At 62.2% G+C, this 115,343-nt stretch carries 94 protein-coding genes and 1 tRNA gene (2 of these 95 cut by a window edge); 60 read left to right on the top strand and 35 right to left on the bottom strand.

The window, feature by feature from the left end:
- Positions 1 to 581, bottom strand: partial view of an allantoate amidohydrolase gene (locus ACQ4WQ_RS16265; protein WP_436498407.1) — the start only. 1,207 nt of this gene lie to the left of the window's left edge; 581 of the gene's 1,788 nt are visible here — the first part of the coding sequence; the start codon lies at positions 579 to 581; its stop codon lies beyond the left edge, outside the window.
- Between the two features lie 73 nt (positions 582 to 654).
- Positions 655 to 1,593: a LysR family transcriptional regulator gene (locus ACQ4WQ_RS16270; protein WP_034754583.1), complete on the bottom strand. Its 939-nt coding sequence runs from the start codon at positions 1,591 to 1,593 to the stop codon at positions 655 to 657.
- 131 nt (positions 1,594 to 1,724) lie between these two features.
- Here ACQ4WQ_RS16270 and ACQ4WQ_RS16275 point away from each other — a divergent pair, with 131 nt between their 5' ends.
- The 13 genes from ACQ4WQ_RS16275 to ACQ4WQ_RS16335 all read left to right on the top strand — a co-directional run bounded on the left by ACQ4WQ_RS16275 (position 1,725) and on the right by ACQ4WQ_RS16335 (position 17,145).
- Positions 1,725 to 2,951 carry a urate hydroxylase PuuD gene (locus ACQ4WQ_RS16275; RefSeq protein ID WP_436498409.1) on the top strand — a complete coding sequence of 409 codons (1,227 nt, stop codon included), beginning with the start codon at positions 1,725 to 1,727 and terminating at the stop codon, positions 2,949 to 2,951.
- On the top strand, positions 2,948 to 4,183 hold the full coding sequence (locus tag ACQ4WQ_RS16280; RefSeq protein ID WP_436498411.1) for a M20/M25/M40 family metallo-hydrolase: 1,236 nt from the start codon (positions 2,948 to 2,950) through the stop codon (positions 4,181 to 4,183). Before ACQ4WQ_RS16275 ends, ACQ4WQ_RS16280 begins: the two co-directional genes overlap by 4 nt.
- Before the next feature lie 57 nt (positions 4,184 to 4,240).
- Positions 4,241 to 5,158, top strand: coding sequence for a LysR family transcriptional regulator (locus tag ACQ4WQ_RS16285; RefSeq protein ID WP_326456567.1), 918 nt, complete (start codon positions 4,241 to 4,243; stop codon positions 5,156 to 5,158).
- Positions 5,159 to 5,367: 209 nt separating this feature from the next.
- Complete coding sequence (locus ACQ4WQ_RS16290; RefSeq protein ID WP_436498413.1) at positions 5,368 to 6,042, top strand: hypothetical protein; 675 nt, start codon at positions 5,368 to 5,370, stop codon at positions 6,040 to 6,042.
- 109 nt (positions 6,043 to 6,151) lie between these two features.
- Complete coding sequence (locus ACQ4WQ_RS16295) at positions 6,152 to 7,477, top strand: MFS transporter (RefSeq protein ID WP_436498415.1); 1,326 nt, start codon at positions 6,152 to 6,154, stop codon at positions 7,475 to 7,477.
- 4 nt (positions 7,478 to 7,481) lie between these two features.
- Entirely contained in the window at positions 7,482 to 8,159 is a 678-nt protein-coding gene (locus ACQ4WQ_RS16300) for a DUF2848 domain-containing protein (RefSeq protein WP_436498417.1), read from the top strand.
- 4 nt (positions 8,160 to 8,163) lie between these two features.
- The gene (locus ACQ4WQ_RS16305) at positions 8,164 to 9,522 is read left to right on the top strand and encodes an amidase (protein ID WP_436498419.1); all 1,359 of its coding nucleotides are present in this window, start codon (positions 8,164 to 8,166) and stop codon (positions 9,520 to 9,522) included.
- A 128-nt stretch (positions 9,523 to 9,650) separates the two neighbouring features.
- Positions 9,651 to 10,943, top strand: a complete 1,293-nt coding sequence (locus ACQ4WQ_RS16310; RefSeq protein ID WP_436498421.1) for a paraquat-inducible protein A — start codon at positions 9,651 to 9,653, stop codon at positions 10,941 to 10,943.
- Positions 10,936 to 12,564, top strand: coding sequence for a PqiB family protein (locus ACQ4WQ_RS16315; RefSeq protein ID WP_436498423.1), 1,629 nt, complete (start codon positions 10,936 to 10,938; stop codon positions 12,562 to 12,564). The genes ACQ4WQ_RS16310 and ACQ4WQ_RS16315 overlap by 8 nt, the downstream gene beginning before the upstream one ends.
- Positions 12,561 to 13,157, top strand: a complete 597-nt coding sequence (locus ACQ4WQ_RS16320) for a PqiC family protein (protein WP_326456560.1) — start codon at positions 12,561 to 12,563, stop codon at positions 13,155 to 13,157. The genes ACQ4WQ_RS16315 and ACQ4WQ_RS16320 overlap by 4 nt, the downstream gene beginning before the upstream one ends.
- 53 nt (positions 13,158 to 13,210) lie before the next feature.
- Positions 13,211 to 13,612 (top strand): DUF2946 domain-containing protein, encoded by a 402-nt coding sequence (locus ACQ4WQ_RS16325; RefSeq protein ID WP_326456559.1) that lies wholly within the window; start codon positions 13,211 to 13,213, stop codon positions 13,610 to 13,612.
- A gap of 78 nt (positions 13,613 to 13,690) precedes the next feature.
- On the top strand, positions 13,691 to 15,802 hold the full coding sequence (locus tag ACQ4WQ_RS16330; protein WP_436498425.1) for a TonB-dependent receptor family protein: 2,112 nt from the start codon (positions 13,691 to 13,693) through the stop codon (positions 15,800 to 15,802).
- A gap of 8 nt (positions 15,803 to 15,810) precedes the next feature.
- The gene (locus ACQ4WQ_RS16335; RefSeq protein WP_436498427.1) at positions 15,811 to 17,145 is read left to right on the top strand and encodes a PepSY-associated TM helix domain-containing protein; all 1,335 of its coding nucleotides are present in this window, start codon (positions 15,811 to 15,813) and stop codon (positions 17,143 to 17,145) included.
- Here ACQ4WQ_RS16335 and ACQ4WQ_RS16340 read toward each other — a convergent pair.
- The 3 genes from ACQ4WQ_RS16340 to ACQ4WQ_RS16350 are packed head-to-tail and all read right to left on the bottom strand — an operon-like array spanning position 17,117 to position 19,113.
- Positions 17,117 to 18,517: a hypothetical protein gene (locus ACQ4WQ_RS16340; RefSeq protein WP_436498429.1), complete on the bottom strand. Its 1,401-nt coding sequence runs from the start codon at positions 18,515 to 18,517 to the stop codon at positions 17,117 to 17,119. The two genes, ACQ4WQ_RS16335 and ACQ4WQ_RS16340, sit on opposite strands and share 29 nt — an antisense overlap.
- The gene (locus tag ACQ4WQ_RS16345) at positions 18,514 to 18,936 is read right to left on the bottom strand and encodes a hypothetical protein (protein WP_436498431.1); all 423 of its coding nucleotides are present in this window, start codon (positions 18,934 to 18,936) and stop codon (positions 18,514 to 18,516) included. The genes ACQ4WQ_RS16340 and ACQ4WQ_RS16345 overlap by 4 nt, the downstream gene beginning before the upstream one ends.
- Positions 18,937 to 18,945: 9 nt before the next feature.
- Positions 18,946 to 19,113 carry a hypothetical protein gene (locus tag ACQ4WQ_RS16350; protein WP_436498433.1) on the bottom strand — a complete coding sequence of 56 codons (168 nt, stop codon included), beginning with the start codon at positions 19,111 to 19,113 and terminating at the stop codon, positions 18,946 to 18,948.
- On the opposite strand from ACQ4WQ_RS16350, the gene ACQ4WQ_RS16355 reads away from it, so the two are divergent.
- A complete protein-coding gene (locus tag ACQ4WQ_RS16355; protein ID WP_436498435.1) occupies positions 19,112 to 20,248 on the top strand; it encodes a YncE family protein in 1,137 nt (378 codons plus the stop codon). The genes ACQ4WQ_RS16350 and ACQ4WQ_RS16355 overlap by 2 nt on opposite strands.
- Before the next feature lie 75 nt (positions 20,249 to 20,323).
- Positions 20,324 to 20,710 (top strand): hypothetical protein, encoded by a 387-nt coding sequence (locus ACQ4WQ_RS16360; RefSeq protein WP_436498437.1) that lies wholly within the window; start codon positions 20,324 to 20,326, stop codon positions 20,708 to 20,710.
- A 3-nt stretch (positions 20,711 to 20,713) separates the two neighbouring features.
- On the opposite strand, the gene ACQ4WQ_RS16365 is transcribed toward ACQ4WQ_RS16360, so the two are convergent.
- Positions 20,714 to 21,628 carry a LysR family transcriptional regulator gene (locus ACQ4WQ_RS16365; protein WP_436498439.1) on the bottom strand — a complete coding sequence of 305 codons (915 nt, stop codon included), beginning with the start codon at positions 21,626 to 21,628 and terminating at the stop codon, positions 20,714 to 20,716.
- A gap of 102 nt (positions 21,629 to 21,730) precedes the next feature.
- Here ACQ4WQ_RS16365 and ACQ4WQ_RS16370 point away from each other — a divergent pair, with 102 nt between their 5' ends.
- From ACQ4WQ_RS16370 to ACQ4WQ_RS16385, 4 genes are all read left to right on the top strand, one after another.
- Positions 21,731 to 22,840 (top strand): muconate/chloromuconate family cycloisomerase, encoded by a 1,110-nt coding sequence (locus ACQ4WQ_RS16370; RefSeq protein ID WP_436498441.1) that lies wholly within the window; start codon positions 21,731 to 21,733, stop codon positions 22,838 to 22,840.
- A gap of 9 nt (positions 22,841 to 22,849) precedes the next feature.
- A complete protein-coding gene (catC, locus tag ACQ4WQ_RS16375) occupies positions 22,850 to 23,140 on the top strand; it encodes a muconolactone Delta-isomerase (RefSeq protein WP_353658726.1) in 291 nt (96 codons plus the stop codon).
- An 11-nt stretch (positions 23,141 to 23,151) separates the two neighbouring features.
- Complete coding sequence (gene pcaD, locus ACQ4WQ_RS16380) at positions 23,152 to 23,955, top strand: 3-oxoadipate enol-lactonase (RefSeq protein WP_436498443.1); 804 nt, start codon at positions 23,152 to 23,154, stop codon at positions 23,953 to 23,955.
- 131 nt (positions 23,956 to 24,086) lie between these two features.
- Entirely contained in the window at positions 24,087 to 25,490 is a 1,404-nt protein-coding gene (locus tag ACQ4WQ_RS16385; RefSeq protein ID WP_436498445.1) for a sodium:solute symporter family protein, read from the top strand.
- Position 25,491: 1 nt separating this feature from the next.
- Here ACQ4WQ_RS16385 and ACQ4WQ_RS16390 read toward each other — a convergent pair whose 3' ends face one another.
- The 3 genes from ACQ4WQ_RS16390 to ACQ4WQ_RS16400 all read right to left on the bottom strand — a co-directional run bounded on the left by ACQ4WQ_RS16390 (position 25,492) and on the right by ACQ4WQ_RS16400 (position 29,240).
- On the bottom strand, positions 25,492 to 26,886 hold the full coding sequence (locus tag ACQ4WQ_RS16390) for a GntP family permease (protein WP_436498447.1): 1,395 nt from the start codon (positions 26,884 to 26,886) through the stop codon (positions 25,492 to 25,494).
- Between the two features lie 129 nt (positions 26,887 to 27,015).
- Positions 27,016 to 27,092 (bottom strand) — tRNA-Pro (locus tag ACQ4WQ_RS16395).
- A gap of 54 nt (positions 27,093 to 27,146) precedes the next feature.
- The gene (locus ACQ4WQ_RS16400) at positions 27,147 to 29,240 is read right to left on the bottom strand and encodes an AsmA family protein (protein ID WP_436498449.1); all 2,094 of its coding nucleotides are present in this window, start codon (positions 29,238 to 29,240) and stop codon (positions 27,147 to 27,149) included.
- Between the two features lie 131 nt (positions 29,241 to 29,371).
- Between ACQ4WQ_RS16400 and ACQ4WQ_RS16405 the strand changes: the two genes are divergently transcribed.
- Together ACQ4WQ_RS16405 and arsC are read left to right on the top strand one after the other, a co-directional pair.
- Positions 29,372 to 29,740, top strand: a complete 369-nt coding sequence (locus tag ACQ4WQ_RS16405; protein ID WP_326456546.1) for an ArsR/SmtB family transcription factor — start codon at positions 29,372 to 29,374, stop codon at positions 29,738 to 29,740.
- Positions 29,737 to 30,159, top strand: a complete 423-nt coding sequence (arsC, locus tag ACQ4WQ_RS16410; protein ID WP_436498451.1) for an arsenate reductase (glutaredoxin) — start codon at positions 29,737 to 29,739, stop codon at positions 30,157 to 30,159. Before ACQ4WQ_RS16405 ends, arsC begins: the two co-directional genes overlap by 4 nt.
- 61 nt (positions 30,160 to 30,220) lie before the next feature.
- On the opposite strand, the gene ispB is transcribed toward arsC, so the two are convergent.
- Complete coding sequence (gene ispB / locus ACQ4WQ_RS16415) at positions 30,221 to 31,210, bottom strand: octaprenyl diphosphate synthase (protein WP_326456544.1); 990 nt, start codon at positions 31,208 to 31,210, stop codon at positions 30,221 to 30,223.
- 304 nt (positions 31,211 to 31,514) lie between these two features.
- On the opposite strand from ispB, the gene rplU reads away from it, so the two are divergent.
- The 5 genes from rplU to proB all read left to right on the top strand — a co-directional run bounded on the left by rplU (position 31,515) and on the right by proB (position 34,932).
- On the top strand, positions 31,515 to 31,826 hold the full coding sequence (rplU, locus tag ACQ4WQ_RS16420; RefSeq protein WP_034754730.1) for a 50S ribosomal protein L21: 312 nt from the start codon (positions 31,515 to 31,517) through the stop codon (positions 31,824 to 31,826).
- 40 nt (positions 31,827 to 31,866) lie between these two features.
- On the top strand, positions 31,867 to 32,139 hold the full coding sequence (rpmA, locus tag ACQ4WQ_RS16425) for a 50S ribosomal protein L27 (RefSeq protein ID WP_070219281.1): 273 nt from the start codon (positions 31,867 to 31,869) through the stop codon (positions 32,137 to 32,139).
- 113 nt (positions 32,140 to 32,252) lie between these two features.
- On the top strand, positions 32,253 to 33,362 hold the full coding sequence (gene obgE, locus ACQ4WQ_RS16430; RefSeq protein ID WP_436498453.1) for a GTPase ObgE: 1,110 nt from the start codon (positions 32,253 to 32,255) through the stop codon (positions 33,360 to 33,362).
- A gap of 13 nt (positions 33,363 to 33,375) precedes the next feature.
- Positions 33,376 to 33,786, top strand: a complete 411-nt coding sequence (locus tag ACQ4WQ_RS16435; protein WP_436498455.1) for a hypothetical protein — start codon at positions 33,376 to 33,378, stop codon at positions 33,784 to 33,786.
- 27 nt (positions 33,787 to 33,813) lie between these two features.
- Positions 33,814 to 34,932 carry a glutamate 5-kinase gene (gene proB, locus ACQ4WQ_RS16440; RefSeq protein WP_436498457.1) on the top strand — a complete coding sequence of 373 codons (1,119 nt, stop codon included), beginning with the start codon at positions 33,814 to 33,816 and terminating at the stop codon, positions 34,930 to 34,932.
- Between the two features lie 69 nt (positions 34,933 to 35,001).
- Here proB and nth read toward each other — a convergent pair whose 3' ends face one another.
- The 3 genes from nth to ACQ4WQ_RS16455 are packed head-to-tail and all read right to left on the bottom strand — an operon-like array spanning position 35,002 to position 36,681.
- Positions 35,002 to 35,649 (bottom strand): endonuclease III, encoded by a 648-nt coding sequence (nth, locus tag ACQ4WQ_RS16445; protein ID WP_326456541.1) that lies wholly within the window; start codon positions 35,647 to 35,649, stop codon positions 35,002 to 35,004.
- Positions 35,646 to 36,368, bottom strand: coding sequence for an electron transport complex subunit RsxB (gene rsxB, locus ACQ4WQ_RS16450; protein ID WP_326456540.1), 723 nt, complete (start codon positions 36,366 to 36,368; stop codon positions 35,646 to 35,648). The genes nth and rsxB overlap by 4 nt, the downstream gene beginning before the upstream one ends.
- A gap of 19 nt (positions 36,369 to 36,387) precedes the next feature.
- Positions 36,388 to 36,681: a hypothetical protein gene (locus tag ACQ4WQ_RS16455; protein WP_436498459.1), complete on the bottom strand. Its 294-nt coding sequence runs from the start codon at positions 36,679 to 36,681 to the stop codon at positions 36,388 to 36,390.
- A gap of 40 nt (positions 36,682 to 36,721) precedes the next feature.
- Here ACQ4WQ_RS16455 and ACQ4WQ_RS16460 point away from each other — a divergent pair, with 40 nt between their 5' ends.
- From ACQ4WQ_RS16460 to ACQ4WQ_RS16470, 3 genes are all read left to right on the top strand, one after another.
- Positions 36,722 to 37,462: a substrate-binding periplasmic protein gene (locus tag ACQ4WQ_RS16460; RefSeq protein WP_436498461.1), complete on the top strand. Its 741-nt coding sequence runs from the start codon at positions 36,722 to 36,724 to the stop codon at positions 37,460 to 37,462.
- Positions 37,463 to 37,588: 126 nt separating this feature from the next.
- Complete coding sequence (locus ACQ4WQ_RS16465; RefSeq protein WP_436498463.1) at positions 37,589 to 40,120, top strand: TonB-dependent receptor plug domain-containing protein; 2,532 nt, start codon at positions 37,589 to 37,591, stop codon at positions 40,118 to 40,120.
- A 42-nt stretch (positions 40,121 to 40,162) separates the two neighbouring features.
- A complete protein-coding gene (locus ACQ4WQ_RS16470) occupies positions 40,163 to 40,840 on the top strand; it encodes a DOPA 4,5-dioxygenase family protein (RefSeq protein WP_436498465.1) in 678 nt (225 codons plus the stop codon).
- A 67-nt stretch (positions 40,841 to 40,907) separates the two neighbouring features.
- Here ACQ4WQ_RS16470 and ACQ4WQ_RS16475 read toward each other — a convergent pair whose 3' ends face one another.
- The 4 genes from ACQ4WQ_RS16475 to ACQ4WQ_RS16490 form a co-directional block, all read right to left on the bottom strand.
- On the bottom strand, positions 40,908 to 42,128 hold the full coding sequence (locus tag ACQ4WQ_RS16475; protein WP_070219273.1) for a polyhydroxyalkanoate depolymerase: 1,221 nt from the start codon (positions 42,126 to 42,128) through the stop codon (positions 40,908 to 40,910).
- Positions 42,129 to 42,407: 279 nt separating this feature from the next.
- Positions 42,408 to 42,731 (bottom strand): ferredoxin FdxA, encoded by a 324-nt coding sequence (gene fdxA, locus ACQ4WQ_RS16480; protein WP_010395176.1) that lies wholly within the window; start codon positions 42,729 to 42,731, stop codon positions 42,408 to 42,410.
- A gap of 333 nt (positions 42,732 to 43,064) precedes the next feature.
- Positions 43,065 to 43,352, bottom strand: coding sequence for a protealysin inhibitor emfourin (locus ACQ4WQ_RS16485; protein WP_436498467.1), 288 nt, complete (start codon positions 43,350 to 43,352; stop codon positions 43,065 to 43,067).
- 103 nt (positions 43,353 to 43,455) lie between these two features.
- Complete coding sequence (locus tag ACQ4WQ_RS16490; protein WP_436498469.1) at positions 43,456 to 44,853, bottom strand: gluzincin family metallopeptidase; 1,398 nt, start codon at positions 44,851 to 44,853, stop codon at positions 43,456 to 43,458.
- A gap of 199 nt (positions 44,854 to 45,052) precedes the next feature.
- Here ACQ4WQ_RS16490 and ACQ4WQ_RS16495 point away from each other — a divergent pair, with 199 nt between their 5' ends.
- The 4 genes from ACQ4WQ_RS16495 (at position 45,053) to proX (ending at position 49,329) form a co-directional block, all read left to right on the top strand.
- Positions 45,053 to 45,337 (top strand): polyhydroxyalkanoic acid system family protein, encoded by a 285-nt coding sequence (locus ACQ4WQ_RS16495; protein WP_282405890.1) that lies wholly within the window; start codon positions 45,053 to 45,055, stop codon positions 45,335 to 45,337.
- Between the two features lie 585 nt (positions 45,338 to 45,922).
- The gene (proV, locus tag ACQ4WQ_RS16500; protein ID WP_076569217.1) at positions 45,923 to 47,155 is read left to right on the top strand and encodes a glycine betaine/L-proline ABC transporter ATP-binding protein ProV; all 1,233 of its coding nucleotides are present in this window, start codon (positions 45,923 to 45,925) and stop codon (positions 47,153 to 47,155) included.
- A complete protein-coding gene (proW, locus tag ACQ4WQ_RS16505) occupies positions 47,152 to 48,258 on the top strand; it encodes a glycine betaine/L-proline ABC transporter permease ProW (RefSeq protein WP_436498472.1) in 1,107 nt (368 codons plus the stop codon). Before proV ends, proW begins: the two co-directional genes overlap by 4 nt.
- 12 nt (positions 48,259 to 48,270) lie before the next feature.
- A complete protein-coding gene (gene proX, locus ACQ4WQ_RS16510) occupies positions 48,271 to 49,329 on the top strand; it encodes a glycine betaine/L-proline ABC transporter substrate-binding protein ProX (protein WP_436498474.1) in 1,059 nt (352 codons plus the stop codon).
- A gap of 91 nt (positions 49,330 to 49,420) precedes the next feature.
- On the opposite strand, the gene ACQ4WQ_RS16515 is transcribed toward proX, so the two are convergent.
- From ACQ4WQ_RS16515 to ACQ4WQ_RS16525, 3 genes are all read right to left on the bottom strand, one after another.
- Positions 49,421 to 49,882, bottom strand: a complete 462-nt coding sequence (locus ACQ4WQ_RS16515) for a GNAT family N-acetyltransferase (RefSeq protein ID WP_436498476.1) — start codon at positions 49,880 to 49,882, stop codon at positions 49,421 to 49,423.
- 47 nt (positions 49,883 to 49,929) lie between these two features.
- Positions 49,930 to 50,184, bottom strand: coding sequence for an acyl-CoA-binding protein (locus tag ACQ4WQ_RS16520; protein ID WP_071325159.1), 255 nt, complete (start codon positions 50,182 to 50,184; stop codon positions 49,930 to 49,932).
- 200 nt (positions 50,185 to 50,384) lie between these two features.
- Positions 50,385 to 50,741 carry an FKBP-type peptidyl-prolyl cis-trans isomerase gene (locus tag ACQ4WQ_RS16525; RefSeq protein ID WP_034760263.1) on the bottom strand — a complete coding sequence of 119 codons (357 nt, stop codon included), beginning with the start codon at positions 50,739 to 50,741 and terminating at the stop codon, positions 50,385 to 50,387.
- Between the two features lie 198 nt (positions 50,742 to 50,939).
- Between ACQ4WQ_RS16525 and ACQ4WQ_RS16530 the strand changes: the two genes are divergently transcribed.
- From ACQ4WQ_RS16530 to ACQ4WQ_RS16560, 7 genes are all read left to right on the top strand, one after another.
- On the top strand, positions 50,940 to 51,911 hold the full coding sequence (locus ACQ4WQ_RS16530) for a YVTN family beta-propeller repeat protein (RefSeq protein ID WP_495542709.1): 972 nt from the start codon (positions 50,940 to 50,942) through the stop codon (positions 51,909 to 51,911).
- 11 nt (positions 51,912 to 51,922) lie between these two features.
- Positions 51,923 to 52,759: a polysaccharide deacetylase family protein gene (locus tag ACQ4WQ_RS16535; RefSeq protein WP_436498480.1), complete on the top strand. Its 837-nt coding sequence runs from the start codon at positions 51,923 to 51,925 to the stop codon at positions 52,757 to 52,759.
- Positions 52,756 to 53,796 carry a sterol desaturase family protein gene (locus tag ACQ4WQ_RS16540; protein WP_436498482.1) on the top strand — a complete coding sequence of 347 codons (1,041 nt, stop codon included), beginning with the start codon at positions 52,756 to 52,758 and terminating at the stop codon, positions 53,794 to 53,796. Before ACQ4WQ_RS16535 ends, ACQ4WQ_RS16540 begins: the two co-directional genes overlap by 4 nt.
- The gene (locus ACQ4WQ_RS16545; protein WP_436498484.1) at positions 53,796 to 54,623 is read left to right on the top strand and encodes an EI24 domain-containing protein; all 828 of its coding nucleotides are present in this window, start codon (positions 53,796 to 53,798) and stop codon (positions 54,621 to 54,623) included. Before ACQ4WQ_RS16540 ends, ACQ4WQ_RS16545 begins: the two co-directional genes overlap by 1 nt.
- A gap of 31 nt (positions 54,624 to 54,654) precedes the next feature.
- Entirely contained in the window at positions 54,655 to 55,440 is a 786-nt protein-coding gene (locus tag ACQ4WQ_RS16550) for a competence/damage-inducible protein A (protein ID WP_436498486.1), read from the top strand.
- Positions 55,441 to 55,804: 364 nt separating this feature from the next.
- Positions 55,805 to 58,921, top strand: a complete 3,117-nt coding sequence (locus ACQ4WQ_RS16555) for a transglycosylase domain-containing protein (RefSeq protein WP_436498488.1) — start codon at positions 55,805 to 55,807, stop codon at positions 58,919 to 58,921.
- Between the two features lie 58 nt (positions 58,922 to 58,979).
- Complete coding sequence (locus ACQ4WQ_RS16560; protein ID WP_436498490.1) at positions 58,980 to 59,360, top strand: hypothetical protein; 381 nt, start codon at positions 58,980 to 58,982, stop codon at positions 59,358 to 59,360.
- Here the strand turns inward: ACQ4WQ_RS16560 and ACQ4WQ_RS16565 are convergent.
- The gene (locus ACQ4WQ_RS16565) at positions 59,357 to 59,962 is read right to left on the bottom strand and encodes a glutathione S-transferase family protein (protein ID WP_436498492.1); all 606 of its coding nucleotides are present in this window, start codon (positions 59,960 to 59,962) and stop codon (positions 59,357 to 59,359) included. The two genes, ACQ4WQ_RS16560 and ACQ4WQ_RS16565, sit on opposite strands and share 4 nt — an antisense overlap.
- 131 nt (positions 59,963 to 60,093) lie before the next feature.
- Between ACQ4WQ_RS16565 and ACQ4WQ_RS16570 the strand changes: the two genes are divergently transcribed.
- A complete protein-coding gene (locus ACQ4WQ_RS16570; protein WP_436498494.1) occupies positions 60,094 to 61,440 on the top strand; it encodes a TAXI family TRAP transporter solute-binding subunit in 1,347 nt (448 codons plus the stop codon).
- A 13-nt stretch (positions 61,441 to 61,453) separates the two neighbouring features.
- On the opposite strand, the gene ACQ4WQ_RS16575 is transcribed toward ACQ4WQ_RS16570, so the two are convergent.
- The 3 genes from ACQ4WQ_RS16575 to ACQ4WQ_RS16585 all read right to left on the bottom strand — a co-directional run bounded on the left by ACQ4WQ_RS16575 (position 61,454) and on the right by ACQ4WQ_RS16585 (position 62,704).
- Positions 61,454 to 61,738 carry a helix-turn-helix domain-containing protein gene (locus ACQ4WQ_RS16575; RefSeq protein ID WP_070219260.1) on the bottom strand — a complete coding sequence of 95 codons (285 nt, stop codon included), beginning with the start codon at positions 61,736 to 61,738 and terminating at the stop codon, positions 61,454 to 61,456.
- A complete protein-coding gene (locus tag ACQ4WQ_RS16580) occupies positions 61,735 to 62,085 on the bottom strand; it encodes a type II toxin-antitoxin system RelE/ParE family toxin (protein ID WP_436498497.1) in 351 nt (116 codons plus the stop codon). The genes ACQ4WQ_RS16575 and ACQ4WQ_RS16580 overlap by 4 nt, the downstream gene beginning before the upstream one ends.
- Positions 62,086 to 62,242: 157 nt before the next feature.
- Complete coding sequence (locus ACQ4WQ_RS16585) at positions 62,243 to 62,704, bottom strand: rhodanese-like domain-containing protein (RefSeq protein WP_099410353.1); 462 nt, start codon at positions 62,702 to 62,704, stop codon at positions 62,243 to 62,245.
- Between the two features lie 385 nt (positions 62,705 to 63,089).
- On the opposite strand from ACQ4WQ_RS16585, the gene glnA reads away from it, so the two are divergent.
- The 7 genes from glnA (at position 63,090) to ACQ4WQ_RS16620 (ending at position 73,533) form a co-directional block, all read left to right on the top strand.
- Positions 63,090 to 64,505: a type I glutamate--ammonia ligase gene (gene glnA / locus ACQ4WQ_RS16590; RefSeq protein ID WP_029496182.1), complete on the top strand. Its 1,416-nt coding sequence runs from the start codon at positions 63,090 to 63,092 to the stop codon at positions 64,503 to 64,505.
- A gap of 156 nt (positions 64,506 to 64,661) precedes the next feature.
- Complete coding sequence (locus ACQ4WQ_RS16595; protein ID WP_436498499.1) at positions 64,662 to 65,171, top strand: DUF4124 domain-containing protein; 510 nt, start codon at positions 64,662 to 64,664, stop codon at positions 65,169 to 65,171.
- Between the two features lie 5 nt (positions 65,172 to 65,176).
- Positions 65,177 to 66,265 carry a nitrogen regulation protein NR(II) gene (gene glnL / locus ACQ4WQ_RS16600; protein WP_099410287.1) on the top strand — a complete coding sequence of 363 codons (1,089 nt, stop codon included), beginning with the start codon at positions 65,177 to 65,179 and terminating at the stop codon, positions 66,263 to 66,265.
- A gap of 48 nt (positions 66,266 to 66,313) precedes the next feature.
- On the top strand, positions 66,314 to 67,804 hold the full coding sequence (gene ntrC, locus ACQ4WQ_RS16605) for a nitrogen regulation protein NR(I) (protein ID WP_436498501.1): 1,491 nt from the start codon (positions 66,314 to 66,316) through the stop codon (positions 67,802 to 67,804).
- 138 nt (positions 67,805 to 67,942) lie between these two features.
- Positions 67,943 to 68,908 carry a magnesium/cobalt transporter CorA gene (gene corA / locus ACQ4WQ_RS16610; RefSeq protein WP_436498503.1) on the top strand — a complete coding sequence of 322 codons (966 nt, stop codon included), beginning with the start codon at positions 67,943 to 67,945 and terminating at the stop codon, positions 68,906 to 68,908.
- Positions 68,909 to 69,042: 134 nt separating this feature from the next.
- Positions 69,043 to 70,425, top strand: coding sequence for an ATP-binding protein (locus ACQ4WQ_RS16615; RefSeq protein WP_436498505.1), 1,383 nt, complete (start codon positions 69,043 to 69,045; stop codon positions 70,423 to 70,425).
- Positions 70,426 to 70,839: 414 nt separating this feature from the next.
- The gene (locus tag ACQ4WQ_RS16620) at positions 70,840 to 73,533 is read left to right on the top strand and encodes a TonB-dependent receptor (RefSeq protein ID WP_436498507.1); all 2,694 of its coding nucleotides are present in this window, start codon (positions 70,840 to 70,842) and stop codon (positions 73,531 to 73,533) included.
- An 84-nt stretch (positions 73,534 to 73,617) separates the two neighbouring features.
- Here the strand turns inward: ACQ4WQ_RS16620 and ACQ4WQ_RS16625 are convergent, their stop codons facing one another.
- Positions 73,618 to 75,252: an NAD(P)/FAD-dependent oxidoreductase gene (locus ACQ4WQ_RS16625; RefSeq protein ID WP_436498509.1), complete on the bottom strand. Its 1,635-nt coding sequence runs from the start codon at positions 75,250 to 75,252 to the stop codon at positions 73,618 to 73,620.
- 698 nt (positions 75,253 to 75,950) lie between these two features.
- Here ACQ4WQ_RS16625 and ACQ4WQ_RS16630 point away from each other — a divergent pair.
- Together ACQ4WQ_RS16630 and ACQ4WQ_RS16635 are read left to right on the top strand one after the other, a co-directional pair.
- On the top strand, positions 75,951 to 78,821 hold the full coding sequence (locus ACQ4WQ_RS16630) for a TonB-dependent receptor (protein ID WP_436498511.1): 2,871 nt from the start codon (positions 75,951 to 75,953) through the stop codon (positions 78,819 to 78,821).
- Positions 78,822 to 79,553: 732 nt separating this feature from the next.
- The gene (locus ACQ4WQ_RS16635) at positions 79,554 to 82,355 is read left to right on the top strand and encodes a TonB-dependent receptor domain-containing protein (RefSeq protein WP_436498513.1); all 2,802 of its coding nucleotides are present in this window, start codon (positions 79,554 to 79,556) and stop codon (positions 82,353 to 82,355) included.
- A 109-nt stretch (positions 82,356 to 82,464) separates the two neighbouring features.
- Here ACQ4WQ_RS16635 and ACQ4WQ_RS16640 read toward each other — a convergent pair whose 3' ends face one another.
- A complete protein-coding gene (locus tag ACQ4WQ_RS16640) occupies positions 82,465 to 83,190 on the bottom strand; it encodes a 16S rRNA (uracil(1498)-N(3))-methyltransferase (RefSeq protein ID WP_436498515.1) in 726 nt (241 codons plus the stop codon).
- Between the two features lie 187 nt (positions 83,191 to 83,377).
- Between ACQ4WQ_RS16640 and tkt the strand changes: the two genes are divergently transcribed.
- Positions 83,378 to 85,375: a transketolase gene (gene tkt / locus ACQ4WQ_RS16645; RefSeq protein ID WP_436498517.1), complete on the top strand. Its 1,998-nt coding sequence runs from the start codon at positions 83,378 to 83,380 to the stop codon at positions 85,373 to 85,375.
- A 76-nt stretch (positions 85,376 to 85,451) separates the two neighbouring features.
- Positions 85,452 to 86,462, top strand: a complete 1,011-nt coding sequence (gene gap, locus ACQ4WQ_RS16650; protein ID WP_010395244.1) for a type I glyceraldehyde-3-phosphate dehydrogenase — start codon at positions 85,452 to 85,454, stop codon at positions 86,460 to 86,462.
- A 69-nt stretch (positions 86,463 to 86,531) separates the two neighbouring features.
- Here the strand turns inward: gap and ACQ4WQ_RS16655 are convergent, their stop codons facing one another.
- The 3 genes from ACQ4WQ_RS16655 to glnE form a co-directional block, all read right to left on the bottom strand.
- Complete coding sequence (locus ACQ4WQ_RS16655; RefSeq protein WP_436498519.1) at positions 86,532 to 86,720, bottom strand: hypothetical protein; 189 nt, start codon at positions 86,718 to 86,720, stop codon at positions 86,532 to 86,534.
- A 138-nt stretch (positions 86,721 to 86,858) separates the two neighbouring features.
- The gene (locus tag ACQ4WQ_RS16660) at positions 86,859 to 87,635 is read right to left on the bottom strand and encodes a YoaK family protein (protein WP_436498521.1); all 777 of its coding nucleotides are present in this window, start codon (positions 87,633 to 87,635) and stop codon (positions 86,859 to 86,861) included.
- Between the two features lie 13 nt (positions 87,636 to 87,648).
- On the bottom strand, positions 87,649 to 90,402 hold the full coding sequence (gene glnE / locus ACQ4WQ_RS16665) for a bifunctional [glutamate--ammonia ligase]-adenylyl-L-tyrosine phosphorylase/[glutamate--ammonia-ligase] adenylyltransferase (RefSeq protein ID WP_436498523.1): 2,754 nt from the start codon (positions 90,400 to 90,402) through the stop codon (positions 87,649 to 87,651).
- A gap of 259 nt (positions 90,403 to 90,661) precedes the next feature.
- Here glnE and ACQ4WQ_RS16670 point away from each other — a divergent pair, with 259 nt between their 5' ends.
- The 3 genes from ACQ4WQ_RS16670 to tldD are packed head-to-tail and all read left to right on the top strand — an operon-like array spanning position 90,662 to position 97,141.
- Positions 90,662 to 94,828, top strand: coding sequence for a YhdP family protein (locus ACQ4WQ_RS16670; RefSeq protein WP_436498525.1), 4,167 nt, complete (start codon positions 90,662 to 90,664; stop codon positions 94,826 to 94,828).
- 30 nt (positions 94,829 to 94,858) lie between these two features.
- Positions 94,859 to 95,659: a carbon-nitrogen hydrolase family protein gene (locus ACQ4WQ_RS16675; protein WP_436498527.1), complete on the top strand. Its 801-nt coding sequence runs from the start codon at positions 94,859 to 94,861 to the stop codon at positions 95,657 to 95,659.
- Between the two features lie 21 nt (positions 95,660 to 95,680).
- Positions 95,681 to 97,141 (top strand): metalloprotease TldD, encoded by a 1,461-nt coding sequence (tldD, locus tag ACQ4WQ_RS16680; RefSeq protein WP_436498528.1) that lies wholly within the window; start codon positions 95,681 to 95,683, stop codon positions 97,139 to 97,141.
- 198 nt (positions 97,142 to 97,339) lie between these two features.
- Here the strand turns inward: tldD and ACQ4WQ_RS16685 are convergent, their stop codons facing one another.
- Positions 97,340 to 100,186, bottom strand: coding sequence for a TonB-dependent receptor (locus tag ACQ4WQ_RS16685; protein WP_436498530.1), 2,847 nt, complete (start codon positions 100,184 to 100,186; stop codon positions 97,340 to 97,342).
- 106 nt (positions 100,187 to 100,292) lie between these two features.
- Positions 100,293 to 100,478, bottom strand: coding sequence for a hypothetical protein (locus ACQ4WQ_RS16690; RefSeq protein WP_436498532.1), 186 nt, complete (start codon positions 100,476 to 100,478; stop codon positions 100,293 to 100,295).
- Between the two features lie 204 nt (positions 100,479 to 100,682).
- On the opposite strand from ACQ4WQ_RS16690, the gene aroG reads away from it, so the two are divergent.
- A complete protein-coding gene (gene aroG, locus ACQ4WQ_RS16695; RefSeq protein ID WP_326457499.1) occupies positions 100,683 to 101,747 on the top strand; it encodes a 3-deoxy-7-phosphoheptulonate synthase AroG in 1,065 nt (354 codons plus the stop codon).
- Between the two features lie 84 nt (positions 101,748 to 101,831).
- Here the strand turns inward: aroG and ACQ4WQ_RS16700 are convergent, their stop codons facing one another.
- From ACQ4WQ_RS16700 to ACQ4WQ_RS16715, 4 genes are all read right to left on the bottom strand, one after another.
- The gene (locus ACQ4WQ_RS16700) at positions 101,832 to 104,378 is read right to left on the bottom strand and encodes a TonB-dependent receptor (RefSeq protein ID WP_326457494.1); all 2,547 of its coding nucleotides are present in this window, start codon (positions 104,376 to 104,378) and stop codon (positions 101,832 to 101,834) included.
- Between the two features lie 462 nt (positions 104,379 to 104,840).
- The gene (locus ACQ4WQ_RS16705; RefSeq protein WP_436498534.1) at positions 104,841 to 107,510 is read right to left on the bottom strand and encodes a TonB-dependent receptor; all 2,670 of its coding nucleotides are present in this window, start codon (positions 107,508 to 107,510) and stop codon (positions 104,841 to 104,843) included.
- A 340-nt stretch (positions 107,511 to 107,850) separates the two neighbouring features.
- Positions 107,851 to 110,631, bottom strand: coding sequence for a TonB-dependent receptor (locus tag ACQ4WQ_RS16710; RefSeq protein WP_326457496.1), 2,781 nt, complete (start codon positions 110,629 to 110,631; stop codon positions 107,851 to 107,853).
- 261 nt (positions 110,632 to 110,892) lie between these two features.
- Positions 110,893 to 111,135, bottom strand: a complete 243-nt coding sequence (locus ACQ4WQ_RS16715; protein WP_436498536.1) for a hypothetical protein — start codon at positions 111,133 to 111,135, stop codon at positions 110,893 to 110,895.
- A 115-nt stretch (positions 111,136 to 111,250) separates the two neighbouring features.
- Between ACQ4WQ_RS16715 and ACQ4WQ_RS16720 the strand changes: the two genes are divergently transcribed.
- The 4 genes in view from ACQ4WQ_RS16720 to ACQ4WQ_RS16735 are tightly spaced (at most 40 nt apart) and all read left to right on the top strand, a layout consistent with a single transcriptional unit that may run on beyond the window.
- Positions 111,251 to 113,086 (top strand): ABC transporter substrate-binding protein, encoded by a 1,836-nt coding sequence (locus ACQ4WQ_RS16720; protein WP_436498538.1) that lies wholly within the window; start codon positions 111,251 to 111,253, stop codon positions 113,084 to 113,086.
- A 40-nt stretch (positions 113,087 to 113,126) separates the two neighbouring features.
- Positions 113,127 to 114,065 (top strand): ABC transporter permease, encoded by a 939-nt coding sequence (locus ACQ4WQ_RS16725; protein ID WP_070219240.1) that lies wholly within the window; start codon positions 113,127 to 113,129, stop codon positions 114,063 to 114,065.
- Between the two features lie 9 nt (positions 114,066 to 114,074).
- Complete coding sequence (locus ACQ4WQ_RS16730; RefSeq protein ID WP_436498541.1) at positions 114,075 to 115,184, top strand: ABC transporter permease; 1,110 nt, start codon at positions 114,075 to 114,077, stop codon at positions 115,182 to 115,184.
- 9 nt (positions 115,185 to 115,193) lie between these two features.
- A protein-coding gene (locus ACQ4WQ_RS16735) for an ABC transporter ATP-binding protein (RefSeq protein WP_436498543.1) crosses the window boundary here: on the top strand, positions 115,194 to 115,343 show its 5' end (the start). The gene runs 1,542 nt beyond the window's last position; only the first 150 of its 1,692 coding nucleotides appear in the window; its start codon is at positions 115,194 to 115,196; its stop codon lies off the right edge, out of view.

Raw genomic sequence — 115,343 nt, forward strand, 5'->3', positions numbered from 1 at the left:
TCGCTCCAGCCGGCCAGGGTTTCCGCCTGCTGCATGATGGCGGGGCCGAAATCCAGGCGCACGTCGAACAGCTCGTTCAGGCGCAGTTCGGCGATGCGCTTGATCTGCCGCAGCGATTCGGCCAGCTCATCGGCATGGCGGTTTTTCAGGCGCCGCGCAAACGTGGCGATGATGTCCTGGCGCGTCAGGCCTTCGCCCGTCGGGCCCTTGACGGCCAGGATGAAGGGAAAGCCGAATTTGGCGTTGTAGTCGCTATTGAGGCGCTGCAGGGTGGCAAATTCCTCGGCGCTGCACAGGTTCAGGCCCGACTTGGCCTGTTCGCGCGTCGACTCCGCCGTCAGCTGCCCGGCGATGGCGGCCTTGCCGGCCAGTTCCGGGTGGGCGCGTATCAGTCCCAGCTGCTCTTCGGGCGAGGCTTGCGCCAGCACGCGCTGCAGCTCCGTCTTGAGCGCCGTCAGGCTGGCAAACGGCCGGGCGGCGGCCGCGCGCTGGGCGATCCAGGGCGAATGTTCGTAGATGCCATGCAGGTGCGCGATAAAATCGGCCTGGCTGCCGGCGTTCAGGTCTGAAAGGGTGGTCATGGTTTTCCGATCATGCAAGCCGTGATGATAGCGCCCCGTTCCTGCCTCCATTATATGCGCGTGCTGATAGCGGCTATCGCTGCACCAGCGCCTTGGCGGCTGCGCTGACCTGGTCGCGCAGCCATTTGTGTTCGGGCGCCTGGTGCACGCGCTGGTGCCACAGCTGGTAAAAACGCATGGGCGGGAATTTCAAGGGCACGGTATACGTTTTCAGCGGCAGGGTCTTTTCATAGAAGCGCATGAATTGCCTGCCCGTGGTGAGCACCAGGTCCGTCTGCGTCAGCATGTAGGGGATCAGGCCGAAATACGCCGACTCCACCACCACGTTGCGCTGCAGGTTTTGCCGTTCGAGGAAGGAATCGATCACGCCGTGGTAGCCGGGCATCATCTGCGACGGTGCCACGTGGGGCAGGCTCAGATAATCGTCGAGCGTCATGGCGTCGCTGGCGGTGCGGCGCGCATAGGCGTTTTCCGCATGCATGGCGCAGATGATGGGGTCTTCGAACAGCTTCGAGATATGCAGGTGGGCGGGCGGCTCGTCCCAGTTGGCGATCACCAGGTCCAGGCCGCCGTCGGAGAGCTGCCGGATATGATCGATGCCCGGCCCCAGGCTGTGCAGCACGACGCGGCTTTTCGGCGAACCGCGGCGCAGCAGGGCCACCACGTTGGGCAGGAACTGGCTGTCCAGGTAGTCGGGCGCGGCGATATGGAAGGTGCGCGCCTCTTCCTGCGCCACGAACGGCGTCTTCTTGACGAACAGGCTTTCCGTCTGGTCGAGGATGCGCTTGGCCGGATTGAGCAGGCTTTCGCCATGCTGGGTTGGCACCATGCCGCGTGCGCCGCGCACGAGCAGCGGGTCGCCCGTCAATTCGCGCAGCTTGCGCAGGGAGGCGGAAATCGAGGGCTGCGGCTGATTGAGCTTGAGTGCCACGCGCGAGACATTCTTTTCCACCAGCAGCAGGTAGAGGATGCGGATCAGGTGCAGGTCGAGGTGTTGCGGCAGGCTGGACATGTGGCGGCGGCTCTGTTGTATATCGATTTGAATATGTCAAATATACGATATTTTTCATGTGATGGGCGGTAAATCCGTTTATCTTGTGTAGATTGGCACGAATATGGGTTCGGTCTGACTAGAGGAAATTTATGGAAGTATTTGCCTACCTGATTCCGTACGGCCTTGAGTGGCTGAACCTGATCGTCCGCTGGCTGCACGTCATCACGGGCATCGCCTGGATCGGTGCTTCCTTTTATTTCGTCTGGCTCGACAATTCCATACGTCCGCCCGCGCCCGGCTCCGAGCTGGCGAAGAAGGGCGTGTCGGGGGAATTGTGGGCCGTGCATGGCGGCGGCTTCTATAACCCGCAAAAATACCTGGTGGCGCCCGCGGAACTGCCGAAGGAACTGCACTGGTTCAAGTGGGAAGCGTATTCCACCTGGCTGTCCGGCTTTGCACTGCTCACCATCGCGTATTACTTCAATGCGCAAGCCATGATGATCGACAAGGCCGTGGCCGATATCTCCAGCGGCCAGGCCATCGGCATCGGCATCGCCACCCTCGTCATCGGCTGGACCGTGTACGACCTGCTGTGCCGCTCGAAGCTGGCGCAATATGAACTGTGGTTCGGCGTGACGGTGTTCGCGCTGATCGTCGGCGCCGCGTACGTGCTCACGCATTTGCTCAGCGGGCGCGCCGCCTACATCCACGTGGGCGCCATGATCGGCACCATCATGGTGGCCAATGTGCTGATGCTGATCATTCCCGGCCAGCGCAAGATGGTCGAGGCCATGGCCGCCGGCAAGCTGCCCGATCCCAAACATGGCCTGAAAGCCAAGCAGCGCAGCGTGCATAACAATTATTTTACGTTACCGGTGCTGTTCATCATGATCAGCAACCACTACGCGATGACTTACCGTAACGACCACGCGTGGCTGGTGCTGGCGCTGATCATGGCGGCCGGCGTCTTCATCCGCCACTTCTTCAACCTGCGCCACAAGGGCCGTGTCGAGTGGCGCTACCCGGCCCTCGGCGTGGCCCTGCTGGTGGCCGTGGCCGTGGCCATCGCGCCGAAAGCGCCCGTGGCCGCCGCGCCGTCGGTGGACCCGGCCGCGCAGTTAAAGAGCGTGCATGCCATCATCGCCCAGCGCTGCGCCACCTGCCATTCGGCCCAACCCACGCAGCCGGGCTTCGCCACGGCGCCGGCCGGCATGATGCTGGATAATGAGACGCAAATCCGCCAGCACGCGGCGCAAATCTACAAGCAGGCCATCGAGCTGAAAGCCATGCCGATCGGGAACCTGACCAATATGACGGAGGCAGAGCGTAGCGAACTGGGCGCCTGGCTGCAACAGACCATGCAAGGAGAAAAATGACTACGCACGCAGAAAAAATCACGGCCTGGATCGACGAGCACTTCGACGAAGAAGTCGCCTTTTTACAGAAGGTGGTGCAGCAGCCGACGGATACGCCGCCCGGCAATAACGCGCCGCACGCGGAACTGGTGGCGCAGCTGCTGCAGGCGTATGGCTGGAACGCGGAAAAGCACGCCGTGCCTGCGGACCAGGTCGAGGCGTACGGCATGCAGAGCATCACCAACCTGATCGTGCGCCGGCCATATGCGGCAGGCGGGCCGACGGTGGCCCTGAATGCGCATGGCGACGTGGTGCCGCCCGGCGACAACTGGACGTATCCGCCATATGGCGGCCAGATCGACGGCGGCTATATCTACGGCCGCGCGACGGCCGTCTCGAAAGGCGATTTCGCCACCTATGTGTTTGCCGCGCGCGCACTCGAAGCGCTGGGCATTCCCCTGAAGGGGCAACTGGAACTGCACTTCACCTACGACGAGGAATTCGGCGGCTTGCTGGGGCCGGGCTGGCTGCTGGAACAGCAATTGACGAAGCCCGATTTCGTCATCGCCGCCGGTTTCAGCTACGGCATCGTCACGGCGCACAACGCCTGCCTGCAGCTGGAAATCACCGTGCACGGCAAGTCGGGCCACGGCTCCATGCCGGAAACGGGCCACGATGCGCTGCATGCGGCCAACAAGATCCTCAATGCCATCTATGGCCAGCTGCCGGAACTGAAGAAGATCAAATCGAACGTGGCCGGCATCGACTCGCCCACCATGCTGGTGGGACGCATCGACGGCGGCACGAACACGAATGTGGTGCCGGGCAAGGTCGTCATGAAGATGGACCGCCGCATGATTCCCGAAGAAGACCCGGTGGCCGTGGAAGCGCAGGTGCGCGCGCTGATCGAAGACGCGGTGCGCGGCGAGCCTGGCATCCGCATCGAGATCCGCCGCCTGCTGCTGTCGCATGCGCTTCGGCCCTTGCCGGGTTCCGAACAGCTGGTCGGCAGCCTGCAAAGGAATGCGCAAGCCATCCTCGGCGAGACAATACCCGCCGTCGGCACGCCCCTGTATGCGGATGCGCGCCTGTATGGCGAACGGGGCATCCCCGCCGTGCTGTATGGCGCCGGCCCGCGCACTGTGCCCGAATCGAATGCGAAGAAGGCCGACGAGCGCCTGGCGCTCGATGATTTGCGCAAGGCCAGCAAGATCGTCGCCCTGACCTTGCTGGACTTCCTGGGCGAGAAATAAGGCGGAGCGCTTTGGCTTACAATGGGGCGACCACACTTTAAGTGAAGAAGAGCTCCATTGAATACCCGTTTTCTCGAAGCGTTTGTCTGGGCCGCGCGGCTGGGCAGTTTCCGCACGGCGGCCGACAAGCTGCACATCACGCAGGCGGCCATTTCCAACCGCATCGCCTCGCTGGAGCAGGATTTCGGCACGCGCCTGTTCGACCGCGATGCGCGTGACATCCGCCTGACCTTCGCCGGGCGCAACCTGCTCGTGTACGCCGAGCGCATGCTGGAGCTGTGCCGCGACATGTATGCGGCCAATTCCTCGCCCGCGCAGATCACGGGCGAAGTGCGCATCGGCGTCATCGAAACCATCGTGCATACCTGGCTGATCCCGTTCCTGCAGCGCGTGCAGGAGCGCTATCCGGGCATCGAGATTCAATTGACGTCGGAATCGACGCGCCGCCTGCACGAACAGCTGCAGCAGGGCGAACTCGATATCGCGCTGCAGACGGACATGCTGACGGGCGACCATATCCGCAGCACTGGCAGCGGCGCCATCGCCATGGGCTGGGCCGGCAGGGCCGCCGACTGGCCCGACACGGGCGTGCCGTTCACGGTGGCGCAACTGGCGCAGCATCCAATCATCACCATGAACCGCGGTTCGCAGCCGCATTCCGCCTTGAAGGCGCTGTGCCAGGACGAGGGCGTGCAGCTGGGCCGTGTCCACTGCGTCAGCTCGATTTCCGCCATCGTGCGGCTGGTGAAGGCGGGCTTCGGCATCGCCGTGCTGCCGCTGGCGCCCCTGCGCGAGGAAATCGAGCAAGGCAATATCGCGCTGATTCCCTGCACCAGCACCTTGGCGCCGCAGCGCATCGTCATCAGCTACAGCGAAGACATCACCACGGAAGCGATTCAGCTGGTGGCCATGCTGGCATGCGAGGAGGCGGCCAGGTTCACGCTGGCGCTGGGCGAGGAATATGGCGCCGGGTGATGTCGGCTTACGCTGGCGCTAAGCCGACCTACGATGCATATTAGTCGGGTAGGTAGGATTAGCGGCGGGACGCCGCGTAATCCGACAACATTGTTGGCTCCACCCACAAGAAAAACTTATCAGTCGCGTTCAGAATAACCCGTTTGCCAAGTGATGGCGTGCCACCTATTCTGGGTTGGCACTCCACTTACAACGCAAACGGAACCTTCATGACGACGTCCACCACCACCTTGCCCGGCATCCTGTTCGTCTGGACCAGCGCCGATCCGGAACACGAACGCGATTTCAACCGCTGGTACGACCGCGAGCACGTGGAAGAGCGCGTGCGCATTCCCGGTTTCATCAGCGGCACGCGCTATCAGAGCGTGCGCGGTCCCCGCAAATACCTGGGCCTGTACCGCACCGTGTCGCTCGCCGCCTTCCAGACGCCCGACTACTTCAAGGCTTTCGGCCAGCAGACGCCATGGTCGCTGACGAATCTGCAGCGCATGGTCGATCCGATGCGCCGTGTCTGCGCCATCGAGGCGGAAACGGGCATGGGCACGGGCGCCTGGCTGGCCGTGCTGCGCCTGGGTGCATCAGCCATCGGCCAGGATGCGCAAGCGGTGGCCGGCATGGCCACGCTGGGAGCGACGCTGCTGCAGATCGACGGCGTCATTGCCACGCGCTTGCTCACGCCCGACGCCAATCTGTCCGGCCCCCTGCCGGCGGAAAGGAAGGAGGGCCGCGTGCTCGATCCGATCTTCCTGATCGACGCATCGTCCGAAAGTGCCGCCGTGGCGGCCGCGAATGCCGCCAGCGCGGCGCTGGGCCTGGACGCTGAACAGGCAGCCATTCTGCAACTGTCCTGGCAGCTGCGCGAGGCCGACCTGCACGCTGCCTGACGCGCCGCAAGCGCATCTTGCCGGCACTGATAACACGAGACACGGGCCACGGCGCAGGGCAAAGCATCCTGCGCCGGGCCTGCAATAAAACTGACGAGAGAGGTAGGCAATGACCACATATACAACGGCAGGCGCTGCGCATCCGGCGGCCCAGGCACCGGGCGACAAGCCAAAAACGGGCCGCCTGGCCACGGCCAGCATGGTCGGCACGACCCTGGAATGGTATGACTTCACCGTCTACAACACCATGGCCGCGCTGATCTTCAACCACCTGTTCTTCCCTTCCTTCGATCCGCTGACGGGCACCATCCTGGCCTTTTCCACGTATGCCGTCGGCTATATCTCGCGCCCCATCGGCGGCGTGATCTTCGGCCACCTGGGCGACAAGCTGGGACGCCGCTGGGTGCTCGTGGTGACCCTGATGCTGATGGGCGTGACGACGGGCCTGATGGGCCTCCTGCCTACGTACGCGACGGCCGGAATCTGGAGCCCCGTCCTGCTGGTGGCGCTGCGCTTCGTGCAGGGCATCGCTTTGGGCGGCGAATGGGCCGGTGCCGTGCTGATCTCCGTCGAACACGGGGCGCCGGACAAGCGTGGCCGCAACGCCTCGTGGACGCAGGTGGGGCCGTCGTTCGGCACCTTGCTGGCGACGGGCTGCATCGGCCTGATCACCTATCTGCTGCCGCATGAGGTGTTCATGGACTGGGGCTGGCGCATGCCGTTCATCGCCAGCCTGCTGCTGGTGGCGTTCGGCATGTGGATACGCAGCGGCATCGAGGAAACACCGCTGTTCAAGGAACTCGACCAGCAGGATGCCAAGGCGGAAGCGCCGATCGGCGACGTGCTGCGCCTCTACTGGCGCCGTCTGCTGATCGCCGGCGGCGTGCGCATCGGCTCGGACGTGCTGTATGCGCTGGTGGTGGTGTTCACCCTGACGTATGTGACGACGGTGCTGCATTTGTCGTCGACCCTGGCACTGACCGCCATCATGATCGGCACGGCCTGCAATGCGCTGTCGGTGCCGCTGTTTGGCGCCCTGTCGGACAAGATCGGCCGCCGCCCCGTGTATGCGCTGGGCGCCGTGCTGGGCCTCGTGTGGGCGTTTGCCTTCTTCACCTTGCTCGATACGGCCAGCCCGGCCGCCATCGTCACGGCCGTCGTCGTGGGCCTGGTCATCCACGCCATCATGTACGGCCCGCAAGCGGCCTTCGTCATCGAGCAATTCCCCACCAAGGTGCGCTATGCGGGTTCCTCGCTGGCCTATACCCTGGCCGGCGTCATCGGCGGCGGCTTTGCGCCGCTCGTCATCGCCAGCCTGTACCGCTCGTACCACAGCACCATGGCCGTCTCGCTGTACGTGGCGGCGGCCTTGCTGATCACCGGCGCGGCAGTGTTTGCCGCGCGCGAAACGGGCCGCGGCCCCCTGGAGGAATAAAATCATGACGACATTGCATTTTCAACTGGCCGGCCATGGCCCCGTCACCTTCGACATCGATAACTTGATCATCGCCGGCTGGACGGGCCGCGACATGGCGATGGTGGAACACCACATCGCCGAGCTGGAAGCGATCGGCGTGGCGCGTCCGAAAAGCGTGCCGACGTTTTACCGCGTGGCGGCATCGTTGCTGTCGAGCGATGCGGCCATCGAAGTGCCGGGCGGCGATTCGTCGGGCGAAGCGGAATTCGTGCTGTTTTCCACGGAATACGGCCTGCTGGTGGGCATCGGTTCCGACCACACGGACCGCAAGGTGGAAAGCTACGGCGTGACGGTATCGAAGCAGATGTGCGGCAAGCCCGTGGGCGACACCCTGTGGCGCTATGCCGACGTGGCCGGCCACTGGGATCAGCTGCAGATGCGCTCCTGGCGCGAACGCGCCGGCGTGCCGGCCCTGTACCAGGACGGCCCCGTGACGCGCATGCTGTCGCCGCAAGACCTGATTTTGCGCTACACGGGGCAAGCGACGCTGCCGGTGGGTAGTGCCATGTTCTGCGGCACGCAGCCTGTCATCGGCGAGATGGGCCACGGCGACGCCTTCGAGCTGGAGCTGTATGATCCAGCCTTGCAGCGCCGCCTGCAGCACCGCTATGCCGTGCAAACCCTGCCCGTGGAAGGATAAGAGAATGACCGAACTGACCAAGACCATCCGCGACCTGGCGGCCGACCTCGCCGCCGGCCGCATCACCAGCGTGGCACTGACGGAGCAGATGCTGGCGCGCGCCGAGGCGCACCGGGCGCAGGGCGGCCATGCCTATGTCAGCCTCGATGGCGAACAGGCCTTGGCCGAGGCCCGTGCCAGCGATGCGGCGCGCGCCGCCGGCATCATTGCCTCGCCGCTGGCCGGCATCCCCATTTCGATCAAGGACCTGTTCGACGTCAAGGGGCAAACCAGCAGCGCTGCCTCGCTGGCGCTGGCCGGCGCGCCGCCCGCCGTGGCCGATGCGGGCGCCGTGGCGCGCCTGCGCGCGGCCGGCGCCATCCTGCTGGGGCGCACCAACATGAGCGAATTCGCATTTTCCGGCCTGGGCTTGAATCCCCATTACGGCACGCCGCGCAATCCGCACGACGGCGCGCGCGTGGCGGGCGGCTCCACCTCGGGCGGCGCCGTCACCGTGGCCTTGGACATGGCGGCCGGCGCGCTGGGCACGGATACGGGCGGCTCGATCCGCATTCCATCGGCCTTTTGCGGCCTGACGGGCTTCAAGCCGACGGCGGCGACTGTGTCGCTGGCCGGCACGGTACCCCTGTCGCGCTCCCTCGACTCGGCCGGCCCCATCGCCCGCAGTGTCGATTGCTGCGCCATTTTGTATGCAGCGCTGTCGGGCCATGACATCGGCGCGCAGGCGCCGGCACTGAAAGGCTTGCGTTTCGGCTTTACCCTGGACTACGTCGGTACGCACGTGGAGCCGCAGGTGCAGCAGGCTTTCGACGCCGCGCTGGACAAGCTGCGGCAAGCCGGCGCCCTGGTGGAACAGTTCGATTTTCCCGAATTGCTGGAGCTGCCGGGTATCAATGGCGGCGGCGGCCTGGTGGCGGCGCAAGCGTGGCACTGGCACAGGGCGTTACTGGAAGAGAAGGGCGCGCAGTACGACCAGCGCGTGGCGGCGCGCATCCGCCGCGGCCAGCAGCAGGGCGCGGCAGACTACATCGACCTGCTCGATGCGCGCGCGCGCCTGATCGCCATCGCCAAGCGGCGCCTGGCGCCGTTCGACGCCTGGCTGATGCCCAGCGTGGCCATTCTGGCGCCGCAGGTCGCGCCGCTGGAAGCGGACGACGCCGCCTTCTTTGCCACGAACGGCCTGGTGCTGCGCAACGCCAGCGTCATCAACTTCCTCGACGGCTGCGCGCTGTCGCTGCCTTGCCATGCCGACGGCGAGCTGCCCGTGGGGCTGGGCATCTGCGGCCTGGCCGGCGCCGACGATACAGTGTTGCAAATCGGCCGCGCCATGGAGGCGTTGTTGCGAGGGAGTGGAAAAGAATAGTGCCGTAGTGCAGGAAAATGCCAATTCTGTCATGATGGCTGGCATTGACATGGGATAGTCGCGCTGCGGGCGCCGGCAAACTTCACACTGTGCACCGATACGACCTGATTAGCTGTCATGACTGCGGCGTGCTGTACCGCAAACGTCCGCTGCGTCCACGCGAAAAGGCGCGCTGCATCCGTTGCCGCTCGGTGCTGTATCGCGCCGCGCCAGGCCGCGGCGCATCGGCCGAATTGAGCAAGGTGGTGGCGCTCACCCTGGGCGCCGCTTTTGTCTTCCTGATCGCCCAGTTTTTCCCCATCGTCGAACTCGACGTCAATGGCCTCACCTCGAGCGCCACCTTGCTCGGCTCCATCCGCGTGCTGTGGTCCGAGCAGATGCACATCGTGGCGACGATGGTCTTCCTGTTTACCATCCTCTTTCCCGCCATCGAGCTCGGTTCGCTGCTGTATGTGGCGCTGGGCTTGCGCGGCGGCGTCAAGGTGCCGGGCTTTAACCGCGTGCTGCGCGCCGTGCAGACGGCGCGCGAATGGGGCATGACGGAGGTGCTGATGATCGGCATCCTGATCACCGTTGTCAAGATGACCAGCCTGGCCACGGTGCTGCCGCAACCGGGCTTGTTCGCGTTTGGCGCGCTCACCTTGCTGCTGGCCATCGTCGTCTCGTTCGACCCCAAGGCCCTGTGGAACCTGGGCGACGACCTGACCCGGCAAGCGCTGCCCGGCATCCGCTACAAGGCTTTCGCGCCCGGCGAGAAGGTCGTTCCCTGCCATGCCTGCGGCCTGGTGGCGCCGCCTGTGGGCAAGGGCAGGCACCTGGCCTGCGTGCGCTGTGGCACGGCCCTGCACGTGCGCAAGCCGGACAGCATCAACCGCACCTGGGCCTTGCTGATCGCCGCCATGATCCTCTACATTCCCGCCAACCTGCTGCCCGTGATGGTGACGCAATCGCTGTTCGGCGCGCAGGACGACACCATCATGAGCGGCGTGGTGCTGTTCTGGACCAGCGGTTCGAAGGGCCTGGCCATCATCATTTTCATCGCCAGCGTGGTCGTGCCCATGCTCAAGCTGGGCGTACTGGCGCTGCTGGCGTTCACGGCGCAGCGGCGTTCGCGCTGGCGGCCGCGCCAGCGCACCATCTTGTACCGCATGGTCGAATTCATCGGCCGCTGGTCCATGCTCGACATCTTTGTCGTCACCCTGACGGTGGCGCTGGTGCGCTTCAAGTCGCTGGCCGTGATTACGGCAGGACCTGGCGCGCTGGCCTTTGGCGCCGTGGTGGTGCTGACCATGCTGGCGGCGATGCAGTTCGACCCGCGCCTGATCTGGGACCCCGTCGACGGGCAGGTGCCTGGCGAGGAAGAACCCGTGGTGTTGGCAAATACCGGAAACAATACAGTGATTGGAGAACAGCATGTCTGACAAAGAAGCGGGCGGCCTTGCCGAAACGGGTGGCCGTCCATTGCCGGAACCCGATGTGGAACAGGGCAGCCGCTGGCTGCCGTCGCTGGTATGGCTCATTCCGCTGCTGGCCGCGCTGATCGGCGCCGGCCTGGCCGCCAAGTCCATCCTCGACCAGGGGCCCACGGTGACGGTCAGCTTCAAGAGCGCCGAAGGCCTGGAGCCGGGCAAGACCAAACTTAAATACAAGGATGTCGATATCGGCCAGGTGCGCGCCATCACCCTGGGCGACGACTTGAGCAAGGTGCTGGTGACGATCGACATGAGCAAGGAAGCGCGCCGCTTCGCCACCGCCGATTCGCGCTTCTGGGTGGTGCGCCCGCAGATCGGCGCCAGCGGCGTGACGGGGCTGGGCACCTTGCTGTCGGGCGCCTACATCGGCGTCGACACGGGCAAGTCGGAAGCCAAAAAAGAGAGCTTCATCGGCATGGAGAGTCCGCCCGCCGTGGCGGGGGACCAGAAGGGCAAGCTGTACACCCTGCATGCGGACAGCCTCGGCTCCGTCGACGTGGGCTCGCCCCTGTTCTTCCACCGCCTGAGGGTGGGCAAGGTGGTCAGCTTCGCGCTGGACAAGGACGGCCACGGCATCACCATGTCGGTCTTCGTGAACGCGCCGTACGACCAGTTCGTCGGCAAGAATGCGCGCTGGTGGCATGCCAGCGGCGTCGACGTGCGCCTCGATTCCAACGGTTTCAAGTTGAATACGCAGTCGCTGGCAGCCATGCTGGTGGGCGGCATCGCCTTCGAGGCGGAAAACGGCCGCAAGCCCGAGGAGCCGGCGCCGGCCGGCACCAGCTACCGCCTGGCCGCTGATGAAGCGAGCGCCATGCGCGAGCCCGATGGCGAGGCGATCACCACCGTATTCTATTTCGACCAGTCCCTGCGCGGCTTGCAGCCCGGCGCCACGGTCGATTTCCGCGGCATCGTGCTGGGCGAGGTGCGCTCGGTGGGCATCGAGTTCGATCCCGTGAAGAAGAACTTCCGCATGCCCGTCACCGTCAATCTGTACCCGGCCCGCCTGGGCATGCGCTTCAAGGCCGCCGTCGACGATGAGGAAGGCTCGGCCGGCCACCAGCTGCTCGAACGCATGGTCAGCCGCGGCTTGCGCGCGCAGCTACGTACGGGCAACCTGCTGACCAGTCAACTGTACATCGCGCTGGACTTTTTCCCGAAAGCGCCGAAGGTGGCGCTCGATCCGAACAGGTATCCGCTGGAAGTGCCGACCGTGCCCAATACCCTCGATGAATTGCAGACGCAGATCGCCAGCATCGCCCGCAAGCTCGATCAGGTGCCGTATGCGGAGATCGGCAATAACCTGAACGCGACCATCAAGCAGGCCAATACCCTGTTCAAGCAGCTCGATGGCCAGGTGGTGCCGGAAATGCGCGATACCCTGACGGCGGCGAAACAGACGTTCGGCACGGCCGAACAGGTGCTGCAAAAGGATTCGCCGCTGCAGTCGGACGTGCGCCAGGCCTTGCAGCAACTGACGCAAACCCTGCAATCGCTCAATGCCCTGTCGGATTACCTGGAACGTCATCCCGAGTCCCTGATCCGCGGTAAAAAAGGAGATGAAAAATGATGAAGCCGATGTTTGCCGCGCTGCTGGCGGCCAGCCTGCTGGGTGCCTGCTCCACGCCCCAGCCCGAGCATTTCTATACGCTCAGCGGCGGCGCCGACGCGCAGCCGGCCAAGCCCGTGAAATACTATGTCGAGGTGCTGGCCGTCAGCGTGCCGCAGCAGGTGAGCCGTAACCAGTTCGTCGTGACGGCGCCGTCGGGCCGCATCGAATTGCTGGAGCAGCAGCGCTGGGCGGGGCCGCTGGCCGGCGAGATCGGCCAGGCCCTGTCCACGGCCGTGACGAACGACCTGGGCGCCATCGATGTGTTCCGCACGCCATATCCGGACAAGTTGCCCGTGTACCGTATCAGCACCAATGTGCAGCGTTTCGAGTCCGTGATGGGCCAGTATGCGCTGATCGATGCCGTGTGGAGCGTACGTCAGCTGGCCAGCAGCAAGGTGGTCACTTGCCGCACGATCGCCAATGAAAAGGTGGGCGCCGGCTACGATGAACTGGTGCTCGGTCACCGCCGCGCCGTGAACCGCATTGCCGCCGATGCGGCCAGTGTCGTGCGTGCTTTTGACAACGGCAACGCCGCCTGTCCGGCCGCCTGAGCCGCTTTCCGCTATCCACTCCCGGCCGCCGCTGGTAAAATAGGGCTATGGGAATGACCTTGTTTACGCGCCGCTTTACCGCCTGGATCGCCTGTTTTGCGATCCTGCTGGCGGCGCTCGCGCCGTCGATTTCCCAGGCCGTCGCCAACGCCAAGCAGGAGTCCGGCTCCGGCTGGGCGGAAATCTGCTCGGTGGCCGGCATCCGTTTTGTGCAGCTTGATCCAGCCGATGACGGCGCTGCCGATGGCAAGTCTGGCGGCAAGGCGATGCAGATGGAGCATTGCGCTTTCTGTTCCACGCATGCGGGTTCCGTCGGCCTGCCGCCGACCAGCCCCGTGCTGCCGCTGCTTGTGGCCAGCGGCACGGCCATCTTCCCGGCCCTGTACTACCAGTCCCCATCCCCGCTGTTCATCTGGTCCACCGCGCAGTCGCGCGCGCCGCCCCGTCTCATTTAAGTTTTTGCATTTTTAGTACTTGCCCTGCGCGCCTTCCAGTGCGACGGGGCAGCATCCGCACACTTAAACGAGAATCACATGAACAAGAAACTGTTGGTGCTGGCTTTGGCCGGCACCGTGGCTTACCCCTGCGCGCGGGCGCAATCCGATCACGCCATCGACACCGTCGTCGTTTCCGGCTCGCGCGCGCAATCGTGGCTGTCCGAGACGCCGCAGGCGATTGGCGTCGTCAATGCCAAAACCCTGGAACGCGACAAGCCCAGGACCATGGGCGATATCCTCAACCGCATCGCCGGCGTGTACTGGAACGACCTGGGCAACGAGCAGCACAGCATGAGCATCCGCCAGCCCATCGGCACGAATGCCGTCTACCAGTACCTGGAAGACGGCATACCCATCCGCCCGCTGGGCGTCTTCAACCACAACTCGCTCAATGAGATGAACATGGCGGGTGCCAGCGGCGTCGAAGTGGTGAAGGGTGCCGCCTCGTCGCTGTACGGCAGCAATGCCGTCGGCGGCGCCGTCAATTTCCTCACGGCCGGCGCCAGCGCGACGCCGACGGCCAAGGTGGGCGTGCGGCGCGACAGCGTGGGCGGCTTTACTCGCTACGACACGTCCGCCAGCGATACCTGGGGGCCGCTGGGACTGCGCTTTTCCCATTACAGTTCGCGTCGTTCGCGCGACAACTGGCAAGAGTACAGCTATGGCGACAAGGATTCGTTCTCGCTGCGCGCCGACTATGCGCTCAGTCCTGCGTCGCAGCTGCGCGCCACCATCGTCCACACGGATCTCGATGCGGCCATGACGGGCAGCCTGTTCGAGGACGATTACCGCCATGCCCCCGGCAAGAGCCTCAATACCTTCACCTACCGCAAGGACAAGACCACGCGTATGAATCTGGCGTGGGAGGGCGCGACGACGGCCAATGGCACGAGCACCGTCACCGTGTTTACGCGCAAGAACGACCATGGGCAGATTCCCGCCTATTCGATCGGCAGCTGCGCGGGGCTGCTGTGCAAGGGCGTCATCAACAACAACCACGTCGATTCGCTGGGGCTGGACGTGAAACACCAGCAGGAATTCGCGTGGCTGCGTTCGCGCCTGGTCGCCGGCGTGTACGTGGACAAGAGCGACAATCCCTTCGTCAGCGATAATCTCTCCATCGTGCGCGACACGGCCACGGGCCGCTATCTGCGCTATACGCTGGCCAACGCGTCTAATCCGCAGGGCGTGCGCGATTACCAGACGGATATCCTCAACACGGCCGTCTTCGCGCAATGGGAATTGACACCGCTGGCGGGCACGCGCGTGGTGCTGGGCGGGCGTTCGGATGCCATCCGCTACGACTACCATAACAATCTGGCGCCCGGCGGCAGCGTCAATTACGGCGCGCCCGACGAGTCGCGCAGTTTTTCGCACGTGAGCCCGAAGCTGGGCGCCACCTATGCCATCGGCCACGCGGGCAGCGTGTATGCGAACGTCAGCCAGGGCTTCACGCCGCCCGAAGTGAGCCAGCTGTATGGCAAGACGGGCATCGCCGACCTGCAGCCGTCCGTCTACAACAACTATGAACTGGGCTTGCGCTGGGCCTTTTTGCAGGGCCGATTGAAACTCGACACGGCCCTGTACCGGCTCGACGGGCGCGACACTATCGTCAGCTACACGCTCTCGCCGGGCAACAGCGAAAACCGCAATGCGGGACGCACGCGCAGCGAAGGGCTGGAGCTTGGCCTGAACTACGACAGCGGCCCCTTCGACGCGCGCTTCGCCACGGCCATCGCGCGCCACCGCTACCTGCGCTACCAGGTCTCCAGTACCCTCGATTACAGCGGCCGGATCATGCCGCAGGCGCCGCGCGACATCACCTCGTTCGAGATCGGCTACAAGCCCGTGACGGGCGCGCGTATCGCACTCGAAGCCGTGCATCAGGGCCGCTATTGGATGAACAATGCCAACACGGTGGAGTATGGCGGCCACGCGGTGCTGAACCTGCGCGCCAGCTACCAGCTCGCGCGCGGCCTGGAAGCGTGGGTACAGGTGCGCAACCTGGCCGATAAACGTTATGCCGATTCGGCCAGCAGCAGCTATGCGGGCACGGGCAGCTACGCGCCGAACAGCCAGAACCAGTACACGCCCGGCGCGCCGCGCAGCGTGATGCTGGGCCTGGCCTATACCTATGACGGACTGTGAGGCTGGCCATGGACGACGCAACCTTTCTTCTCGCACGGCGCAAAAGCCTGTACTGGCGCATCCATTTCTGGGCCGCGCTGATCGCCTCGCCATTCGCGCTGGTGGCGACTTTGACGGGCATTTTGTATATCTTCACGCCGCAGATCGAGGCGAGGCTGTACCAGCACCTCGACCATGTGGAGCCGCAGGCGTCCATGCTGCCGCTCGATGCCGCCGTGGCGGCAGCGGAGCGGGCCGCCCCGCGTGGCTGGACGGTGCAGCACGCGGTGCCGCCGTTTCAACGGGACGATGCGGTGCAGGTGGCGTTCGCGCCGCCCGGCGGCGCGCCCGATGAACATGCGGGCCATGGCGGACGTGCCGCGCCGGTCAAGCCCGCATTCGGCCTGCCCGCGCAAGCCATCGTCGTCTACGTGAATCCGTATGACGCGCGCGTGCTGGGCAGCCTGGCCAGCAGCGAGCGCTTCGGCAACTGGGCGAAAAAGCTGCATTCGCGCCTGCTGCAAAACGATGGCTGGCGCTGGATGATCGAACTGGCCGCCAGCTGGCTGATGGTGATGCTGGTGACGGGCGTGGTGCTGTGGTGGCCGCGCGGCGCGCAATCGGGTTTGCCGAAGCGGGGCGCGCGGGGCCGCAACGGCTGGCGCCAGTGGCATGCTTTTCTCGGCGTCGCGCTCGGCATCGTCAGCGTCGTGATCCTGACGACGGGACTGACGTGGAGCCAGCAGGCGGGCGGGCGTATCCGCGCGCTGCGCGACGTCAGCGGCCAGGCGCCGCCGCCCGTGCCGCGCGGCCTGCATTCGCGCGAGGAGGGCGCTCCGCTCGACTGGCAGGATGCCTGGCAAGTGGCGCGCAGCCATGCGCCCGCCATCGCCGTGCAGCTGACGGCGCCGGCCAGCCAGGACGATGTGTGGCGCGCCACCATGGCCGACCGCAGCCAGCCCACCTTGCGCTTCGACCTGCAATTCGATGCTTACAGCGGCAAGCCCCTGTATTACGCGGGCTGGGAGGCGCAGACGGCGTTCGGCAAGGCCACCGCCATCGGCATCCCGTTCCACCGCGGCGAATTCGGCTGGTGGAACCAGGCCTTGCTGCTGCTGTTCGGCGCCAGCGTGCTGTTTTCACTGGTGTCGGGCTGGGTGATGTTCTTCAAGCGGCGCCTGCCAGGCTCGCTGGGCTTGCCCAAGCTGCTGCCGGGCGCCTGGACCTCGCCGTCCGCGCTGGCCTGGCTGGTGGCGGCCGGCATGTGCGCGCTGATGCCGCTGCTGCTCGTTTCGGGCAGCCTGCTGATGCTGCTGGAACTGGGCCTGGCACGGGCTAGCCGCCGACGATGGGCTGGGCGATGATCCAGAGGCTGAGCAGGGTATAGGCGATCATCAGGGCCAGCATCGGGTACTGGCTGCGCAGGGCCGCGCGGCGGCCGGTGTACAGGCGCAGCGCGCAGACGTGGGCCAGCCAGACGGCCGCCACGTGGCCGGCCACGATGGCGAACAGCGATACGTACCACACCACCTTGGCGTCGACGATGCCAAGGCGGATGAAGTACAGCTTCGTGCCGAACAGGTCCCAGCCCAGGCCCAGCGGGTCCGACGCCAGCGGTATCAGGTACTGGCCCGCCATCGCCAGGAAAGACAGGTAGTGGGCGAAATGGTAGGCGATAGCGATTGGCACCAGGGTCAGCACGAAGTGGGCGGCCACGCGCATCAGGGGCAGGGCCGGCTGGCCGTCGCTGGCGCCGCAGCGGGCGATCAGCGCGCAAAACAGCAGGAAGACGCCGAGGAACAGGGCCGGCATCAGCAGCAGGGCCACCGTGGTGATCCAGGCCAACGCTCCCGGCGTCACGGTGAGGATGGCATCGACGATGTCGTACCACGTTTGCGTTTCCATCATGCCGTCGAAGCTGACGGAGGCCAGCATCAGGATCACCAGCACCAGGCAGGCGGGACGCACGGCTTCCTTCGCCAACAGGCCCGCCGCGTATGGGCGCACGTAGCAGGCGCCATCGCGAAAGGTGATGGGCGCGAAGCGTGCCAGCAGGCCGAAGACGACGCTGAAAACTTCCGCGTGGCGCAGCCAGGCGGTGCGGCCGAACAGCGCCATGCCCGCCCACGTGCAGGCGGAATACAGCAGCATGGCCCAGGCCAGGCTGGCCGGCTGCTCGCTGCCTTCCCAGTTCAGCTCCATCCAGATAAAGCCGAAGAACAGGGCCGCCGCCGGCCATCCGTCGAGCCAGCGCGGCCACGCCAGCGGCGCACGCCAGCGGGGCGCCAGATGCGCCGCCGTGCGCGCCACGCTGTCGAGCGGATTGACCAGCGCCCACAGGTCGCCGAGCAGCGCCGACACGTAGGCCATGCCTACCCACCAGATGGCCCAGACCATGGCGGGGGCAATATTTTTCACGGGATTTTGCACGCCCACCAGTCCCGCCACGATCACCAGAACATACAGTGCCAGCACCAGCAGGCGCAGCGCGAAGGCGATGGCGTTCGCGCCAGGAATACGGCGCAGCAGCAGGCGCGCGTAGTCGCCCCGGTAAGGCGCAGCCGCATCGTCGCGGCGCCACAGGGCCAGGAAGGCGAACGACAGCGCCACCGTCAGTCCCGCACCCAGCAAGTATAGCCAGAGCGGCAGGGGCAGGTCGTAGCGCTGGCCAAAACCGTGCGCATGGGCGATGCATGGCGCGGCCAGCAGACTGGCAGCGACGGCGCGCCGCATCATCGCGGCAATACCTCCAGATACATCAGCGGCGCCTCGCGGTGATGCTTGTGCTGCTTGCCCTGCGTTTGCGTGCCATAGCCGTGTGCGGAAACGGGAAAGCGTCCCGGCACCGCGGCGTCGATGCGCATGGCTTTTGTCTCGCCCGGTTTGACCGTGAGCAGCTGGTCGTAGCCATGCAAGTGGATACTGACTATTTCGTCGGTAGTCCAATCCAGGGTGATCGAGCCGTGCTGCCGGACCCGTATCGTCGGTGGTTTTGCGGCGATTTTGCGCTGCGCGACGGCCAGCGCCACACGCTGTTCCGGCAACTGCCGGCTAGCTGCCGGGCCGCTCTGCGACTGGCTTTGCGCCGATATGCACAGCAGGGCAATGGCCAGGCCCAGGCTGGCGAGGGAAGGATGGAATGGAGTTTTTTTCATCCTTAAATTTTAGGAAAGATTTCCAGCATTGGCCATCTGAAAAAAAACGCCAGTTTGAAAAAGTACGGCCGTAGAATGATCGGCGCGGTTCCGACGACACTTGGAAAAAGCAGGGGAGAAGATGAAAAATAAAAAAGCGATGTTGGCATTGGCATTGGCATTGGCAGTGACATGCATGGCGGCGTTGCCTGCATCGGCCGAAATCCTGGCCATGGTCAATTACGAGAGCAAGGCGCCCGAATCATTGAAATCGCTGAAAAGCCCCGTCGCGCCGCCCTCGCGCAAGGAGGGCATCGCGATCATCGACGTCGATCCCGAGTCGAAGAACTTCGGCAAGATCGTGCGCGATATTCCGCTGCCGCCGGACCTGGTGGCGCACCACATTTTTTACAACCATGACATGAGCAAGGCCTACATCACGGCGCTGGGCAAGACGCAGCTGCGCGTGATGGACATGCGCCACAAGGATTTGCCGATCAAGGTGATCGATGTGCCCACTTGCCAGGTGGGCGAGGACATCGTTTTTTCGGATGACCACAAGCGCTGGTATCTGAGCTGCATGGGATCGCAAGCGATGCTGGAAGGCGACGCCGTGCACGACAAGCCGGGACGTACCGTCAAATTGCCGGCGCCGTATCCGCATGGACTGGCCGTCCACGACGGCATCGACCGTACGCTGCTGACGAGCACCATCCGCCCCACGGACCTGGGCGACGCAGGAGAAGTGATCAGCGTGGTGGAAACGAGCACGGGCAAGGTGCTCGGCACGCACAAGCTGTCGAAAAAGCCGTCGCCGTCGGGCGAGGCGCCGGTGGAAGTGCTGTTCGTCCCGGGCAGCAATCCGCCTGTCGCCTACGTCGCCAATATGTACGGCGGCACCGTGTGGACGGCCACGTGGAATCCGACAACCAAGGATTTCGACACGGCCCAGGTGCATGACTTTGCCGAGCAAAAGGCGGGCGTGCCGCTGGAGCTGTATTTCAACAAGGGTGCCACGCGGCTGTACCTGACGACGGCCAAGCCAGGGCATCTGCATATCTTCGACCTGGCGGGCGGCATCGGCAAGCCGCGGCTGGTCAAATCGATACCCGCCGCCGAAGGCGCGCACCACGTGGCGTTCACCAGGGATGGCCGCTATGCCTTCGTGCAGAATGCGCTGCTCAATCTGCCGGGCATGAGCGATGGCAGCATCACCGTCATCGACCTGAAAAAGGAAGCCGTGGTGCGCAGCGTCGATACCTTGAAAGACAAGGGGCTCAACCCGAACAGCATCGTGCTGCTGCCGAAGTGGAATGACTTCATGGGGCACTGATTCAGGCATTGCGCTAGAATGAAAGGGCGCGGCCAGGCTCGTTGCCACGGGCCGCCCCTTTGCAATGGCTGAACCATGGTATTCATCGATTTTCCCGCCTTGTCCACGCTGGCCGCCGCGTCGGCGCTGGTGATCAAAAAATGCAGCTGCTGCGCCGTCCCGCTCGATGCCTGGCAGCGCCTTCCCACCTCGCTGGAGCTGGACCGGTTTGAAGAAATCGGCACCCTGCGCGAAGACCCGTACGAAGAACCGACGTTCGCCGAATACCACCCGCAGGGCACGCGCTACGACAGCGCGGACGCGCCCATCGCGCCGCGCTTTTATCCCGCGAACCTGAGCCAGGTGGCCCGCTGCCTGGACTGCGGCCGCCATTACCTGCGCTACAACGAGGCGGGCGGCTATTTCACGGAGCTGCGCATCCGCGCGCTGCGGCCGGAATTGCTGGCCGATGCCGCCCTTTGATCGCTACAGGCTTTCCTTGACGTGCGCGATGCCGTGTTCATCGTAGATCGAGTACACGGCGGCGAGAAGGTTTTCCAGTTCCGGCGAGCGGTCCATATGCCGCATGCTGAATAAAATGGGCGAGAACGCGTGTTTGTCGTCCAGCTTGCGGTACACGACGTTCCGATGATGCATGGCCTGCACGCTTTCCGGCACGATGGAAATGCCCTGGCCGGCCGCCACCAGTCCCATGGAAATCTGCAGTTCGCGCACTTCCGTGACGGGGCCGGGCGTGACATTGCCTTCGCTGAACATGCTCAGTACCTGGTCGGCAAAGCTGGGGCGCGGCGCTTTCGGATACACGAGCAGGGTTTCATGCACCAGATCGGTCAGGCGCAAGCCGCCTTCGCCCTTGGCCAGCCGATGGCCGGGCGGCAGGGCCACCACGAGCCGCTCTTCGCGCAGCAGGATGCGGCGGATGCTGGGGTCCTCGCTTTTCAAACGTCCGAAACCCACGTCGATGCGGCCTTCCTTCAGGGCCTTCAACTGCTGCACCGTCGTCATTTCATGCAGGGTCACGTCGACCTCGGGATGGCGTTCGCAAAAGCGGTGCACGATGTCGGGCAATTCCCCATACAGCGTCGAGGCGACGAAGCCGATCGACAGGGTGCGTTCCAGCTTGCCCACGCGCTGCGTCATCGCCTGCAGGTCGCGCACCTGGTCGAGCAGGGGCCGCGCATGGGCGAGGAAAAACTCGCCCGCTTCCGTCAGCCGCAAGGGCCGCGAACCCTTTTCGATCAGCGCCACGCCCAGCGTTTCTTCCAGTTGCTGCATCTGCCTGCTCAGCGGCGGCTGCGCGATGTGCAGGCGCGCGGCGGCCCGCGTGAAGTTCCTTTCCTCTGCTACCGCAACGAAGTAGCGCAAGTGCCGTAATTCCATCTTCATACCTTTCAGGTATAGGTTTGATACCAACTTGGTGTTGGACGTGGGGGCATTCGGGGAATATCGTGTCACCACTCCACAGAATTATACGGAATAAATATGATTCAAAATATCGAGACCTACCTGGTCGATGTGCCAACCATCCGTCCGCACCGGATGTCCGTCGCCACCATGAACACGCAAACCCTGGTGCTGGTGCGGCTGCGCTGCGCCGACGGCATCACCGGCTGGGGCGAGGCGACCACCATCGGCGGCTTGAGCTACGGCGGCGAAAGCCCGGAAAGCATCAAGACGAATATCGATACCTATATCGCCCCGCTGCTGGTCGGCATGGAAGCGAGCGCAGTCGCCAAGGCGATGGCCCGTGTGCGCAAGGTCATCCAGGGCAACCGCTTCGCCAAGTGCGCGATCGAGACGGCGCTGCTCGACGCGCAGGCGCGCCGCCTGAACGTGCCGCTGTCGGAATTGCTGGGCGGCCGCGTGCGCGATGCGCTGCCCGTGGCCTGGGTGCTGGCCAGCGGCGACACCGCGCGCGATATCGCCGAAGGGGAAAAAATGCTGGAACTGCGCCGCCACCGCATCTTCAAGCTGAAGATCGGCCTGCGCGACGTGATGGACGACGTGGCCCACGTGCTGGAGATCAAGCGGGCGCTGGGCGAACGGGCCAGCGTGCGGGTCGACGTCAACCAGGCCTGGAGCGAGACGGACGCCGTGCGCGGCATCGCCGCGCTGGAAGCGGGCGGCATCGACCTGATCGAGCAGCCCGTCAAGGCGGGCAACCGCGCCGCGCTGGCGCGCCTGAAGCAGCGCTTCGACGTGGCCATCATGGCCGACGAAGCCTTGCACGGTCCCGCCGACGCGCTGGCGCTGGCCCAGGCCGATGCGGCCGACGTGTTTGCAGTGAAAATCACCCAGTCGGGCGGCTTGCTGCCCGCGCTGGAAGTGGCCACTGTGGCGCGCCTGGCCGGCGTGGGCCTGTACGGCGGCACCATGCTCGAAGGCGGCGTCGGTACGGCTGCCACGGCCCACGTCTGTTCCACCTTTGCCGAGCTGGCCTGGGGCACGGAGCTGTTCGGGCCACTGCTGCTGACGCAGGAAGTCTTGCGCGAGCCGCTCGTGTACCGCGACTTCATGCTGCAAGTGCCGACGGGCCCGGGCTTGGGCGTCGAGATCGACCTGGACAAGCTGCGTTCCATGCAACGCCAATAAGGAGAAACCATGTTATTCCATGTACGCATGAACGTGAATCTGCCATTGAGCATGCCCGCCGAGCAGGCGGCGCAGCTGAAGCAGACGGAAAAGGAACTGGCGCAGCGCCTGCAGCACGAGGGCAAATGGCGCCACCTGTGGCGCATCGCCGGCCAGTACGCCAACATCAGCGTCTTCGACGTCGACAGCGTGGACGAACTGCATAATTTGCTGACTTCGCTCCCGCTGTTTCCCTACATGCAGATCGACGTGATGCCGCTGTGCCGCCATCCTTCGTCGGTGCGCGACGACGACTCCTGAGGAGACATGCAATGACGCAGATAGGCAACGACACTGCCGGGAAAATGTGCGAGGTGGACGGTACCCGCATCCATTACCGCACCGATGGCGAGCGCGGCAAGCCCTGCCTGGTCCTGTCGAATTCCCTCGGCACGGACTTGTCCATGTGGGATGCGCAGGCGGCCGCGCTGGCCGGCGACTTTTTTGTCGTGCGCTACGACACGCGCGGCCATGGCCAGTCGGCCAGCGGCAGCGCGCCGTTCGGCATCGAGCGGCTGGGCCTGGACGTGGTGGCGCTGCTCGACCACCTTGATGTGCAGCGCGCTGCCTTCTGCGGCATTTCCATGGGCGGCTTGACGGGTCAGTGGTTGGGCATACACCAGCCGCAGCGCCTGACGCAGCTCGTGCTGGCGAATACGGCGGCGCGCATCGGCGGCGCCGCGCCGTGGCAGCTGCGGGCGGAGCAAGTGCGCCGCGACGGCATGACCGCAGTGGCCGAGAACGCCGCCGCGCGCTGGTTTACGCCGCAGTTTATCGCGCGCGAAGCGGATGCGGTGACGCGCCTGGTCGATATTTTGCGCGGCCAGGATGCCGGCGGCTATGCGGCCTGCTGCGACGTGCTGGCCCAGACGGACTTGCACGCCGGCGTCGGCACGATCAGCGTGCCCACCCTGATCATCGCCGGCGAGCACGATCCCGTGACCACCATCGACGACGGGCGCTGGCTGCAGCAGCAGATCGCGGGCGCCTGCCTGGCAAGCTTGCCCGCTTCGCATATCTCGAACGTCGAGGCGGCGGACTTGTTTACGGCGCAGTTGCGGACCTTTTTGTTGTGAGGCTTGCTGTACCGTATCGGTATGGCAGGAATTTGACTTTCCCCTGAGCACCGCCACCGGCTCGTTCGGCATGCGGCAGGGGAAGCTTTCTTGAAAAATAATAATAAGAAAAGCAGACTTGGAGTAGACGGATGGAAAACAGATTAATCATCATCGCCGCGGTCACGGTGGGCTATTTCGCCCTCATGTCGTACATTACCTATAGCGTGCGCAAGCATGCCAACAGCGCCGAAGGCATGACGGCGGGCGGGCGCAACTATCCCGCTTACCTGATCGGCGCACTGTTATTGTCGGAATTTATTGGCAGTTCCGTCAGCATCGGCACGGCCCAGAAGGGCTATGAGCTGGGCATTTCCGCTGCATGGAATCTGGTGGCGCTGTCGCTGGGCTTCTTGCTGCTGGCCATCGTGCTGGTCAAGAAATACAAGGAAAGCGGGCAGTCGACGATTTCCGGCATCCTAGCGCAAACGTACGGCGAGCCCGTACGCTATGCCGCGTCCATCCTCACCATCGTCGCGCTGGGCATCGTTGCCGTGGCCCTGTACGCGAGCGGCGGCGCCGTGCTGGCGGCCGTGTTGCACATCAACAAGACAGTGGCCATCTTGCTGGTGGGTGCCATCACCGTGATCTATGTCAGCCTGGGCGGCATGCGTTCGGTCGTGTACACCAATTTTGCCCACTCCATCGTCAAATATCTGGGCGTGATCCTGGCGCTGGCGTATGCGCTGGAAGCCTCCGGCGGCATCGGCGCGCTGCAGGCGCAGCTGCCGGCCACGATGTTCAACTGGGTCGAGATCGGCTGGGGCCAGATCATCGCCTGGATGATTGGCGGCATCGGTTCCATCTTTGCCACGCAATACGTGATCCAGGCCCTGGTCAGTACGGATAACCCGGCCGTGGCCAAGCGCGCCTGCTATTACGTGTCCTCGCTGATGATTCCGTTCGGCCTGATGGCGGCCCTGATCGGCATGTGCAGCGCGGTGCTGTATCCGGGCATGAAGTCGATCGATGCATTTCCGACATTGATCGCGCACATGCCGGCGTTTTCCGCCAGCATCATGATCGTCGGCCTGGCCGGTGCCCTGTTCGGCGGCATTTCCGCCACCACACTGGCATCGGCCACCCTGGCCATGAAGGATTTCTATGATCCCTGGTACAACAAGGCGAAGAATGACGCAAAATCGCTGATGTTCCTGCGCATCGCCATCGTCGTGGCCGGCCTGCTGCCGCTGGTGCTGGCGCTGTATGCGGAAAAACTGCTGATGATCGCCTTCCTCGGCAAGGCCCTGCGCGCCACCCTGGCCGTGCTGGTGCTGATGGCCTTCTATGCGCCGAAATTCGGCACGCCGCGCGGCGCCTTCGTCGGCGTGATCGTCTCGGTGATCGCCACCATCGGCTGGTTTCTGGCGGGCAATCCGTATGGCGTGGATAGTTCCTACCTGGCGCTGGCCGGTCCGCTGCTGACCATGGGCATCAGCCATTTGTTCAAGCCGGCGCACGCTGTGGCGAAGCCGGCATCGTCGTCGCGCCTCTAGGTCAGACCAGCCCCGTCATGTAATAGATGGCGATGACGAGGAACACGGCCACCGTTTTGATGACGGTGATGCCGAAAATGTCGCGGTAGGACTGGCGGTGCGTGAGACCCGTGACGGCCAGCAGGGTGATCACGGCGCCATTGTGCGGCAAGGTATCCATGCCGCCGCTGGCCATGGCCACCACGCGGTGCATGACTTCGAGCGGAATGTGCGCCTGTTGCGCGGCCTGGATAAAACTGTCCGACATGGCCGCCAGCGCGATGCTCATGCCGCCCGAGGCCGATCCCGTGATGCCGGCCAGGGTCGTGACGGACACGGCCGCGTTGACGAGCGGATCGGGCACGCTGCGCAAGGTATTACTGACGGCAAGAAAGCCGGGCAGGGCTGCGATGACGCCGCCAAAGCCGTATTCGGACGCCGTATTCATGGCCGCCAGCAAGGCGCCACCCACGGCCGCCTTGGTGCCTTCGGCAAAGGCGGCGCGGATGCGCCCGAAGGCCGTCACACACACGAGCAAGATACCCAGCAACAAGGCGCCTTCCACGGCCCAGATGCCGGTGACGGCGGCGATCGACGTGGTCACGGGAGCGTGCAAACCGGGCAGGGCCTCGGCGGTGAGCACGTAACTGGCGCCATACCAGTGGGGGATCAGCTTGGTCAGCGCAAAGTTGGCCACGCCCACCAGCACCAATGGCGCCACCGACAGCAGCGGATGGGGCAGGGCGCCCGCGTCGGCCGTGGCCTTTTCGGCCTCGGCCCCATACCCTTCGCCCGTTGCCATGACGGAACGGCGGCGCCATTCCAGAAAAGCCAGCCCCATGATCACCGTCAGCACGGCACCGATGGTGCCCAGCCATGGCGCGGCCCAGCCGGTCGTATTGAAAAAGGTGGTGGGGATGATGTTCTGGATTTGCGGCGTGCCCGGCAAGGTATCCATGGTGAACGAGAACGCGCCCAGGGCGATGGCGCCCGGCATCAGGCGCTTGGGAATATTGCTCTGGCGGTACAGCTCGGCCGCAAACGGATACACGGCAAACACCACCACGAACAGCGACACGCCGCCGTAAGTCAGGGCGGCGCATACGGCGACGATCACGGCATTCGCCCGCGCGCTGCCGATATAGCGAATGGCGGCCACGACGATGGACTGCGAAAAACCGGACAGCTCGATGAGTTTACCGAACACGGCGCCCAGCAAGAAGACGGGGAAATACAGCTTGATGAAGCCCACCATCTTTTCCATGAAGATGCCGCTGAAGACGGCCGGCACGGCAGACGGATCGGTCAGCAGCACGGCACCGAGCGCGGCGACGGGCGCAAACAGGATCACGCTGTAGCCGCGGTAGGCGGCCAGCATCAGGAAGGCCAGTGCGGCCAGAACTATCAGGAAAGACATCGGTCAGCCCCTTGCGCGAAAAGTGTTCAATTAATCAATTGTTCAATTAATATCATACTTCTCAGCAACACGCCAACGCGTGGGTCAAGGTACTGGCTGCTTAAGCCGGCACAGCAAGGGGGAAGCGGCTGGTCGGGGTGAGAGGATTCGAACCTCCGGCCTCTGCGTCCCGAACGCAGCGCTCTACCAGGCTGAGCCACACCCCGCTTTCCTTCATTACAGCAGATGGCGGGGCGGGTTTCAAGCGGCTGCGTCAAGGCCTATTTCTTTTCCTGTTGCGCCTTCTTGATGTCCGCTTCGCTGACTTTTTTCGCTGGCGCATTCGTTGCCGGCGAAGCAGGCGCCTTGCGCGTGGCATTGGCTTGCGCCATGACGGCGGCGCAATCCGTGTCGGGTGCCTTGTCGACGTTGATCAGCGGCAACAGGGCGGCCAGCGGCGTGACGGCGGTGGCCAGGGCCACGGCGGCGCCCGCCTTCAGGGCCAGCGGGCCTTTTTGCGGACCCACGTCCGGGTTCTTGAACGTGCCTTTCGCGTACAGCGGGGTGCGCAGGGTGATGATGCGGGCGCCCTTGGTACGGGGGCGCACGTCGAGGTCCAGGGTTTCGTTTGCCAGGTTGACGTTGCCCGTGACGTTCACCACGGCCGTGTCCGTATCGAGCACGAAGCGGCGCACGTCGGCCTGGCCATTCGTGACGGCGAAGTCGCTGGCCAGGCAGTTCAGGTGGACTTGCTTGTCGCCAAAGATTTTCACGAAGACGGCGTTGGCCAGGTTCAGGCCGGCCAGTTCCAGCATGAACTGGCTGACGGAGCCTTCGCTGACGGTGGCCGCCAGCTCGCCATTCGCGCTGGCCAGCATGGCGGAAACGGAGTTGCCGTGCCCCGTCAGGGCCGCGTCGCCATACACTTCGCCGAAGCTCGCCTGCATTGATTGCAGCTTGGGAAACAGTTCGCGAATCTTGAGGTGGCGCGCCGCCACCTTGGCTTGCGCGGCGATGGTTTTTTGACGGCCGTCGAGCGTGATGTTCGAGGTGATGTCGCCGCCGGCCATGCCGAAGTTGAGCGGCGTCAAACTCAGCACCTTGTCTTTCATGCGGATGTTGGCGACGATATCGTTGAGCGGGATATCGTGCGTGCGCACCAGTTTCTTGCCCGTGAATTTCACGTCGGCATCGAGCGCATCCCATTTCGCCGTGTTGAATTGTTCCACGGGCAAGGCTTTGCTGTCCGGCTGCACGGGCGCCTTGCCGCGCGCCTGTTTCTTGGCATTGCTGTCGGCGCCGATGGTGGGGCCCAGGTCTTCCAGGCGTAGCTGTTGCGACGTCACTTCGCCGCGCAGCAAGGGGCGGGGCTGGCGCGGCAGGTATTGCAAGGTGCCGGCCAGGTCGCTCTGGCCTACCGTGCCCTTGAAATTCTGGTAGGTCCAGTTCCAGCTGGCGCCGTCCTTCTTGCCGAGCAAGCGTCCCGTGGTGGCGTAGTCCGGCGTTTCCGGCAGGAGCACGCCCGTCAGCGGATACAGGTCGGCCATGCTGGCGCCGGCCAAGCTGAGCTGTAAATCGATGCCGGACAGCGAGCGCGGGTCCGTCAGGGTGCCGGCGATGCTGGCCTTGTTCTTGCCCAGCACGGCATGCGCCTGCACGGGATACACGGTGTTATTGTCGGTCAGGGATAGCATGGCGCCCGCCTTGCCGCCACCCGTCACGGGCGCCTTGCGGTAGCTGCCTCCGAGGGTAAATGCGATGCCGTATTTCTGCACAGGGACGCTGTCCGGCGCATCGCCCGGCGTGGCGTCGGGCGCCGTCGAGCTGACCTTGGCCTGCAGGTCCAGGGCGATGCCTTCGTCCAGGTAGCGGATGGCGCCGTCGGCGAAGGCCATGCGCTGGATTTCCACGTCCCATGCCGACGGGCCATTGTCTTTCAGGGTCCAGCTGTTGCTGCCGTCGGCGCGCCGCTGCAGGGCGATATTGGGCGCGTCGAGCGCCAGGTCCGTCAGCACCACGCGGTGCTGCAACAGGGGCAGGGGATGGATGGCGAGGTCGATGCGTCTGGCGCTGGCCAGCTGCGGGCCGGCCGTGGCCCAGTCCGGGTTGCTCATGCGCACATCGTGGGCGCTGATGACGGGGCGCGGCACGTAACGGCGCCAGCCCGGCTCCGTTTTCAGGCCCTGCTTCCATGCCACCTGCAGGTCGCCGCCGATGACGAAGCTGCGGCCTGTGCTTTCCGACACCTTCTCGTTGATGTAGGGGCGGGCGCGGTTCCAGTCGAAGGTCAGCACGAAGATGACCACGATGGCGATGAGGGCAAGCAGGGCGGCCAGGCTCCAGCCGAGGATTTTCAGGGGTGTCGAGCGTGTCATGGTAAGCCAGTCGCAATGATTTTTCATCAAGGTAGACCGATAGGCCATGACAGTCGGTGCGCTGGGTTACGTAAAATATCTGCCAAGGCCTGTCGCTTGAAATGATTCAATAATTCGACTATTATTGAATTATGGAAAATGAAAAGACAATAGCGAACGGGGCGACATCGCTGACGAGCGCTTCCGCCATCGTGGCACTGGCTGCGCTGGCGCAGGAATCGCGGCTGGCCGTGTTCCGCCTGCTGGTGCAAGCGGGGCCGCAAGGCATGGCCGCGACGAAAATCGCCGACGCGCTGGCGATCGCGCCCTCGTCCTTGTCGTTTCACCTGAAAGAACTGGCGCACGCCAATCTGGTGACGGCAAGCAAGACGGGCCGTTCCATCATCTACGCGGCCAATTATGCGGGCATGAACGGCTTGCTGGCCTTCCTGACCGAGAATTGCTGCGCCGGTGCCCCTTGCTGCGTCAGCGAACCCAATGTAAAGGACATCACGACATGACGATCACGATTTATCACAACACGGCGTGCGGCACCTCGCGCAATACCCTGGCCCTGATCCGCAACACGGGCGTGGAGCCCGTCATCATCGATTACGTCAAGCATCCGCCTTCGCGGGAAGAACTGGTCGACCTGATCACCCGCGCGGGCCTGTCCGTGCGCGCCGTCATGCGCGACAAGGGCGCCCTGTACGACGAACTGGGCCTGGCCAACCCCGAGTTGAGCGACGCGGCCCTGCTGGACGCCATGCAAGCCCATCCTATTTTGATCAACCGCCCCATCGTCGTCACGGAACTGGGCGTGCGCCTGTGCCGGCCGTCGGAAAAGGTGCTGGAGATTTTGCCGCTGCCGCAGCGAGGGGCATTTGCCAAGGAAGACGGCCAGGCCGTAGTCGGCGCCGACGGCAAGCCGGTGAAATGAGCGGAGTATAAAAAAACGGCGCCAGTGGCGCCGTTTTGTATGGCATATAAGTACAACGCGATCAGTGATTGCGGTCCACGGCAAACGAGCACAGTTGCAGCATGGATTGCTTGTAGACGCTGTCGGGCCAGCCGGCGATGGCATCGGCGGCGCGCTGGCCGGCGATTTCCGCCTGCTTGCGCGTGTAGTCGAGGGCGCCGCTGCTGGTGATGGCCGTCAGGATGGCATCGAAATGCTGTTCGTCGCCTTGCTCGATGCAGCTGCGCACCAGGTCGCGCTGTTCCGGCGTACCGTTTTCCATCAGCCAGATCAGCGGCATGGTCGGTTTGCCTTCGCGCAAGTCGTCGCCCACGTTCTTGCCGATTTCGGCGGCGTCGCCTGCATAGTCGAGCACATCGTCGATCAGCTGGAAAGCCGTGCCCAGCGAGCGGCCGTATTCGGCGGCCGCTTCGATATCGTCTTCGCTGGCGCCGGCGATCAGGGCGCCCAGTTGCGCCGACGCTTCGAACAGCTTGGCCGTCTTCGAGCGGATGACGTTCAAATAGCTCTCTTGCGTCACGTCCGGATCGTGCATGTTCAACAACTGCAGCACTTCGCCTTCGGCGATCACGTTGGTTGCATCGGAGAGGATTTGCATGACGCGCATATTGTTCAGCGAGACCATCAGCTGGAACGAGCGCGAGTGCAGGAAGTCGCCCACCAGCACGGAGGCCGCATTGCCGAACAGGGCATTGGCCGTCTGGCGTCCGCGGCGCATCGATGATTCATCGACGACGTCGTCGTGCAGCAGGGTGGCGGTGTGGATGAATTCGACCACGGCGGCCAGTTCATGGTGCGCCGTGCCGCGATAGGCGTGGGCATTGGCCACCAGCAAAATCAGCACGGGACGGATGCGTTTGCCGCCTGCGCTGATGATGTACTCAGCGATCTGGTTGATCAGAATCACATCGGAGTGCAACTTTTGGCGGATCACCGTATTGACTGCGTCCATATCGGCGGCAATCGTTTGCACGATGGTGTTTTGGTTAACGTGTTTGTTAGCGTCAGACAAGGCGAACCTGCATTAGATTGTGGGTGCCGCGATTATACGACAAGGCTTGCGCGTGCGTGACGTTTGCCTATGACTGTAGAGCAATTGATTGATCTTGTTGGCAGTGGCGCGCGTTTTCCTGTCCGCCTGGCGCATGCCTGACATGATGGTCAGGTTGTCGACATACCACGATCGTCAAGCTTTGTGAATAGTTTTTGACGCAATTTCTCAGTCCGTGTATAATCGCTGGTTCCCCCTGTTGTGTACGGCTTGCTTTGCGTGACAGTGGGACAAATTCTTTCAACATTTGATGAGGTTTCAAATCATGTACGCGGTCATAAAAACCGGTGGCAAACAATACAAAGTTGTCGCTGGCGAAAAACTTAAAGTAGAACAGATACCGGCAGACATTGGTTCCGAAATCACCATCGATCAAGTGCTCGCAGTAGGCGCGGGCGACAGCATCAAGTTTGGTGCTCCATTGGTCGAAGGTGCAACGGTACTGGTTACGGTTGTGGCGCATGGTCGCCATGATAAGGTCAAAATTTTCAAGATGCGTCGTCGTAAGCACTACCAAAAGCATCAAGGCCATCGCCAGAATTTTACCGAAATCCAAATCGTTTCGATCAACGGCTAATCGCCGCTGTTTGAATTAATCAGCTATCAAGGAGTCTTAAATGGCACATAAAAAAGGCGGCGGCACAACGCGAAACGGCCGTGATTCAGAATCAAAACGTCTGGGCGTTAAAGTCTACGGCGGCCAAGCTATCAATGCTGGCGGCATAATCATTCGTCAACGCGGCACCCCAGTGCGCGCCGGCGAAGGCGTAGGCATGGGCAAGGACCACACGTTGTTCGCGCTGATCGCGGGCAAAGTGAAGTTCGTTGTCAAAGGTGCCGGCTCGAAGCAATTCGTGACCGTTGTACCAAACGAAGCAGTACCAGCGTAATTCATCGCGGAGCGCCAGTTCGCTCCGCAATGATCGCATGATGTAAGGCGCAAGCCTTCAATCGAAAGGCTCTGCCCAAGGTAGAGCCTTTTTAGTTTTATGGCGGCAAAATTATGAAGTTTATCGACGAAGCAAAAATCGAAGTCATCGCGGGCGATGGCGGCAACGGCTGCGCCTCTTTCTGCCGTGAAAAATTCCGGCCTTTCGGCGGTCCCGATGGCGGCGATGGCGGCAAGGGCGGCACCATTTGGGCAGTCGCCGACCGCAATATCAACACGCTCGTCGATTTCCGTTTCTCCAAAATGCACAAGGCTCGCAATGGCGAGCCTGGCCGTGGCGCAGATTGCTATGGCAAGGGCGCCGATGACATCCACCTGCGCATGCCGGTCGGCACCTTGATCATCGACAACGCGAGCGGCGAAATCCTGGCCGATCTGACCGAACACGGCCAGACCGAAATGCTGGCCAAGGGCGGCGAAGGCGGCTGGGGCAATATCCACTTCAAGTCCTCGACCAACCGCGCACCGCGCCAAAAAGGCGAGGGCAAGGAAGGCGAACGCCGCGAATTGCGCCTGGAACTGAAAGTACTGGCCGACGTGGGCCTGCTGGGCATGCCGAACGCCGGCAAATCGACCTTCATTTCGGCCGTCTCGAACGCGCGTCCGAAAATTGCCGATTACCCATTTACCACCCTGCACCCGAACCTGGGCGTGGTGCGCGTGTCGCACGAGAAGAGCTTTGTGATCGCCGATATTCCCGGTTTGATCGAAGGCGCTTCCGAAGGCGCGGGCCTGGGCCATCAATTCCTGCGCCACTTGCAGCGTACGGGTCTGCTGTTGCACATCGTCGATCTGGCGCCGTTTGAAACCAACGTCGATCCTGTCAAGGAAGCCAAGGCGCTGGTCAAGGAACTGAAAAAGTACGACGAGACGCTGGTCGACAAGCCGCGCTGGCTGGTGTTGAACAAGCTCGACATGGTGCCGGAAGAAGAGCGCAAGAAGATCGTCAAGGACTTCCTCAAGCGTTTCGCCTGGAAAGGTCCGGTTTTCGAGATCTCCGCGCTGAACCACCAAGGTTGCCCGGAGCTGGTCAATGCGATCTACCAGCATCTGGAAGAGAAGAAACACAGCGAAAGCCGTGCCGAAGAAACGCAGATGACCGAAGAAGCACGCGGTATCTCGTCGATCGACCCGGATGATCCGCGTTTCAAGATCCTCGACTAAGCGCCTTACCCTGATGTCGGTACAGACGGTCGCTGCCGCACCCGCGCGCAAGCAGGGGTGGCAGCGCCGTGTATTGCATCTGATCGCGTATGCTTACGGGCTGAGCGCGGTCGCCTGTCTGCTGTTCGCCGATGACATGGCGGCCGGCATGGGCATCTTCCTCAACGGCGTCGATGGCTACAGCCAGTTCTACGCTTCCCATGTCGGTGTCTGGGGCGCTACCGCGCTCCTGGCGCTGTTCGCGGCACGGCAGGGCGAACCGCCTGTCCTCGGCGATATCACTGCAATGTTGGTCCTGGCGCAGCCCGCCGGCCGTCTGTTCGCGGCCATCAGCTTCGGCTTGCCCCAGGGTTTTGTGTTGTTCATGTGCGCAATGGAGCTGACGGCGGGGCTGGCCTTGCTGCTGCTGCGTCCTGCGCGCTGACGTCTATTAAGTGAAGAGCGCCGCCCCATGGATTCCGTGATTCAAAAAGCTACCCGCATCATCATCAAAGTCGGCTCCTCGCTGGTCACCAACGATGGCCGCGGACTCGACCATGCCGCCATCGCCCGCTGGGCCGCGCAGATTTCCGGCTTGCGTGCCCTTGGCAAGGAAGTCGTGCTGGTCAGTTCCGGCGCCATCGCCGAAGGCATGCTGCGCCTCGGTTTCGAGCAGCGCCCCACCGATATCCACGAATTGCAGGCGTGCGCCGCCGTTGGTCAGATGGGCCTGGCGCAAATCTATGAAAGCAGCTTCCGCGCCCACCAGCTGGGCACGGCACAGGTGCTGTTGACGCACGCCGACCTGGCCGACCGCGAACGCTACCTGAACGCCCGCTCCACCCTGACGACCCTGCTGCGCCTGGGCGTCGTGCCCATCATCAATGAAAACGACACGGTCGTCACCGATGAAATCAAGTTCGGCGACAACGACACCCTGGGCGCCCTGGTCGCCAACCTGATCGAGGCCGATGCGCTGGTGATCCTGACGGACCAGCACGGCCTGTTCTCGGCCGACCCGCGCAAGGACCCGAACGCTTATCTGATCACGCAAGGCATCGCCGGCGATCCCGCCCTGGAGGCGATGGCGGGCGGCGCCGGTTCCAGCCTGGGCCGTGGCGGCATGCTGACGAAAATCCTCGCCGCCAAGCGCGCCGCCAAGTCCGGCGCCCACACCATCATCGCCTGGGGCCGCGACAGCGACGTGCTCAGCCGCCTGGCACAGGGCGAAGCGATCGGCACGCAGTTGCTGGCGCAAACGGGGCAGTTGACGGCGCGTAAGCAGTGGATGGCCGATCATCTGCACACGGCCGGCGCCGTCGTGCTGGACGCGGGCGCCGTGCAAAAGCTGCGCCAGGAAGGCAAGTCACTGCTGCCGATCGGCGTGACGGGCGTGAACGGCGAATTTGGCCGCGGCGCCGTCATCACCTGCGTCGACGTGGATGGCACCCCGGTGGCGCGTGGCCTGTCGAACTACACGAGCGGCGAAGCGCGCCGCATCATGCGCAAGCCGTCCACCGAGATCGAATCGATTCTCGGCTACATGGAAGGCCACGAGCTGATCCATCGCGATAATATGGTCTTGCTGTAGGTCGGATTAGCGCGTCGCGCGTAATCCGACACCACCACTCCATCGGCCCATTCGGGCCGTTTTTTTTGCCTACACCACGGCCGGCATCGGCGATTTTTCCTTGTAATCGCACAGGTCGGCAATCATGCAGTTCCAGCATTGCGGCTTGCGGGCCGTGCATGTGTAGCGGCCGTGCAGGATCAGCCAGTGGTGGGCGTCGTGCAGGAATTCCTTGGGCACGAACTTCAGCAGTTTTTGCTCGACGATATCGACATTCTTGCCTGGCGCGATGCCGGTGCGGTTCGACACGCGGAAGATGTGCGTGTCGACCGCCATGGTCGGTTCGCCAAACGCCGTATTCATGACTACATTCGCCGTCTTGCGGCCCACGCCGGGCAAGGCTTCCAGCGAGGCGCGGTCGCGCGGCACTTCGCCGCCGTGCTGCTCCAGCAGGATCTGGCAGGTGGCGATGACGTTCTTCGCCTTGGTGCGGAACAGGCCGATGGTGCGGATATAGCTGGCCAGCTCGTCCACGCCCAGCGCCAGTATCTTGGCCGGGGTATTGGCGACCGGATACAGCAAGCGGGTCGCCTTGTTGACGGACACGTCGGTCGCCTGCGCCGACAGCAGCACGGCGATCAGCAGCTCGAACGGCGTCGTATATTCGAGTTCCGTTTTCGGGGAAGGGTTGGCGGCGCGGAAGCGCGTAAAGATTTCCAGGCGTTTGGCGGCGTTCATGCGTCTTTTTTCGGGGTGGTGGGGGCTGGCGGTTCGGTTTGGGCGGCGGCCTTGGCGCGCGCGCGCTCCATGGCGGCGGCGATGATGGCGCGCTTGCGCTCCTTCTCTGCCAGTTCATCTGGCGTGACGGGCACTTCCTGCGTCACTTCCTGCATCTTGGCAACGGCCTTGGCGGCCAGGCGCGCATCGTTGGCCTCGGCTTCGCGGCGCAGCCGCTGCGTGCGGAAATCGTGGCGCGCGCGCGCGTCGTCGGCATCCATCTGGCTCCAGGCATCCCAGCCCGTGGCGTCGCCGCTGACCGGGTACATGACGATGCAGTCGACGGGGCACGGTGCCACGCACAGGTCGCAGCCCGTGCACAGGCTGGTGACCACCGTATGCATCTGCTTGGCGGCGCCGACGATGGCGTCCACGGGACAGGCCTGGATGCACAGGGTACAGCCGATACACAGCGATTCGTCGACGTAGGCGACAGATCGAGGACGTTCGAGGCCGTTGACGGGGTTGAGCGGAATGACTTTTTTGCCCAGCAAGCCGGCCAGGCGCACAATGCCCTGCGCGCCGCCCGGCGGGCACTGGTTGATGTCGGCGCTGCCGGCGGCTATCGCTTCCGCATACGGGCGGCAGCCGTTGTAGCCGCATTTGGTGCATTGCGTTTGCGGCAGCAAGTCTTCGATCTGGTCGGCAAGTGAGGGAGGGGCAGGGTGCGGCACGGTCATCTTCCACGGTAAAACGCCATTATCGGCCATCCGGCGCGCGCACAAGTAAAAACCTGTCTCGCGAGAGGGGATAGCGGATGCCGTGGCAGGCTGTTGCAGGCGCGCCGCAATCGTATTTTATTTCTTCTGGGAATTTCAAAGTGCAAATAAACAACTTTGCAATTTCTTTTTTTTGTGGGAGCATGATTTTTATCAAGCTAGTGATAAAAAAGCCGACCGCCAGTCCTGTTGCCGCGCCTGCAATGCGCGCCAGGCCATAGGAGCAAAACATGCGTTTCCTCCGGACAGTTGGTTTGCCCTTCTGTTTCTTCATGTACTCTGCGCTTGCCCTTGCACAGCAGGCTGGCTCCGCCATGGCGCCGCCGGGCGTTGCCAGCTCGCGCATCGTGCGCTTCGCGGCGGAAGACTGGCCGCCCTTCATTTCCCGCAGCCTGCCTGCCGACGGCATGTCGGGCGCCATGGTCAGCGCCGTCTTCGAACGCATGGGCTATGTCGTCAAATATGAGTATTTTCCGTGGAAGCGCGCCATGCAGTTTGGCCTGGCCAGCCCCCGCTACGCCGGGTTCCTGGCCGTCTGGCGCACGCCCGAACGGGAAAAACTCTGCCATTTTTCTGTTCCGGTTGGCAATACGCAAGGGGTGCTGGCCTACCTGAAGGAGGATGGCGTGCCCGGCGCCACCCTGGCCGATCTGGGCCAGCTGCGCATCGGCACCGTGGCCGGTTATTCGAACGGGGAGCAGTTCGATGGCATGGTGGCGCGCGGCGAGCTGAAGACGGAAGAGGGCTTGAACGATGCGACGAATCTGAAGAAGCTGTTAATCAAGCGTTATCGCGTGATCGTCATCGAGCGCCATGTGCTGCAGCACTTGCTGATGGGACGCAACTTCAGCAAGGCTGAACGGGAACGCATCGCCGTCATCGATACCGTCTTCAAGGAGCGCCCCGTGCATGTGTGCTTCCAGCGCGATGCCGAGGGGGCGGCGCGGCAAAAGCGCTTCAACGAGGCGGCGCGCGACATCGACACGGCCCGTCTGGAACGCGATTACTGGAAGCGGCTCGACCAGAGCCTGGCGGCGGCCACAGCCCATCCCTGACACTGCGCGCCGCTGTTGTTCGTTGCCAAAACGAAATATCTAAATACGAAACCATTCGTTCTTGTTTGTTTGTCCATCCTTTAGTCTGCAGCCACTGTGTTGACGACTTTGAAAGGATGTTTTCGTATGCTGGAATTGATTCACAAGCAAGACCCCGCCCCGCGCCGGCGGCTGCTGGCGCACGCCGTCTCGTTGGCCGTGCTCGTGCTGGCGGCGCCTGGCGCGGCCCATGCGCAGGCGCCGCTGGACGCCGTGATCGTCACGGGTGCGCGCGGCACGGGCCGCACGGTAGCCAACAGCGCTGCACCGATCGATGTGATCAGCGCGCAGCAATTGCAGGCCACGGGCAAGTTGAACCTGCTCGACGCGCTCGATACGGCCTTGCCATCGTTTAACTTGCCCGCCCGCGTACAACCCGACCTGGGCAGCATCGTGCGCGCCGGGCAGCTGCGCAACCTTGACCCGTCGCATACCTTGGTGCTGGTCAATGGCAAGCGCCGTCATACGACGGCCATCGTCAATGAGGATGGTTTTCCCGGTTCCGTCGCCACCGACCTGGCCCTGATCCCCACGGGGGCCATTGCCCGCGTGGAAATCCTGCGCGACGGCGCCTCGGCCATCTACGGTTCCGACGCCATCGCCGGCGTCATCAATATCATCCTGAAAGCGGACGACAAGGGCAGCTTCAGCACGCAACTCGGCTCGACCTACGACGGCGACGGCACGAACGGTTCCGCGCGCATCGATGGCGGCACGCGCCTGGGCGAACACGGCTTTGCCCACTTCGGCGCCGAAGTCCAGCGCCAGGGCATTGCCGTGCGCAATTTTGGCTTGAATCCCGCCTATCTGTCGTATCCGGCCGTGCGCAACAGCGATGGCCAGCTGGTCAAATTGGGGCCGAACAACAGCTTGCCGGCGGGCGCTGCACCGAACCCGGCCGAAGCGACGCGCAACAGCAATCCCTGGCGCAATACGGGCGTGCCGCAAAGCACGACTGCCTCGCTCAGCGCCAATCTCGGCTATGACGTGTCGAACGAGGTGCAACTGTACGGTTTCGGCACCTACGCGCACCGCAATGCCCGCTCGGCGCAGAATTACCGCCTGCCCATTACCATTTTCAATAACAACAAAGGCTTGCTGGCCGTATATCCCGACGGCTTCACGCCATATGAAACGACGAGCGAAAACGACTTTTCCTTGACGGGCGGCATCAAGGGCGAAACGGCGGGCTGGTCCTGGGACCTGAGCACGACGTATGGCCGCGACGATATCGACGTGGGCGTGGAACACTCGGCCAACTACTCGCTGATTTATCCGGGTGGCAAGACGGATTTTGACATCGGCAAGCAGCGCTACAGCCGCTCGACGACGAATGCGGACGCACGCCGCCCCGTGCCGCTGGGCTTGAGCGAGCCAGCCGACCTCAGCGTCGGTCTCGAGTATTCGCATGAAACGCAGCAGCGCAGTCCGGGCGAGCCCGCTTCCTGGCAGGGTAGCGGCTCGTCCGCGCTGGCCGGCTACCTGCCCGTCGATGCGTCCGACACGGCGCGCCACAGCTATGCGGCGTATATCGGCCTGGGGGCCAAGCTGACGCCGCAGTTGCTGCTCGACACGGCCTTGCGCGCCGAAAAATATTCCGATTTCGGCAGCAAGACGACGGGGCGCTTGTCCGCCCGCTATGACGTCACGCCCGCCGTGGCCGTGCGCGGCACCGTCAGCAACGGTTTCCATGCGCCTAGCCTAGTGACGCAGTCGTATTCGAACACGTCGGACCATGCGGGCGTGCCCTATACCCTGGCGCAGCCGAATTCGGCCGCTGCGCGGGCCCTGGGCGCGCAAGCGTTAAAACCGGAAAAATCGACGAATCTGTCGGCCGGGCTGACCTTCAACCCTACGCCGACCCTGCGCCTGGCCGTTGACGCGTATCAAATCAAGGTCAGCGACCGTCTGGGCGTGTCGTCGAACATCGGCATCGACCGCAGCTCGGGCGTGGCGCTCGATGGCAGCGGCCGGCCGCTGACGGCGGCGCAAGCGACCACCATTGAAAACCTGCTGCGCTCGGCGGGACTGACGGTGGGCAATGGCCTTGTCGCCCATTATTTTGCCAACGTGGGCGACACGCGCACGCGCGGCGTCGACTTGACGGCCGAGGATGTGCTGCGCGTGGCCGATGGCAAGCTGCGCTGGACGGCGGCGGCGAATTTCAACCATACGAGCCTGGTGGGTAAGGCGGAACTTCCTGCCGTGCTGCAAGGCTTGCCGAACATCGGCACCCTGAGCAAGTCGGCCGAGTACGACTTGCTGTACCGCGCGCCGCGCGACAAGGAAATCCTCACGCTGGCATATGAAAAAGCCGGCTGGACATTCAATGTACGCGAGACGCGCTACGGCAAGCTCAAGCGCCTGAACGCCATCACGGGCGGCGATTACCGGCTGAAAGCGGCCTTCGTGACGGATGTCAGCGTCGGCTACGACGTCAGCAAGCGCATCAACGTGACAGTGGGCGCCAACAATGTCTTCGACCAGAAACCGGGCCAGGTGCCACGCGAGGCCCGCAGTGCCGCAAGTCTGGCGCAGTACACGGGCGCGTATGACAACTCGGGACCGCTGGGCGTGCTGGGCGGCTATTACTATGCCCGCGCCACCGTCTCGTTCTGATTTTCCCCATCCCTCTACCTCTCATCAAGAACAGGAAATCCTATGTCTGAGCACAATCAACACGCCGCCATCGATCTGGAATGGGCGAATCTCCTCTCTCCGCAACGCCGCACTGTCTTGCGCGGCGGCGGCCTGGTGGCGGCGCTGGCCGCTTCCGGCCTGGCGGGGTCGGCCCTGGCGCAGGATGGTGCCGTCAAGCGCGTAAGGCCTGCACCCGGTAAAAGCCCATGGGGCGAGCATACGGATACGGCGCCCACGCCGCGCCCTGTCAGCGTGCGCCCCGGCGAGGAAACCTTGCCGAGCAAGCCGCGCGCCTACACGGATATCGAGAGCTATCACGCACACATCTATTTTGACGAAGACAGTTACCAGAAGGCGGCGCTGATACGCAAGTGGGCGGCCGAGCGCTTCCAGATCGAACTGGGCGACTGGAACCTGGAACCGCGCGGCCCGCACGTGACGCCGTCGTTTTACTTTGGCTTTACGAATGAGCTGTTACCGGTGATCGTACCGTGGCTGCAGCTTAACAGCCTGGGCCTGACGATATTGATCCACCCGAATACGGAAGATCCGCGCGCCGACCACCTGTATTACGCGCTGTGGGTGAACCGCTCGCAGCCCGTGAATGGCTATGCGATGAAGAAGCCGGGCCCGGGCGAGCCAAGGGTCGAGCAGATATTTGTCAATACGCGCCCGACGGTGAAGATCGAGCGCGCGTGAGCGGCGCATAAAAGAAAACGCCACGCCAGTATGAACTGGCGTGGCGTTCTGATGGAGATGCCGTGTATCAGCCGTGTTTCTGGATGAATTCACCGATCTTCGGGCAAATGATCTCGCGCCAGCGGCGGCCCGAGAAGATGCCGTAATGGCCACATTTCGGTGCCACAAAATCTTGCTGCATGTCGGCAGGGATGCCGGAACACAAGTCGTGTGCGGCCTGCGTCTGGCCGGCACCGGAAATGTCGTCCAGCTCGCCTTCCACGGTAAACAGCGCCACGTTCGTGATGTCCTGCGGACGCACCAGCTGGCCGCCCACTTTCCAGGTGCCCATCGGCAGGCTGAATTCCTGGAAAACCGTTTTAATGGTTTCCAGGTAGTACTCGGCCGGCATGTCCAGTACGGCGTTGTACTCGTTGTAGAACTGGCGGTGGCCTTCCGCCGGCTCGTCATCGCCCGTCACCAGGTGCATGTAGAACTCGCGGTGGCTTTGCGCGTGGCGGCCCGGGTTCATGGCGATGAAGCCGGCGTGCTGCAGGAAGCCCGGATACACCTTGCGGCCAAAGCCTGGGTAGTTCGGCGGCACCGCGTAGATGACGGTGTTTTCAAACCACGAGAACTTCTTTTCCGTCGCCAGGTTGTTCACTTGCGTGGGCGAGCGGCGCGGGTCGATCGGGCCGCCCATCATCGTCATGGTTTTCGGCATGTGTGGATCTTTTGCCGTCGCCATCAGCGAGATGGCGGCCAGCACGGGCACGGTCGGTTGACAGACGGAAATCACGTGCAAATCAGGCGCCAGCAGGCGGATGAATTCTTGCACATAATAAATGTAGTCATCGAGGTGGAACGGGCCTTCCGTCAGCGGTACCATGCGCGCGTCCGTCCAGTCGGTGATGTAGACATCGTGCTCGGCCAGCAAGCCGCGCACGGTATCGCGCAGCAGGGTCGAGTGGTGACCGGACAGGGGGGCAACCAGCAAAACTTTGGGCTGTTGCAAGCCAGTGGCTTCTTTTTTGAAGTGGATCAGGCGGCAAAACGGTTTTGTTACGACAACGTGTTCGCGGATGTCGACGCTCTCGCCTTGGACGAGAACGGATTTGATATCGAATTGTGGTTTTTCGTAGTCTTTGCCAAGGCGGTACATCAGCTCGTAGCCGGCTGCGATGCGTTGCGAAAACGGGGTGTGGGCCAGAGGGGAAACCGGGTTGGTAAATAACTTGGAGGACATGTCTGCCCATTGCATCACCGGAGTGAGGAAAGAGCGTTGCAGTTCGTGCAGTTGGTAAAGCATATAGAGTCCTTGTTTGATTCCAAGCGCCAATATCGGCTCAAATATCATAATCCAATTTTACGATATTTGTTGAGGACAAAATGTGCTTTACCACGCATAGGTCCACAGTTTGCGCATAGTTGTGACAGCGCGCCACAGTTACGTGGATAGACCTGCAACGATGCTTTAAAAGCAAAAAAAGCAGCGTTTCCGCTGCTTTTTGTCTGTTTTTTTGCCGCCACGCCCCTGCGGGGAAGAGCCTCCATCCCCGCCGGAATTGCCGCCGCAGCTGCCGTGCGTTTAGCGCACCAGCATGTCGAGCTTGTCCTTGACGTCCTTGTATTGCTCCGCTTCCGGCAAGGCAGCCTTCGTCTTGGTGATCGAAGGCCAGTTACGGGCCAGATCGACGTTGATCTTGATGAAGGCTTGCTGGTCGCCCGGCACGTCCTCTTCCGCGAAAATCGCGTTCACCGGGCACTCTGCCACGCAGACGGCGCAGTCAATACATTCGTCCGGATCGATTGCCAGGAAGTTCGGGCCTTCCCGGAAACAATCTACCGGGCAGACATCGACGCAGTCGGTATAGCGACAGGCGATGCAGGATTCGGTGACAACGTGGGTCATAACAGTCCTATCAATTTTTGGGGGAGGTGCTGTAGCGCCTGCAGGAACTTCGGCGGCGCATACTAAAGCAAAGCATTGTATTTTAAGGCAATTCGCTATTTCTCACAAATCCCGCTTATATACAATACATATAAGCAAATTCATTTTTTGGCAGTGTCGGTGCCGCGCAGAGCGGGCAGTTCAGCGACTATCCGGGACGTTGCCATGAAGAACGCGGCAAGAACGCGACAGTCGCCCAACGCGGCAAGGAGCAGGGCGGCTGGTGTGCTGGCTTGCCGTGTGGTGTTTTTGTTTTACTCAAATCAAGATCGGCACAAATAAGTGCCGGAACAATCAGGCGCTGGCGCGTATTTGCGTCAGCAATTGCTGCCATTGTGCATTTTCAGCGCTGCCATCCTCGGCAAACGTGATGGTGCGGCGCGCGGTGGGCGCATCGACGGTGATCTGCCAGCGGGGAATATCGGCGCCCACGTGTTCATCCCTGGCCTGCGGATGCGTGAAAAAGCCGCTGCTGGCCAATGCCGCTTCCAGCCTGGGGCCAGCCGGATGGGCTTGCGTATCGATCTCATACTGTTCGCTCAGGCCGGCAAAACCGCCGCTGCTGCGGGCTGAAATTTTCATGCTGCTCCTTGCTGTTGTGGGTGGTGTAGGCCGCGTCATGGCCTGCCGCTGGTGCGGCTGGCCTGAAGCGGGCGCGCCGGTGCGCTGCCTTGTACGGGACTGTTTACCGGGGACCGTAACTGCGGCACCAGGCGGCCAGCGCTTCGCGCTCCGCTTCGAGCAACTGGTCCGATTCGCTGTATTCCGCATGGTTCATGGTACCGCAGCAGGCGCGCCGGTCTTGCACGGCGCCATCTTCGTCGACGACATCGGGGGCGAACGTCATTTGCCCCTCCTCCGTCATGGCATTGGCCTTGAGCACTTCGCGCACGGTAAAGCTGTTGCGGATGAAGTCCAGGTAGGCGCTATTGCCATCGGCCTGGGCGATGGTCAGCATGTGGCCGGCCACGTCGGCATAAGTGGCGGCCTGGTCGGGCGACGCCAGCAGCGCGCGCAGGACCAGGCTGCGCAGGTAGTCGCCGCAGCGGTGCAGCACGGCCGCGTCGTCTTCCAGCTGGGGCTGGCGTTCATGGGCAAAGATGTCGGCCAGGATGTCGTAGATGGCGCCCGTAAACACTTGCGAGATGGCATGCACTTCCGTGCCTGCTTCCGACAATTTGATGTCATTGTCGGCATTGCGCAAGCCATTCGGCCGGCCCAGGGCCAGGCCGAATTGCTCAGCCAGGTCGGCCAGGAAGGTTTTATCGTGCAGATCGGATTTCGTTTGCGCGATCACCGCTTCCACCTGGTCCAGCTGCGACAGGGCCAGGAAGATGGCCGTCAGGTCGCCGAACGATTCGTGCAAGCCGCCCGTTTGCGGCGGATTGTTGCTGAGCAGCCAATTCGGCTTGAGGCCATCGAGCACGGCGTGCCCCGTTTCATGCGAGACGATGTCGAGCGAGCGGCAGGTGTAGACGCGCTCGGTGGCGCCGCTGGGGATGAAGTCGCCGAACTTGAGGGCCTTGTCGCTGCGGCTGTAATACGCATTCATGACATTGGGCAAGCCATGCGGGAAGACGCGCAGGGGCGCCGTATTGCTGGCGCTATTCCATTGCCACGGCAGCGGCGGCGCCGTGTCGTTGCTGGCCAGCGCGCGCTGGTACATGGTGAGCGTCATGCGCACGATGGCAAACGTGTGCACGGCGTCGAACTGGTCGGTGTTGGGCGAGACGATGAAGTCGCCGAAGGCATTCGGGCTGACTTGCGCGATGCCCGGCTCGCCAAACGTGATGCGCGCGTCGCGCGGGCCTTGCAGGATCAGGCCGGGCAGGAAGCTCTTGCGCGTGCCCAGTTCGCTGACGGACGGGTCTTGCTTCCAGATCAGCACGCGCGAGCCGACGGGCACGGCGGCCAGGTTGCGCACTGTTGCCTCGGTCAGGCGGGGCGGGCCCGGCTGCAAGGTCAGTTGCGCATTCTTGCGGTGCAAGCGGTATGGCGCCGATGGGGTAGGGACGTAGCCGACGGGCAGGGACACGCATTTGGTCAGGACGGCTTCGACCGGCACGATGACTTTCTGGTCCATGGTAGTTCTCCAAGACACGCGCAACTGGAACTGGAATAGTCGTCCCGCTTCGGCGCGTCCGGTTTGATCCCGCGCAAACGACATGCGGGAAGGATGGGCTTTTTTCGGCGCCCGGCGCCGGCTGCGGCCGTGCCTGCCGCATGGCGGCTGGTATGATGCTGGCCGTATGGCCCCGTTTTTATAATAAAAGGATCGTTTGATGGCGGATATAAATATAGTTCAGCAACATAAGCTGACAGCAGCAAAGGCGCGCGCAGCGGCGCAGCAAGTGGCCGACAAGCTGGCCCAGGAATATGACCTGGCGTGCGCCTGGGATGGCGATGTGCTGCGCTTCGAGCGCAGCGGCGTCGATGGTTCGCTGACCCTGGAAAAAGAGCAGGCGCAACTGCAAATCAAGCTGGGCTTCATGCTCAGCGCCTTCGCCTCCACGATTGAAGGCAAGATCGCCGAGAAAATGCGCAAGGTGTTTACCGAGCCGGCGTGATGGCGTTTCACCCGCTTGTCTGGCGCCCTGTTTGGTGCTAGGGAGCGTGTCGCGGCGATGGGCGAAAAGACGATGAAAACACGTCGCTTTTCGCCTTTTTTACGTCTGACTGTACGCTGGCGAACATTGCTAGCACATTTCTATTTGGAAAGCCATTGGACTTTGATGGCTTTTTGCGTTATACTTGAGTCATATTTACAACAGCTACACCGCGTTTCACCTTCTGCTTCGCAGTACTCTCCGCTCGCTGAGTGGTGAATAATTCTTCGGGTTTTACACCCGCATCCAGTTAAAAAGTAGCTTGGTCGATTTTTTGTCGGTCAAATACATTTGGTGCCATGTATTTGCATGGCGCTAGCGTTGTTAAAAGTCCTGAACCACAGCCTCTTTTAGCACGCACACGGCACCCCGGCACCGGCTTTGGCCATCCGCTGGTCACACGCGTGTCACCCCCTGTTTCCTGTCGCTCCCGTGCGCATTGTGCGCCGTGGCGTAGCCGACGCAACAGGGTTTGCTGATTCCCGCCGCAAGCTAGCAGGCTTGCTGGGTTTCAATCCATTCGTCAAATCGAGGGAGAACCACATCGTGGCAAAACAAATCATTATCGACCATGTGTTCAAAGTGTTCGGCGACAAGCCAGAAGAAGCACTTGAACTCGTCCGTCAGGGCGCCAGCAAGCAAGACATCCTGGCCAAGACTGACTGCACCATCGGCGTCTTCGACGCCACCTTTACCATTGAAGCGGGCGAGATCTTCGTCATCATGGGCCTGTCCGGTTCGGGCAAGTCGACCCTGGTGCGCATGCTGAACCGCCTGATCGAGCCGACCGCCGGCCGCATCCTGATCGACGGCAACGACATCAATACCTTGCCGGACGCCCAGCTGCGCGCCCTGCGCCGCAAGGACATCAGCATGGTGTTCCAGTCGTTCGCGCTGCTGCCGCAAATTACCGTGCTCGACAACACCGCCTTTGGCATGGAACTGGCCGGCATGCCCAAGGCCGAGCGCCATGCGCTGGCCCAGCAAGCGCTGGAGCAGGTGGGCCTGGACGGTTACGGCGCCAGCTACCCGGACGAATTGTCGGGCGGCATGCAGCAGCGCGTGGGCCTGGCCCGTGCGCTGGCGTGCGATCCATCGATTTTGCTGATGGATGAAGCGTTTTCCGCGCTCGATCCGATTATTCGTACGGAAATGCAATCGGAACTGCTGCGTTTGCAGCAAATCAAGCGCCGCACCATCGTCTTCATTTCGCATGACCTCGACGAAGCCATGCGCATCGGCGACCGCGTTGCCATCATGAAAGACGGTCACGTGGTGCAAGTGGGCACGCCGGAAGAAATCCTGCGCAAACCCGCCAACGATTATGTGCGCAACTTCGTGCGCGGCGTCGATGCGGCGGCCGTGTTCAAGGCCAGCGATATCGCCCGCAAGAGCCAGATCGTCGTGTCCGAGTCGCCGAGCCGCGGCTCGCGCGCCGCGCTGTCGATGCTGGAAGAGCAGGATCGCGCGTTTGCCTACGTCGTCAATCCGCAGCGCAAGTTCCTCGGCGTCGTCTCGGCCGATTCGCTGCGCAATGCGCTCGACGGCCATGTCGGTCCGCTGGGCCTGGCGCATGCCTATCTGCCCGACGTGCAGACCATCAATGCAGACGAGCCAGTCGCCGGCCTGTTCGGCCAGGTGGCGCAACTGCCTTACGCCGTCCCTGTGGTGGCCAATGACGGCAGCTTCCGCGGCGCCATCAGCAAGACGACCTTGCTGAAGTTCCTCGACCGCGACACGCCAGCCATTGCCGAACAACAACAGAAAGGACAAGCATGAACCCAAGCACCGTTTCCACAGTAGAAGCTGTTGTTGAACAGCCGGCCGCCCAAATCAATCCCTGGGCGCTGACGCCGCCCACCGACGCCAGCACCGCCTGGCTCGACGCCGCCGCGCCTGCCGCGCAGCCGGAACACGCGACAGGCTTTCACCTGGCACAGATCTTTGACGGCTCGCTGCCGCTGGAAAGCTGGATCAACCAGGGCCTGGGCTGGGTCGTCGCCCATTTCCGCCCCTTCTTCCAGGCCGTGCGCGCGCCGATCGACAGCGTGTTGTCCGGCGTGGAAGGCGTGCTGCTGGCCGCCCCGTCGCTGACGGTGATCGCCATCATCGGCTTGCTGGCATGGCAATTCACGAGCCGCACCCTGGCCATCGGCACCGTGCTGGCGCTGCTGCTCGTGTCGATGCTGGGCATCTGGCCGGAAGCCATGACGACCCTGTCGCTGGTGTTGACGTCGCTGGCCTTCTGCCTGGCCATCGGTTTGCCGCTGGGTATTTTCCTTGCCAGCAGCGACCGCGCACAGAATATCCTGCGCCCCTTGCTCGACGCCATGCAGACGACGCCCGCCTTCGTCTACCTGGTGCCGGTGGTAATGCTGTTCGGTATCGGTAATGCGCCGGGCGTGATCGTGACGATCATCTTTGCCCTGCCGCCGCTGGTGCGTTTGACCAACCTCGGCATCCGCCAGGTGCGTCCCGACCTGATCGAAGCGGCCCGCGCGTATGGCGCCTCGCCGTGGCAGTTGCTGACCCGCGTGCAGTTTCCGCTGGCCATGCCGTCCATCATGGCCGGTATCAACCAGTCGCTGATGCTGTCGCTGTCGATGGTCGTGATCGCCTCGATGATCGCCGTCGGTGGTCTGGGCCAGATGGTATTGCGCGGCATCGGCCGCCTGGACATGGGCCTGGCAACGGTTGGTGGCCTGGGTATCGTGTTGCTGGCTATCACCCTGGACCGCTTGACGCAAGCGATGGGCCAGCCACGCCGCGGCGTGCGCCACTGGTACCAGACGGGTCCTGCCGGTTTCGTGCTGCGCCTGGTGCGCGGCAACACGGAGAAAAATAATGTTGAACAGCAAGCAACGCTGGCCAACGCACAATAAGAAAGGATTTACATGCATCAAATTGACAATTTTAAAGTGACGCAAAAATCGCAACGCAAGTTCCAGCTGTTTTCCGCCCTGGCGATCGCCGCCATGGCCCTGACCACCAGCCTGGCCATGGCGCAGGCGCCGGCCGCTGCCGCCGATGTGCTGCCCGGCAAGGGCGTCAAGGTGCAGCCGCTGCAAAGCTCGATCGCGGAAGAAACCTTCCAGACCATGCTGGTCGACAAGGCCCTGGAAAAGCTCGGCTACGAAGTGCAGCCGATCAAGGAAGTGGAATATCCGACCGCGCATATCGCCATCGCCAACGGCGATGCCACCTTCATGGCCGTGCACTGGGATCCGATGCACAAGGATTTCTATAACAATGCGGGCGGCGATGCCAAGCTGTTGCGCACGGGCCAGTATGCGGGGCCTGCGGCGCAAGGTTATCTGATCGACAAGGCGACGGCGGAAAAGTACAACATCACGAATATCGACCAGTTGCGCGATCCCACCCTGGCCAAGCTGTTCGACCACGATGGCGACGGCAAGGCCGACTTGACGGGTTGCAACCCCGGCTGGGGCTGCGAAGCACTGATCGAGAACCACATGGATGCGTACAAGTTGCGCGAGACGGTGACGCACGTGCAGGGCAGCTATGCGGCCCTGATCGCCGATACGCTGGGCCGCTACAAGCGCGGCGAGCCTATCCTGTACTACACGTGGACGCCGTACTGGGTCAGCGGCGTGCTGGTGCCGGGCAAGGACGTGGTCTGGCTGAAAGTGCCGTTCTCGGCCAATCCCGACAAGGTGAACACCCGCCTCGACGATGGCAGCGACTACGGTTTTGCCGTCAACACGGCGCGCATCGTATCGAACAAGGCCTGGGCGGAGAAAAATCCGGCCGCGGCCAAGCTGTTCGAGGTGATGCAATTGCCGGTGGCCGACATCAATGCGCAGAACGAGCGCATGCGCCGCGGCGAAAACACGCAAGCCGATATCGCGCGCCATACGGCCGGCTGGATCAAGTACCACCAGCAAAAGTTTGACGGCTGGATCGCGCAAGCGCTGGCGGCGGCAAAAAAGTAAATTACGGCTGATACAGACGTAAAAAAAGTGGCTACCGATTTGGTAGCCACTTTTGCGTTAACGGCCTGTTTTGGTGGTTTTTTGTGAGTTTTCAGCCGTTTTCGGCCAGTTTCAGGTGCAAAATGGGGAAAGGCTTACCAAAGGGGTCGCATTCCGAGCGGCTTTCCCCGATAAAACCCAGGTGGCGGTAAAAGCCGTGCGCTTGCGTGTTGTGCTCGTTGACGTCGACGGTCGTGGCGCCCAAGGCCGTGATGGCGTACTGGACCAGCGTGCGGCCGGCGCCGCTGCCGCGTTGATCGGGATGCACGAACAGCATCTCGATCTTGGCGTGCTCGATGCACAGGAAGGCATAGGCGGCGCCGTCATCGGCGCGCAGCACATGCAGCAGGCGTTCGGCCGTCACCCTGGCCAGCTCATCGCGGACGAAGGGCATGAGGAAAGCGATATCGCTGTCGGCGAGGAAATCGTGGGTGGCGCGTACGGACAGGTGCCAGACGTCAAACAAACGGGGCAGGTCGGCGGCATGGGCCAGGGAAGTCGGTGATGGTGTCATGTGGAAATAATAACATTGCCCCGGGCTGTGCCGGGGCAGGGGGATGATCAGTCCTTCAAGTCTTCGATCAGGTCGATGTATTGCTGCTGCGCCTCTTCCTTCGAGGTGCCGGCCAGGGCCGCCCAGGCGTCGAACTTGGCGCGGTTGACGAAGTCGGTCATGCCAGGGCGCTCGCCCGTGGCGTCACCGCTCGACGCTTGCTTGAACAAGGCATAGATTTTCAACAAGGTCATATTGTCCGGACGTTCGGACAGGGTCTTGGAATCGAGCTGCGCTTGGTCGAATTGCTCTTGTAAACTCATGATGGCTCCTGTGTGCTGATGGAATCGCTGGAAAAGTGCGGCAGGCGCGGCGGAGTGGCCACCGTGCGTGCTGCAGTGCCTGACATCATAGTGAAAAAAGCGCGCCGTGCATTAGAGGACACACTCAAAACAAAAGCGCCGCCGCTGAATGAACAGGGGCGGCGTCAGGGACAGTCGCTTGAGCGCTGTGGAGTCGGTGCTTATACGCCCAGCAGTTCGACGTCGAAAATCAGGGTGGCGTTCGGTGGAATCACGCCGCCGGCGCCGCGGGCGCCATAGCCCAGTGCTGCCGGGATGATCAGCTGGCGCTTGCCGCCCACTTTCATGCCTTGCACGCCTTCGTCCCAGCCCTGGATGACGCGGCCTGCGCCCAGCGGGAATTCGAATGGGTCGTTGCGGTCCTTGCTCGAATCAAATTTCGAGCCGGCGCTGCCGTCGTCGTTTTGCAGCCAGCCCGTGTAATGCACAACAACATTGTTGCCGGCTTGCGCTTCAGCGCCTTCGCCGACGACGGTGTCGATGTATTGCAGGCCGGAAGCGGTCGTGGTGGTGGTCATGATAATCCTTGTGTAGGCGATGAAAGCTACAGATTGTAGAGCAATGAGTTGCAAAGCGCCATTCCAGGCCCGGTCGCAGGGAAAATGGGGAAATTACGGCGATGTGTGGCTGCCGCTTGCATTTAAGGGGGGAATTAACACAATAAATACAGTGTTCCACGTAAAATGCATGTTTTGTATTTAACAGTGATTTCTTCCATGTTCCGCAGTCTACGCCGCCTTGTTTTTTCCTCGCTGTGCCTGGTTTCCGCAATGTCTACGGCGCAAGCCGAAGTGGTGGTGGTACTCAATTCCCGTGATGCTACGGTGCAACTGCTGGACCAGAAAACCTACGCCCCCCTGTCCACCTTTGCCGTCGGCAAGGAACCGCACCACCTGATGGAGACGCCGGACGGCAAGTCGCTGATCGTCGCCAGCTCCGTCGGCAATGAACTGATCTTCCTCGACCCCGTGTCGGGCCAGATCCAGCGCCGCATCAGCAACATCCTCGACCCCTACCAGATCGGCTTTTCGCCGGACCAGAAGTGGTTCATCTCGAACTCGCTGCGCCTGGACCGCATCGACCTGTACCGCTACGACGGCAAGAACCTGACCCTGGCCAAGCGCATCGCGCTGCCGAAGCTGCCCAGCCACATGGCCTTCACGGCCGACAGCACCATGGCTTTCATTACGCAGCAGGGCAGCAACCAGGTCAGCGCCATCGACCTGGCCACGCAGACGGTGAAATGGACCATGCCTGTCGGCCCGGCGCCGGCCGGCATCACGATGACGCCCGACGGTAAATATTTGCTGGTCGGTATCATGGGCAGCGATTACGTGGAAGTGATCGACTGGCGCACGCAAAAGACCGTCAAGCGCATCAAGGCGGGCGCCGGCACGCATAATTTCCGCGCGCTCGGTGACAACCGCATGACGTTCGTGTCGAACCGCGTGTCGAACACGATCAACATCATCGACCAGCAAACCCTGGAAAACGTGGGTACCATCAACGTGCCCGGTGGCCCGGACTGCATGGAAATCACGCCCGATGGCAAGACCATGTGGGTAACGTTGCGCTGGATCAAGAAAGTGGCCGTGATCGATTTGACCACGCGCAAGGTGATCAAGACGATCCCCGTGGGCCGCTCGCCCCATGGCGTGTATTTCGCCACGCACTCGCCACGCATGTGATGACGGGTGTGATGATGAAACGCCTGATTTCCGCGGGCCGCGTGCCCGCCATGCTGCTGTGCGCCGGCACCATGCTGACGCCCGCGCATGCCGCCGCACCTGCCGCCGCTGTACCAGCCGCATCTTCAGCGCCGGCCGCCTGCAAGGGCACGATCTACCTGACCTTCGACACGGGCAGCCAGTCGCAAGCGCAACTGATCGCCGACGTGCTGAACAAGCGCCATATCAAAGCCACGTTCTTCCTGGCCAATGAAAAGACCACGCGCGGCGATTATTCGCTCGATCCTTCGTGGGCGCCGTACTGGAAAGCCCGGGTCGCCGAAGGCCATGCGTTCGGCACGCACACGTTTGACCACCTGTACTGGAAGAAGGATATGGCCAACGGCTTGATTCAGGTCAAGCCCCAGTTCGGCAAGGATGGCGGCAAGCTGGCGTCATTCACGGATCAGCAGTTCTGCGAGGAATTGCGCCGCGTCGATACGCGTTTCCAAGAGCTGACCGGACACAAGCTCGACCCGTTCTGGCGTGCGCCGGGCGGCTACACATCGCCGCGCACCCTGGCGGCCGGCAGCGCCTGCGGCTACCAGCATGCGGGCTGGGCGCCGGCCGGGTATTCCGGCGATGAGCTGCCCAGCGACAAGTATCCGAACGCCATGCTGCTGAAAAAAGCGCTGGCGAATTTGCGCAGCGGCGACATTTTCATTTCGCACATGGGCATCTGGTCGCGCAAGGAGCCGTGGGCGCCCGCCAACCTGGACGCCTTGATTTCTGGCCTGCAAGACAAGGGTTTCTGTTTTGCCACCCTGCGCGAGCATCCAGCCTACGCGCAGAAGAAGGGCCAGCCATGATCGCCGCCGACATCCTCAGCTTTGTCACCCCGGTGATCGACGCCGTGGTCGACGCGTTTGGCGTGGCGCAAGGCTGGCTGTTCCAGACCATCGTCAATCCCCTCGTCTATCACCTGGGCTTTGGCGAATTCACGGAAGAAGCGTTCGAGGGCACGGAATGGCTGCTGATCGGCCTGTGCGAACTGGTGCTGCTGTTTCTCGTGCTGCGCCCGCTCGAAGCCTTGATTCCCGCGCAAAAGATCACGGACCCGCGCGCCCGCTGGAACGACTTCATCTACACGGTGCTGCACCGCATCGGCCTGTTTTCCGTGCTGGTCTTCTTTACGCTCGATCCGCTGATGGATGCCTTGGCAGGTGCCTTGCGTTTCGACAATATCCATCCATTGAACCTGGAATCGCTGTTGCCCGGCATCAGTCCCTTGCTCAGTTTTATCATTTATTTTGTGATACTGGACTTCGTCGACTATTGCTACCACCGGGCCTCGCACCATTTCGGCTGGTGGTGGGGCTTGCACAGCCTGCATCACAGCCAGCAAAACATGAACTTGTGGAGCGATGACCGCAACCACTTGCTCGACGACTTCCTGCGCGACGTGGTGATGGCGCTGGTGGCGCTCGGCATCGGCGTGCCGCCGGGCCAGTACGTGCTGCTGGTCTCGATTTCGCGCATCCTGCAAAGCTTGCAGCATGCGAATGTGAGGATACACTTCGGCCGCATCGGCGAGCGGCTGCTGATCTCGCCCCGTTTCCACCGCACGCACCACGCGATCGGCGTGGGGCATGAGTCGAAAGGCAAGGGCAGCATGGGTGGCTGCAACTTCGGCGTGGTGCTGCCGATTTGGGATATGCTGCTGGGCACCGCGAATTTCTCGTCCGGCTATGCGCGCACGGGCGTGCGCGATCAGCTGGCCCGCATCGATAGCAAGGGCATGGGCCGGCCGGGGCGCAATTATGGCCGCGGCTTCTGGCAGCAGCAATGGCTGGGCCTGCGCCGCATGGTGGAATTTGCAAGATTGAAACGAAAAGGACGCCGTTGATGCGTAATGTGCTGAATTCGTATGGCCGTGCTTTCCTGTCGCAATTGCACGGCAGGATATTGCTGCTGAGCATAGCGCCGTTCATCCTGTCGCTGATCCTGTGGGGCGCCCTGCTGTATGTGGGCTTGCAGCCGCTGATCGACAGCCTGCATGCGCTGTTTACGCAATATGACTTCTTCCGCACCAGCGGGCAGGTGCTGGCCACCTTCGGCCTGGGCATGCTGAAAGCGGTGATCGTGCCCCTGATCGCCATGTTCATGCTGTTGCCGCTGATGATCTTGACGGCGCTGATCTTCATGGGCCTGTTCGCCATGCCGGCCATCGGCCGCCACATCGGTGGGCGGCACTTTCCGCAGCTGGAAAAGAAGCATGGCGGCAGCCTGCTGGGCAGCGTCGCCACTTCGCTGGCCACGTTCTTGCTGTTCATCATCGTCTGGGTGCTCATGCTGCCCTTGTACGCGTTTCCGCCGGCCGCACTGGTGGGGCAAGCCGTGCTGTGGGGCTGGCTGACCTATCGCGTGATGGCGTATGACGCCATGGCCGACTACGCCAGCGTGGAAGAGCGCCGCGCCATCATGCGCACGCAGCGCTGGCCGCTGCTGGCCATCGGCATGGTGTCCGGCGCGGCCGGCGCCGTGCCGGGCATGCTGTGGATGGGCGGCGTGATGTCGGTGGTGTTCTTCCCCTTCCTGGCGGCGTTCGCCATCTGGCTGTATGTGCTGATCTTTATCTTTACGGGTCTGTGGTTCCAGTATTACTGCCTGGAAGCACTGGCGCGTTTGCGGGGCGTACGCGGCATGACCGACGTGGCGCCCGCAGACGCCTGACCATTTTTATTGCATTCTACGAGGGAGCTTCATGGCTATCGGATTGATCATCATTGGCGACGAAATCCTGTCGGGCAAGCGCACTGACCAGCATTTCCCGAAAGTCGTGAGCATGCTCAAGGCACGCGGCTTGCAGCTGAGCTGGGCGGAATACGTGGGCGACGAGCCGGCCCGCCTGGTCGCCTTGCTCAAGCGCAGCTTTGCCAGCGGCGACATCGTCTTCAGCTTTGGCGGCATCGGCGCTACGCCGGACGACCATACGCGCCAGGCGGCGGCCGATGCGCTGGGCTTGCCGCTGGTGCTGCATCCGCAGGGCAAGCTCAATATCCAGCAACGGATCACGGAAATGGGCGAGGAGGCGGGCGTGCCGGCCGATTTGAACTCGCCGGAAAACCTGCACCGCCTGAAAATGGCGGAATTTGTCGAAGGCGCCGAGCTGATTCCGAATCCGTACAACAAGATTGCCGGCTTTGCCGTGCGCGAACATTATTTCGTGCCCGGCTTTCCCGTCATGTCCTGGCCCATGATCGAATGGGTGCTCGACACGCATTACGCCCACCTGTTCAACCAGGTGCCGCACGCGGAACATGCCTTGCTCGTGTACGAAACGGCCGAATCGCTGCTCACGCCGCTGATGGTGCGCCTGGAAGCGGAGTTTCCGCTGATCAAGGTATTCAGCCTGCCCAGCGTGGGCGATGCGCAGACGCGCCGGCATATCGAACTGGGCGTCAAGGGCGAGCCCGCTCAGGCGGCAGCCGCCTTTGCCGAGATGTGCGCCGCCCTCGATACCTTGCAGGCGGAATACACCACCATCTGACATGCCGCCAGCCCGGCGCCGGCGGCTTTTTCGCTGGCGTCCGGCCCGCTATGCATCTATGTACGCAAGCGTACATTCCAAGACGTTGTTTTTTTGCGAAAATCTTCAATGAAGCAAGATTTTTGTGCGCGCTCGTCAGTCGTTCTCATGCCGATGTGGTGGAATGGTGAACAGGGGCCTTGCGTGTCGCACGCGGGGTCGCCTGCCTGTGCAGTAGCGTGTTTTTTTGATTCACCGGTATGGACATCATGTTAAGCAAGCTTTGTTGTGACCGGCTCTTGCCGGCCCTCGTCTTATCCTGCGCGGAGCGGCATCGCTGCCGCCTTTTCCGCGCCGTCCAAAACCAACCTTACCCCAGCATCCCATGAAAGACACAGGCGTCAATCTGGCCGCGCAAGAGCGGCCCCCTTCTGATCCAGCTTCCGAGGCGCCGCCGCCGGCGAGCCCGCCGAAGAAGCGCCGTTCGCGCATCTGGCCGATCTTTGCCATCATCGTGCTGGCGCTGATCGCCGGCGTGGCGTGGTTCGTCATGCGCGAAGTGCGCACCTCGGCCCTGCAGGCCGAGTTTTTCACGCGCCTGGACCGCCAGCTGGCGTTCAAGGTCGAGCCTGGCCCTGCACCGGCGGGCGCCATCCGCTATCCGCAGCACGGCCCGTATGACGAGCGGCTCGGCTATGCCAGCTTGCCCGACTTCATCACCAAGCTGAATGCGCGCGACTATGCCGTCACGGCGCAGGCGCGCATGTCGCCGAAAATGGTGCAACTGGTTGACCGGGGCATCTTTGCCACGTATCACGAGAAAAACCGCGCCGGGCTGACCATCCTCGATTGCCGCGCCGCACCGCTGTTTGCGGCCAGCTATCCCGAGCGCATGTTCGACGGCTTTGCCGAAGCGCCGCCCGCGCTCGTGCAAAGCCTGCTGTTCATCGAAAACCGCGAATTGCTCGACCCGGGCACGCCCAAGCGCAACCCCGCTGTGGAATGGGACCGCCTGAGCAAGGCCATCCTCGACAAGGCGCTGAACCTGTTCGGCGGCCACCGCGGTGGCGGCGGCAGCACACTGGCCACGCAGATCGAAAAATACCGGCATTCGGAAGACGGGCGCACCAGTTCCATGCAGGACAAACTGCTGCAGATGATTTCGGCCAGCCTGCGTTCTTACCAGGATGGCGAAAACACCATGGAAGCGCGGCGCAAGATCGTCGTCAATTACCTCAATACCGTGCCGCTGTCGGCAAAGAGTGGCTTTGGCGAAGTCAACGGCATCGGCGACGGCATGTGGGTCTGGTATGGCCGTCCATTTGCCGAAGTGAAAACATTGCTCAGTGGGAAAATGGATCAGCCCGGCAGCGCGCTGGCCTACAAGCAGGCGCTGAGCTTGCTGATCGCGCAGCGCCGTCCCTCGCATTACCTGGTGGCCGGCGGCGCCGACCTGGAAGTGCTGACCAACAGCCATCTGCGCTTGCTGGCACAGGCGGGCGTGATCTCGCCGCAGCTGCGCGATACGGCCATCGCCGAGAAGCTGCGTCCGTCGACGGCGTCCGGCGTGCAATCGGAAGCGTCGACCTCGTTCGTCACGCGCAAGGCCTCGAATGCCGTGCGCAACCACCTGGCCAGCATGCTCGGCGATCCGCGCTTGTACAACCTCGATCGCCTGGACCTGAAAGTAGTCAGCACGCTCGATGCGCAGGCGCAAAACGCTGTCACCAAGGTCTTGCGCGAGCTGCGCGACCCGGAAGTGGCGAAAGCGGCCGGCCTGACGGGCAAGGGCATGCTGGGCAATGGCGATCCCGCCAACGTGGTCTACAGCTTTACCTTGCTGCAAAAGGGCGACCAGGCCAACTTGCTGCGCGTGCAAACGGATAATTTCGATCAGCCGCTCGACATCAACGAAGGCGCCAAGCTGGACCTCGGTTCCACCGCCAAGTTGCGCACCCTGGTCACGTACCTGGACATCATCGACCAGCTGCACCAGCGCTACAGCGGCATGGGCGCGGCCGAACTGGGCAAGATTGCCGTCGATCCGAAGGACATGCTGTCGCAGTGGGCGATTGCCTATCTGAAACCATTGCCGCTCGGCGAGGCGCGCAACCTGCCGGCCATGCTGGCGGCCGCCATGGAACGCAAATATTCGGGCAATCCGGGCGAAGGCTTCTTCACGGGCGGGGGCTTGCACCATTTCGGCAACTTCTCCAAGCTCGACGACAGCCGCATCATGACGGTGCAGCAGGCGCTGCGCCAGTCGACCAACCTGGTGTTCGTGCGCCTGATGCGCGATGTGGCCCGCTACTACATGTTCTCGCGTCCCGATTCCTCGGCCTCGCTGCTGGCGGACGCGGACGATCCGCGCCGGGCCCAGTACCTGAGCCGGTTTGCCGACAAGGAAGGGCGCGAATTCCTGCACCGTTTCTACCAGAAGTACCGCGGCAAGAGCGTTGACGAGCAGGAAAAGATTTTGTTGGCCAGCATCCGCCCGACGCCCGTGCGCCTGGCGAATATCTTCCGCACCATCAATCCCAAGGGTACGGTGGCGGAATTCGGCGATTTCCTCAACGCCAACTTGCCGTCGCAAAACGAAGTGCCGCCCGAGCGCGTCGCCAAGATGTACGAGCAGTACGCGATGGAAAACTGGTCGCTGGCCGACCGCGGCTATCTTGCCAATGTGCATCCGCTGGAACTGTGGATGGTGGCCTACCTGCGCCAGCACGAAGGGTCCACCCTGACGCAGATGGTGGCGGCCAGCGAAAAGGAACGCCAGGAAGTCTACAAATGGCTGTTCAACACGCACCGCAAGCATGCGCAGGACCGCCGCATCGCCAATTTGCTGGAAGTGGAAGGGTTCCTGGAAATCCACCGCCAGTGGAAGAAAATGGGCTACCCGTTCGATTCGCTGGTGCCGTCCTATGCGACCACCCTGGGCGCGTCGGCTGACCGTCCCGCCGCGCTGGCCGAGTTGATGGGCATCATCATCAACGATGGCGTGCGCAAGCCGAGCGTGCGCATCGATTCCATGCATTTCGCCGCCAATACGCCGTACGACACCATGATCAAACGGGGCAGCAAGGTGGCAGCGGAACAAGTGCTGTCGCCGGACGTGGCCAAGGCCGTCGCCAAGGCCATCCGCGAAGTGGTGTCGGACGGAACGGCGAAACGGGCGAAGACGGCGTTTGTCGGCGCCGACGGCGTGCCGATCCCGATGGGCGGCAAGACGGGGACGGGCGACCAGCGTTTCGACGTGTATGGCGCCGGCGGCCGCCTGATCGAATCGCGCTATGTGAACCGTTCGGCCACGTTCGTGTTCAATATCGGCGAGCGCTTCTATGGCAGCATGACGGCGTATGTGCGGGGTCCGGAATCGAAGCACTACGATTTCACCAGCGCCTTGCCCGTGCAATTGCTCGTGTCGCTGGCGCCGAGCTTGATGCCGCTGATCGAGCCGCCCGCGCCGGCCGAGGGCGTGGCCAGGCAGTGCACGAATTAAGGTATTGTTGCAGCTGAAAGCCGGCCTTCACGGGCCGGTTTTTTTTGAGGGAGTGCAATTGGACAAGACGCAGCAGATTTTTCAGCAATATCACCGCTTTGACGATGGCGCGCTCGTGTCCATTGAACAGCGGTATCAGCCCGGGGGCGTGCAGGCCGTGCGCATCGTGTTGTACGCAAGAAATCATGCGCTCGATGGCAATGTTTGGCGCAACGTCGCCATCACGGTGGGCGAGGTACGGGAAGTGCTGCTCAGGACACCCGGCAACTTCATCAACCGCATCTGCTGTGGCGTGAAGTTGCTGCGTTTTGGCGACGTGTGGTGCGTCGATGTCGACGGCACCTACACGCACGACGATCCGGCGACCCTGGACGAGGTGCGCCGCGATGGCGATTGCTACGTCATCGGCAGCACGGTCGAGGCCATCGAACTCGATTAGCCGGCAAATGCGGCCGTTTTATCTTCCAGGCGCGCGTGATAGGCGGCGATGGCCGGATACGCTGGACGTTGCATCGGGGCCATCAGCCAGCGCTTGACGGACAGGCCCAGCACGATATCGGCCAGGGTGAACGCTTCGCCGCAGACGAAGGCGCCCGTGCGCTGCAGCTGCTGCTCCAGCACGCCCATCATCTTGTTCCACCCGGCAATACCGGCCGCCAGTTGCGCCGCATCCTGGTGCGCGGGGCTGTGGCGCACCAGCGACATGAAGGCGTAGCGCCAGCTGTTGTTCAAATCGCCCATCTGCCAATCCATCCATTTTTCCACTTCCGCGCGGGCGCGGGGCGTGCTTGGCAGCAAGTCGTCGCGGCCCGCCTGCGCGCACAGGTAGCGGCAGATCGTGTTCGATTCCCACAGCACCAGGTCGCCGTCCACCAGCACGGGCACCATGGCGTTCGGGTTCAGGGCCAGAAAGGCCGGGTCATCGGTGGCGCGAAAGCCGCTGCCCCAGTCTTCGCGTTCGTACGGCAGGTCGAGTTCCTCGCACGTCCACAGGACTTTGCGGACATTGATCGAGGCGGCTTTTCCAAGAATTTTCAGCATGCGGGGCTCCAGAGGGCAGGTGGTCGATCCATCACTGTAGCGGATTTGGCTACGCCGCGCATGTGAAAGTGCCTTGCATAGTTGAGGTTTTCTTGGCATCGTAGCCACCCATGAAACCTATGCGCCACCACATGTCCAAAATCCTCGCGTTCAGCCGCTTTTCCGTGCGCGATTTCCTCGCCACCGCCGGTCCCACCTTGCTGCTGGTCGGCGCGTTTTGCGCGCTCGCCTACTGGCTGGTCGACCCGGCCCCGCCGCGCCAGGTGAGCCTGTCGACGGGGCAGGACAATAGCGCATATGAAGAGTTCGGCAAGAAGTACGCGGCCACCCTGGCCAAGCACGGCATCAAGGTGACCTTGCAGCCATCGCTGGGTTCGCAGGAAAACCTGCAGCGCCTGAACGCGGGCAAGACCGATATCGCCTTCGTGCAAAGCGGCTCGACGGAGCACGCCGATGCCGAGCGTCATGGCCTCATATCTCTGGGCAGCCTGTTTACGGAACCCGTCTGGCTGTTCTTGCGCGAAGACAAGGCCGTGACGGAACTGACGCAATTGAAGGGCATGAAGATCAACCTGGGGCCGGAAGGCACTGGCGTGCCCAGCCTGTTCCGGCAGTTGCTGTCCGTGAATGGCGTCGAAGCGAACGAGCTGACCGTCAGCGCCTTGCAAAACACGCCCGCCACGGTGGAGCTGCTGGAAGGGCGCATTGACGGTCTCGTGTTCAGCTCGGCGCCGGAAGCGCCGCTGATCCAGATGCTGCTGCAAACGCCGGGCATCAAGCTGTTTGATTTTTCGCAGGCGGAAGCGTACACGCGGCGATTGCCTTTCCTTACGCATGTCGTCTTGCCGCGCGGCATAGTCGACCTGGGAAAAAATATCCCGGCGCAGGATTATCACCTGATCGCGCCGACCGCCACGTTGGTTGCGCGCGAAGACTTGCATCCGGCCCTCGTCGACCTGTTCGTGCAGGCGGCGGCCGGCATCCATGGCGGCACGGGCTGGTTCCAGCAGCAGGGGCAGTTCCCGTCCGCGCGCTACACGGAAATTCCTGTCGCGCCCGAAGCGCTGAAATTCTACAAGGATGGCGCGCCCGTGCTGCAGCGCTATATGAGTTTCTGGCTGGCTAATTTCTTCGACCGCATGTGGGTGCTGGTGGTGGCGCTCGGTGCCTTGATATTGCCCTTGTCGCGCGTGGTGCCGCCCCTGTACGTGTGGCGCATCCGCTCGCGCGTGTACCGCTGGTATGGCCAGCTGCGCACGGTGGAGCAGGCACTGGAAGATGTGCCGCAGGAGCAGCGCGCGCAAGTGTATGCGGAGCAATTGAAGCGGCTGGACCAGATCGAAGACATGGTCAACCAGATTTCGATTCCCCTGTCGTTCGCCGATGGCCTGTACGGCTTGCGCAGCCATATCAATTTCGTGCGCAAGCGCATATTGACCCTGATGGGCGAGCATCCCGAGGCAGGCGAGGCGGCCTGAGCGCTTAACTCGCTTAAACGAGGGTGACCGACAGCTTGCGCCCAAGCAGCGCGGCGGCCCGCTCCAGCGTGGAGAGCGTCACGTCGCTGCTGGGGTCGAGCAGGCGGTCGAGCTGCGAGCGGCTCGTCTGCAACAGGTCCGCCATGCGCGTCTTCGACAGCGATTGCTCCTGCATCGCCTGCGTCAGTTGCCAGGCGATCACTTCCTTGATGGCGCGGGTTTGCGTTTGCTCGAAGATGCCTTCTTCCTTGAGGAAATCGTCGAGACTGCTGCCGAGATGGGGCGCGGTGGCGTTCATGTCAGTTCCTTGTAGCGTTTGCGGGCCAGCGCCAGGTCGTCTTCCGGCGTCGTCCGGGTTTTCTTGATAAAGCCGTGCAGCGCCACCAGGCAATCTCCATGATGGCAGATCAGCACGCGCGCAATGCGGTTACCGGGCAAGCTGCTGCGCACTTCCGACAAGCCGTGCCCGAGATGCCGGCACAGGGGCATGCCCACGGGCCAGCGCCATTGCGCATGCATCAAGTCTTGCCCGATCACATGGCGCTCTTCAAGCGGCAAGGACTTGAGCCATTCGCGCACGGGTTCGCCGCCATTGCCGTTCGCATAGAACAGCAGGGTAATCTGCCGCAAACCGGAAGCATCCATGACGCACCTCTACGTTGTACTATATAAGGTACATTATTTCAAGGAGAATTTGCGCCGCAATGGAAGAAAACGGGCGCGCATGGATGGTTGTAGCCGATGGCGGGCCATCGGGTGGCCCGCCAGATCAAACACTGTTCAGATAATCAGGCGGCCAGCGTCAGGCGCCCAGCCACGGCAGCCCGGCCTTGCACCAGCCGCCGATCTGTTTGCGGTGGCCGTCCGCATCCTTGTCGCCTTCAAACCCTTCAAGGATGTCGAAGCAGTTGATATAGCCGTGTTCGGTCGCCAGCTTGGCGGCATGGCGCGAGCGCACGCCGGAGCGGCACAGGAACAGCAGCACCTCGTCCTTGCCAGCCTGGGCGGCCAGCTGCGCAAGAAAGTCGGGATTCGGCACGCCGCCCGGGTAGGTGGCCCACTGCACCGCACCATGCTGGGTATCGGCGATGTCGACCCGGCCTACCCAGTCGCGCTCGGCATTCGTGCGCACATCGATGAGTTTGGCGGCTGCGTCCAGCTGCAGCAGCTCGTACGCTTCCTGCGGCGTCACGGCGCCGGCATACGGCGTACCTTCGTTGGCCCGGCTGCGGGCGGTGGTCAGGATGTCGGCGGCGGTAGTCATGGCGTCCTCGATGAAAGTGGGATGGTGTGTACGATTATAGTGCGCCGTCCGCGCCCCGCAAACGGGAAAGCACGGTGCACGGCGCATGCACCACAACGAGGCATTTTTCAAGAATGCGTACAAAATGCACGATAATGGTGCGTTATTCGTTTTTTGCACTTGCATAGTGCATTCTTGATTTGACGCAAACTCAGCAGGAAAATCGTGGGCAGGAAAACTTTCACTGGGATGGCAGTCATTTTGCCGTCGGCGCCAAGGCGCTCCAGAAGCTGGCATGGAATCTGCTATGATCCTTATGAGTTTTGGTGGCACGCAATGTTTGCTTCGCTTCATCAGCCCAGACGCACTAAGGTCGGCTCACCCCACATTCATTTAGGAGATACGCATGGCAATGACAGCCGCAGAAGTCTTGAAGATGGTAGAAGAAAACGAAGTCAAATTCGTTGATTTCCGCTTTGCTGATACCCGTGGTAAAGAGCAGCACGTGACGGTTCCCGTGTCGCACTTTGACATGGATAAATTCGAGTCGGGCCACGCCTTTGACGGTTCTTCGATCGCTGGCTGGAAAGGCATTGAAGCGTCCGACATGATCTTGCTGCCGGATCCAAACACGGCCAATATCGACCCGTTCATGGAAGAAACGACCCTGTTCATGCAGTGCGACGTGATCGAACCGTCGGACGGCAAGGGCTACGACCGCGACCCGCGCTCGATCGCGAAACGCGCCGAAGCCTACCTGAAATCGTCGGGCATGGGCGATACCGCCTACTTCGGCCCTGAGCCGGAATTCTTCATCTTCGACAGCGTGCGCTGGAAGATCGACATGTCGGGCTGCTTCGTCAAGATCGGTTCGGACGAGGGTTCGTGGTCGACCGGCAAGGATATCGAAGGCGGCAACAGCGGCCATCGTCCTACCGTCAAGGGCGGCTACTTCCCCGTGCCACCAGTGGACAGCTTCCAGGACATGCGTTCGGAAATGTGCCTGATCCTGGAATCGCTGGGCATCCCGGTTGAAGTACATCATCACGAAGTGGCCGGCGCCGGCCAGAATGAAATCGGCACCAAGTTCTCGACCCTGGTCGAGCGCGCCGACTGGACGCAAAACCTGAAATACGTGGTGTGGAACGTGGCGCACAGCTATGGCAAGACCGCCACCTTCATGCCGAAACCTATCGTTGGCGACAACGGTTCGGGCATGCACGTGCATCAATCCGTATGGAAAGATGGCAAAAACCTGTTCGCTGGCGACGGCTATGCCGGCCTGTCCGATTTCGCCCTGTACTACATCGGCGGCATCATCAAGCACGCCAAGGCGCTGAACGCGATCACCAACCCGGGCACCAACTCGTACAAGCGTCTGGTACCAGGCTACGAAGCGCCAGTGAAACTGGCGTACTCGGCGAAAAACCGTTCCGCCTCGATCCGTATCCCGCACGTGGCCAATCCAAAAGGCCGCCGCGTCGAAGCGCGCTTCCCGGATCCACTGGCGAACCCGTACCTGTGCTTCGCCGCACTGCTGATGGCTGGCCTGGACGGCGTCGCCAACAAGATCCACCCGGGCGAAGCCGCCTCGAAAGACCTGTACCATCTGCCGCCGGAAGAAGACGCATTGATCCCTACCGTGTGCGCTTCGCTGGAAGAAGCACTCGACGCGCTGGACAAGGACCGCGAGTTCCTGACCCGCGGCGGCGTGTTCAGCGATTCCATGATCGATGCTTACTTGGAACTGAAAATGCAGGACGTGCAGCGCATGCGCATGACCACGCATCCTGCCGAGTTCGACATGTACTACTCGCTGTAATGGCGCCATGCCGGCAACTTGCCGGTAGTGAATAAAAAACGCGGGTGAGGCGATGGTCTTGCCCGCGTTTTTTTATGCTTTGCGCCAATGCGGCGCCGGTGCGGTGTTGTATAGTCGGCCCAGGAACGATGCGGCACGAGCCGACAGGAGTGAAGATTGACCAAGCATTACAGAATGGCGCTGATGGCAGGATTGCTGGGCGCGGCGGCACAGGCGCACGGACAGCTGTATGTGTGCGCCGATGCGCAAGGACACAAGACGTACACGGACAAGCGGGCTGGCGCGCATTGCCAGCTGCTCGATTTGCCGGGCGCCCTGACGGAGCCGCCACGCAAGACGGGGCCGCTGGCCGGCGCGCCGGCCCGGCCCGCCATGCAGGCGGCCGGGACACCGGCGCCTGCCGCCGGGGCATTTCCCAAGGTCGATGGCGCCGAACAGCGCGCGCGCGACCTGGACCGGCGCCAGATCCTGCAGGACGAATTGCGCAGCGAAGAGCAGAAATTGGCGGCGCAGCGCCTGGAATTCAACGCGGGCCAGCCCGAGCGCCAGGGCAATGAGCGCAACTATGCGAAATACCAGGAACGGGTGGCGCAGTTGAAGGACAACATCAGCCGTACGCAGCAAAATATAGACGCCCTGAAACGCGAGATCGCGAATATTCGGTAAAGCACATGACACTAGACAACCATTCCAGCCGTCCGGCCCATCTGGCCGGCCTTGATTTGCTCGCTTCAGCCGTGATCCTGCTCGACGGTGACGGTCGCATCAGCTATGCCAACGCGGCGGCGGAAAACCTGCTGGAAAGTTCGCTGAAAGCCCTGTCGCGGCAAAAGCTGACGGCGCTGTTCCTCAACCCCGAGGAACTGGCCGGCATCTGCGCGCAGGCGCTCGAACACAAGTTTTCCGATTTGCGCCAGGACCTGAGCCTGGAACGCCTGGGGCGCGAGCCGCTGCGCGTGCACAGCATCGTCAGCGCGCTCGATGCGCCAAGCGACGGCGTGCTGATCGAACTGCGCGAGAACGTGCAGCAATTAAAACTCGACCGCGAGGAGCGCATCCTCGACCAGAGCCAGGTCAACAAGGAGTTGATCCGCAACCTGGCGCATGAAATCAAGAACCCGCTGGGCGGCATCCGTGGCGCGGCCCAGCTGCTGGAGCTGGAATTGCCGGCCTTGCACCTGAGCGAGCTGCGCGAATACACGCAAGTCATCATCAAGGAAGCGGACCGCCTGCAAACGCTGGTCGACCGCCTGCTGGCGCCGCACCGCCGCCCGCATATCGTGGGCGACGTGAATATCCATGAAGTGTGCGAACGGGTCCGCAGCCTGATCCTGGCCGAGTTCCCCAGCGGACTGACCATTTCGCGCGACTACGACGCCTCGATCCCCGAGTTTCGCGGCGACAAGGAACAATTGATACAGACCGTACTCAACATTGCGCATAACGCGGCGCAAGCGCTGGCCGAGCGCATCGAAGCGGGCGACGCGGAGCTGATTTTCAAGACGCGCGTGGCGCGCCAGGTGACCCTGGCCAAGGTCCGCTACAACCTGGCATTAGACTTGCATATCATTGACAATGGACCGGGCATCGCACCCCAGATCCGCGACCGGATTTTCTACCCGCTGGTGTCGGGCAGGGAAGGCGGCAGCGGGCTGGGACTGACCTTGGCGCAAACCTTCGTGCAACAGCACCTGGGCGTGATCGAGTGCGAAAGCCGGCCTGGATACACCGATTTCAGGATCGTTCTCCCCTTGCCATAAGCGAGGAAGTATCCCACCCATGAAATCCATTGCGGGACGCACACACTAATGAAGCCAATCTGGATAGTTGACGACGACGAATCAATCCGCTGGGTGCTGGAAAAAGCCCTGGCGCGGGAAAATCTCGCCACCAAGAGTTTTGCCAATGCGCGCGACGCCATCGCCGCACTGGAATTTGACACGCCGCAAGTGCTCGTGTCCGATATCCGCATGCCGGGCGCGTCCGGCCTGGAATTGCTGCAGACGGTCAAGTCGCGCTTTCCCGGCTTGCCGGTCATTATTATTACCGCCTTTTCCGACCTCGATTCGGCCGTCGCGGCCTTCCAGGGCGGCGCCTTCGAATACCTGGCCAAGCCGTTTGACATCGACAAGGCCGTCGAGCTGATCCGCCGCGCGCTGGAAGAAAGCCTGCGCGAGACCAGCGTCGAGTCGGGCCCGTCGGAAACGCCGGAAATCCTCGGCCAGGCGCCGGCCATGCAGGAAGTCTTCCGTGCCATCGGCCGCCTGTCGCAGTCGAACGTGACGGTGCTGATCACGGGCGAATCCGGTTCCGGCAAGGAACTCGTGGCGCGCGCGCTGCACAAGCACAGTCCGCGCGCGGCGCAGCCGTTCATCGCCCTGAACACGGCGGCGATCCCCAAGGATTTGCTGGAGTCCGAATTGTTCGGCCATGAACGCGGGGCGTTTACGGGCGCGCAAACGACGCGCCGGGGCCGCTTCGAGCAGGCCGAGAACGGCACCCTGTTCCTCGATGAAATCGGCGACATGCCGTTCGATCTGCAGACGCGGCTGTTGCGCGTGCTGTCCGACGGGCATTTCTACCGCGTCGGCGGCCACCAGCCGATGAAGGCGAACGTGCGCGTCATTACGGCCACGCACCAGAACCTCGAGCAGCGCGTGCGCGACGGCCTGTTCCGCGAAGACTTGTATCACCGCCTGAACGTGATCCGCCTGCGCCTGCCCAGTTTGCGGGAGCGGCGCGAGGATATCCCCATTCTGGTGCGCCATTTCCTGGTGCAAAGTGCGCGCCAGCTGGGCGTGGAAGCCAAGCGCATGAGCGAACCGACGATGCAATTCCTGAGCGGCCTCGATTTGCCCGGCAATGTGCGCCAGCTGGAAAACCTGTGCAACTGGATCACCGTCATGGCGCCGGGCCAGACGGTGGAAATCAAGGACTTGCCGCTGGAATTGACGCAGGGGCAGGGCGATGGCGCGGCCAGCGCGGCGGCGGGCGAGGCGGCGCCGGCGGCCGTTGCCCATCCGCACGGCGGCCAGGTCTTCGAGGCGGCAGCGCCCGCCAATGGCGCGCCGCCGGGCTGGATTGGTTTACTGGAATTGCAGGCGGCCGGCATGCTGGGCGCGGGGCAGCAGGAAGTCATGGCCGTGCTGGGGCGGCAATTCGAGTCGGCCCTGATCAAGACGGCGCTCAAGCATACGCACGGGCGCAAGAACGATGCCGCCGTGCGCCTGGGCATCGGCCGCAACACCATCACCCGCAAGATATCGGAACTGGGCATCGACGGCGCCAAGGACGATTGATCGATCTTCCGGACGGGGCTCCCCCGTCCGCTTTTTCTTGCGGTGTTCCTTGCACGCCACAACACCCACAGCAGGCGATAAGGTAAGCTGACGCCTGCCGGACTGTTTCGTCCGGTCTTCATTTGATTGTGGAACTGTATGCTCATAAACTGCGTGGCCTACCAGGATGGCAAAAAACTGGCCGACTTGCCGATCGACGATATCAGCGATTACGTCGAGCGCCCCGATTGCTTCGTCTGGGTGGCCCTGCGCGACGCCACGCCGGACGAGCTGAAACAGATGCAGCACGAGTTTTGCCTGCACGAACTGGCCGTCGAGGATGCGCAGCGGGGCCACCAGCGTCCGAAGATCGAGGAATATGGCGATTCCCTCTTTGCCGTGGTGAAAACCGTGGAAATGGTCGAGAACGAACTGGTATTGGGCGAAGTCGACATCTTTGTCGGCGCCAATTACGTGCTGTCGTCGCGCAGCAACAGCTCGCAAGGTTTCCTGGGCGTGCGTGCGCGCGCCGAGCGCGAACCGCATCTGCTGCGCCAGGGCTCCGCCTTTGTCCTGTACGCGCTGATGGACGCCGTCGTCGACCGTTACTTTCCCGTGCTCGACGCGCTGGAATCGGAGCTGGAACTGATCGAGGACCGCATCTTCGACCGTGGCACCGAGCGCGACAATATCGAACGGCTGTATCAATTGAAACGCAAGGTCATGGTCTTGCGCCACGTGGTGGCGCCCCTGATGGAAGCGGTGGGCAAGCTGCACGGCGGGCGGGTGCCGCCGCTGTGCCACGATACCCAGGAGTATTTCCGCGACGTGCACGACCACCTGGCGCGCATCAACGGCACGCTCGATACCATCCGCGATACGATCAGCACGGCCATCCAGGTGAATCTGTCGATGGTGGCCATCGACGAGAGCGAAGTGAACAAGCAGTTGGCGGCCTGGGCCGCCATTTTCGCCGTGTTTACCGCGTTTGCCGGCATCTGGGGCATGAACTTCAAGTTCATGCCGGAACTGGACTGGCATTATGGCTATCCGGCCGCCGTGGCAGTGATGAGCTGTGTCTGCGGTTATATGTATTACTTGTTCAAGCGTTCCGGCTGGCTATAAAAATTTCCTGTGTATCTGTATTATTAAACAATAGCCAGGGGTACAATCGCGGCAAGTCCGTTGACTCGGGCCTTTGCTGAGGATCGCCGCGCCGGCAGCTTTGCCTGCGCTTTCCGTGCCGCGCAGGAGCATTCATGAGTATTCCGTTGTTCGATGTGAATTCGCAAGAACCCCTGTTCGATCCCGAGCAGCGGCGCACCCTGGCGGAGGCGGCCCTGCGCTCGATCACCGCCTCGACGGCGCACGCCCGTGGCGACGACTTCCTGCGCATCCTCGTCAAGGACCTGGCCGAAGCGCTCGATGTGCACTATGTGATCGCCGGGCGCCTGATCCGCATGGACGATGGCAGCGAAGGCATCCGCACCCTGGCCCTGTGGGGCGGCGACGGCTACCAGCCGAACATCGAATACAGCCTGCAGCACACGCCTTGCCAGGACGTGACCTGCCAGAGCATGTGTTTTCACGGCAGCGATATCCAGCGTCGCTTTCCACTCGATACCCTCCTGGTCGACATGCATGCGGAAAGCTATGTCGGCATGCCGCTGATCGATACCGATGGCAAGACCCTGGGCATCCTGTCGGCCATCGACACGCGTCCCATCGATGAAAACAAGCGCTTGCTGGCCTTGCTGCTGCTGTCGATCTTCTCGGCGCGCGGCGCAGCCGAGCTGCAGCACCAGGAGCGCACCCAGCAGCTGGAAGAAATCGTGCGCGTGCGTACCGAGTCGCTGCTGGCGGCGCAGGCCAACCTGATCGAGCAGGAACAGATGGCGGCCCTCGGTTCGCTGGTGGCGGGCGTGTCGCACGAGGTCAACACGCCCATCGGCGTGGCGCTGACGGCCGCGTCGAGCATGGGCAGCTATGCCGACCAGCTGGTGCAGCTGCTGGGCGGCGCCAAGGTCAGCCGCGCCGAACTGATCGACATTGCCGAATCCCTCAAAGGCGCGGCGGCCTTGATCGAACGCAACCTCGCGCGCGCCGCCGACCTGATCGGCAATTTCAAGCAGCTGGCCGTGGACCAGGTCAGCGAATACGTGGCCGACCTGGCGCTGCACGACTACGTGCACGGCCTGGTATCGGCGCACAGCCCGGAACTGCGCAAGGCGGCGCTGGGCGTGGAACTCGATATCGCGCCCGATTGCCAGGTGCGTCTGGCGGCCGGCAAGCTGTCGCAAATCCTCTCGAACCTGCTGATGAACAGCGCCCGCCATGGCTATCCGCAGGGTGGTCCGGGACGCATCACGATACGCGCGCGCATCGAGGCGGACGAGGATGACGCGGCCTTGCGCTGGCTGCTGCTGGAATTTTCCGACGACGGCATCGGCCTGGCGCCGGCCGTGCGCGAACACATGTTTGAACCGTTCTTCACCACCAAGCGGGGCCAGGGCGGCTCCGGCCTGGGCATGCACATCGTCTACACCATCGTGCAGCAACTGGGTGGCCAGGTGTGCGCCATCGACTGCACTCCGGGCTGTCATATACAAATCAGGCTGCCGCTGGCCTCCCAGCAGGCGTGAAAAAACCTCACTGATATAGTGCAGCGGCGGGGTTTTCTGGTGCATACCGTACACCATCATTGTGCAAAACAGTATTACTGTTTTATAAAATGTTGTTTTTTATACCTACGTCCAGTGCATCGTTGACACCTCCCAATTCCCCGTGTTTTGATGGCTTATTAAGGTTCAGCTTGCCAACGGCAACTGTGTCTTTGACCGGTAGTGGCATGGCGCTTATGCATCATCATTCATCAAGTTCGGGCCTCCTTTTGGCAGAGTCTGAATGTTATTTTCATAACGATAAAGAATGTTAATGAGCAGACAACCGCCATGCATGGAGCGCCGCATCCGCAGTTCGGCGGCGCCGAGTTGACATGATAATAATGCAATAAAAAACTATATCAAGGGGAGTTTGCAATGATGATGGAAACAGTCTTGTCTCGTTCTTTGCGTTTGATGTTTACGGGGAGCGCCGTCGTCGCTGGCCTGGCCATGCTGGCCCAGCCAGCCATGGCACAACAGAACGATGCACCCATGCAGCGTGTCGAAGTCACCGGCTCCGCCATTAAACGGATCGATGGTGAAACCTCGGTGCCGATCACCATCATGAAAATGGATGACCTGAAAAAACAGGGCATTACCACCATCGAGCAAGTCATGTCGAACCTGAGTGCCTCGCAGGCATCTCAAGGTACCAGCCAGGTCGTTGGCCTGGGTACCGGCGGCGCCTCGTTCGCCGACTTGCGCGGTATCGGCGCCAACAAGACGCTCGTCTTGCTGAACGGCCGCCGCATGGCCAACAATGCGCTCGACGCTTCGGCGCCCGACCTGAACATGATCCCGTTTGCCGCGCTCGAACGCGTCGAAGTGCTGCGCGATGGCGCGTCGTCGCTGTACGGCAGCGATGCCGTCGGTGGCGTGATTAACTTCATCACGCGCAAGGACTTCCAGGGCGGTATCGTCAGCATCGGTGCCGATATGCCGGAACAATCGGGTGGCTTCTCCAAGAATGCCAATATCGGTTTTGGCTATGGCGACCTGGATAAGGATGGCTTCAACATCTTCGGTATGCTGGATAACCAGAGCCAGCGCGCCATTACCGGTACCCAGCGCAATTACAACAAGCGCTATCCAGGTGGCATTTCGCCTACCACCAGCCCCGCCAATTACTACCAAGATGACCAGACCGGCAATCCGACCGCGCCTAGCTGCGCTGCGGGCACCTTCCTGATACCGAGCGGCGATGGCACCAGCTGCAATATGTCGACCTCGAACTTCGTGGACTATGTGCCGAAAAGCAAACGCACGACCGGCTTGCTCAAAGGCGTCCTGAAGCTGAACGCGAATCATGAGATGAGCCTGGAATACCTGAACAGCGAAAGCAAGGTCTACAGCGCCATCGCCCCTGTGCCCTATGGTGGCCTACGCCAGAACCGTACGCGCCTCGATGGTTCGCCGAATCCGTACTACCCGGGCAATGGCAACTTCACGCCGAACATTCCGCTCGACGCCGGTTACGTCGATCCGAACTTCATGCCTGCCGGTGTCAATCCTGGCTTCGTGAACGTCAAATGGCGCGATTTGCCGAACGGTTCGCGCGCTGATGAAAATATCAACAAGCAACAGCGTTTCGTCGCTGGCTTGAACGGCAACCTCGCTGGCTGGGATTACAACGCGGCACTGACCTTCAATGAAAACAAGGTCGCTGTGAACCTGATGGGCTACAGCGATGGCGGCATCATCACGAAGGGTGTCTTGAACGGCATCATCAACCCATACGGCGAGCAGGATGCTGCCGGCATGGCCTTGATCCAAAGTGCTGCACTGAACGGCAATGTCCGCAATGCCAAGGGCACGACCAAGGTCGCCGACTTCAATGCGAGCCGCGAGCTGGGCGACTGGCTGGGCGCTGGCCGCGCTGCCGCTCTGGCTGTCGGCGCGCAAGTGGGGCATGAGAAATTCCTCAGCACCGCCAATGCGGAATATGCCGCCAAGGTCGTCGCCAGTACCGGCATCGATCCGGAAACGCACGACGAAGGTTCGCGCACCACGCAAGCCGTGTACGCCGAGTTGAACGTGCCTATCTTCAAGACACTGGACGTGACGGCCGCCGTGCGTTATGACCGCTACAGCGATTTCGGCAATACGACCAACCCGAAAGTGGCGTTCCGCTTCCAGCCAACGAAAGAAGTGCTGTTCCGCGGTTCGTACTCGACCGGTTTCCGCGCGCCATCGCTGTACGAGATCAACTCCTCGCAAACGTACACCAATACCAGCCAGCGCGACGATCCGGTCAATTGCCCGGATGGTACGCCATTGCCCGGCAAGCCTAAGGCAACGAATTGCCAACAGCAATTCCAGGCCTTGTTCGGCGGTAACAAAAAGCTGTCGCCTGAAGAGTCGCGCAACATTACCTTGGGCGTCGTCTTCGAACCGATCGCCAACCTGAGCATCGGCATCGATTACTGGGATATCAAACTCGACCATTCGATCGGCAGCCTGGCGGAAGACGACGTGTTTGGCGACCCGGTCACCTACGCGGCCGTATACCACCGCACGGCGAACGGCAACCTGGCTACCGACGGTTCGCAATGCCCGAATCCGGCCACCTGCGGCTATGTCGACCTGCGTACCCAGAACCTGGGTGGCGTGAAGACCCGCGGCCTCGACTTGAGCGTCAACTACCGTTTGCGCACCAGCGACTTTGGCACGTTCGCCTTGGTCACCAACAGCACTTACGTCAACAAGTACGAGTATCAAAGTGCCGAAGGCGGCAAATGGAAGCAGAACGTCGGCGTCTTCTCCGGCGCCGGTCCGATTTTCCGCTGGCAGCATACGGCCAGCGTGAACTGGAACAGCGGCATCTTCAGTGCCGGCATGTCGGGTCATTACAAGTCTGGCTACCTGGATCAGGATGAAGAGCACAAAGTGGCGTCCTACACCACCTTTGATGCTTTCGGAACGGTTGCCGCCACGAAGAACGTGACCTTGACCGTCGGCGTGCGCAATCTGTTCGACCGCGAACCGCCACTGAGCTATCAAACCACTACCTTCCAGGCTGGCTATGATCCACGCTATGCCGACGCCATTGGCCGTACCGTGTATCTGCGCGGCAGCTATACGTTCTAAGCTGCTTGCAGGCTGAAAGCTGAAACGCCCGGGTGAAAACCCGGGCGTTTTTTTTGCCTGGCCGTGCGGCACGGCCGATGTTGCTTATTTTCCGCGCGCCGCCATCGACAGCGCCACCGCCTCGGCCACCTTGATGCCGTCGACGGCCGCCGACAGGATGCCGCCCGCATAGCCGGCGCCTTCGCCGGCGGGGAACAGTCCCCGCGTGTTCAGGCTTTGCAGGTCATCGTCGCGGCGCTTGATGCGGATCGGCGACGAGGTGCGCGTTTCCACGCCCGTCAGCACGGCGTCGGCCTTGTAGTAGCCCTTGATCTGCTTGTTGAACGCCGGGAAGGCTTCGCGCAGGGCCGTGATCGCGTATTCGGGCAAGGATGGCGCCAGGTCGGTCAGGTGCACGGCCGGCTTGTACGAGGGCACGACGCTGCCAAATTCCGTCGAGGCGCGGCCAGCCACGAAGTCGCCGACCAATTGTCCTGGGGCATCGTAGTTGCCGCCGCCCAAGGCAAACGCGCGCTCTTCCAGCTCGCGCTGCAGGGCGATGCCGGCCAGCGGGTCGCCCGGGTAGTCGGCGGGCGTGATGCCGACGACGATGGCGCTGTTGGCGTTGCGTTCGTTGCGCGAGTACTGGCTCATGCCGTTCGTCACCAGGCGGCCCGGCTCCGAGGCGGCCGCCACCACGGTGCCGCCCGGGCACATGCAGAAGCTGTAGACGGAGCGGCCATTGCTGGCGTGGTGCACGAGCTTGTAGTCGGCCGCGCCCAGGATTGGGTGGCCGGCGCTGGGGCCGAAGCGGCAGCTGTCGATCAAGGATTGCGGGTGTTCCACGCGGAAACCGATCGAGAACGGTTTCGCTTCGATGTATACGCCGCGTTTGTGCAGCATCTCGAAGGTGTCGCGCGCGCTGTGGCCGATGGCCAGCACGACGTGGTTGCTGGCGATGGTTTCGCCATTGTCCAGCACCACACCGCGCACCTGGCCGCCGTCGGCGCCGGGCACGATGTCGAGATCGACCACTTTGCTGCTGAATCGGTACTCGCCGCCCAGCCGCTCGATATTCGCGCGCATTTCTTCCACCATCTTGACCAGGCGGAAGGTGCCGATGTGCGGCTTGCTCACATACATGATTTCCTCTGGCGCGCCGGCCTTGACGAATTCCGTCAGTACCTTGCGGCCGTAATGCTTGGGATCTTTGATCTGACTGTACAGCTTGCCGTCCGAAAAGGTGCCGGCGCCGCCTTCGCCGAACTGCACGTTCGATTCCGGGTTCAGTTCGCGCTTGCGCCAGAAGCCGAAAGTGTCGACCGTGCGTTCGCGTACCTGCTTGCCCCGTTCCAGGATGAGCGGACGCAAGCCCATCTGCGCCAGGATCAGCGCCACGAACAGGCCGCACGGGCCCGTGCCGATAACGATGGGACGCGGTTCATTGCTGTGGCCGGCCAACTGCTCGCCGCCGGCGACGAATTTATAGTCGGTGTCGGGCGCGGGCATCAGGTGGATATCGTGGCCCAGGCGCGCCAGCACGGCCGCTTCATTCTTGACGTCCACATGCAGCGAGTAAATCAACACCACGGCGCTGCGCTTGCGCGCGTCGTAGCTGCGCTTGAAGACGGTAAAGCCGAGCAGTTCATCCGCGGCAATGCCGAGGCGCGCCAGGATGGCGGCCGGCAGAGCCGCTTCGTCGTGTTCGAGGGGGAGTTTTACTTCGTTGAGTCGCAGCATGATGTCTATCCGAAAAGTGCAGGGCTCCGTATCTAGCGGAGAGTGGGCAGCCGGCGCATGGCGCGGCGCAAGGCGGCATTTTACTCCTTCCAGCAAGCAATGTATTGCCTGTGGCGCCCCTGCGGGGAAGCGGATGAGTGCGGGAAACGCCGTGCTGGCGCAGGCTGCAGAGCCCCGCCGGCGGCGTATCGCCATGTTGATGCTGCCAAAAAACAACATTTCAGCAAGGCCGCTGCCGGCGCCGTCAGGGCGTCGCGCACGGGTCCCGCCAATTTTCCATTTGCTGCATTTGCACAATCACACTTGGACAGGGGGAATCGGTTTTTTTACCAAGTCTTAAGACAGGTAAAGAAGCGTGATTTGGTGCAAAGTTGTAACAGTGTTTTGTAAAAATACCATTAGTTTTTTGCTGCATTGCAAGGTAAATATCATTGCACCAAAAAAGGGCGGTTGCGCACTAATTTGGATGGTTCTCGCACTATTTCCGAATAAGCTATGGCATAAAACGTGATTATGGAAATTATCCTGTTGTTTTAAAGTTATTGCCCTCGCCTAATAAATTGACATCGCTCCGTGCCATATGGTTCCATGTAATGGCTGCGTCACATTTGTAACGTGTGGACACATTTATCAGGAAAACCTTTACCCAGGGTTTCCTCAAAAAAAATTCAGGCACATGCCCAGAAGGAGTTTTTTACATGAAGTTACGTATCAAACCTATGCCAGTTGCGATCTTGCAAGTCATTGCAAGCGGCGCATTCTCCGTCGCCGCCATTGCCCCGGCAATGGCACAACAAGCAGCCGCAAGTGAGCCTGTGCAACGGGTCATTGTGACTGGTTCGATGATCAGCCGCGCCGATACCGAAACCGCCACGCCAGTACAAGTGGTCACTGCGCAGGACATCCAGCGCAGCGGTAAAACCTCGATCGCTGAACTGCTGACCGACCTGGCCTCCAACGGCGCTGGTACCCTGGGCACTGGTTTCAGCGGCGCCTTCGCCAACGGCGCTTCCGGTATTTCGCTGCGCGGCCTGACCGTGGGCGCGACGCTGGTACTGCTCGACGGCCATCGCGTGGCGCCATACGCACTCGGCGATGACTCGCAACGCTCCTTCGTCGACGTCTCGAACATTCCACTCGACGCCATCGACAGCATCGAGATCCTGAAGGCCGGCGCATCGTCGCTGTACGGTTCGGATGCCGTGGCCGGCGTGGTCAACATCAAATTGAAAAAAAGCTTCCAGGGCACCCGTTTTGCTGCTGAAGCTGGCAAGACGCAGCACGGCGGTGGCGCAACCCAGCGCGCCTCGCTGAGCACCGGTTTCGGCGATCTCGATACCGATGGTTACAACATCTTCGCTACCGCCGAGTGGCGTCATCAGGGCGCCATCAAGGTGGCCGACCGCGCCAACAACGACTGGGCTAACCGCGACTGGCGCGGCCGTGGCGGTAACGACCTGACCCTGGGCGTGCCAACCGGACTGAACGCCTTCCTGACGCAAGCCAGTTCGCCTTACCTGTATAACCCGAGCGGTGCAGGCGGCGCCAACAATGCAGCCAACTTCTCGTTCCTCGATGCGAACTGCAACTTCGCCAAGTACCGTGCCGGTCAGTGCGCAGTGACGGACAATTCGTCCTTCATCCAGCCACAAGTCGATAACATCAACGTCTTGGTTGGCGTCACCAAGAAACTGGGCGGCGATTGGGAACTGGGCCTCAAAGGTTCGTACTTCAAGCGCGACAGTTCCAACAACCGCGGCGTGCCACCGGTCTTCTCGACCGCCAGCTTCGCCGGCAATAACGCACTGAGCCCGGACGGCACCTTGCGTCCTGCCGTCGGCGCCATTTCGTCCACGACGTTCGCTCCTGGCGCAGCAGTCGGCGCGGGCATCATCAATACCTTGCCGGGTGCTGCACGCCTGTATGGCTACATCCCGGGCACGGCTCCTTCGCAGACTTCGGACAATACCGCCACGGCTACCCGTTTCGCGGTGGACCTGAGCGGCACTGCTTACGGCTGGGACGTTCGCGCCGCCGGCGGCGTGACCGAGTCCAAGGTCGCCATCGACTACAGCGGTTACGTCGACCGCAACGCTCTGTACAATGCATTGAAAGCTGGCACGTTCAACGTTCTTGGTGGCAACACGCCACAGCAGATCGCTGCCGTGTCGCCGACGTTCTCCAACACGAACGATTCGAAGCTGAACTATATCGACGCGACGGCCAGCCGCGAACTGATGCAACTGGGCGCAGGTCCCCTGGTCCTGGCAGCCGGTTTGCACTATCACAAGCGTGAGTGGAATGCTCCTCCGTCGTCGCTGACCGCGAACGGCCAGGTTGCCAGTACCTCGGCTTTCGTGTTCGGTTCGGAAACCAACACCGCCGTCTTCGCCGAGTTGCAAGCAACGCCGATCAAGAACGTGGAAGTGGGCCTGGCCGGTCGTTATGACCATTTCGACACCTACGGCAATTCGTTCACACCGTCCGCCAACATCAAGTGGACGCCGACAAAACAGTTCGCCCTGCGCGGTAACTTTGCACGCGGCTTCCGCGCGCCAAACCCGGCCGAGTCGGGCAGTGCCGGTTCGTTCTTCCAGTACCACGCGATCAATGATCCGATCCTTTGCCCAACCAGCAACAAAGCCGCCGTTGGCAGCGTACCGGTGTTCTGCGCCTTCACGCCGGCATTCGTCCAGCAAACGACCAAGAATCTGTCGCCGGAAAAATCCAAGTCGTTTGACCTGGGTATCGTCCTGGCGCCGGTCCCTGGCCTGGGCGCAACGCTGGATTACTACAAGATCACGCTGAACAACCAGATCGTCAGCGCCGCAACCAGCGATCCTAACTACGTGCCGGCTTTCGTTCGCGGTGCGCCGGTTCAGATGGAAACCGTGCAAGCCGATGGCACGACCAAGTCGGTGCTGTCGCCGGTTGGTCCGATCCTGTACGGTACGTCGGGCTACATCAACGCCGGTGAAACCACCACCAGCGGTATCGAAGCATCCGTCAACTACCGTTTCCGTCTGCCGGGCGAGCTGGGCACGCTGCGCGCCGATCTGAGTGCAGCGCATACCTTCGACTACACCCAGAGCGTGAATGGTGTCAGCTATCAGCTGGCCGGTACCCAGGGCCCGTCGGGCGTGGGCGGCGCAACGGGCAATCCGAAAGATCGCGCTCAGTTCTCGCTGAACTGGACCCGTGGTCCGTTGGATATCACCACGAGCATGAACTATACCAGCTCGTTCTCGACGCTTGACCCATCCGTTGACTCCAACGACTGCGCGAAAACCGGTGTTTCCACTGGTGGTCGCAACTACTTTGCCGGCCTGGTTCAGCCTGGCTACTACTGCCACGTCCCTTCGTTCACCGTGACCAACCTGAACGTGCAGTACAAGCTGTCGCCGAACCTGATGCTGAAAGGTACGATCCTGAACGTGTTCGACAAGGCTCCGCCGATCGACGTCGGCACCTACGGCAACGCGGGCGTGCAGACTTCGTACAACGCATCGCTGCATCAAGCTGGCGCGGTTGGCCGCTTCTTCAGCCTGGGACTGGCATACACGTTCTAATATAGTAAGGTGAACATCGCGGCAGCAATGCCGCTCCGTTCTTCGAAAGGGCGGGATGGCTGAAAAGTCATCCCGTCCTTTTTTTGTGCGTATTTCTTCCTCTCCTGTCTCGCCGCCATGCGCGGGCCGACTTCCGGCCTCGTATTCGGCCATGTTGCTGAAAGGTGGCCGTGCCTTGCCTCGCATATCTGATCTCGTCCGCGTGCGGCGGGCCATCGATTTAACAATTTACCCTGCAAGCCTTGATATTTGACGGAAAGGCGGGCGGGGGCAGTATTTCATTTCGATAGTTTCGCTGTTGTCCATTAAAAATATTGTTTTAAATCAATTCATTTCTTTTTTTGCAATTGCTGTGGCGAGATTGTGATGCGCAGGACGGTGTCAGGCGCAGCGTTTTTCAGTGTGTTTTCATTGGAGAAATGAACGTTGCCGAGCGCTGAAAAACGGCCGGAACGACGGCGCTGCGGCAGGCCTGTTTTGTCCGCTCGAAGCGGCATAAGTAGCTAAAAAAATACAAATATTGCCAAATTCCAATGTCAAAAAACAACAGAAAAAAAATATTTGACTGTTTTTTCTTTAATCCATTAAGGATTCGACCATGTTAATTGACAATATTTTTTCTGTTACAGATACTTACTTGTGTCAAAAATTTTGATACATAAAAGTGCCACATGAGCCACTGTGATCCAGTTGCCTGGTGTTCATTAAAATTACAAGTTGAGACTGCTAAATATGATGCTGAGTAAACCAAAATTAAGCCCAATTAGTAAGGCGGTGTTTTTTGCTTTGAGCGCCATTGCTACCTCCGCCCATGCACAAAACACGGGAGCTGCCGCAGAGCCGGTGATGCAACGTGTGGAAGTGACTGGTTCGAACATCAAGCGCATGGATACGGAAACCGCGTCGCCAGTGACCGTATTGCGCCGTGATGAAATCAAGGCCACCGGCGCCAATACCGTGCGCCAGATTCTCGATACCCTGACGTCCTTTGACAGCACGACCCTCAAGGATGACGGTTCCTCGTCCAGCTTTGCGCGCGGCGCGTCCGGCGCGTCCATGCGTGGCCTGGGCAAGAGCGCCACGCTGGTGCTGGTGAACGGCCGTCGCGTGTCGAACTATGCCTTTGCCGATGGCGGCAAGGAAACCTTCGTCAACGTCGATTCGATTCCTGCGGATGCGATCGAGCGTGTGGAGGTGCTGAAGGATGGCGCATCGGCCGTGTACGGTTCCGACGCTCTGGCCGGTGTGATCAACATCATCACCCGCAAGAGCTACCAAGGTGTCAGCGTCAGCGCCAATTACCAGCAACCTACCAGCGACAGCCTCGGCAAGCAGACGACCGTTGGTTTGCTGGCTGGTTACGGCGACCTGGAAAAAGACCGCTATAACGTCTTTTTCAACATTGAAGGCTACAAGCGCGAGGGTTATAAACTGGCTGACGTGATCGGCAAATTTCCTTCTTGGCACAAGAAAGTGGTCAGCACCGCTTTCGGCGATCCATCGCTGACGTCCTATCCCGGCAACTTGAACCAGGCCGCTGGCGGCGGCAACCCTGCCGTGCGCGAAGCCGTCAAGGGCTGCAAAGTCATCAATGCCACGGGCCTGTGCACCAGCGACCTGAACGGAATTAACCCATGGTCGGACGGTGCAGAGCGCGTCAACTTGTATAGCGCCTTGCACTTCAAGCTCAACGATACGACGCGCGGTTTTGCCGAAGTGTCGTACTCGGAAACCCGTACCAACTATGAGCCGCTGCCTTTCGGTATGGCAGCAGGTTCGCCATGGAACTGGTTCGATGGCAACAAAAAGCAATCGCAGAGCGTGCAGAAGCCAAAACTGCCAGCTAATTCGCCATACAATCCATACAACTTCCCGGTTGGCCTGGACTATCGCTTCATGGACAGCAACCTGGACTGGTCCGCGCCATCGAAAGCCACGCAATACCGCGTCATGGCCGGCCTGGAAGGCACGGTTGGCGCCTATGATTGGGAAGCAACGGTTGGCCGCACCGGCGGTGACGGCACGTCGCGCAACCGTGGCCCGCACCGTGACCGCATGCCTGCCGCCATCGTTAGCGGCGAGTACAAGCTTGGCGGCCAGAATAGCGATGCATTGTTGGCGAGCATGTTCCCTGTGATTGGCACCGATGCTGAACTGTCGACCAACTTCATCGAAGCGAAGCTGTCCGGTGAGCTGATGGCTTTGCCTGCAGGCCCGCTGGGATTCGCAATTGGTGCTGAAGTGCGCCAGGAAAAGATGTATATCAAGTCGCTCGATAACGTCATGAATGCCGAGATCATCAGCCAGGGTTCGCTGTGGATCGATGGTGAGCGTACGCTGAGCGCCGCTTTCATGGAATTGAACGCGCCGGTCCTCAAAGGCCTGGAACTGAATGGTGCATTGCGCCTGGATAAAGCGCCTGGCTTCTCGGCACACGTGTCGCCTAAACTGGGTGCCAGCTGGAAAGTCGTGCCGCAGTTGCTGTTGCGTGGTACGGTCGCCGGTGGTTTCCGTGCTCCAAATATCCCGGAAACTCTGGGTAAAGTAGGCTTGACGGGCTTCTTCAACAGCTCGCTGGATCCAAAGCGTTGCGATACTGCAACTGCCATTCGCGATATCCTGCGCAACGGCAATGCCAGCGACAAGGCTGATGCGACCACCGCGTACAACTCGGGTTGCCTGGCTTCGATCCCGGCCATGATTTCGTCGAGCTCGACCCTGAAGCCGGAAACGTCGCGCAGCATCACGGTAGGTTTCGTGGCTGAGCCGGTCAAGAACTTCACCGTTGCACTCGATTACTTCAAGATCGAGCGCAAGGACCAGATCGACTACCGCGACGTGCCATATGTGCTGGAACGTGAAGACAATGCCGGTTATTCGGACAAATTGGTCCGCAACCCGATCAGCGATACCGACCGTCGCCTCGCTGCACGCGCCAACACGCTGAAGCCAGGTTCGAACATCAGCTGGGGCGCGGGCACCATCCAGTCGCTGTTGCTGAGCTATGAAAACTTCGGCAAGACCGATTCGCAAGGTGTGGATCTGGACGTGAATGGCCGCATCTCGGCAGGCGAGTACGGTACCGTGACCCTGGGTCTGGCGAGCACCATTTCCCTGAAACTGCGTACCTGGGACATCGATGCCAATGAATACCGTCCTAACACGGTAGGCAATCTGAACGTTCCACGCGTCGTGTCGGTACTGAGCGCTGCATGGCGCAAAGGCCCGATGACGGCTGGCGTGCGCGTCAACTACACCTCGGCCCAGTCCTTGAACTACGACGAGACGGATGAAGCACGTTGGGGTGAAGCTGGTTGCCGTAAGGCACTGGCAGCACTGGACGCCAATGACCTGTCGTGCCGCGTCGCCAGCGATGTGCGTACCGATTTGAACTTTGCTTACACGGGCATCAAAAACCTGCGTTTGCTGGCGAACATCAACAATGTCTTCGACCGTGACCGTCCAATGAACGTGCGTACCGGCTACGTGCTGCGTCCACGCACCCTGAAAGTGGGTGCCGAGTACACGTTCTAATCAGACAGGCTGGACGGCGCCAACAAGGGTTGTCCTGCTGATCCGGCGTGACGCAGCTGCTACGTCGCGTCACTGGCGCAGTGCGGGAAACCGCACTGCGCTTTTTTATTTACATCCCGCCCCACAAGGCGCCCAGGGTGGCCAGCGCCGTCAGGCCTGCCGTTTCCGTGCGCAGGATGCGCGGGCCCATGGACAGGCCGATGGCGCCGGCGGCCAGGGCCGCTTTTTCTTCCGCTTCCGAAAACCCGCCTTCCGGCCCCACCATCACGGTGATCGCCTGCGGCGGCTGGTGGCGCGCCCAGTCGGCCAGCGACTGCTCCGCGCGCGGCGTCAAGATGATGCGTTTATGTAAATCCTGCTGACTGCTCCAGCCATTAAAATCCTGCAATGGCGCCAGCTGTGCCAGGCGGTTGCGTCCGCATTGTTCCGATGCGGAAACGATGATCGCTTGCCAATGCGCGAGTTTCTTCTCGGCCCGTTCGCTGGATAAGCGCACGACGCAGCGCTGCGCCGCCAGCGGCACGATGCCCGCCGCGCCCAGCTCGATGGCTTTTTCGATGATCCAGTCCATTTTCGACGCTTCCGGCAACGCCTGCGCCAGGGTCACGGCATACGGCAGTTCCGCCTCGCGCGCCACGTGCGCCTGGATTTGCGCCGTCACGCTGCGCTTGGCGACCGCCACCAGGCTCGCCTGCACTTCGCCGCCTTCGCCATTGAACAGGGTGATGACGTCGCCCGGCGCCAGGCGCACGACCTGGATATGGTGGGCGACAGCCTCCGGCAGCGAGACGGTGGCGCCGGCGACGAGCGGCTGGGGGCAGAAAAAACGCGGCATGCAAATCCTCAACGGGGGGTAAGTGGGGTGGAAAGACGTCAAAGTATAGCCATTTGGCGGGCCAGTACGCCGCAATTCTAATTTGCAGCCCCCCAGTCTGGTAAAATAGTTGACTACAGAAAGCAGCCGGCTTCCCTGTCCGCGCTGTTGCAAACGAATCCCAAACTCGCGACTGACCCACACCATCATGACAACTACGCTCCCGACTACCAAAATGGCCAATGCGATCCGCGCACTGGCAATGGACGCTGTACAAAAGGCCAATTCCGGCCATCCAGGCATGCCGATGGGCATGGCCGAGATCGCAGTTGCCCTGTGGAGTGGTCACTATCGCCACAATCCCGCAAACCCGAAATGGCAAAACCGCGACCGTTTCCTGTTGTCGAACGGTCACGGCTCGATGCTGCACTACGCGCTGCTGCACCTGACCGGTTACGACCTGTCGATGGAGGACATCAAGGCCTTCCGCCAGATGCATTCGAAAACCCCGGGCCACCCGGAAGTCGATGTCACGCCAGGCGTGGAAACGACCACCGGCCCGCTGGGCCAGGGCATCGCCAATGCCGTCGGCATGGCCCTGTCGGAGCAATTGCTGGCCGCTGAATTCAACAAGCCTGGCTACGACATCGTCAACCACTACACCTACGCCTTCGTCGGTGATGGCTGCCTGATGGAAGGTATTTCGCACGAAGTGTGCGCGCTGGCCGGCACTCTGGGCCTGAACAAACTGATCGCCCTGTACGACGACAACGGCATTTCCATCGACGGCAAAGTCGAAGGCTGGTTCACGGACGACACCCCGGCCCGCTTCGAAGCGTACGGCTGGAACGTCATCCGCGCCGTCGACGGCCACGATGTCGCCGCCGTGGCTGCCGCCATCGCCGCCGCCAAGACCGCGTCGAAGCCAACCCTGATCTGCTGCAAGACCATCATCGGCAAGGGTTCGCCGAACCTGCAAGGCGGCGACAAGGTCCACGGCGCCGCGCTGGGCGACAAGGAAATCGCCGCCGTGCGCGAATACATCGGCTGGGATGCCGCACCATTTGAAATGCCGGCCGACGTGTACGCGGCCTGGGATGCCAAGAAACAAGGCGCCCTGCTGGAAGCGGACTGGAACGAGCGCTTTGCCGCCTACAGCCGCGAATTCCCGCAGCAAGCCGCTGAATTGACCCGCCGCATGCAGGGTGAATTGCCACAGGCATTCGAAGCGGCACTGAGCGCCGCCATCGCTTCCTGCGTGGAAAAGAAAGAAAACATCGCCACCCGCAAGGCCAGCCAGAACGCCATCCAGGCGCTGGCGTCGTCCCTGCCGGAATTCCTCGGCGGCTCGGCCGACCTGACCGGTTCGAATCTGACCAACTGGAAAGAGTGCGTGGCCGTGCGTTCGGGCCAGCCTGGCAACCACATCAACTACGGCGTGCGCGAATTCGGCATGAGCGCCATCATGAACGGCATCACTTTGCACGGCGGCTACATCCCGTTCGGCGCCACGTTCCTGACGTTCTCCGACTACAGCCGCAACGCGCTGCGCATGGCCGCCCTGATGAAACTGCGTTCGATCTTCGTGTTCACCCACGATTCGATCGGCCTGGGCGAAGACGGCCCGACGCACCAATCGGTCGAGCACGTCTCGTCGATGCGTCTGATCCCGAACCTGGACAACTGGCGTCCGTGCGACACCGTCGAGTCGGCCGCCGCCTGGGGCGCCGCCGTGCGCCGCAAGGATGGCCCGTCGACCCTGATCTTCTCGCGCCAGAACCTGCCGTACCAGGAGCGTAGCGCCGAACAGATCGAGAACATCTACCGCGGCGGCTATGTGCTCAACGACGTGGCCGACGCCAAGGCGATCCTGATCGCCACCGGTTCCGAAGTGGAACTGGCCGTCGCCGCCGCCAGCGCGCTGGCCTCGGAAGGCATCAATGTGCGCGTGGTGTCGATGCCGTCGACCGACGTGTACGACCGTCAGGACGCCGCCTACAAGGCCAGCGTGCTGACGAAAGGTGTGCCGCGCGTGGCCATCGAAGCGGGCGTGACCAGCTTCTGGTACAAATACGTGGGCCTGGAAGGCGCCGTGGTCGGTATCGACACGTTTGGCGAATCGGCGCCGGCCGGCGTGTTGTTCAAGCACTTCGGCTTCACGGTCGAGAACGTCGTCGCCAAGGTGAAAGCCGTTATCGCTGGCTAATATTGATTTTTAACGGTCCTGGCGAAGCACTCGCCGGGGGCGTGCATGTACCTTCTTTTTTAATCAGGAGCAGAGTATGACGATCAAAGTTGCAATCAATGGCTACGGCCGCATCGGCCGTAATGTGTTGCGCGCTTTCTACGAAGGCGGCAAGAAACAGGATATCCAGATCGTTGCCATCAACGACCTGGGCGATGCCAAATCGAACGCCCACCTGACCCGCTACGATACCGCGCACGGCAAGTTCCCGGGCACGGTCACCGTCGAAGGCGACAACATGATCGTCAATGGCGATCCGATCCGCGTATTCGCACAGCGCAACCCTGCTGAAATCCCATGGGGCGAGCTGGGCGTGGACGTCGTGCTGGAATGCACGGGCTTCTTCACCACCAAAGAGAAAGCTTCGGCTCACCTGAAGGGCGGCGCGAAAAAAGTCATCATCTCGGCACCAGGCGGCAAGGACGTCGATGCGACCGTCGTGTTCGGCGTGAACCACTCGGTGCTGAAATCGACCGACACCGTCATCTCGAACGCTTCGTGCACCACCAACTGCCTGGCACCGCTGGTCAAGCCATTGAACGACGCCATCGGCATCGAAACGGGCCTGATGACCACCGTGCACGCCTACACCAACGACCAGGTGCTGTCCGACGTGATGCATGAAGACCTGCGCCGCGCCCGTTCGGCCACCATGAGCATGATCCCGACCAAGACGGGCGCCGCTGCCGCCGTGGGCCTGGTCCTGCCTGAGCTGAATGGCAAGCTGGACGGTTTCGCCATCCGCGTGCCGACCATCAACGTGTCGCTGGTCGACCTGTCGTTCATCGCCAAGCGCGACACCACCGTGGAAGAAGTCAATGCGCTGATGAAGGCCGCTTCGGAAGGCGCACTGGAAGGCATCCTGACGTACCAGACCGAACCGCTGGTCTCGATCGACTTCAACCACAACCCGGCTTCGTCGAACTTCGACTCGACCCTGACCAAAGTGTCGGGCCGCCTGGTGAAAGTATCGTCGTGGTACGACAACGAGTGGGGTTTCTCGAACCGCATGCTCGACACCACCGTAGCACTGATGTCGGCCAAGTAATTTTTTGACCGCATAAGAAAAAACGCCCAGGTACTTGCCTGGGCGTTTTTTTTCGTCTGTTGCCTGCGCTTACTCTTTCGGTTCGCACTGGTTGCGCCACTGTTCGCACGATGCCTCGACACCCTGGCAGCACATGTTGAGGATGTAGTCGCAGTTTTCCGACGGAATCCACGCGCGCACGGCGGCCGTGCTGGAGAACGAGGCGGCGATGCCGACGGCGGCGGCAAAGACAAACAGGGCTTTTTTAACGGAAATCATTTTTCTCGCTTTCAGAATGGGACAACGGTAGGGTGTCGTATCAAAAGGCCGCCACGGCAGGCATGGTGAACCGGCCAGGCGCAGAAAAATATTAGCATTAAAATCAGTAATTTATTGCCTTAAAGAAAAATATTCCCGCTAACGCCAGGCGTGCAGGCGGCGCCGGTAAAAGCGCCACAAGACGCGCAAGTCGCGCAGCACCGGCACGCCCGACAGCAGGGTCAGCACGCCGGCGAGGACGATGGTGGCGGCGGGAAAGCCGATGTGCTTGAAGGCCAATGCGCCGCTGGCGCCGCCGATGAAGAAGCAGCTGATCAGCAGGCTGTGCGTTCGCAGCTTGCCCCGGTTGACCTTCACCACGCGATCCGGCAATTTCCTGCGGTTGTAATACGCCATCTTGCCCAGTTCGATACCGATGTCGGTCGACAGCCCCGTCACGTGCGTGGTGCGGATGACGGCGCCCGAAATCTTGGTGATGATGGCGTTTTGCAAGCCCATGACAAAGCACAGCAGCAGGATGGTGACGGGACCCAGCACGTCAGGCATGGCCGCCAGGTAGTTGCCCGCCAGGCCGAACAGCAGCAATAGTGCCGCCTCCAGCAGCAGGCTGGCGGCAAACTGGCTGTGCAGCCGGCGCCGCTTGCCCCAGTTCACCATGATGGCCGTGACGGCCGCGCCGCTGACAAAGGCCAGCCAGGCGCCCAGCGCGCCCAGGGCCACCGTGATGTTGCCCAGCGCCAGGTCGTCCGCCATGCCCGAGACGATGCCCGTCATGTGCGAGGTATAGCCGCCGATGGCGAGAAAGCCGCCCGCATTCACGGCGCCGGCCACCAGCGCCAGCACGCAGCCCAGCTGCAGATTGGCTTGCGTATCGCGCGCCGATCCGCTCAGGCGGGACAGGTAATGGAGCGGCATGTACGGGCCGCCCTCAGGCCGCGGCGCCGAAGATGGCTTGCCACAGGTGCATGACATTGTCCGCATGCACGCGCACGCGCTCCGGCTCCACCCGGGCCAGGTCCTGCCCCTGCAGGCGCAGCTGGTGCTGCAGCTTGCGCAGCGCCCGGTAGGCGTCGGCGACGGAAGCGGCCAGGCCGGCGTCGATCAGCCCCAGTTCGCCGCACAGGCGCAGCAGGGCGATATTGCCCGAATTGGCCGTCAGCTGCGGATACTGCGCCGCATGCTGCAGCACCAGGTATTGCACCATGAACTCGATGTCGATCATGCCGCCGGGATCCTGCTTCAGATCGAAGCTGCCGGGACGGGGCGGGTGCGCGTCGAGCATTTTCTTGCGCATGGCCACCACTTCGCCCTTGAGCGGGCCGTTTTCCGGACGTTCCTTGCGCAGGATCGTGTCGCGGATGCGCTCGAAATGCTTGCCGATGCTGACGTCGCCGGCGCAGAAACGTGCGCGCGTGAGCGCCTGGTGTTCCCACACCCAGGCCGCGCTGCTCTGGTAGCGCTCGAATGCCTGCACGCTGGAGACCAGCATGCCCGAGGCGCCGTCGGGGCGCAGGGCGATGTCGATGTCGAACAGGATGCCGGCCGAGGTGTGCGAGGTCATCCAGGTAATAAAACGCTGCGCCAGCTTGGCGTACAGGCCGGGCGCGTCCTGGTCGTCGTCATCGAACAGGAAGATGACGTCGAGGTCCGAGACATAGCCCAGTTCCTTGCCGCCCAGCTTGCCATACGCGATGACGGCGAATTTCGGCACGTCGCGGTGGCGCGTAGGCAAGGTTTGCCACACGGCTTGCACGGTGGCCGCGACGATGATATCGGCCAGCTGCGACAGGTAGTCGGCCAGTTTTTCCACGCTCAGGTCGCCTGCCAGGTCTTGCGCCAGGCACTGGAACAGCTGCGCGTGGTGCATTTCGCGCAGGATATCCATCTGCCGCTCCGTGTCGCCGGGGGCGTCGTCGAGCTGGCGCTGCAGGTCCAGCGCCAGCGCCGCCGGATCGGGCACCGTGTTACGGATGCGCTCGTCTAACAGTTCATCGAGCAAAATCGGGTGCTGCGTGAGGAAGGTGGCGGCCCAGCCGCTGGCGCACACCATGCGCACGACCCGTTCCAGCGTGTGGGGATACTCTGTCAACAATGACAGGTAGGCCGAGCGGCGCGCGATGGCTTCCAGGAAATCGAGCAGTCGGCCCAGGGTGGCCAGCTGGCTGGCGTTGCCGTTGGAAACGGAGCAATCGGTGATCAGGGGCAGGGCGGAATTGACGAGGGCCACCAAACGCGTGCGGCTCGCCTCGGGCAGGGATTGCAAACGAGGCGCCTGCCACGTGGCCAGCAAACGGCGCGCGCAGGCGGTGGGTTCATGGAAACCCAGGGCGGCAAAGCGCGCCTCGATGGCTTCCTGCTGGTCCGAGGCGGCGCAGTCGTTCGAGGTTTGCGGGTCGATGCCCGTGTCGGCCGGCGGCGTGCCGCTGCTCTTGTCGCTGAACATTTCATCGAACTGACCGGCGACAAACACGCGGTGCGCTTCCAGCTGGGCCAGCAGGGTGGCAGTGTCGGGCAAGCCCATCATCTGCGCCACGGTGAGGCGGTCGGCCTCGCTGGCGGGCAGGGTGTGTGTCTGTGCATCGTCAAGATACTGCAGCCGGTGTTCCAGGTTGCGCAAGAAAGTGTAGGAAGCGAGCAGTTGTTCCACGATGGCGGGTTCCAATAGCCCCTTGTCCGCCACCGTGCGCAGGGTGGCGCGCGTGGAACGCTCGCGCAGTTCCGCGTCGCGCCCGCCGCGTATCAATTGAAACACTTGCGCGAGGAATTCGATTTCGCGGATGCCGCCGCGGCCCAGCTTGACGTTGTTGCTGCGGTCCGGGTGCAGCCGCTCCTGGCGGTTGACCTCGGCGCGGATCTGGCCGTGCATGGTGCGGATGGCGTCGATGACGCCGAAATCGAGGTAGCGGCGAAAGACGAAGGGCCGCACGATGGCGTCGAGCGAGGCGATGTCCTCCGGCTTGCCCGTCACGGCGCGCGCCTTGACCCAGGCGTAGCGCTCCCATTCGCGGCCTTGCACGATCAGGTATTGCTCCACCATGCCCAGGCTGGCGGCCAGCGGACCCGAATTGCCGTTCGGACGCAAGGCCATGTCCACGCGGAAAGTAAAACCGTCCTGCGTGATTTCGGCCAGGGCGGCGATCAGTTTCTTGCCCATGCGAATGAAAAACTCGTGATTCGACAGGCTGCGCTGGCCCGGCTGGGTTGCTTGCGTGTCGCCATCTTCCGGGTAGACAAAGATGAGGTCGATATCCGACGAGACGTTCAGCTCGCCGCCGCCCTGCTTGCCCATCGCCAGCACCATCAAGGCCTGCTCCTCGCCCGATTCCTCGCCCACGGGCATGCCGTGCAGGGCCACCATCTCGGCCATGATGGCGTCCACATGCGTGCGGATGGCGAAATCGGCAAACTCCGTCATGGCCGTGACGACTTCATTCAAGTCCGCCTGGCCGCCAAGATCGCGCGCGATCAGGCCGCAGACGAGCAGGTTGCGCAGGCGGCGCATGGCCCGCTCGGGCGGCAGCGGTGGCGTGGCGGCGTTCGCCTGCCCGGCCAGCGCGGCGGCAAAGTCGAGCCCGTCCAGCGGCGCGCGCACCAGTTGCGCTACCTGCGCGGCGCGCTCGGGGGCGGCGTCCAGCCAGCGCTGGTAGAAACGGGAGGCGGAGATCAAAGGCTGTGTGCTCATGGTATCGGTAAGGGTCTCGTGGATGCTGCGTGCATGTTCTTGTTTAACTTGGCTGCGAACGGCGGGGGATGCGGTAAAATTGTGCCGCTGGCGCTAAGCCGCCGGCAGTGCGTGCTCTTCCGAACGATGGTAAGGGAGGCTTTGCTCAGACGCAAGCGCAAGGATGCAGGCGCGCACCACGAATGCAGACGATTTTTGCCATTATTTGACGCCGGGCCAGTTTATTAGCTTATTGATGCAAAAACCGCCAGAAGCAAGCGTGACAGAACATATGCCATTGGCTCTGCGCTGGCAGCGGCTGCGTGCCGCCTATCGCATGGCCAATCTGGCCACCCATCATGTGCTGGGTTTTACCATCAAACTGGTGCTGCTCGCGTATTTCGCCTTCGCCGTGCTGTTTTTATTCCTGCGCTATGCGATCCTGCCGAATATCGATTATTACAAAGGCGATATCGAGCGGGCGGCCAGCCGCGCGCTGGGCAACCCTGTCAGCATCGCGCGTATTTATGCCTCCTGGCACGGCGTGCGGCCCAATCTCTTCCTTGGCGACGTGACCCTGCGCGACCAGGCGGGCCGCCAGGCGCTGAGCCTGCCGAGCATATCGGCCACCGTGTCGTGGTGGAGCGTGCTCGGTTCCGTGCGCTTCACTACCCTGGAAATCACGCGCCCCGACCTGGACGTGCGGCGTAGCAAGGATGGCAAGCTGTATGTGGCCGGGGTATTGATCGACAGCACGCAAGGCAGCGATGGCAAGGGCGCCGACTGGCTGCTGTCGCAGCATGACGTCATCATCCGCGACGGCAAGGTGCGCTGGACGGACGAAGCGCGCGGCACGCCGGAGCTGGCTTTGTCCCAGGTCAATCTGCTGCTGCGCAACCGCTGGCGCAGCCACCGGCTGGGCTTGCAGGCTACGCCGCCCGCCAGTCTGGCTGCCCCCATCGATGTGCGCGCCCACTTCACGCATCCGCCTTTCAGCACGCGCATCTCCGATGTGTCGATGTGGAAGGGCGAGCTGTACGCGGACCTGAAAAACGCCGACCTGGCCGCCTGGCGCCGCTACCTCGATTACCCGTTCGAGCTGAGCCAGGGCAAGGGCGCCCTGCGCGCCTGGCTGAGTCTGGATCACGCGCGCCTGGCCGGCTTCACGGCCGACGTGGGCTTGACGGATGTGCAGGCGCAGCTGGGCGAGCATATCGCGCCGCTCGACTTGCTGTCGGTCAGCGGACGCATTTCGGCAAAAGAAGAACTGTCGGCGCAGGTGCCTGACGGCAAGCCGACCTTTGGCGCGAACGGGCATCAGGTGGAATTGACGAATTTCGCGGTGGAAACCCGCGATGGCCTCAGCCTGCCGCCCACGACCTTGTCCGAACGCTTTGTCGCCGCCACCAAACGCAAGCCGGCGCGCACGGAAATCACGGCCAAGTCGCTCGATTTGCAAACCCTGGCCGCGCTGGCCGACAAGCTGCCGCTGGGCGAGCAGCAGCGCCAGCGCCTCGACGCCCTGGCGCCGCGCGGGCGTTTGCAGGATTTTTCAGCGCAATGGGAAGGCGAGATGGCCACGCCCGCCAGCTACCGTCTGCGCGGCAAGCTCATCGATCTGGGCTTGAATGCGCAGCCGGCGCGCCTGGCCGTGGCGAAGACGGCCACCAGCCCCGCGCAGGCCGCCGCGTCCGCCATTCCCGGTTTCGATAAGCTCACCGGCAGCATCGACGCCAACGACAAGGGCGGCAGCATCAGCATCGACGCGCAGGACCTGGTGCTGCAATTGCCCACCTACTTGAGCGAACCGGCCTTGCCGTTCGAACAATTCACGATGCAGGCGCGCTGGACGTTGGAAGCGGCCAATATGCTGCAAGTCGAGCTGGACAAGCTTGATTTCCATCAGCAAGGCTTGCGTGTCGCCCTGCAAGGCACGCACCGCCTGCCGCTCGACGGCAAGAACCTGGGCCAGGTCGACTTGACGGGCACGATCGATAATTTCCAGATCAACACCATCGGCCGCTATCTGCCGCTGCAAACGCCCGAGCACCTGCGTCACTGGCTGACGGGCGCGCTGGAAGGCGGCATGGCGCACGATGTCAGCCTGCGCCTGCGCGGCGAGCTCGAACATTTCCCCTTCAAGGCCGACACGCCCGCCCAGCGCAATCGCGGCGACTTCCGCGTGGCCGGCAAGATCGAGAACGGCACCCTGAACTATGCGCCCGGCGAATTTGCGGAGAGCGGCCCGCTGGCGGGCAAGGCGCCCCTGTGGCCGCAGGCGGAAAAGATCAAGGGCAGCTTCGTCTTCGAGCGGGCGCGCATGGAGATTCGCGGCGACACGGCCACCACGGGCGGCGTGGCATTGACGAATGTCAAAGCCGTGATCCCCGACCTGACCGTCTTCGACACCTTGCTCGATATCGACGGCAACGCGGCCGGCCCGATGCAGGAATTCCTCAAGTACGTGACGGCCAGTCCCGTGCTGGGCTGGATCGAGCATTTCACGGATGAAACGACGGCGACGGGCAACGCCAAACTGGCCCTCAAATTGCACTTGCCGATCGAGCGCATGCTCGAGTCGACCGTGCAGGGCAGCTTGCAGCTGGCGGGCAACGATGTGGTGCTGTTTCACGACATGCCGCCCGTGCTGGGTACGCAGGGCAAGATCGAATTCAACGAAAAGGGCGTCAACCTGAATGGCTTGAACGGCAGCCTGCTGGGCGGCCCGCTGGCCATTTCCGGCGGCACGCAGCCGGACAGTTCCATCCAGGTGAAACTGGCCGGCAACATGACCATCGATGGCTTGCGCAAGACGTATCCGGCGCCCGTGCTGCAGCGCCTGGCGAAACACTTGAACGGCGGCGCGCGCTACAGCGGACTGATCACGGCGCGCGACCACCAGGTGGTGGTCAATGTCGAGTCGCCGCTGACGGGCCTGGGCCTGGATTTCCCCGCTCCCCTGAAAAAGCCGGCCGGCGACAGCTTGCCCGTGAAATTCACCCTGACGGGCAATGCGGCCAACGGAGCGGGCCTGCGCACGGACGATATCCGCATCGCGTTGGGCTCCGGCATCGCCGCCCGCTACCAGCGCCAGAAGCAGGGCAAGGATGCCTGGCGCCTGGTGCGCGGCGGCATCGGCGTGAACGTGCCGGCACCGGAACCCGATAGCGGCATGATGCTCAACGTCAACATGAAAACGCTGGACGTGGACAGCTGGATCGCCGCCGGCGGCGAGATCGCGGGCAGCGCCACGGCGCCAGCCGATACGGGCGGCAGCGCCGACGACGATGCGCCCGATATCGCGCAATACGTGGTGCCGGACATGATGGCGGCGCGTGCCAGCGAACTGATGCTGGGCGAGCGCAAGCTGGAAAACGTGGTGGTCGGCGCCACGCACCAGAAGGATGTGTGGCAAGCCAATATTGATGCGAAACAAGTGTCCGGCTATGTGACGTGGCTGGAAACGCCGTCCGGCCTGGGCAAGATGACGGCGCGCCTGTCGTCGCTGATCATTCCGGAGTCGGCCGCCAACGACGTGAAGAATTTGCTGGAAGGTAAGAGCGGCGCCCAGTCGATTCCCTCGCTAGATATTGTTGCCGAGCAATTTGAACTGTTCAACAAGAAGATCGGCCGGTTGGAGTTGCAGGCGTATAACACCATGGCGGCGGGCGGGCGCGAGTGGCGCGTGGGCAAGCTGCAATTGTCGAACCCCGATGGCGCGCTGAGCGGTAGCGGCAAATGGGTCATCAAGGATGGGCAAAGCACGACCAGCCTGCGTTTCGGCCTCGATATCGTCGATGCGGGCAAGCTGCTCGACCGCTTCGGCTTTGCCGACACGGTGCGCCGCGGCAAGGGCCGCCTGAGCGGCGACATCGCCTGGAACGGCTTGCCGTATTCGCTAGACATTCCCACCCTGTCGGGGCAGATCGAAATGAATGTGGAATCGGGCCAGTTCCTCAAGCAGGACCCGGGCGCGGCCAAGCTGTTGGGCGTGCTCAGCCTGCAAGCCTTGCCCCGCTTGCTGAAACTCGATTTCCACGACGTGTTTTCCGAAGGCCTGGCCTTTGACGGCATCACGGCCAACGCCAGCATCAAGCGGGGCGTGGTGACCACCGACAACCTCAAGATGCACGGCGTGGCGGCCACCGTGCTGATGGATGGCATGGCCGATATCGCCAATGAAACGACGAACCTGCACGTGGTGGTGATCCCCGAATTTAACCTGGGCACAGGGCCGCTCGTGTACGCGCTGGCCGTCAATCCCGTCATCGGCCTGGGCAGTTTCCTGGCGCAATTGTTCTTGCGCGCCCCCGTGATGAAGGCGCTCACTTACCACATGCAGATCGCCGGCCCGTGGAAATCGCCCGTCGTGACCAAGCTCGATGGTGGTAAATTGGAACCTGTCGCCGCTCCTGCCGCTGCGGCGGCGGAGGCTGTGGCGAAATAGGCGCGGCGTTCGAATGGAGAATAGGTGGCAATGATGCATACAGTTGCAGCAATACAAATGATTTCCTCGCCGTCCGTGGAAGGCAACCTGGCCACGGCGCGCCGCCTGGTGGCGCAGGCCGCCGCCGCTGGCGCGCAGCTGGTGGTGCTGCCCGAATACTGGGCCATCATGGGTAAGCAGGAAACGGACAAGCTGGCCCATGCGGAACAGCCAGGCAGCGGCCCCATCCAGGATGGCATGGCGCAGATGGCGCGCCAGCACGGCATCTGGCTGATCGGCGGCACCTTGCCCCTGATTTCCGGCCAGGAGGGCAAGGTCTTGAACACCACGCTGGTGTACGACCCGCAAGGCGAGCCGGCCGGCCGCTACGACAAGATCCACCTGTTCGGCTTTACACGCGGCGCCGAGTCGTATAACGAATCGCGCACCATCGTGCCCGGTGCACAGGTGCGCTCGATCGAGACGCCGTTCGGGCGGGTCGGCCTGTCCATCTGCTATGACCTGCGTTTCCCCGAACTGTACCGCGCCATGGGCGATTGCGCGCTGATCGTCGTGCCGGCCGCGTTTACCCACACGACGGGCAGCGCCCACTGGGAAGTGCTGCTGCGCGCGCGCGCCATCGAAAACCAGTGCTATGTGCTGGCCTCGGCGCAGGGCGGCCTGCACCCGAACGGCCGGCGCACCTGGGGCCACAGCATGCTGATCGACCCGTGGGGTGAAGTGAAAGCCGTGTTGCCCGAAGGCGAGGGCGTGGTCAGCGGCGAGATCGACCTGGTGTTTTTGGCGGGCGTGCGCGAGTCGCTGCCGGCCCTGGCGCACAGGACGATGTGAATTGAATTGTGAGAAAGAGCCATGAATCCATTTGAACCTAATCTGTCCAGCCTTGCCGTGGCGCGCGATATCCTGCTCACGCCGTTCGGCCTGGACGAAGACAAGCTGTTGAAAGCCCTGGGCACGATGTTTACGCACAAGGTCGACTATGCCGACCTGTATTTCCAGTCGACCAAGAGCGAAGGCTGGAGCCTGGAAGAGGGCATCGTCAAGACGGGCAGCTTTTCCATCGACCAGGGCGTGGGCGTGCGCGCCGTGTCCGGCGACAAGACGGCCTTTGCGTATTCCGACGATATTTCCGAGCGGGCCCTGCTGGAAGCGGCGGCGGCCACGCGCACGATTGCGCGCGCGGGCGCCGGCAGAATCAAGATCGCGGGCCGGATGCAGCCGCAGGGCGGGCGCTCGCTGTACCTGCCCAACGATCCGCTCGCCTCGCTCGATGCCACGGCCAAGGTGCAGCTGCTCGAGCGCGTGGAAAAGATGGCGCGGGCGAAAGATCCCAGAGTGGTGCAAGTGATGGCGGGCCTGGCCGGCGAGTACGACGTGGTGCTGGTGCTGCGCAGCGACGGCGTGCTGGCGGCCGACATCCGCCCGCTGGTGCGCGTCTCGCTGACCGTGATCGCGGAACAGAACGGCCGCCGCGAGACAGGTTCGGCCGGTGGCGGCGGGCGTTTCAGCTATGACTATTTCAGCGATGCCGTGCTGGAACAATACGCGGCCGACGCCGTCAAGTCGGCCCTGGTGAACCTGGAAGCGCGCCCGGCGCCCGCCGGTCCCATGACCATCGTGCTGGGACCGGGCTGGCCCGGCATCCTGCTGCACGAGGCGATCGGCCATGGCCTGGAAGGCGATTTCAACCGCAAGGGCTCGTCCGCGTTTTCGGGGTGCATCGGCGAGCGCGTGGCGGCCAAGGGCGTCACCGTGGTCGATGACGGCACCCTGGCTGGCCGGCGCGGTTCCCTGAATATCGATGACGAGGGCAATCCCACGCAGTGCACGACCCTGATCGAGGATGGCATCCTGAAGGGGTACATCCAGGACACGATGAATGCGCGCCTGATGAAAATGCCCGTGACGGGCAATGCACGGCGCGAATCGTTCGCCCACCTCCCTATGCCGCGCATGACGAATACGTATATGCTGGGCGGCGACAAGGACCCGGGCGAAATCCTCGCGTCCGTGAAAAACGGCTTGTATGCCGTCAACTTCGGCGGCGGCCAGGTCGACATTACGAACGGCAAGTTCGTCTTCTCGGCCAGCGAAGCGTACATGATTGAAAACGGCAAGCTCAGCTACCCGGTGAAGGGCGCGACCCTGATCGGCAACGGCCCGGACGTGCTCAACCGCGTCTCCATGATCGGCAACGACATGCGCCTCGACTCGGGCGTGGGCGTGTGCGGCAAGGAAGGCCAAAGCGTGCCCGTGGGCGTGGGACAGCCGACCCTGCGCCTCGATGGCATCACGGTCGGCGGCACAGCCTGATTTTTTGGATACTGTGAGGCCAACGCGATTGTCGGATTACGCCCTCCGGGCCAATCCGGCCTACTTTCTCTGACATGGCGCTCGCGTAGGTCGGGTTAGCGCAAAGCGCGTAACCCGACACCACTGCCGGCCGCGTCAACACGGTTGTCGGATTACGCGTGGCTGCGCCCCGCTAATCCGACCTACGCTCCCGATTTTTCAGAATTTGTATTTCACCCCCGCACTGATGAAGCGTCCCGCCGCGCCCGCGTAGTCGAGCGGGTTGTAGCCCGTGGCGCCATAGGTCAGCGGGTCGAGCGGGGCGATCTTGTCGAACAGGTTTTGCACCGTCGCAAACACTTCCAGCTTGGGCGTGGCCAGCCAGCGGGCCGTCAGGTCCACCGTGGTGAACGAGGCGATGCGGCAGCCGCGCGGCGCGTCCGTGCCGTCGGCGAAATGCGTGGCGCAGCCGTCCGGATCATTTTTGAACAGCACGTTGTCGAGCGGCGCGCGGTAGTTGACGTTGGCCGTGACACGCCAGTTCTGGCGTTCCCAGGTGGCGCCCAGGTTGATGCGGTCGTCCGGCGTGCCCATGCAGTTGGACACATCGCAATTGCCATGCGTGCCGGCAAAATCGCGCTGCGTGCCATCCTGTTCCGTGCGCAGCCATTTATACAGGTGCGTCCACTTCAGGTCGAAGGTCAGGCTGCCGTAGCCGCTGTCCAGGTTGAAGCGCTGGCGCGCGTCGATATCGATGCCGCGCACCGTCGTTTGCGCCGAATTCACATAGTTGGCCAGCACGGCCGTGATGGCGCCGGGATCGCCGGGAATGCCCGTGGCCGTGGACGGGTCGCGCGCCACATGGCCTTCCGCGATGGCGGTGTCCGTTTGCTCCTGGTTGATTTCATTCTTGCGGCGGATTTGCCACAGGTCCACGGAAATACTGCTGCGCGGCAGCGGATCCCACACGGCGCCCACGGAATAGCTGCGCGAGCGCTCTGGCGACAGTTTCGGATTGGGCGAGGTGATGACGGCGATGGAGGCGGGATCGCATGCCACTTCCACACCCAGCGCACAGCGCAGCGGATCGCTGGCGGTGGCAAACGCGGCCAGACCGCCGACGCCGTTTTCCGCGGCGCTGGGCGCGCGGAAACCCTTGGCGAAGGTGCCGCGCAGCGCCAGTTCGCGCACGGGCGTCCATTTCACGCCCACTTTCGGCGTGTAGGAATTGCCCACGTCCGTGAAATGGTCGGCGCGCAGGGCGCCTGACAGCTCCAGGTTTTTCAGCACGGGCGCCAGCACTTCGGCATAGATGGCCGAGGCGTTGCGGCTGCCCTTGTAGGCGGAATAGCCAAGGCCAATGATATTGCCCCGTTCCGTGCCCGTGGTGGGCTTGAGTTCCGTCGCTTCGTGGCGGAATTCCGCGCCCACGGCCACACCGAGGCCGCCGCCGTCGAGTTTGGCCACCTCGCGGCTGGCCTTGAAGTCGATCTGCGCGATATGCGTCTTGGCGTCGTTCGAGATGCGCGGCGACAGGGCCGCGTACAGCTCGCGCGAATTGAGGCCCGCGTTTTCCGCGATGCGCCACAGGCTGCCGGCCGGCAAGGCCGCATACGCGGGATTCAGGCTGGCCCGCTCCACATTGGCGGCAGTCGGGTTGAGCAGGGCGAAGGCGACGTCTCGCTGCAGGTAGCCGCCTTGGTCGTTCGAGACCTTGTTTTGCGAATACAGCAGCGCGCTGTCGATGTCCCAGCCCGCCACAGCGCCCTTGATGCCGGCGACAAAGCGCGTGAAGGTGGAATCGACTTCCGACGTGCGCGGACCCACGTCGGCCGCCAGGTAGCGCAGTCTTGCCGCCGTGCCGAAATACGGGTTGTCCGGGTGGCTGGCGCCCAGCGACACGCCCGCATTGCTGACGGGGCCGCCCGGATAGCCGACCGAACCGCTGACTGTCGAGGGTGTGGTGGCCGAGTTCGATTCGCTGTGATACAGGTTCAATTCGGCATACGTTTGCAGTGCTGGCGTCAGTTGCCAGGCGGCGCGGCCGAAGAAATTGATGTTCTTTTGCTTGGGCTGGATCTGGCCGTATTGCTGCGCGGCATCGGTCAGGCATCCGCCGCCCGGGTCGCCCTGCGGATGCGTGGTGAAGTTGCCGCAGGCGGCGGCGGGGAAGGTGCGCGTAAAACCCACGCCGGCCAGGTTACCGCGGTTGTAGTAGTCGAGTGTGTCGGGATTGCGCACATTGCCGTTGACGGCGCTGCCGGCCGCGTTGTTGGTGGTGATGGCACCCGCGCCGCTGAGGGTTTCCTGCGCGCTGAAGCCCAGGTCGCGCAAGTCGCTGCGGCCCACGGCGCCCCGTCCGGCCCGGTCGCGGTTCCAGATGGCGGCCTTTTCGCTGTACTCGAGGTTCAGCAGCACGTTGTAGCGGTCGCTGTCGATGTCGCCGAAGCCGTGCGTGATGGCGGCGCGCGCGTCGCGCCCGTCCCACTCCTTCGTCTTGCCGTAATTGCCTTTGATGGCCGTGCCCTGGTAGTCGCGCCGCAGGATCACGTTGACCACGCCGGCGATGGCGTCCGAACCGTAGATGGCCGAGGCGCCATCCTTGAGGATTTCCACCCGTTCCACCGCTTCCAGGGGAATGATGTTCAGGTCGGCGAACACTTTCTGGCCATCGTCGGCCAGGCCATACGGCGCCACGCGGCGCCCGTTCAGCAGCACCAGGGTCGAGGCCGTGCCCAGTCCGCGCAGCGACACGCCGGAAGCGCCGGCGGCAAAGCCGTTGCCGAAGGTGGTGGGCACGGAGCCCTGGTTGTCGACAGCCAGGGTCTGCAGCAGTTCGGCCACGCTGGACTTGCCCGATTTCTCAATGTCGGCCGCGTTCAGGGTTTGCACGGCCGACGCCGTTTCCGCCTGCGCGCGGCGGATGTTCGAGCCGGTGATTTCCACGCGGGCAATGGGAGCCGCTTCCTGTGCCAGGACGGGCAGGGCGAACAGGGCGCTGGCCAGGGCCAGGCCCATGCGTGGTGGTGAAAGCAGGGATGGATGGGCGGATTTTTTGTAGATCATGCGATTCTCCAAGGTCAGACGGAAAAAGGTGAGGTGCAGCTTGCAGTCTTGGCTGTGCGGGCCTGCTGGCATTCGATCTACATCAGTAGTGCGCCGTTTACCATCGTCAAAACGGGCTGGCGTGGCGTGCGCGCCACGGCGGCCACAGCGTTGGTCGCCTGCCGATGCGCATCGGCAGCGCGCAACTTTTTATGCTTTTTGAGGTATTTTTCAGTGTAAAACGGCTGCGGTATGCGGCTTTGCCGACAAATATGCTTGCCAACCCGCGCAATTTAGGTTTATAGTCGTTCATCACTTACGGATGAACTCGCATGTTCGCTCGCCACTTTTTTACCGCTTATTTTTACTTTAGCAATTCCAACCCAAAGGCGGTGGAGTAGCGGTCGGTTCACGTAGCAGCAAAAAACGAGATCCCAGCAAATTCTAAAAAACCGCCACTGATGGCGGTTTTTTTTTACCCAGATGTTTTACCCTTCCTTAAATTTTGGAGAAAATGATGCCCCGCACCGATGATTTGCGAATTCGCGAAATGAAGGAATTGACCCCGCCGTCCCACCTGATCCGCGAATTCGCCTGCTCGGAGCAAGCCGAACAGACCGCCGCCAGCGCCCGCATTGCCCTGCACCGTATCCTGCACGGCCAGGACGACCGCCTGATGGTGGTGATCGGGCCTTGCTCCATCCACGATACCAAGGCGGCGATGGAATATGCGCGCCTGCTGGTCAAGGAGCGCGCGCGTTTCGCGGGCGAACTGGAAATCGTCATGCGCGTCTACTTCGAGAAACCGCGCACCACGGTGGGCTGGAAGGGCTTGATCAACGATCCGTACATGGACAACAGCTTCCGCATCAACGACGGCTTGCGCATGGCGCGCGAACTGTTGCGCGATATCAATGAGCTGGGCTTGCCAGCCGGTACCGAGTTCCTCGACGTCATCAGCCCGCAATACATCGCCGACCTGATCAGCTGGGGCGCCATCGGCGCGCGCACGACGGAGTCGCAGGTGCACCGCGAGCTGGCGTCCGGACTGTCGTGCCCGGTCGGCTTCAAGAATGGCACGGACGGCAATGTCAAAATCGCCGTGGAAGCCATCAAGGCCGCCTCGCAGCCGCACCATTTTCTTTCCGTCACGAAGGGCGGCCACTCGGCCATCGTCTCGACCAACGGCAACGAGGATTGCCACATCATCTTGCGCGGCGGCAAGACGCCAAACTACGACGCGGCCAGCGTGGACGAGGCCTGCAAGGCCATCGCGGCGCAGGGACTGGCGGCGCGCCTGATGATCGACGCCTCGCATGCGAACAGCTCGAAAAAACCGGAAAACCAGATCCCCGTGTGCGCCGACATCGCCAGCCAGGTGGCCGGCGGCGATGGCCGCATCGTCGGCGTGATGGTGGAGTCGCACCTGGTGGCGGGGCGCCAGGATTTGATCCCGGGCAAGGACTTGATCTACGGCCAATCCGTCACGGACGGCTGCATCGACTGGAGCGCCAGCGTGGCCGTGCTGGAAAACCTGGCGGCGGCCGTCAAGCAGCGCCGCTTGCAGGGCGACGCGGAATAAGGTGGCGCGCAGCATGAAAAAAAGCCCGGAAAGCTAAGCTTTCCGGGCTTTTCAGTTTTCAGCTGGTATCAGTTATACAACAGCTTAAAACTTGTACGTGGCGCGCACGTAGAAAGTACGGCCCAGCGGATCGGCGTAACGCGGATCGTAGCCGGACTGGAAGGTGCCGATCTGGTTACTGAACGGTGGATCTTCGTTCAGCAGGTTTTTCACGCCCACGGTGACTTCGGTATTCTTGAAGCCCGAGTACGCGCCCGACAGCGACCATACCGAGTAAGCCTTGACGCTTTGCTCGAATTGCGGATCGACATAGTTCTGGTCGCGGTAGCCGCTCATGTACTTGTTCGACAGCGTGGCGTTCCATTTGTCCAGATTCCATTGCAGGGAGGCATTATGTCTCCAGCGGAATACCGGTGCATTGTCGCCATACACGCCCACGTTTTGCACGAATTCGCCGCCGCGTTCGTTCTGGTACTCGTACTTCTGCACCCAGGTGCCATCGAAGTTGAACGTGAAGTTGCCGTACTGGCTGCGTGGCAATTTCCAGTTCAGGCCCAGGTCGATGCCCGAGGTGTGCATTTCGCCCAGGTTGCCCAGGGTGGCCAGCACATAATCGAGCTTGCCGTCAGCGGTGTAGATGAAGTTGCTTTGATACTTGGCATAGTTGTCGAACAGGGTCTGTTCGGCCACGGTGCCGATCTTGTCGCGCAGCTTGATCTGGAAGTAATCGAGCGAGACGGTCAGCGATTTCGTTGGCTCGATGACGATACCGGCGCTGAAGGTTTTCGATTTTTCCGGGCCTACGTCCGGATTGCCGCCCGAACGGATGTATTGCTGCGCGCCGCAGGCCACGTTGCTGTTGGCGCCAGGAATCGGTACGCCGCCTGGGCACAGGCGTGGATCGTCGTACTTGTTGGCCGTGAAGGTCTTGGTTTGCGGACCATGCAGGTCATACAGCGTTGGCGCGCGGAAACCTGTGTTGTAGGAGCTGCGCAGCAGTACCTGGCTCGTTGGCTGCCAGCGTACGCCGACTTTCGGGTTGAAGCTGCCGCCGACGTCGTTGTAGTGGTCATAACGGGCTGCCAGCGACAGTTCCAGGTCTTTCACGACAGGAATGCTCAGTTCCGAGAAGATGGCGGAGATGTTGCGGCTGCCCGACTGGTTCTGCGCTTCGGCGTAGCCGGAGCTCGATGCCTGGCCGGCCAGGTCGCGGTTCACGTTGTATTCGGCCTTGTCGTTGCGGAATTCCGTACCGACGGCGAAACCGACTGCGCCAGCCGGCAGGTTGAACAGCTCGCGGCTGATCTTCGCGTCGACCGCGGTGCTGGTCATCTTCGCGCTCAGGTATTCGCCTTTCAGGACGGAATCCTTCAGGTACGCTTCGCCGGCGGCGCTTTGGTCGCCGAACGGGTTCAGGATGCCATTGCCGATGCCGTCGATGATGCGCTGGTCATTCAGGTAGCCGCCCGTGAAGGCGCTGGTGGCCTTGCTGACGGAGTAGCTCAGGCCGACGTTGTAGTCCCACGCGCCCAGAACGCCTTCCGAAGCCAGTACCAGGCGGTCCGAGGTGCTGGTGTCGAAGCCGCTGCGCTGGCCCGACGCCACTGGACGCCAGCTGATGTCCAGCGGTTCGCCCGACAGGCCAGCCACGGCTGGCACGCCGCCGCTGCCGCCTGGGTAGTACGGCGAGCTCGACGACATGAGGATGCCGATGTTCGACATCGGCGGCGGCGAGATGCGCGCTTCGTTGGTGCTGCGCGAGTGCAGGTATTCGATGGTGGCCAGGTGATCCTGGTTCAGCTTGAAGCTGGCTTTGCCCAGGAAGGATTCCTGCTGGGTTTTCGGAATGGCCTGGATGAATGGTGTGACATCCATGGCGCAGGTGCTCTTGCCCGAGGTATTCTTGTACAGGTTTTCACCCACGCAACCGCCGGCGAAGGCCGGGTTGCCGATCAGGCCATTGCCCGTATCGTAGAAGTTGGCCGGGAAGGTGGTGCCGCTCAGATTATCCACGCCCTTGCTCGGGATGTAGCCGCTCTTCGAGAAGGAACGGTCGGCCGTGCTCAGCGCCGCCTGGCGATGCACGTCGACAACGCCGAAGACGTTGAAGCCATCTTTGTTCAGGTCGCCATAACCGCCGGACAGGTTCAGGCGCGACTCGTCGCCGCCGCCTGCTTTCTGTGGCTCGTAATGTTCGACCGTGACGGAACCGCCTTTGACGGAACGCTTGGTGATGAAGTTGATCACGCCGCCGATGGCGTCCGTGCCGTAGATCGCGGAGGCGCCGTCACGCAGCACTTCGACACGCTCCAGGGCAGAAATAGGGATGATGTTCAGGTCGACGGACGAACCGTTGAATGGGTGGCTGGCGATACGGCGGCCGTTCAGCAGGACCAGGGTCTTGTCGCCGCCGATGCCGCGCAGGTCGGCGACGGACTGGCCGCCCGTGCCCGAACCGACGGATTGCGAGCTGCTTTGCGAGCTCTGATTCATGGAAATGGTGGACAGGACTTCCTGCGCCGTCGTCAAGCCTTGCTTGGCGAAATCGTCAGCCTTGATCGAGGTGATCGGCAGCGCTGTCTCCGATGCCAGGCGCTTGATGCTCGAACCCGTGACTTCCACGCGTTGCATGGTGCCATCTGTTGTTTCTTGTGCATATGCGGCGTGCATGCCCAGGGCCAAACTGCCAGCAAACATCAGGCGCAGCGACCGCGATATTACATTTTCTATCATCATCTGAAATTCCTTGTTATTGTGATAAAGGCGGCAATTATTTTGAAATAACTTGTTGCTTACTAACAATTTATTTGCCTTTTTACAAATCCACCAATGAAAATTCTGTAAATTTTCTGGGCCCTCATCAAAACATTCACGATTCAGATTGTCAATTTCGCGCAGACTTTTTGGACGAAATGCAACATATTGCTATTTTTTTTGCATTACTTCAGGAATAAAATATCGCCAACCCTTGTCAGGCGCACTCATGCGCGTAAAATAAAACGGCGCACAGCATCGCTGCTGGCGCCGTCTTTCGTGCTGCAGGCAAACGCTTGTCAGCGCCGCCCCGTTGATCCCTGTTTCAGCCCATCTCCCTTAAAACGTATAGCTGCCGCGCAAGTACCAGGCGCGCCCGATCGGGTCCGTGTAGCGCGGGTCGTAGCCTTTCTGGAACAAGGTGCCCTGGTTCGAGAACGGCGGTTCCTTGTCGAACAGGTTTTTCACGCCGGCCGTCAGCAGCAAGCCTTTCCACGCGTAGCTGCCCGACACGTTCAGCAGGCTGTACGACGGCACATCGTGGCGGAACTGCGGATCCACCTGGTTCTGGTCCGTGTAGCCGGACTTGAACGATTGCGACACGGTGGCGCCCCAGTTGCCCATGCGCCAGTTCAGGGCCGCCGTATGTTTCCAGCGGAACACAGGATTGTTGTCCGCGTAGCGGCCCACATTGGCGATGAATTCGCCGCCGCGCTCGTTCTGGTAGTCATACTTGTGCGTCCACGTGCCATCGACCGACACGCTGAAATCGCCATACGCGCCACGGCCCAGGCGTGCATTCAGGCTGACGTCGATGCCGTCGGTTTTCACTTCGCCGAGGTTGTCGTTCAAGTCCAGGATGGCGTAGGGCGAACCATCGGGATTGCGCAGGAACAAGGCCTTGTATTTTTCGTAGTTGCCGAAGATCGATTGTTCGGGCAACGAGGAAATCTTGTCCTTCAGGTGGATGTTCCAGTAATCGATGGCCACCGTGACTTCCTTGACGGGTTCGAGCACGAGGCCGAAGGCGAAGGTGGTGGATTTTTCCGGTTTCAGCTTTTCATTACCGCCTTGCAGCTTGAATTGTTGCAAGTCGCAATCGCGCAGGGGATTGGCGCCCGGCTGCGGCACGCCGCCCGGGCAGAGGATGGGGTCGTCGTAGGAATCGTTGGTATCGTTCTTTGACGGCGGCGCATTCTTTTCAAACAGGGTGGGCGCGCGGAAACCCGTGCTGGCGGAGCCGCGCAGCACCAGCGCGCTGCTGGCCTGGTAGCGCAGGGCCAGCTTCGGATTGGTGGTGCTGCCCACGTCGCTGTAATGGTCGAAGCGGGCGGCCAGCTGCACTTCCAGGTCCTTGATCAGCGGCAAGTTAACTTCGCCGAAGACGGCCTGGATCGTGCGCGAGCCGCTCTTCGACAGCGAGCCGGACAGGCCGGAACTGGTGGCCTGGCTGGCGATATCGCGGTTGACGTTGAAGTCGGCTTTTTCACGCCGCAGTTCGCCGCCCAGTGCGATGGCCAGCGGGCCGCCGGCCAGCTGCATCAGTTCGCGGCTGCCCTTGATGTCGAAGCCCGTCGTGGTGACCTTGGCATTTTGTACCTCGCCGCGCAGGGCGGTGCTGTCCAGGTAAGCCTTGCCGGCCGCATCCTGCATGCCGAACGGGTTCAGGATGCCATTGAGCACGCCAGCGGCAAAGCCCGCATCCTGCACATAGCCACCCGTAAATTTCTCGGACGACTTGCTGATGGCATGGCTCAGGCCCGTCTTGTAGTCCCAGCCGGCCAGCTCGCCTTCGAGGGCCAGCACCAGGCGGTCCGCCTTGCCGTCCGAATCGATCTGCCGCTGGCCCGCTTCCACGGGACGCCAGTTGACGCTCAGCGGCTGACCCGACAGGCCTGGCTGGGCCGGCACGCCGCCCGCATTGCCCGGATAGTATTTGCTGGTAATGGGCAGAATCAGGCCCGTTTGCGGCGGCGGCGCCGTGCGTGCCTTCACCTTGTTTTCCGAATGCAGATATTCCAGCGTCGCCAGATGGCCGCCGCCCAGCTTGAAGGCGCCCTTGCCGAAGAAGGCCACTTGCTCCTGCGCCGGCAAGTCGTCGATCTGCCGCGTGTAGTCCTGGCGGCAGGTGCCGTTGGCCGCCGCGACCGACAGGGGCAGGTTGCAGCCCGTGGCCGCGTAGGGATTGCCGGCCAGGCCCGCGCCGCCGTTGGCCGCCGCATCGAAGTAGTTGCCGGGGAAGGTGGTGCCGCTGGTCAGCGACAGGCCCCGCTCGGGATTGATGCCCGTCTTGGAAAATTCGCGGTCCTGCGAGGTGAGCACATTTTGCTTGTGGTAGTCGACCACGCCGAAGATATTGTAGCCGTCCGTGTCGAGCTTGCCGAAACCCGTCGACAGGTTGATGCGGTGCTCGCCGCCGCCTTTGTGTTCGGGTGCGACGACCTCGGCGGTAATATTCGTGACGTTGACGGAGCGCTTGGTGATGAAGTTGATGACGCCGCCGATGGCGTCCGTGCCGTAGATGGCCGAGGCGCCGTCGCGCAGCACTTCGACGCGCTCCAGCGCGGCAATCGGGATGATGTTCAGGTCGACGCTGGCGCCGTCATACGGATGGTTGGCGATGCGCCGGCCATTGAGCAGCACCAGGGTCTTGTCGCCGCCCAGGCCGCGCAAGTCGGCGCTGGCCTGGCCGCCCGTGGGCAAGCCGCTGGTATTGCCGCCGACGGCATTGCCGCTGCCCATGCTGGAAGAATTCGAGGGTATCTTGCTGAGCACTTCCTGGGCCGTCGTCAAGCCCTGTTTGGCGAAATCCTCGGCCTTGAAGATGGACAGCGGCGTGGCCGTTTCCGAGACGAGGCGCTTGATGGAGGAACCGGTGACTTCGACGCGCTGCATGGTGCTCGTATCGCTGACTTCTTGTGCCTGCGCCTGCTGGCTGAACAGGCTGGCGGCAAGGCCGCCGGCGCAGATCAAACGGATGGAACGGGACAAGCGTGTTTCTCTGATCATGTTCAAGACTCCTGGAAAAGCGGTTGGCTAAAAGGGCAAGAACGGCCGCGCTGGTTGGCGCACCGAGAATATTAAAAAGTATTTATATCTTTTCAACCGAGCCACTGTAATGATCCGCAAAAGTCCTTGTCAACATGGCAAACGGCTTTGTGTGCTTAAACAACGTAGTGCGTCATTGGTACTGATTTAAAACAAAGAAGGTGCATTTTGTGCCGCATTGGCGAGGAAAACGGCCGTGCCCAATGCGGGCTTCGGGTAAGTAAAATAAAAACGCCCGCTGCGGTGCAACGGGCGTTGGCGTGACTGGCATGGCGATAGTGACTTGCGCCTGCGCCGGGGCTTAGAAGAATTTGTAGCTGGCGCCCAGTTTGAAGTAGCGGCCGATGGCGCCGCTGGCATCCATCGGGTTGTAGCTCATGCCGCCATAGGTCAGCGGGTCGAGCGGGGCGATCTTGTCGGTCACGTTGTTAATCGAGGCAAACAGTTGCAGCTGTTTGTTGACGTTCCAGCGGCTCGACAGGTCGAGCGTGGTGAACGAGGCCAGCTTGCAACCGTTCGGCGCCGGCGTGCCGTCGGCCAGCTTGGACGCGCATGGCTTGCCTTCAAACAGGATATTCTTCATGTCCGAACGGTAGTTCAGCACGCCGCTGACGTTCCAGTTGCCCAGGTCCCACGAGCCGGTGAGGTTGATCTTGTCCTTCGGCGTGCCGGCGCAGTTGGAGGTATCGCAATTGCCGTGTGTGCCGGCGAACTGGTAGCGCACGGTGGCCGACTCGGCCCGCACCCACGAAGCGATGTGGGTCCAGGTCAGGCCGAACGTGGCGCGGCCGTAGTCGCCCAGGCGCACGCGCTGCTTGACGTCCAGGTCGATACCCTTGATCTCCGTGTAGCTGGAGTTGCGGTACGGCGCCTTGGTAATCAGCAAGGTACCCGTGTTCGGCACCACCACGCCATTGATGGTCAGGTTGTTGTCGGCGCGGACGGCCGTCGGCAGGGCGGCCGCTTCGTTGTACGGCAGCGGGTTGATCTCGTTTTCACGCTTGATCTTCCAGGCATCGAGCGACAGGCTGGTATCGTTGAACGGATCCCACACGAGGCCCAGGGTGTAGCCCTTGGACTTTTCCGGCTTCAGGCTCGGGTCGCCGATCTTGACGGCCGCCACCTGCAGTTCGCAATCGCTGGCATTGGCGCCTGGCAAACGGGTGCCGCCCGGGCAGCGCACGGGATCGCTCACGGTCGAGGTACCCGTCGATTGCGAATTGGCATTGCTTTCCGCCGGTCCTGGCGCGCGGAAGCCTTCCGAATACGTGCCGCGCACGGCGAAGGTCTTCAGCGGCGTCCACTTGGCGCCCAGCTTCGGCGTGGTTGACGAGAAACGGTCATATTTGTCGTAACGCAAGGCGCCCGACAGTTCCACCGTCTTGATCACGGGCGCCAGCACTTCGAAGAACACGGCCGAGACCTTGCTGTCGCCCTTGGCCGCCACATAGCTGGAGTTAATGGAACCGTCCTGCGTGCCCGACAGCGAAGGATTGTCGAGCTTGTCGCGGCGGTGTTCCGCGCCCACGGCCAGGCCCATGGCGCCGCCCGGCAACTGCATCAGCTCGCGCGATGCCTTGAAGTCGATGATGTCGAGCTTGGTGGTGGAATCGGAAGTGGCGTTCGTCACCATGGCTGCGTACAGCGAGGCGGGGTTCTTGTTCGCCTGCGCGCCGATGTAGTACGGGAAATACTTGCTGTTCGGATTGCCCAGCGCATCCTTGACGACGGCCATGTTCAGCATATTGCTGTAATCGAGGTGCAGCTTCGATTCCGAATGCGTGTAGCCGGCATCGTAGTCCCAGCCCATGGCGTTGCCCTTGACGCCGAGCACGATGCGGTTGAACTCGTTGTTGGCCTGGCGCGTGCTGGCGCCCACGTCGAAGGCCTGGTAGCGCACGCGCACCGGCACGCCGTACGGATTTTGCGGATGGTTGGCGGCCAGCACGATGGTGGTGCCGGCGCCGGAACCGTAGTTGACGACGCCAGTCGGGCTGGTGGCATTCGGCGGGAAGGCGATGGTCGGCGTAATCGATGGCGGGATCAGGGTGAAGGCCGTATCGCGCTTCGAGTAGCCCGCTTCCGCATACACCTGGGTATCGGCATTGACTTGCCAGGTGCCGCGCGTGTACAGGTTGATCGATTCGATCTTCGGCTGCATCGAGCGGAACTGGTCGTGGTGCCACAGGCAGCCGCCCTTCGGATCTTGCGGCGAAGACACGGACAAGCTGGCGCAGCCGGGCAGGGACACATAGTTGTTGGTGACGGGGTCGCGGATCAGGCCCGTCGGCGCGGCATTCGCGTCGTTGTTGCCGTTGATGTAGCCGCCGGCGAACTGGGTGTTGATCGCATAGCCATACGGACGCAGGTCGGCCTTGCCTATCCATTTGCGGCCGGCGCGGTCATTGTTCATCAGCATGTCCGATTTGCTGTACTCGGCATTGAGGACGAAGTTGAATTTATCCGTATCCAGGTTGCCCTTGCCGAAGGTCAGCGAGGCGCGGTGCTGCTTGGCGTCGCTGTCGCCGGAGATGCCTGTGTCGCCCTTCAGGGTCAGGCCTTCGAAGTCCTTGCGCAGGATGATGTTGACCACGCCGGCGATGGCGTCCGCGCCGTAGGTCGACGATGCGCCATCCTTGAGGATTTCGATGCGCTCGACGATCTGCATCGGCACGGTGGACAGGTCGGTAAAGCTCTTCTGGCCGTCATCGGCGCGCGCGAACGGCGCCATGCGGCGGCCATTGAGCAAGACGAGGGTCGAGGTGGCGCCCAGGCCGCGCAGCGAGATGGCCGTGGAGCCGGCGGCAAAGCCGTTGCCGAAACCCGTCGGCAGCGAACCGGCGCCATCGGCGGTCAGGGTTTGCAGGTATTCGGCGACGGTGGCCTTGCCCGATTTCATCAAGTCGTCGCGGGTGATGACTTGTACCGGCGATGCGGTCTCGGCCGTGGCCCGTTTGATGCTCGAACCTGTAATTTCCACGCGTTGTACATTGGCGTCCTGCGCCATTGCCGGCACAGCCATCATGCCCAGGCTGACCGCTGCTACGCTGCCCGAAAAAATCAGGCGTACGGAGCGGGACATAACTGTTTCCATCATCATTCTCGAAACTCCGAAAAAAGCGAGGTTGGCGTTTTTAAGGCACAACGTCGCTAGTCTAAAAAAGATTGCTGCGTCGGCAATCGCTGTGGATCAAGCGGCAAATTGTGAATTGCCGCCACTGATAAGACCATTTGCCATGAAACATTGTCAACGCGCACATGTAACCTTTCATCATGGAAACAACAGTGTTTTTATAATGTTCGGATGTTTTTATATTGGCAATTATTTTAATGTTGCGCTGCGTTATGCGTTTTCTGCCGCCTGATTGAAAACGCGCTCATTCATGGACGTAAGGGTTTCTACCAATGCGCTTATTCGCGGCGTCGCCCAGGCGATGTTGCGATGCGGAAAATTTCCCCGGTGGCGCGGGTGGGTGTTGCTGCGCACGCGACAAGTGCCGCGGCTTTTCGCCCGGCATGCAAAATATGCGTTATCGTTACGCGTTTTCCAGCGCGTCAATTCACCGGCGGGGCTGGTGGCGAACAAGGCATAGATCTTGCGAGGATGGACTGGTTTTGGCGGTGGAATCCTGTATCCCAGGGGGAAGCCAGTACAAGCGCACCAATACGGTGCGACAGATAATCGAGATGAAGGGTATTACATGAAGTCACCATGGATGCGGCGCATGGCGCTGCTCGCCTGCCTGGCCACCCTGCCGCTGGCGGCCGTGGCCGTTGACGCCGCCCCCGCGGCTGCGCCGGTCAAAACCTTGCGCTATATCCTGCCGGCCGCCGAGACGGGCTTCGATCCGGCCACCGCGCGCGACCTGTATTCGAACCACATCACGCAGGCCGTCTTCGACACCCTGTACACCTATGATTACCTGGCGCGCCCCGTCAAGGTGGTGCCCGGCGCGGCGGCCGCCATGCCGGAAGTGTCCGCCGATGGCAAGACCTACACCATCCGCCTGAAAAAAGGCATCCTGTACACGCCCGACGCCGCGTTCGGCGGCAAGCGCCGCGAACTGACGATGGCCGACTACGTGTATTCGTGGAAGCGTTTGTTCGACCCGCGCCTGGCGTCGCCGCACAGCTGGCTGTTCGAAGGCAAGGTGGTGGGCCTGGACGACCTGGCGAAGGACGCGGCCAAGGCGAACAAGCTCGATTACAGCAAGAAGGTGGCGGGCCTGGAAATCCTCGACCCGTACACCCTGCGCATCTCGCTGACCAAGACCGATTTCAATTTCCCCATGATCCTCGCCTACGTGCCGACGGCCGCCGTGGCGCGCGAAGTGGTGGAAAAATACGGCGACGTGAAGGGCGAAGTGGGTTCGAATCCCGTCGGCACCGGCTACTACACCCTGGGCGAATGGACGCGCGGCAACCGCATCGTCCTGAACCGCAACCCGCAGCACTTGCCGGAAACGTGGAATTTCATGGCCGGCGACGACCCGGACGACCAGCGCATCGTGCGCCAGATGCAGGGCAAGCGCATTCCCGCCATCGACCGCATCGAAATTACCGTGATGATCGAAGATCAGTCGCGCTGGCTGTCGTTCCAGAGCGGCGGCACGGACGTGTTCTGGCTCGACGGCCCGCTGGCGCCGAAGGCGTTGCTGAACGGCAAGCTGCGTCCCGAGCTGGCGGAGAAGGGCGTGCAACTGTCGCGCCTGCTGGACCCGGAAATCAGCTATTACTACTGGAATATGGAAGACTCGACCCTGGGCGGCTTCAGCAAGGAAAAGATCGCCCTGCGCCGCGCCATTGCCATGGCGCACAATATCGACGAGGAAATCCGCATCATCTGGAATGGCCAGGCCAAGCGCCTCGACTATCCGATCCCTCCGGGCGTGGTGGGCTACGACCCGCACTATAAATCCCTGCTGCAATACGATCCCGTGCTGGCCAACAAGCTGCTCGATAAATTCGGCTACAAGAAGGGCGCCGATGGCTGGCGTACCTTGCCGGATGGCAAGCCGCTGCTGATCCGCTACGCTTCGCGCAACGAAGCCAATGGCGTGCTGCAGGCGGAAATGTGGCGCAAGACGTACAACTCGCTGGGCATCCGCATGGAAAACGACCGCATGATCTTTTCCGATATCTTGAAGACGGAAAAGCAGTGCAAGATGCAGACGCGCACGGCGCCGTGGCTGGCCGACTATCCGGACGGCGACAACTTCATGCAGCTGTTCTACGGCCCGAACACGCACCAGAACAACAACGGCTGCTACCAGGACCCCGAGTACGATAAATGGTACGCGGCCAGCCAGGCCATGCCGGCCAGCCCCGAGCGCGACGCGCTGTTCCACAAGATGGCACGCCGCCTGGAAGTCAATGCGGGCGCCCTGATCGGCTATGCGCGCTACCGCAACATGCTGGCGCAAAAGTCGGTGCTCGGCTACAAGAAGCACCCTATCCTGTTCCAGGAATGGGCGTATATGGATATCGACAGCACGGGCACGCCAGTGGCGCCGGTTGCCGACTCGGCTAAAAAATAAGCGCGGCCGCTTATAACACCATATACAACAAGGAATCATTATGTTTGCTTATATCCTGCGCCGCTTGTGGCAGATGCTGCCCACCATGCTGGGCGTCGTCCTGCTGGTGTTTATCCTGTTCAACTGGGTGGGCGGCGATCCCGCCTACATCCTGGCCGGCAAGATGTCGAGTGCGGAAAGCATCGCCAACATCCGCCGCCAGCTCGGCGTCGACCAGCCATACTATGTACAGCTGTGGATCTTCATCAAGCAGATCGTCACGTTTGACTTCGGCCAGAGCTGGGCGACCGGCGAGTCCGTGTCGCACATCATCACCTCGCGCCTGGGGCCGTCGATGATGGTCTTGATCCCGCTGACCGTGCTGGAAACGTTCTTCGGCGTGGCGCTGGCGCTGGCCATCGCCTTCGTGCGCGGTTCGCTGACGGACCGCATGGTGATGATCGCCTGCACAGTGGGCATGTCGATTTCCATCCTCGTCTACATCATCGTCTTCCAGTACGGCTTCGCCTACAAGCTGGGCCTGTTCCCCGTGCAGGGCTGGGGCGACAGCTTCTGGGAAAACCTGCTGCGCTATTCGACTCTGCCGATCCTGATCGGCCTGGCCGTGTCCATCGCGCCGACCCTGCGCCTGTTCCGCACCTTCGTGCTGGACGAGGCGAACCAGGATTACGTGCGCACGGCGCGCGCCAAGGGCCTCAAGGAAGGCCGCATCATGTGGGTCCACGTGCTGCGCAACGCCGGCATTCCCATCATTACCTATGTGATGTCGAACTTGCCGGCCCTGCTGATCGGCGCTTTCCTGCTCGAGCGCTTCTTCGGCATCCCCGGCATCGGGCGTGAAGTGATCCTGGCCGTCGAGCGCAGCGACTTTCCGGTGATCAAGGCGATCACCGTGTATGTTGCCGCCGCCACCATGCTCTTCAACCTGCTCACCGACCTGCTGTACCAGGCGGTCGATCCTCGCGTACAACTGAAGTAGAAAGAGACGATGTCGAAACCTCATACATCGCCCGGCCTGTGGGCCCTGGCGTGGCGCCGTTTGCGCGGCGACAAGATTGCAATGGTATCGCTGGCCGTGGTCGGCGCTTTTTTCCTGCTGGTGCTGGCGTCCGCCAGCGGCCTGGTGGCGGCGAACTGGGAAGACGAAGTGGCCGTCAGCTATGCGCCGCCCACGTTTGTCGGTGCCGACAACGACGCGCCAGTCGACGGCGCCATTCCCCTGGCCGACGAGCGCAGCGCGCCCACGCCAGTCAACGTGCTCGACCCGCTGGCCGACGATATCGCGGAACTGCGCGCGCAGATGGGCAGCAATCCTTCTGCCGGCGTGGAGATGTACGGCGTCACCGACCCGCTGGCCGACGACTTGACGGCCTTGCGCGCCGGCATGGGCAAGACGAAAAAGCTGATCGCGCACAAGGCGGCGACCTTGCCGTTCGGCGCCGACAAGTGGGGTCACGACATCGTGCAGAAAACCATCAAGGGCGGCGAGACGTCGATCGTCGTGGGTCTGGTGGCGGCCTTGCTGGCCGTGGTGCTGGGCACCTTGTTCGGCGCCGTGTCCGGCTACTTCGGCGGCATCGTCGATGATTTCTTCAACTGGTTCTACAGCATCTTCACGTCGATACCGTCGATTTTGATGATCTTGACGGTGGCGGCCGTGCTGCAGCAGAAGGGCGTGCTGACCATCGTGCTGATCCTGGGGTTGACGGGCTGGACGGGGCCGTACCGCTTGATCCGCGCCGAATACATCAAGCACAAGGCGCGCGAATACGTGATGGCGGCCGACGCCATCGGCGCCTCGCACTGGCGCAAGATGTTCTCGCACATTTTCCCGAACGTGAGCCACGTGGCGCTGGTGCAGATGTCCATCCTCGTGGTGGGCTTCATCAAGGCGGAAGTGATCCTGAGTTTCCTCGGCTTTGGCGTGCCGGTGGGCACCGTCTCGTGGGGCAGCATGCTCAACGAGGCACAAAATGAACTGATCCTGGGCAAATGGTGGCAGCTGACGGCCGCCGCCACGGCGATGGCCGTGCTGGTGACGGCGTTCTCGCTGTTTACCGATGCCTTGCGCGATGCGCTCGACCCCAAAGTGAAATAGGAGTTGCTCATGGACCAGAATAACCTGTTGGAAGTGCGCGACCTGCGCGTCACCTTCCGCCTGGACAAGAAGACCACGTTCGAAGCCGTCAAGGGCATCTCGTTCAACGTGCCGCGCAACAGCACCGTCGCCCTGGTGGGCGAATCGGGTAGCGGCAAG

It is taken from the genome of Janthinobacterium goodfellowi (assembly GCF_051380695.1).
Taxonomy (GTDB): domain Bacteria; phylum Pseudomonadota; class Gammaproteobacteria; order Burkholderiales; family Burkholderiaceae_D; genus Janthinobacterium.

Excerpts from the sequence above, each read along its gene's own strand:
- ACQ4WQ_RS16270 (WP_034754583.1), bottom strand. The coding sequence starts at position 1,593 with ATGTCCAGCCTGCCGCAACACCTCGACCTGCACCTGATCCGCATCCTC.
- ACQ4WQ_RS16275 (WP_436498409.1), top strand. The coding sequence starts at position 1,725 with ATGGAAGTATTTGCCTACCTGATTCCGTACGGCCTTGAGTGGCTGAAC.
- ACQ4WQ_RS16280 (WP_436498411.1), top strand. The coding sequence starts at position 2,948 with ATGACTACGCACGCAGAAAAAATCACGGCCTGGATCGACGAGCACTTC.
- ACQ4WQ_RS16290 (WP_436498413.1), top strand. The coding sequence starts at position 5,368 with ATGACGACGTCCACCACCACCTTGCCCGGCATCCTGTTCGTCTGGACC.
- ACQ4WQ_RS16295 (WP_436498415.1), top strand. The coding sequence starts at position 6,152 with ATGACCACATATACAACGGCAGGCGCTGCGCATCCGGCGGCCCAGGCA.
- ACQ4WQ_RS16300 (WP_436498417.1), top strand. The coding sequence starts at position 7,482 with ATGACGACATTGCATTTTCAACTGGCCGGCCATGGCCCCGTCACCTTC.
- ACQ4WQ_RS16305 (WP_436498419.1), top strand. The coding sequence starts at position 8,164 with ATGACCGAACTGACCAAGACCATCCGCGACCTGGCGGCCGACCTCGCC.
- ACQ4WQ_RS16315 (WP_436498423.1), top strand. The coding sequence starts at position 10,936 with ATGTCTGACAAAGAAGCGGGCGGCCTTGCCGAAACGGGTGGCCGTCCA.
- ACQ4WQ_RS16320 (WP_326456560.1), top strand. The coding sequence starts at position 12,561 with ATGATGAAGCCGATGTTTGCCGCGCTGCTGGCGGCCAGCCTGCTGGGT.
- ACQ4WQ_RS16325 (WP_326456559.1), top strand. The coding sequence starts at position 13,211 with ATGACCTTGTTTACGCGCCGCTTTACCGCCTGGATCGCCTGTTTTGCG.
- ACQ4WQ_RS16330 (WP_436498425.1), top strand. The coding sequence starts at position 13,691 with ATGAACAAGAAACTGTTGGTGCTGGCTTTGGCCGGCACCGTGGCTTAC.
- ACQ4WQ_RS16335 (WP_436498427.1), top strand. The coding sequence starts at position 15,811 with ATGGACGACGCAACCTTTCTTCTCGCACGGCGCAAAAGCCTGTACTGG.
- ACQ4WQ_RS16340 (WP_436498429.1), bottom strand. The coding sequence starts at position 18,517 with ATGATGCGGCGCGCCGTCGCTGCCAGTCTGCTGGCCGCGCCATGCATC.
- ACQ4WQ_RS16345 (WP_436498431.1), bottom strand. The coding sequence starts at position 18,936 with ATGAAAAAAACTCCATTCCATCCTTCCCTCGCCAGCCTGGGCCTGGCC.
- ACQ4WQ_RS16355 (WP_436498435.1), top strand. The coding sequence starts at position 19,112 with ATGGCGGCGTTGCCTGCATCGGCCGAAATCCTGGCCATGGTCAATTAC.
- ACQ4WQ_RS16350 (WP_436498433.1), bottom strand. The coding sequence starts at position 19,113 with ATGCATGTCACTGCCAATGCCAATGCCAATGCCAACATCGCTTTTTTA.
- ACQ4WQ_RS16360 (WP_436498437.1), top strand. The coding sequence starts at position 20,324 with ATGGTATTCATCGATTTTCCCGCCTTGTCCACGCTGGCCGCCGCGTCG.
- ACQ4WQ_RS16365 (WP_436498439.1), bottom strand. The coding sequence starts at position 21,628 with ATGGAATTACGGCACTTGCGCTACTTCGTTGCGGTAGCAGAGGAAAGG.
- ACQ4WQ_RS16370 (WP_436498441.1), top strand. The coding sequence starts at position 21,731 with ATGATTCAAAATATCGAGACCTACCTGGTCGATGTGCCAACCATCCGT.
- catC (WP_353658726.1), top strand. The coding sequence starts at position 22,850 with ATGTTATTCCATGTACGCATGAACGTGAATCTGCCATTGAGCATGCCC.
- pcaD (WP_436498443.1), top strand. The coding sequence starts at position 23,152 with ATGACGCAGATAGGCAACGACACTGCCGGGAAAATGTGCGAGGTGGAC.
- ACQ4WQ_RS16385 (WP_436498445.1), top strand. The coding sequence starts at position 24,087 with ATGGAAAACAGATTAATCATCATCGCCGCGGTCACGGTGGGCTATTTC.
- ACQ4WQ_RS16390 (WP_436498447.1), bottom strand. The coding sequence starts at position 26,886 with ATGTCTTTCCTGATAGTTCTGGCCGCACTGGCCTTCCTGATGCTGGCC.
- ACQ4WQ_RS16400 (WP_436498449.1), bottom strand. The coding sequence starts at position 29,240 with ATGACACGCTCGACACCCCTGAAAATCCTCGGCTGGAGCCTGGCCGCC.
- ACQ4WQ_RS16405 (WP_326456546.1), top strand. The coding sequence starts at position 29,372 with ATGGAAAATGAAAAGACAATAGCGAACGGGGCGACATCGCTGACGAGC.
- arsC (WP_436498451.1), top strand. The coding sequence starts at position 29,737 with ATGACGATCACGATTTATCACAACACGGCGTGCGGCACCTCGCGCAAT.
- rplU (WP_034754730.1), top strand. The coding sequence starts at position 31,515 with ATGTACGCGGTCATAAAAACCGGTGGCAAACAATACAAAGTTGTCGCT.
- rpmA (WP_070219281.1), top strand. The coding sequence starts at position 31,867 with ATGGCACATAAAAAAGGCGGCGGCACAACGCGAAACGGCCGTGATTCA.
- obgE (WP_436498453.1), top strand. The coding sequence starts at position 32,253 with ATGAAGTTTATCGACGAAGCAAAAATCGAAGTCATCGCGGGCGATGGC.
- ACQ4WQ_RS16435 (WP_436498455.1), top strand. The coding sequence starts at position 33,376 with ATGTCGGTACAGACGGTCGCTGCCGCACCCGCGCGCAAGCAGGGGTGG.
- proB (WP_436498457.1), top strand. The coding sequence starts at position 33,814 with ATGGATTCCGTGATTCAAAAAGCTACCCGCATCATCATCAAAGTCGGC.
- nth (WP_326456541.1), bottom strand. The coding sequence starts at position 35,649 with ATGAACGCCGCCAAACGCCTGGAAATCTTTACGCGCTTCCGCGCCGCC.
- rsxB (WP_326456540.1), bottom strand. The coding sequence starts at position 36,368 with ATGACCGTGCCGCACCCTGCCCCTCCCTCACTTGCCGACCAGATCGAA.
- ACQ4WQ_RS16455 (WP_436498459.1), bottom strand. The coding sequence starts at position 36,681 with ATGAAGAAACAGAAGGGCAAACCAACTGTCCGGAGGAAACGCATGTTT.
- ACQ4WQ_RS16460 (WP_436498461.1), top strand. The coding sequence starts at position 36,722 with ATGGCGCCGCCGGGCGTTGCCAGCTCGCGCATCGTGCGCTTCGCGGCG.
- ACQ4WQ_RS16465 (WP_436498463.1), top strand. The coding sequence starts at position 37,589 with ATGCTGGAATTGATTCACAAGCAAGACCCCGCCCCGCGCCGGCGGCTG.
- ACQ4WQ_RS16470 (WP_436498465.1), top strand. The coding sequence starts at position 40,163 with ATGTCTGAGCACAATCAACACGCCGCCATCGATCTGGAATGGGCGAAT.
- ACQ4WQ_RS16475 (WP_070219273.1), bottom strand. The coding sequence starts at position 42,128 with ATGCTTTACCAACTGCACGAACTGCAACGCTCTTTCCTCACTCCGGTG.
- fdxA (WP_010395176.1), bottom strand. The coding sequence starts at position 42,731 with ATGACCCACGTTGTCACCGAATCCTGCATCGCCTGTCGCTATACCGAC.
- ACQ4WQ_RS16485 (WP_436498467.1), bottom strand. The coding sequence starts at position 43,352 with ATGAAAATTTCAGCCCGCAGCAGCGGCGGTTTTGCCGGCCTGAGCGAA.
- ACQ4WQ_RS16490 (WP_436498469.1), bottom strand. The coding sequence starts at position 44,853 with ATGGACCAGAAAGTCATCGTGCCGGTCGAAGCCGTCCTGACCAAATGC.
- ACQ4WQ_RS16495 (WP_282405890.1), top strand. The coding sequence starts at position 45,053 with ATGGCGGATATAAATATAGTTCAGCAACATAAGCTGACAGCAGCAAAG.
- proW (WP_436498472.1), top strand. The coding sequence starts at position 47,152 with ATGAACCCAAGCACCGTTTCCACAGTAGAAGCTGTTGTTGAACAGCCG.
- proX (WP_436498474.1), top strand. The coding sequence starts at position 48,271 with ATGCATCAAATTGACAATTTTAAAGTGACGCAAAAATCGCAACGCAAG.
- ACQ4WQ_RS16515 (WP_436498476.1), bottom strand. The coding sequence starts at position 49,882 with ATGACACCATCACCGACTTCCCTGGCCCATGCCGCCGACCTGCCCCGT.
- ACQ4WQ_RS16520 (WP_071325159.1), bottom strand. The coding sequence starts at position 50,184 with ATGAGTTTACAAGAGCAATTCGACCAAGCGCAGCTCGATTCCAAGACC.
- ACQ4WQ_RS16525 (WP_034760263.1), bottom strand. The coding sequence starts at position 50,741 with ATGACCACCACCACGACCGCTTCCGGCCTGCAATACATCGACACCGTC.
- ACQ4WQ_RS16530 (WP_495542709.1), top strand. The coding sequence starts at position 50,940 with ATGTTCCGCAGTCTACGCCGCCTTGTTTTTTCCTCGCTGTGCCTGGTT.
- ACQ4WQ_RS16535 (WP_436498480.1), top strand. The coding sequence starts at position 51,923 with ATGATGAAACGCCTGATTTCCGCGGGCCGCGTGCCCGCCATGCTGCTG.
- ACQ4WQ_RS16540 (WP_436498482.1), top strand. The coding sequence starts at position 52,756 with ATGATCGCCGCCGACATCCTCAGCTTTGTCACCCCGGTGATCGACGCC.
- ACQ4WQ_RS16545 (WP_436498484.1), top strand. The coding sequence starts at position 53,796 with ATGCGTAATGTGCTGAATTCGTATGGCCGTGCTTTCCTGTCGCAATTG.
- ACQ4WQ_RS16550 (WP_436498486.1), top strand. The coding sequence starts at position 54,655 with ATGGCTATCGGATTGATCATCATTGGCGACGAAATCCTGTCGGGCAAG.
- ACQ4WQ_RS16555 (WP_436498488.1), top strand. The coding sequence starts at position 55,805 with ATGAAAGACACAGGCGTCAATCTGGCCGCGCAAGAGCGGCCCCCTTCT.
- ACQ4WQ_RS16565 (WP_436498492.1), bottom strand. The coding sequence starts at position 59,962 with ATGCTGAAAATTCTTGGAAAAGCCGCCTCGATCAATGTCCGCAAAGTC.
- ACQ4WQ_RS16570 (WP_436498494.1), top strand. The coding sequence starts at position 60,094 with ATGTCCAAAATCCTCGCGTTCAGCCGCTTTTCCGTGCGCGATTTCCTC.
- ACQ4WQ_RS16575 (WP_070219260.1), bottom strand. The coding sequence starts at position 61,738 with ATGAACGCCACCGCGCCCCATCTCGGCAGCAGTCTCGACGATTTCCTC.
- ACQ4WQ_RS16580 (WP_436498497.1), bottom strand. The coding sequence starts at position 62,085 with ATGGATGCTTCCGGTTTGCGGCAGATTACCCTGCTGTTCTATGCGAAC.
- ACQ4WQ_RS16585 (WP_099410353.1), bottom strand. The coding sequence starts at position 62,704 with ATGACTACCGCCGCCGACATCCTGACCACCGCCCGCAGCCGGGCCAAC.
- glnA (WP_029496182.1), top strand. The coding sequence starts at position 63,090 with ATGGCAATGACAGCCGCAGAAGTCTTGAAGATGGTAGAAGAAAACGAA.
- glnL (WP_099410287.1), top strand. The coding sequence starts at position 65,177 with ATGACACTAGACAACCATTCCAGCCGTCCGGCCCATCTGGCCGGCCTT.
- ntrC (WP_436498501.1), top strand. The coding sequence starts at position 66,314 with ATGAAGCCAATCTGGATAGTTGACGACGACGAATCAATCCGCTGGGTG.
- corA (WP_436498503.1), top strand. The coding sequence starts at position 67,943 with ATGCTCATAAACTGCGTGGCCTACCAGGATGGCAAAAAACTGGCCGAC.
- ACQ4WQ_RS16615 (WP_436498505.1), top strand. The coding sequence starts at position 69,043 with ATGAGTATTCCGTTGTTCGATGTGAATTCGCAAGAACCCCTGTTCGAT.
- ACQ4WQ_RS16625 (WP_436498509.1), bottom strand. The coding sequence starts at position 75,252 with ATGCTGCGACTCAACGAAGTAAAACTCCCCCTCGAACACGACGAAGCG.
- ACQ4WQ_RS16630 (WP_436498511.1), top strand. The coding sequence starts at position 75,951 with ATGAAGTTACGTATCAAACCTATGCCAGTTGCGATCTTGCAAGTCATT.
- ACQ4WQ_RS16635 (WP_436498513.1), top strand. The coding sequence starts at position 79,554 with ATGATGCTGAGTAAACCAAAATTAAGCCCAATTAGTAAGGCGGTGTTT.
- ACQ4WQ_RS16640 (WP_436498515.1), bottom strand. The coding sequence starts at position 83,190 with ATGCCGCGTTTTTTCTGCCCCCAGCCGCTCGTCGCCGGCGCCACCGTC.
- tkt (WP_436498517.1), top strand. The coding sequence starts at position 83,378 with ATGACAACTACGCTCCCGACTACCAAAATGGCCAATGCGATCCGCGCA.
- gap (WP_010395244.1), top strand. The coding sequence starts at position 85,452 with ATGACGATCAAAGTTGCAATCAATGGCTACGGCCGCATCGGCCGTAAT.
- ACQ4WQ_RS16655 (WP_436498519.1), bottom strand. The coding sequence starts at position 86,720 with ATGATTTCCGTTAAAAAAGCCCTGTTTGTCTTTGCCGCCGCCGTCGGC.
- ACQ4WQ_RS16660 (WP_436498521.1), bottom strand. The coding sequence starts at position 87,635 with ATGCCGCTCCATTACCTGTCCCGCCTGAGCGGATCGGCGCGCGATACG.
- glnE (WP_436498523.1), bottom strand. The coding sequence starts at position 90,402 with ATGAGCACACAGCCTTTGATCTCCGCCTCCCGTTTCTACCAGCGCTGG.
- ACQ4WQ_RS16675 (WP_436498527.1), top strand. The coding sequence starts at position 94,859 with ATGATGCATACAGTTGCAGCAATACAAATGATTTCCTCGCCGTCCGTG.
- tldD (WP_436498528.1), top strand. The coding sequence starts at position 95,681 with ATGAATCCATTTGAACCTAATCTGTCCAGCCTTGCCGTGGCGCGCGAT.
- ACQ4WQ_RS16685 (WP_436498530.1), bottom strand. The coding sequence starts at position 100,186 with ATGATCTACAAAAAATCCGCCCATCCATCCCTGCTTTCACCACCACGC.
- ACQ4WQ_RS16690 (WP_436498532.1), bottom strand. The coding sequence starts at position 100,478 with ATGAACGACTATAAACCTAAATTGCGCGGGTTGGCAAGCATATTTGTC.
- aroG (WP_326457499.1), top strand. The coding sequence starts at position 100,683 with ATGCCCCGCACCGATGATTTGCGAATTCGCGAAATGAAGGAATTGACC.
- ACQ4WQ_RS16700 (WP_326457494.1), bottom strand. The coding sequence starts at position 104,378 with ATGCAACGCGTGGAAGTCACGGGTTCGAGCATCAAGCGCCTGGCATCG.
- ACQ4WQ_RS16705 (WP_436498534.1), bottom strand. The coding sequence starts at position 107,510 with ATGATCAGAGAAACACGCTTGTCCCGTTCCATCCGTTTGATCTGCGCC.
- ACQ4WQ_RS16710 (WP_326457496.1), bottom strand. The coding sequence starts at position 110,631 with ATGTCCCGCTCCGTACGCCTGATTTTTTCGGGCAGCGTAGCAGCGGTC.
- ACQ4WQ_RS16720 (WP_436498538.1), top strand. The coding sequence starts at position 111,251 with ATGAAGTCACCATGGATGCGGCGCATGGCGCTGCTCGCCTGCCTGGCC.
- ACQ4WQ_RS16725 (WP_070219240.1), top strand. The coding sequence starts at position 113,127 with ATGTTTGCTTATATCCTGCGCCGCTTGTGGCAGATGCTGCCCACCATG.
- ACQ4WQ_RS16730 (WP_436498541.1), top strand. The coding sequence starts at position 114,075 with ATGTCGAAACCTCATACATCGCCCGGCCTGTGGGCCCTGGCGTGGCGC.